103 protein-coding genes, 1 pseudogene and 1 riboswitch are annotated in these 111,482 nt (G+C 72.2%); of the genes and pseudogenes, 35 read left to right on the top strand and 69 right to left on the bottom strand.

From position 1 onward, the window contains the following. Positions 1-10 precede the first annotated feature (10 nt). The 10 genes from thiC to LHA35_RS13020 form a co-directional block, all read right to left on the bottom strand. Positions 11-1,828 carry a phosphomethylpyrimidine synthase ThiC gene (gene thiC, locus LHA35_RS13065; RefSeq protein WP_226608712.1) on the bottom strand — a complete coding sequence of 606 codons (1,818 nt, stop codon included), beginning with the start codon at positions 1,826-1,828 and terminating at the stop codon, positions 11-13. A gap of 72 nt (positions 1,829-1,900) precedes the next feature. Beyond that, positions 1,901-2,009, bottom strand: a riboswitch (TPP riboswitch). Between the two features lie 50 nt (positions 2,010-2,059). Beyond that, positions 2,060-2,530 carry a DUF4167 domain-containing protein gene (locus LHA35_RS13060; protein WP_408902322.1) on the bottom strand — a complete coding sequence of 157 codons (471 nt, stop codon included), beginning with the start codon at positions 2,528-2,530 and terminating at the stop codon, positions 2,060-2,062. Between the two features lie 605 nt (positions 2,531-3,135). Beyond that, positions 3,136-4,005 carry a peptide chain release factor N(5)-glutamine methyltransferase gene (gene prmC, locus LHA35_RS13055; protein WP_226608710.1) on the bottom strand — a complete coding sequence of 290 codons (870 nt, stop codon included), beginning with the start codon at positions 4,003-4,005 and terminating at the stop codon, positions 3,136-3,138. A 52-nt stretch (positions 4,006-4,057) separates the two neighbouring features. Then, on the bottom strand, positions 4,058-5,113 hold the full coding sequence (gene prfA / locus LHA35_RS13050; protein ID WP_226608709.1) for a peptide chain release factor 1: 1,056 nt from the start codon (positions 5,111-5,113) through the stop codon (positions 4,058-4,060). Further along, entirely contained in the window at positions 5,110-6,480 is a 1,371-nt protein-coding gene (hisS, locus tag LHA35_RS13045; RefSeq protein WP_226608708.1) for a histidine--tRNA ligase, read from the bottom strand. The genes prfA and hisS overlap by 4 nt, the downstream gene beginning before the upstream one ends. Before the next feature lie 240 nt (positions 6,481-6,720). Then, positions 6,721-6,888, bottom strand: a complete 168-nt coding sequence (locus tag LHA35_RS13040) for a hypothetical protein (protein WP_226608707.1) — start codon at positions 6,886-6,888, stop codon at positions 6,721-6,723. A 19-nt stretch (positions 6,889-6,907) separates the two neighbouring features. Next, positions 6,908-8,062 carry a flavodoxin-dependent (E)-4-hydroxy-3-methylbut-2-enyl-diphosphate synthase gene (gene ispG / locus LHA35_RS13035; protein WP_226608706.1) on the bottom strand — a complete coding sequence of 385 codons (1,155 nt, stop codon included), beginning with the start codon at positions 8,060-8,062 and terminating at the stop codon, positions 6,908-6,910. Between the two features lie 227 nt (positions 8,063-8,289). After that, positions 8,290-9,282: a helix-turn-helix domain-containing protein gene (locus tag LHA35_RS13030; RefSeq protein ID WP_226608705.1), complete on the bottom strand. Its 993-nt coding sequence runs from the start codon at positions 9,280-9,282 to the stop codon at positions 8,290-8,292. 333 nt (positions 9,283-9,615) lie between these two features. Beyond that, the gene (locus LHA35_RS13025) at positions 9,616-10,689 is read right to left on the bottom strand and encodes an NAD(P)H-dependent flavin oxidoreductase (RefSeq protein WP_226608704.1); all 1,074 of its coding nucleotides are present in this window, start codon (positions 10,687-10,689) and stop codon (positions 9,616-9,618) included. Between the two features lie 4 nt (positions 10,690-10,693). Then, positions 10,694-11,920 carry an aspartate kinase gene (locus LHA35_RS13020; RefSeq protein WP_226608703.1) on the bottom strand — a complete coding sequence of 409 codons (1,227 nt, stop codon included), beginning with the start codon at positions 11,918-11,920 and terminating at the stop codon, positions 10,694-10,696. A 218-nt stretch (positions 11,921-12,138) separates the two neighbouring features. On the opposite strand from LHA35_RS13020, the gene ubiG reads away from it, so the two are divergent. Then, a complete protein-coding gene (ubiG, locus tag LHA35_RS13015) occupies positions 12,139-12,897 on the top strand; it encodes a bifunctional 2-polyprenyl-6-hydroxyphenol methylase/3-demethylubiquinol 3-O-methyltransferase UbiG (RefSeq protein WP_226608702.1) in 759 nt (252 codons plus the stop codon). A gap of 171 nt (positions 12,898-13,068) precedes the next feature. Here the strand turns inward: ubiG and LHA35_RS13010 are convergent, their stop codons facing one another. The 9 genes from LHA35_RS13010 to radC form a co-directional block, all read right to left on the bottom strand. Then, positions 13,069-13,506 carry a type IV secretion protein Rhs gene (locus tag LHA35_RS13010; RefSeq protein WP_226608701.1) on the bottom strand — a complete coding sequence of 146 codons (438 nt, stop codon included), beginning with the start codon at positions 13,504-13,506 and terminating at the stop codon, positions 13,069-13,071. After that, a complete protein-coding gene (locus LHA35_RS13005; RefSeq protein WP_226608700.1) occupies positions 13,503-13,985 on the bottom strand; it encodes a DUF1178 family protein in 483 nt (160 codons plus the stop codon). The genes LHA35_RS13010 and LHA35_RS13005 overlap by 4 nt, the downstream gene beginning before the upstream one ends. Before the next feature lie 111 nt (positions 13,986-14,096). Continuing rightward, a complete protein-coding gene (gene grxC / locus LHA35_RS13000; RefSeq protein ID WP_226608699.1) occupies positions 14,097-14,354 on the bottom strand; it encodes a glutaredoxin 3 in 258 nt (85 codons plus the stop codon). 42 nt (positions 14,355-14,396) lie between these two features. After that, a complete protein-coding gene (locus tag LHA35_RS12995; RefSeq protein ID WP_226608698.1) occupies positions 14,397-14,564 on the bottom strand; it encodes a hypothetical protein in 168 nt (55 codons plus the stop codon). Between the two features lie 139 nt (positions 14,565-14,703). After that, positions 14,704-15,543: a ComF family protein gene (locus LHA35_RS12990; RefSeq protein ID WP_226608697.1), complete on the bottom strand. Its 840-nt coding sequence runs from the start codon at positions 15,541-15,543 to the stop codon at positions 14,704-14,706. Continuing rightward, positions 15,543-17,159: a rhodanese-like domain-containing protein gene (locus LHA35_RS28645; protein WP_264185512.1), complete on the bottom strand. Its 1,617-nt coding sequence runs from the start codon at positions 17,157-17,159 to the stop codon at positions 15,543-15,545. Before LHA35_RS28645 ends, LHA35_RS12990 begins: the two co-directional genes overlap by 1 nt. Positions 17,160-17,168: 9 nt before the next feature. Next, complete coding sequence (locus LHA35_RS12980; RefSeq protein WP_226608696.1) at positions 17,169-17,783, bottom strand: cysteine dioxygenase family protein; 615 nt, start codon at positions 17,781-17,783, stop codon at positions 17,169-17,171. Positions 17,784-17,865: 82 nt separating this feature from the next. Next, positions 17,866-18,726: a S1C family serine protease gene (locus LHA35_RS12975; protein ID WP_226608695.1), complete on the bottom strand. Its 861-nt coding sequence runs from the start codon at positions 18,724-18,726 to the stop codon at positions 17,866-17,868. 46 nt (positions 18,727-18,772) lie between these two features. Then, a complete protein-coding gene (gene radC / locus LHA35_RS12970; RefSeq protein WP_226608694.1) occupies positions 18,773-19,612 on the bottom strand; it encodes a RadC family protein in 840 nt (279 codons plus the stop codon). Between the two features lie 798 nt (positions 19,613-20,410). On the opposite strand from radC, the gene LHA35_RS12965 reads away from it, so the two are divergent. Beyond that, positions 20,411-20,632 (top strand): hypothetical protein, encoded by a 222-nt coding sequence (locus LHA35_RS12965; RefSeq protein WP_226608693.1) that lies wholly within the window; start codon positions 20,411-20,413, stop codon positions 20,630-20,632. 359 nt (positions 20,633-20,991) lie between these two features. On the opposite strand, the gene map is transcribed toward LHA35_RS12965, so the two are convergent. The 5 genes and pseudogenes from map to LHA35_RS12940 all read right to left on the bottom strand — a co-directional run bounded on the left by map (position 20,992) and on the right by LHA35_RS12940 (position 25,249). Beyond that, a complete protein-coding gene (gene map / locus LHA35_RS12960; RefSeq protein WP_226608692.1) occupies positions 20,992-21,798 on the bottom strand; it encodes a type I methionyl aminopeptidase in 807 nt (268 codons plus the stop codon). A 311-nt stretch (positions 21,799-22,109) separates the two neighbouring features. Further along, positions 22,110-23,021, bottom strand: a complete 912-nt coding sequence (locus LHA35_RS12955; protein ID WP_226608691.1) for a methyltransferase domain-containing protein — start codon at positions 23,019-23,021, stop codon at positions 22,110-22,112. A gap of 33 nt (positions 23,022-23,054) precedes the next feature. Continuing rightward, positions 23,055-23,663, bottom strand: coding sequence for a hypothetical protein (locus tag LHA35_RS12950; protein WP_226608690.1), 609 nt, complete (start codon positions 23,661-23,663; stop codon positions 23,055-23,057). A 179-nt stretch (positions 23,664-23,842) separates the two neighbouring features. After that, positions 23,843-24,460: pseudogene (locus LHA35_RS12945) on the bottom strand (TerC family protein); the annotation flags it as partial. Positions 24,461-24,640: 180 nt separating this feature from the next. Then, the gene (locus tag LHA35_RS12940; protein ID WP_226608689.1) at positions 24,641-25,249 is read right to left on the bottom strand and encodes a TerC family protein; all 609 of its coding nucleotides are present in this window, start codon (positions 25,247-25,249) and stop codon (positions 24,641-24,643) included. A 177-nt stretch (positions 25,250-25,426) separates the two neighbouring features. Between LHA35_RS12940 and purB the strand changes: the two genes are divergently transcribed. The 9 genes from purB to purQ all read left to right on the top strand — a co-directional run bounded on the left by purB (position 25,427) and on the right by purQ (position 31,023). Beyond that, on the top strand, positions 25,427-26,764 hold the full coding sequence (purB, locus tag LHA35_RS12935; protein ID WP_226608688.1) for an adenylosuccinate lyase: 1,338 nt from the start codon (positions 25,427-25,429) through the stop codon (positions 26,762-26,764). Positions 26,765-26,851: 87 nt separating this feature from the next. Further along, positions 26,852-27,151 carry a hypothetical protein gene (locus LHA35_RS12930; RefSeq protein WP_226608687.1) on the top strand — a complete coding sequence of 100 codons (300 nt, stop codon included), beginning with the start codon at positions 26,852-26,854 and terminating at the stop codon, positions 27,149-27,151. Positions 27,152-27,293: 142 nt separating this feature from the next. After that, positions 27,294-28,040, top strand: a complete 747-nt coding sequence (locus LHA35_RS12925; RefSeq protein WP_226608686.1) for an NRDE family protein — start codon at positions 27,294-27,296, stop codon at positions 28,038-28,040. Beyond that, the gene (locus tag LHA35_RS12920) at positions 28,037-28,594 is read left to right on the top strand and encodes an anti-virulence regulator CigR family protein (protein WP_226608685.1); all 558 of its coding nucleotides are present in this window, start codon (positions 28,037-28,039) and stop codon (positions 28,592-28,594) included. The genes LHA35_RS12925 and LHA35_RS12920 overlap by 4 nt, the downstream gene beginning before the upstream one ends. 207 nt (positions 28,595-28,801) lie before the next feature. Beyond that, positions 28,802-29,566: a phosphoribosylaminoimidazolesuccinocarboxamide synthase gene (gene purC, locus LHA35_RS12915; RefSeq protein ID WP_226608684.1), complete on the top strand. Its 765-nt coding sequence runs from the start codon at positions 28,802-28,804 to the stop codon at positions 29,564-29,566. Positions 29,567-29,607: 41 nt separating this feature from the next. Then, on the top strand, positions 29,608-29,793 hold the full coding sequence (locus LHA35_RS12910; RefSeq protein WP_226608683.1) for a hypothetical protein: 186 nt from the start codon (positions 29,608-29,610) through the stop codon (positions 29,791-29,793). Beyond that, positions 29,790-30,029, top strand: a complete 240-nt coding sequence (gene purS, locus LHA35_RS12905; protein WP_226608682.1) for a phosphoribosylformylglycinamidine synthase subunit PurS — start codon at positions 29,790-29,792, stop codon at positions 30,027-30,029. Before LHA35_RS12910 ends, purS begins: the two co-directional genes overlap by 4 nt. Before the next feature lie 51 nt (positions 30,030-30,080). Next, on the top strand, positions 30,081-30,314 hold the full coding sequence (locus LHA35_RS12900; protein ID WP_226608681.1) for a hypothetical protein: 234 nt from the start codon (positions 30,081-30,083) through the stop codon (positions 30,312-30,314). A gap of 7 nt (positions 30,315-30,321) precedes the next feature. Further along, positions 30,322-31,023, top strand: coding sequence for a phosphoribosylformylglycinamidine synthase subunit PurQ (gene purQ / locus LHA35_RS12895; RefSeq protein ID WP_226608680.1), 702 nt, complete (start codon positions 30,322-30,324; stop codon positions 31,021-31,023). Positions 31,024-31,039: 16 nt separating this feature from the next. On the opposite strand, the gene LHA35_RS12890 is transcribed toward purQ, so the two are convergent. Then, positions 31,040-32,812, bottom strand: coding sequence for an LCCL domain-containing protein (locus tag LHA35_RS12890; RefSeq protein WP_226608679.1), 1,773 nt, complete (start codon positions 32,810-32,812; stop codon positions 31,040-31,042). 103 nt (positions 32,813-32,915) lie between these two features. On the opposite strand from LHA35_RS12890, the gene purL reads away from it, so the two are divergent. The 5 genes from purL (at position 32,916) to LHA35_RS28960 (ending at position 38,863) form a co-directional block, all read left to right on the top strand. Continuing rightward, positions 32,916-35,135, top strand: coding sequence for a phosphoribosylformylglycinamidine synthase subunit PurL (gene purL, locus LHA35_RS12885; protein WP_226608721.1), 2,220 nt, complete (start codon positions 32,916-32,918; stop codon positions 35,133-35,135). Positions 35,136-35,158: 23 nt separating this feature from the next. After that, complete coding sequence (locus LHA35_RS12880; protein ID WP_226608678.1) at positions 35,159-35,392, top strand: BolA family protein; 234 nt, start codon at positions 35,159-35,161, stop codon at positions 35,390-35,392. Between the two features lie 72 nt (positions 35,393-35,464). Then, positions 35,465-35,803: a Grx4 family monothiol glutaredoxin gene (gene grxD / locus LHA35_RS12875; RefSeq protein WP_226608677.1), complete on the top strand. Its 339-nt coding sequence runs from the start codon at positions 35,465-35,467 to the stop codon at positions 35,801-35,803. 357 nt (positions 35,804-36,160) lie between these two features. Continuing rightward, complete coding sequence (locus LHA35_RS12870) at positions 36,161-37,135, top strand: glycosyltransferase family 2 protein (protein WP_226608676.1); 975 nt, start codon at positions 36,161-36,163, stop codon at positions 37,133-37,135. Positions 37,136-37,435: 300 nt separating this feature from the next. Further along, a complete protein-coding gene (locus LHA35_RS28960; RefSeq protein ID WP_226608675.1) occupies positions 37,436-38,863 on the top strand; it encodes a DUF6538 domain-containing protein in 1,428 nt (475 codons plus the stop codon). A 706-nt stretch (positions 38,864-39,569) separates the two neighbouring features. On the opposite strand, the gene LHA35_RS12860 is transcribed toward LHA35_RS28960, so the two are convergent. The 4 genes from LHA35_RS12860 to rpsD form a co-directional block, all read right to left on the bottom strand. After that, complete coding sequence (locus LHA35_RS12860; RefSeq protein WP_226608674.1) at positions 39,570-39,947, bottom strand: hypothetical protein; 378 nt, start codon at positions 39,945-39,947, stop codon at positions 39,570-39,572. 443 nt (positions 39,948-40,390) lie between these two features. After that, positions 40,391-41,122, bottom strand: a complete 732-nt coding sequence (locus tag LHA35_RS12855) for a ParB N-terminal domain-containing protein (protein WP_226608673.1) — start codon at positions 41,120-41,122, stop codon at positions 40,391-40,393. Positions 41,123-41,517: 395 nt separating this feature from the next. Continuing rightward, complete coding sequence (locus LHA35_RS12850; protein WP_226608672.1) at positions 41,518-42,084, bottom strand: recombinase family protein; 567 nt, start codon at positions 42,082-42,084, stop codon at positions 41,518-41,520. Between the two features lie 745 nt (positions 42,085-42,829). After that, positions 42,830-43,447 (bottom strand): 30S ribosomal protein S4, encoded by a 618-nt coding sequence (gene rpsD, locus LHA35_RS12845; RefSeq protein ID WP_226608671.1) that lies wholly within the window; start codon positions 43,445-43,447, stop codon positions 42,830-42,832. Positions 43,448-43,708: 261 nt separating this feature from the next. On the opposite strand from rpsD, the gene LHA35_RS12840 reads away from it, so the two are divergent. After that, positions 43,709-43,927, top strand: coding sequence for a hypothetical protein (locus LHA35_RS12840; protein WP_226608670.1), 219 nt, complete (start codon positions 43,709-43,711; stop codon positions 43,925-43,927). 67 nt (positions 43,928-43,994) lie between these two features. Here LHA35_RS12840 and LHA35_RS12835 read toward each other — a convergent pair whose 3' ends face one another. Together LHA35_RS12835 and cysS are read right to left on the bottom strand one after the other, a co-directional pair. Further along, positions 43,995-44,807: an RNA methyltransferase gene (locus LHA35_RS12835; RefSeq protein ID WP_226608720.1), complete on the bottom strand. Its 813-nt coding sequence runs from the start codon at positions 44,805-44,807 to the stop codon at positions 43,995-43,997. A 376-nt stretch (positions 44,808-45,183) separates the two neighbouring features. Then, on the bottom strand, positions 45,184-46,614 hold the full coding sequence (gene cysS, locus LHA35_RS12830) for a cysteine--tRNA ligase (RefSeq protein ID WP_226608669.1): 1,431 nt from the start codon (positions 46,612-46,614) through the stop codon (positions 45,184-45,186). 500 nt (positions 46,615-47,114) lie between these two features. On the opposite strand from cysS, the gene LHA35_RS12825 reads away from it, so the two are divergent. Further along, on the top strand, positions 47,115-47,414 hold the full coding sequence (locus tag LHA35_RS12825) for a hypothetical protein (RefSeq protein WP_226608668.1): 300 nt from the start codon (positions 47,115-47,117) through the stop codon (positions 47,412-47,414). Positions 47,415-47,694: 280 nt separating this feature from the next. Here LHA35_RS12825 and gltX read toward each other — a convergent pair whose 3' ends face one another. The 15 genes from gltX to LHA35_RS12750 form a co-directional block, all read right to left on the bottom strand. Beyond that, on the bottom strand, positions 47,695-49,029 hold the full coding sequence (gltX, locus tag LHA35_RS12820) for a glutamate--tRNA ligase (RefSeq protein WP_226608667.1): 1,335 nt from the start codon (positions 49,027-49,029) through the stop codon (positions 47,695-47,697). After that, positions 49,026-49,334, bottom strand: coding sequence for a hypothetical protein (locus tag LHA35_RS12815; RefSeq protein ID WP_226608666.1), 309 nt, complete (start codon positions 49,332-49,334; stop codon positions 49,026-49,028). The genes gltX and LHA35_RS12815 overlap by 4 nt, the downstream gene beginning before the upstream one ends. Further along, complete coding sequence (locus tag LHA35_RS12810) at positions 49,331-49,714, bottom strand: hypothetical protein (protein WP_226608665.1); 384 nt, start codon at positions 49,712-49,714, stop codon at positions 49,331-49,333. Before LHA35_RS12810 ends, LHA35_RS12815 begins: the two co-directional genes overlap by 4 nt. Positions 49,715-50,010: 296 nt before the next feature. Next, the gene (locus LHA35_RS12805) at positions 50,011-51,168 is read right to left on the bottom strand and encodes a nicotinate phosphoribosyltransferase (protein WP_226608664.1); all 1,158 of its coding nucleotides are present in this window, start codon (positions 51,166-51,168) and stop codon (positions 50,011-50,013) included. A 16-nt stretch (positions 51,169-51,184) separates the two neighbouring features. Continuing rightward, a complete protein-coding gene (locus LHA35_RS12800; protein WP_226608663.1) occupies positions 51,185-52,564 on the bottom strand; it encodes a class II 3-deoxy-7-phosphoheptulonate synthase in 1,380 nt (459 codons plus the stop codon). Positions 52,565-52,666: 102 nt separating this feature from the next. Beyond that, on the bottom strand, positions 52,667-54,043 hold the full coding sequence (gene gorA / locus LHA35_RS12795) for a glutathione-disulfide reductase (RefSeq protein WP_226608662.1): 1,377 nt from the start codon (positions 54,041-54,043) through the stop codon (positions 52,667-52,669). Between the two features lie 275 nt (positions 54,044-54,318). Continuing rightward, entirely contained in the window at positions 54,319-55,551 is a 1,233-nt protein-coding gene (locus tag LHA35_RS12790) for a YeeE/YedE family protein (protein WP_226608661.1), read from the bottom strand. A 161-nt stretch (positions 55,552-55,712) separates the two neighbouring features. Next, positions 55,713-57,191, bottom strand: coding sequence for an NAD-dependent succinate-semialdehyde dehydrogenase (locus LHA35_RS12785; protein ID WP_226608660.1), 1,479 nt, complete (start codon positions 57,189-57,191; stop codon positions 55,713-55,715). A gap of 285 nt (positions 57,192-57,476) precedes the next feature. Then, on the bottom strand, positions 57,477-58,529 hold the full coding sequence (locus LHA35_RS12780; RefSeq protein WP_226608659.1) for a zinc-binding metallopeptidase family protein: 1,053 nt from the start codon (positions 58,527-58,529) through the stop codon (positions 57,477-57,479). Positions 58,530-58,713: 184 nt separating this feature from the next. Beyond that, positions 58,714-59,976, bottom strand: coding sequence for an OmpA family protein (locus LHA35_RS12775; RefSeq protein ID WP_226608658.1), 1,263 nt, complete (start codon positions 59,974-59,976; stop codon positions 58,714-58,716). Between the two features lie 19 nt (positions 59,977-59,995). After that, a complete protein-coding gene (locus LHA35_RS12770; protein WP_226608657.1) occupies positions 59,996-61,156 on the bottom strand; it encodes a hypothetical protein in 1,161 nt (386 codons plus the stop codon). A 203-nt stretch (positions 61,157-61,359) separates the two neighbouring features. Further along, a complete protein-coding gene (locus tag LHA35_RS12765) occupies positions 61,360-62,256 on the bottom strand; it encodes a transglutaminase family protein (RefSeq protein WP_226608656.1) in 897 nt (298 codons plus the stop codon). After that, the gene (locus LHA35_RS12760) at positions 62,253-64,775 is read right to left on the bottom strand and encodes a circularly permuted type 2 ATP-grasp protein (protein WP_226608655.1); all 2,523 of its coding nucleotides are present in this window, start codon (positions 64,773-64,775) and stop codon (positions 62,253-62,255) included. The genes LHA35_RS12765 and LHA35_RS12760 overlap by 4 nt, the downstream gene beginning before the upstream one ends. 273 nt (positions 64,776-65,048) lie before the next feature. Continuing rightward, entirely contained in the window at positions 65,049-66,101 is a 1,053-nt protein-coding gene (locus tag LHA35_RS12755; protein WP_226608654.1) for an Ldh family oxidoreductase, read from the bottom strand. 143 nt (positions 66,102-66,244) lie between these two features. Next, the gene (locus LHA35_RS12750; protein ID WP_226608653.1) at positions 66,245-66,955 is read right to left on the bottom strand and encodes a pirin family protein; all 711 of its coding nucleotides are present in this window, start codon (positions 66,953-66,955) and stop codon (positions 66,245-66,247) included. A gap of 221 nt (positions 66,956-67,176) precedes the next feature. On the opposite strand from LHA35_RS12750, the gene LHA35_RS12745 reads away from it, so the two are divergent. Then, the gene (locus LHA35_RS12745; RefSeq protein ID WP_226608652.1) at positions 67,177-67,974 is read left to right on the top strand and encodes a class I SAM-dependent methyltransferase; all 798 of its coding nucleotides are present in this window, start codon (positions 67,177-67,179) and stop codon (positions 67,972-67,974) included. Positions 67,975-68,026: 52 nt separating this feature from the next. Here the strand turns inward: LHA35_RS12745 and LHA35_RS12740 are convergent, their stop codons facing one another. The 3 genes from LHA35_RS12740 to pdxH all read right to left on the bottom strand — a co-directional run bounded on the left by LHA35_RS12740 (position 68,027) and on the right by pdxH (position 71,109). Further along, positions 68,027-68,905, bottom strand: a complete 879-nt coding sequence (locus tag LHA35_RS12740) for a universal stress protein (RefSeq protein ID WP_226608651.1) — start codon at positions 68,903-68,905, stop codon at positions 68,027-68,029. 34 nt (positions 68,906-68,939) lie between these two features. Beyond that, on the bottom strand, positions 68,940-70,418 hold the full coding sequence (locus LHA35_RS12735; protein WP_226608650.1) for a bifunctional aminoglycoside phosphotransferase/ATP-binding protein: 1,479 nt from the start codon (positions 70,416-70,418) through the stop codon (positions 68,940-68,942). A gap of 79 nt (positions 70,419-70,497) precedes the next feature. Then, on the bottom strand, positions 70,498-71,109 hold the full coding sequence (gene pdxH / locus LHA35_RS12730; RefSeq protein WP_226608649.1) for a pyridoxamine 5'-phosphate oxidase: 612 nt from the start codon (positions 71,107-71,109) through the stop codon (positions 70,498-70,500). A gap of 105 nt (positions 71,110-71,214) precedes the next feature. Between pdxH and fabI the strand changes: the two genes are divergently transcribed. The 3 genes from fabI (at position 71,215) to LHA35_RS12715 (ending at position 73,916) form a co-directional block, all read left to right on the top strand. Next, complete coding sequence (fabI, locus tag LHA35_RS12725; protein ID WP_226608648.1) at positions 71,215-72,048, top strand: enoyl-ACP reductase FabI; 834 nt, start codon at positions 71,215-71,217, stop codon at positions 72,046-72,048. A gap of 26 nt (positions 72,049-72,074) precedes the next feature. After that, positions 72,075-73,178, top strand: a complete 1,104-nt coding sequence (aroC, locus tag LHA35_RS12720; protein WP_226608647.1) for a chorismate synthase — start codon at positions 72,075-72,077, stop codon at positions 73,176-73,178. Between the two features lie 300 nt (positions 73,179-73,478). Further along, positions 73,479-73,916 (top strand): VOC family protein, encoded by a 438-nt coding sequence (locus LHA35_RS12715; RefSeq protein WP_226608646.1) that lies wholly within the window; start codon positions 73,479-73,481, stop codon positions 73,914-73,916. 387 nt (positions 73,917-74,303) lie between these two features. Here the strand turns inward: LHA35_RS12715 and LHA35_RS12710 are convergent, their stop codons facing one another. Continuing rightward, complete coding sequence (locus tag LHA35_RS12710; RefSeq protein ID WP_226608645.1) at positions 74,304-75,581, bottom strand: M10 family metallopeptidase; 1,278 nt, start codon at positions 75,579-75,581, stop codon at positions 74,304-74,306. Positions 75,582-75,761: 180 nt separating this feature from the next. Between LHA35_RS12710 and LHA35_RS12705 the strand changes: the two genes are divergently transcribed. Continuing rightward, positions 75,762-76,967 carry a hypothetical protein gene (locus tag LHA35_RS12705; protein WP_226608644.1) on the top strand — a complete coding sequence of 402 codons (1,206 nt, stop codon included), beginning with the start codon at positions 75,762-75,764 and terminating at the stop codon, positions 76,965-76,967. A 393-nt stretch (positions 76,968-77,360) separates the two neighbouring features. Then, positions 77,361-77,507, top strand: coding sequence for a peptide chain release factor 1 (locus LHA35_RS12700; RefSeq protein ID WP_226608643.1), 147 nt, complete (start codon positions 77,361-77,363; stop codon positions 77,505-77,507). A gap of 112 nt (positions 77,508-77,619) precedes the next feature. On the opposite strand, the gene LHA35_RS12695 is transcribed toward LHA35_RS12700, so the two are convergent. The 6 genes from LHA35_RS12695 to LHA35_RS12670 form a co-directional block, all read right to left on the bottom strand. Further along, entirely contained in the window at positions 77,620-78,822 is a 1,203-nt protein-coding gene (locus LHA35_RS12695; RefSeq protein ID WP_226608642.1) for an acetyl-CoA C-acyltransferase, read from the bottom strand. A 33-nt stretch (positions 78,823-78,855) separates the two neighbouring features. Further along, entirely contained in the window at positions 78,856-79,323 is a 468-nt protein-coding gene (locus LHA35_RS12690) for a PaaI family thioesterase (RefSeq protein WP_226608641.1), read from the bottom strand. A gap of 32 nt (positions 79,324-79,355) precedes the next feature. Next, entirely contained in the window at positions 79,356-80,093 is a 738-nt protein-coding gene (locus LHA35_RS12685; RefSeq protein WP_226608640.1) for a TlyA family RNA methyltransferase, read from the bottom strand. Between the two features lie 137 nt (positions 80,094-80,230). Then, positions 80,231-82,153: a 1-deoxy-D-xylulose-5-phosphate synthase gene (gene dxs / locus LHA35_RS12680; RefSeq protein ID WP_226608639.1), complete on the bottom strand. Its 1,923-nt coding sequence runs from the start codon at positions 82,151-82,153 to the stop codon at positions 80,231-80,233. Continuing rightward, complete coding sequence (locus LHA35_RS12675; RefSeq protein ID WP_226608638.1) at positions 82,153-83,070, bottom strand: polyprenyl synthetase family protein; 918 nt, start codon at positions 83,068-83,070, stop codon at positions 82,153-82,155. The genes dxs and LHA35_RS12675 overlap by 1 nt, the downstream gene beginning before the upstream one ends. A 13-nt stretch (positions 83,071-83,083) precedes the next feature. Further along, positions 83,084-83,317 carry an exodeoxyribonuclease VII small subunit gene (locus LHA35_RS12670; RefSeq protein WP_226608719.1) on the bottom strand — a complete coding sequence of 78 codons (234 nt, stop codon included), beginning with the start codon at positions 83,315-83,317 and terminating at the stop codon, positions 83,084-83,086. Between the two features lie 598 nt (positions 83,318-83,915). Between LHA35_RS12670 and LHA35_RS12665 the strand changes: the two genes are divergently transcribed. The 4 genes from LHA35_RS12665 to LHA35_RS12650 all read left to right on the top strand — a co-directional run bounded on the left by LHA35_RS12665 (position 83,916) and on the right by LHA35_RS12650 (position 87,597). Beyond that, the gene (locus tag LHA35_RS12665; RefSeq protein ID WP_226608637.1) at positions 83,916-85,265 is read left to right on the top strand and encodes an MFS transporter; all 1,350 of its coding nucleotides are present in this window, start codon (positions 83,916-83,918) and stop codon (positions 85,263-85,265) included. Positions 85,266-85,568: 303 nt separating this feature from the next. Further along, on the top strand, positions 85,569-86,432 hold the full coding sequence (locus LHA35_RS12660; RefSeq protein WP_226608636.1) for an alpha/beta fold hydrolase: 864 nt from the start codon (positions 85,569-85,571) through the stop codon (positions 86,430-86,432). Positions 86,433-86,497: 65 nt separating this feature from the next. Further along, positions 86,498-87,100, top strand: a complete 603-nt coding sequence (locus tag LHA35_RS12655; protein WP_226608635.1) for a hypothetical protein — start codon at positions 86,498-86,500, stop codon at positions 87,098-87,100. Between the two features lie 17 nt (positions 87,101-87,117). Further along, on the top strand, positions 87,118-87,597 hold the full coding sequence (locus tag LHA35_RS12650) for a CYTH domain-containing protein (protein WP_226608634.1): 480 nt from the start codon (positions 87,118-87,120) through the stop codon (positions 87,595-87,597). A 168-nt stretch (positions 87,598-87,765) separates the two neighbouring features. Here LHA35_RS12650 and LHA35_RS12645 read toward each other — a convergent pair whose 3' ends face one another. Continuing rightward, positions 87,766-89,559 carry an ABC transporter transmembrane domain-containing protein gene (locus LHA35_RS12645; protein ID WP_226608633.1) on the bottom strand — a complete coding sequence of 598 codons (1,794 nt, stop codon included), beginning with the start codon at positions 89,557-89,559 and terminating at the stop codon, positions 87,766-87,768. A gap of 152 nt (positions 89,560-89,711) precedes the next feature. Here LHA35_RS12645 and LHA35_RS12640 point away from each other — a divergent pair, with 152 nt between their 5' ends. The 4 genes from LHA35_RS12640 (at position 89,712) to LHA35_RS28635 (ending at position 96,172) form a co-directional block, all read left to right on the top strand. Next, positions 89,712-90,710 carry an isopenicillin N synthase family dioxygenase gene (locus LHA35_RS12640; RefSeq protein WP_226608632.1) on the top strand — a complete coding sequence of 333 codons (999 nt, stop codon included), beginning with the start codon at positions 89,712-89,714 and terminating at the stop codon, positions 90,708-90,710. A 134-nt stretch (positions 90,711-90,844) separates the two neighbouring features. Beyond that, complete coding sequence (locus LHA35_RS12635; RefSeq protein WP_226608631.1) at positions 90,845-91,825, top strand: Bug family tripartite tricarboxylate transporter substrate binding protein; 981 nt, start codon at positions 90,845-90,847, stop codon at positions 91,823-91,825. A 324-nt stretch (positions 91,826-92,149) separates the two neighbouring features. Further along, entirely contained in the window at positions 92,150-93,253 is a 1,104-nt protein-coding gene (locus tag LHA35_RS12630) for a TRAP transporter substrate-binding protein (protein WP_226608630.1), read from the top strand. Positions 93,254-93,256: 3 nt separating this feature from the next. Then, positions 93,257-96,172, top strand: a complete 2,916-nt coding sequence (locus LHA35_RS28635; RefSeq protein WP_264185505.1) for a PAS-domain containing protein — start codon at positions 93,257-93,259, stop codon at positions 96,170-96,172. A gap of 253 nt (positions 96,173-96,425) precedes the next feature. On the opposite strand, the gene LHA35_RS12615 is transcribed toward LHA35_RS28635, so the two are convergent. Beyond that, positions 96,426-97,688 (bottom strand): hydantoinase/carbamoylase family amidase, encoded by a 1,263-nt coding sequence (locus tag LHA35_RS12615; protein WP_226608629.1) that lies wholly within the window; start codon positions 97,686-97,688, stop codon positions 96,426-96,428. A gap of 92 nt (positions 97,689-97,780) precedes the next feature. On the opposite strand from LHA35_RS12615, the gene hydA reads away from it, so the two are divergent. After that, a complete protein-coding gene (gene hydA, locus LHA35_RS12610; protein WP_226608628.1) occupies positions 97,781-99,235 on the top strand; it encodes a dihydropyrimidinase in 1,455 nt (484 codons plus the stop codon). 142 nt (positions 99,236-99,377) lie between these two features. On the opposite strand, the gene LHA35_RS12605 is transcribed toward hydA, so the two are convergent. The 5 genes from LHA35_RS12605 to LHA35_RS12585 form a co-directional block, all read right to left on the bottom strand. Next, entirely contained in the window at positions 99,378-100,379 is a 1,002-nt protein-coding gene (locus LHA35_RS12605; RefSeq protein WP_226608627.1) for a cyclase family protein, read from the bottom strand. Between the two features lie 167 nt (positions 100,380-100,546). Then, positions 100,547-101,338: an ABC transporter permease gene (locus LHA35_RS12600; RefSeq protein ID WP_226608626.1), complete on the bottom strand. Its 792-nt coding sequence runs from the start codon at positions 101,336-101,338 to the stop codon at positions 100,547-100,549. After that, on the bottom strand, positions 101,338-102,207 hold the full coding sequence (locus tag LHA35_RS12595) for an ABC transporter permease (protein WP_226608625.1): 870 nt from the start codon (positions 102,205-102,207) through the stop codon (positions 101,338-101,340). The genes LHA35_RS12600 and LHA35_RS12595 overlap by 1 nt, the downstream gene beginning before the upstream one ends. Beyond that, positions 102,204-103,292 (bottom strand): ABC transporter ATP-binding protein, encoded by a 1,089-nt coding sequence (locus LHA35_RS12590; protein ID WP_226608717.1) that lies wholly within the window; start codon positions 103,290-103,292, stop codon positions 102,204-102,206. Before LHA35_RS12590 ends, LHA35_RS12595 begins: the two co-directional genes overlap by 4 nt. Before the next feature lie 5 nt (positions 103,293-103,297). Then, a complete protein-coding gene (locus LHA35_RS12585; protein ID WP_226608624.1) occupies positions 103,298-104,320 on the bottom strand; it encodes an extracellular solute-binding protein in 1,023 nt (340 codons plus the stop codon). A gap of 352 nt (positions 104,321-104,672) precedes the next feature. On the opposite strand from LHA35_RS12585, the gene cysK reads away from it, so the two are divergent. Next, a complete protein-coding gene (cysK, locus tag LHA35_RS12580) occupies positions 104,673-105,692 on the top strand; it encodes a cysteine synthase A (protein WP_226608623.1) in 1,020 nt (339 codons plus the stop codon). A 125-nt stretch (positions 105,693-105,817) separates the two neighbouring features. After that, positions 105,818-106,315 carry a cupin domain-containing protein gene (locus LHA35_RS12575; RefSeq protein WP_226608622.1) on the top strand — a complete coding sequence of 166 codons (498 nt, stop codon included), beginning with the start codon at positions 105,818-105,820 and terminating at the stop codon, positions 106,313-106,315. 445 nt (positions 106,316-106,760) lie between these two features. Here the strand turns inward: LHA35_RS12575 and LHA35_RS12570 are convergent, their stop codons facing one another. From LHA35_RS12570 to LHA35_RS12545, 6 genes are all read right to left on the bottom strand, one after another. Next, positions 106,761-107,729, bottom strand: coding sequence for a tripartite tricarboxylate transporter substrate binding protein (locus LHA35_RS12570; protein WP_226608621.1), 969 nt, complete (start codon positions 107,727-107,729; stop codon positions 106,761-106,763). Beyond that, a complete protein-coding gene (locus LHA35_RS12565; protein ID WP_226608620.1) occupies positions 107,722-107,898 on the bottom strand; it encodes a hypothetical protein in 177 nt (58 codons plus the stop codon). Before LHA35_RS12565 ends, LHA35_RS12570 begins: the two co-directional genes overlap by 8 nt. 11 nt (positions 107,899-107,909) lie before the next feature. Further along, positions 107,910-108,149 (bottom strand): hypothetical protein, encoded by a 240-nt coding sequence (locus LHA35_RS12560; RefSeq protein ID WP_226608619.1) that lies wholly within the window; start codon positions 108,147-108,149, stop codon positions 107,910-107,912. A gap of 269 nt (positions 108,150-108,418) precedes the next feature. After that, positions 108,419-109,243, bottom strand: a complete 825-nt coding sequence (locus tag LHA35_RS12555) for a uroporphyrinogen-III synthase (RefSeq protein WP_226608618.1) — start codon at positions 109,241-109,243, stop codon at positions 108,419-108,421. Then, complete coding sequence (locus tag LHA35_RS12550) at positions 109,240-110,061, bottom strand: class II glutamine amidotransferase (RefSeq protein ID WP_226608617.1); 822 nt, start codon at positions 110,059-110,061, stop codon at positions 109,240-109,242. Before LHA35_RS12550 ends, LHA35_RS12555 begins: the two co-directional genes overlap by 4 nt. A 243-nt stretch (positions 110,062-110,304) precedes the next feature. Next, positions 110,305-110,907 carry a transposase gene (locus tag LHA35_RS12545; protein ID WP_226608616.1) on the bottom strand — a complete coding sequence of 201 codons (603 nt, stop codon included), beginning with the start codon at positions 110,905-110,907 and terminating at the stop codon, positions 110,305-110,307. Between the last annotated feature and the right edge of the window lie 575 nt (positions 110,908-111,482).

Genomic DNA, 111,482 nt, shown 5'->3' with positions numbered 1-111,482 from the left:
CGCTGTGGTCTCACTCCGCCGCCGGCTGGGGCGGGGCGTAGATACGCCCGCCATCGTTGCGGAAGCGCTCGGCCATCTCCTCCATGCCCTTCTCCGCCGCCGCGCGGATATCCTGGCTGATCTTCATGGAGCAGAATTTCGGCCCGCACATGGAGCAGAAATGCGCCAGTTTGGCGCCTTCCGCCGGCAGGGTCTGGTCGTGGAATTTCTCCGCCGTCTCGGGGTCGAGGGAGAGGTTGAACTGGTCCCGCCAGCGGAACTCGAAGCGGGCACGGGACAGAGCATCGTCGCGCAGCTTCGCCGCCGGATGGCCCTTCGCCAGGTCGGCGGCATGGGCGGCGATCTTGTAGGTAATGACACCCACCTTCACGTCGTCCCGGTCCGGCAGGCCGAGATGCTCCTTCGGCGTGACGTAGCAGAGCATCGCCGTGCCGAACCAGCCGATCATGGCCGCGCCGATGCCGGAGGTGATGTGGTCGTAGCCCGGCGCGATGTCGGTGGTGAGCGGGCCCAGCGTGTAGAAGGGCGCCTCCCCGCATTCGCGGAGCTGCTTGTCCATGTTCTCCTTGATCTTGTGCATCGGCACATGGCCGGGGCCCTCGATCATCACCTGCACATCGCGCGCCCAGGCGATCCGCGTCAGCTCGCCCAGCGTCTCGAGCTCTGCGAACTGCGCGGCGTCATTGGCATCGGCGATGGAGCCTGGCCTGAGGCCGTCGCCGAGCGAGAAGCTGACGTCATAGGCCCGCATGATCTCGCAGATCTCGTCGAAGCGCTCGTAGAGGAAATTCTCCCTGTGATGCGCCAGGCACCACTTCGCCATGATCGAGCCGCCGCGAGAGACGATGCCGGTGACGCGCCTTGCCGTCAGCGGGATGTAGGGCAGCCGCACCCCGGCATGGATGGTGAAGTAGTCCACCCCCTGCTCGGCCTGTTCGATCAGCGTGTCGCGAAAGATTTCCCAGCTCAGCTCCTCGGCCTTGCCGCCCACCTTCTCCAGCGCCTGGTAAATCGGGACGGTGCCGATCGGCACCGGGCTGTTGCGGATGATCCACTCGCGCGTCGTGTGGATGTTCCGGCCCGTGCTGAGGTCCATCACCGTGTCCGCGCCCCAGCGGATCGCCCAGACCAGCTTGTCCACCTCCTCGCCCACCGAGGACCAGACCGCGCTGTTGCCGATATTGGCGTTGATCTTCACCAGGAAATTCCGGCCGATCGCCATCGGCTCGGATTCCGGGTGGTTGATGTTGGCGGGGATGATGGCGCGGCCGCGGGCGACCTCGTCGCGAACGAATTCGGGCGTGACGTGATCCGGGATGGCGGCGCCGAAGCTCTCGCCGTCCCGGGCCGCGGCCTCGCGCGCCCGCTCGCGGCCGAGATTCTCCCGGATCGCCACATACTCCATCTCGGGCGTGATGATCCCGGCACGGGCATAGGCGAGCTGGGTCGGGCAGGCGCCCGGCCTCGCCCGCAGCGGCCGGCGGCCGGCGCGGTCGAAGACGGGCACGCGGCGCTGCTCGCCAGCCTTCAGCCCGTCATCCTCCGGCTTCGGCTCCCGGCCCTCATAGGCCTCGACATCACCACGGCCCTCGATCCAGGCGCGGCGCAGCCCGGGCAGGCCGCGACGGATATCGGTGGGCTGCGCGGGGTCGGTATAGGGGCCGGAGGGATCATAGACCCTGAGCGGCGCTTCGCCGCCGCCGACCGCGATCTCGCGCATCGCCACGCGCAGATCCGGGTGCAGCACGCCCGGCACATGCAGCTTGCGGGAGGCCGGCAGCGGGCCGGTCGTCACCTGCAGCAGATCGGGGGGAAGGGTATCGGGCACTTGGACCTCCTCAGGACAAGGGAGATCCGGGGACACTGAATGCGCGGGGCGGACGTGCCCCCGATGGGGGGCGACGCCCGAAGGTTCCTGTCCCTACGCCGGCATGACCCGGATCAGGTTCAAAGGGTCACGGCGCCCTAGCCGTATCTCAGCCCCATGCGGGGCACCCCTTGGAACATCACCGAGCCTGCTGCCGGCCCGTGATCCTGTCAACGCGGCATCGCCGGCCGGTCAGACCGGCTCGCGCGTCTCCGGCTGCGGACCGTCATAGTCCGGCTCGCCTTCCAGGGCGTGGCCATTGACCTGGCCGTTCATCTCGGCCGGCTCGGCGGTGTTGCCGTCGCCGCCGTCCTGTTGCTCGGGATTCGGCTGGTAGCGGCGCTGGTGGCCGTGCTGGCCGCCCTCACGCTGCTGCTGCGCCTGGTTCATGGCGTTGAGGATACGGAAGTAGTGCTCGGCGTGCTGGAAATAGCCCTCGGCCATCACCCGGTCGCCGGAGCTGGTCGCATCGCGGCCGAGCTGGAGGTACTTCTCGAAGAGCTGCTGGGCCGTGCCGCGCAGCCGCATGTCCGGACCGTTCGAGTCGAAGACATGGTTGCGGTTCATCGGCTGGTGGCCGGACTGGCGGAACTGCCCGCCGCCGCCACCGCCACCCCCACCGCCACCACCATGCCGATGGTTGCGGCCGCGCATGCGTTTCATGTTCATCGGTATTGCGTCTGCCGTCTCGCAGGTGGGCCGCCCCGCCCGCCCCCGGGCCTTCCGGATGCGCGCAGCCAAAGCGGTCGATCTCGTCCAAAGGCGTTGCGGCCGGCGTGAGTCCCACAGCCCGTCCGCTGCACGACCCACGCGCCTTGGCGGCGGGACCTGCCCGTCCGCCCACGAGGGCCTGCCGCAAGCTAGCCCCAGCCGGGCGGGCCGCCAATCGCTTTTTTTCGCAAGGGGCCCGCTCGTGCCCCGCGCGTTAAGCCCTGACCTGCCGCCGGCGTCTGCGGCATGACAGGCGTCAGCAGGCCATGAGCCAGGGTTCAGGGCGCCGGCAGGACCGGCAGGCAGGCGTGGCGCCCTGGCCGCTTCAGGGCTGCCGGTTCGCGGCATCCCCTTATGGAAGGGCTCGGTTCCTGACCGGCCGGAAGGCCGGCGCGCCGGCCCTTTTCCCCGCCGGTCCGGCCGCCACGAAGGGGCAGGCGCCCGGCCCGGCGATGAGGCTGCCGGAGGCCGGGAGGCCGCCGCGGCCGAGGCGTTCAGGCAGCGTGCGAGGCACAAGATTGTGACAGCGCATGTAGCAGCCATGGCCTCTGCCTGACTCAGGCCATGGCCAGCACCAGCGCGCGCGGCACCCCGCCCAGATCCATCCGGCAGCCCAGCGCATGGATGCCATGCGCAGCGGCGATGGCCTCCACCGCCGCCTGCTGCCCCTGGCCGAGTTCCAGCACTGCCCGCCCGCCGGGCGCGAGCAGCCCGGGCAGCGCGGCGGCAATGGCCCGGTAGGCGTCCAGCCCATCCGCGCCGCCATCCAGGGCCGAGGCAGGCTCATGCCGCGCCACCTCCGGCATCAGGCCGGGAATGGTGGCGCGTTCGATATAGGGCGGATTGCTCAGCACCAGGTCGAACCGGCCGCCGATGGGCGCGGCCCAGTCGGCCACGGCGAAGCGGGCACGGTCGCCGAGGCCGAGCCGGGCGGCATTGTCGCGCGCCAGCGCCGCCGCCGCCGGCACGCGGTCCAGGCCGAGGCCGGTGGCCCCGGGAAACTCGGTCAGCGCCGCCAGCAGCAGGCAGCCCGTGCCGGTGCCGAGGTCGAGCACGCGGCGCACGGCGCGGCGGTCGGGGAAGGCCCCGATCGCCGCCTCGATCAGCGCCTCGGAATCCGGGCGCGGGATCAGCGTCGCGGGGGAGACGGCGAAGGGGAGCGACCAGAACTCCTGCTCCCCCAGCAGATGCGCGATCGGCGCGCGGTCGAGCCGGCGGCGCAGCAGATCGGCGAAGCGGGCGGCGGCCTCGGGCGCCACCGGGGCGCGCGGGTCGCGCAGCAGGTCCTCCTGCCGGCAAGCCATGGCATGCGCCAGCAGCAGCCGCGCCTCCAGCCGGGGAGTCTCGATGGCGGCGGCGCGCAGGTGCTGGCCGGCCCGGCAGAGGAAGAAACCGACCGTGCCGGCGGGATCGGCGCAGGCGGTCACGCGCCCACCCTCTCCCCGGCAGCCGGGGCGGAGAGGATCGCCCGGCCTGCCCTCACTCGCCCTCGGCGGCCAGCCGCGCCGCCTCGTCCTCGGCCGTCAGGGCGTCGATGATCTCGTCGAACTCGCCCAGCATGACGCGGTCGATCTTGTGCAGGGTCAGGCCGATGCGGTGGTCGGTCACGCGCCCCTGGGGGAAGTTGTAGGTGCGGATGCGCTCGCTGCGGTCGCCGGTGCCCACCTGGCCCTTGCGGTCGGCGGCGCGGGAGGCGGCGGCGCGGGCCCGCTCGGCTTCGAAGATGCGGGCGCGCAGCACCTTCATCGCCTTGGCGCGGTTCTTGTGCTGGGACTTCTCCTCCTGCATCGCCACCACCGTCCCGGTCGGGATATGGGTGATGCGGACGGCGCTGTCGGTCTTGTTCACATGCTGCCCGCCGGCGCCGGAGGCGCGGTAGGTGTCGATCCGCAGGTCGGCCTCGTTGATCTGCACGTCCACCTCCTCCGCCTCCGGCATGATGGCGACGGTGACGGTGGAGGTGTGGATGCGGCCCTGGGTCTCGGTCGCCGGCACCCGCTGCACGCGGTGCACGCCGCTTTCGTATTTCAGCCGGGCGAAGACACCCTTCCCGGCGATCTCGGCGACGGCCCCCTTCACCCCGCCAAGGTCGCTCTCATCATACTCCATCACCTCGAAGCGCCAGCGCCGCGCCTCGGCATAGCGCTGGTAGGCGCGGAACAGCTCGGCGGCAAACAGCGCCGCCTCGTCGCCGCCGGCGGCGGGGCGGATCTCCAGGATGGCGCTGCGCTCATCCGCCGAATCCTTCGGCAGCAGCATGAGGCGCACCTCGCGCTCCAGCCGCGGCACGGCTTCCTTCTGCGCGAGGTACTCGTCCTCGGCCAGCTCGCGCAGCTCGGGGTCGGCCAGCATGGCCTCGGCCTCGTCCCGCGCCCGCTCTGCGGCACGCAGCGCCTCCACCTTCTCGACCAGCGGCTCGAGCTCGGACAGTTCCTTGGAGAGGGCACCGAACTGGCTGCCCTCGGCGGTCGAGAGGAGGTGCTTCAGCTCCTCCGCGCGGGTCAGGACCCGATCGAGTTTCTCCGCGATGCTCACCGGCTCTCCGTCTCGCCGCCGAAATCCTCGTCGAGATCATCCACCTCGCCGCCGAGTTCCTCCTCCAGGATGCCCTGCAGCATGGCATGCATGGCGCTCTCGACCGCGCCGGTCTCGGCCAGCGTCCGCAGCAGATCCTCCATCGCCACCCGCTCCTGCGAGCCCTTGTCGAGGTTCCTCACCACGACCTTGCCCTCGGCGAGTTCCTCCTCGCCCAGGATCACCGCGGCGCCGGCATTGATCCTGTTCGCCCGCTCCATGCGGCGCTTCATGTTGCCCTTGTAGGCAATCTCGGCGACCACGCCGTGCTCGCGCAGCGATTGCAGCACGTTGATCGCCGCGGCCTCCGCCGCCTCGCCCACCGGGATGACCGCGACCGGGCGGGGCGCCGGCGGGGTCAGTTCGGCCGCCTCCACCAGCAGGGTGAGCCGCTCCACGCCCGCCGCCCAGCCGACCGAGGGGGTGGGCGGCCCGCCCATCTCCTCGACCAGGCCGTTGTAGCGGCCGCCGCCCATCACCGTGCCCTGGGCGCCGAGCCGTTCGGTGACGAATTCGAAGGCGGTGTGGCTGTAGTAGTCGAGGCCCCGGACGATCCGCGGGTTCTCCCGGAAGGACACGCCGAAGGCCGTGAGGTGGCGTTTCACCGCGGCGTAGAACTCCGCCGCCTCGGGCGTCAGGTGGTCATGGATGGTGGGCGCCGCGGCGACCAGCGCCTTGTCCCGCGGATCCTTGCTGTCGACGATCCGCAGCGGGTTCTTCTCCAGCCGCGCCCGGCTGTCCTCCGACAGGTCGTTCCTGTGCGCGGTGAAATAGGCGATCAGCGCGGCCCGGTAGGCATCGCGGCTGGCGGCATCGCCGAGCGTGTTGATCTCCAGCACCGTGCCCTCGTCGATGCCGAGTTCCTGCTGGATGTGCCAGCCGCAGGCGATCACCTCGGCATCCGCCAGCGGCTCGGCGGCGCCCAGCACCTCGATGCCGATCTGGTGGAACTGCCGGTAGCGGCCCTTCTGCGGCCGCTCGTAGCGGAACATCGGCCCGGCATAGAAGACCTTGCGGGGCAGGTTCGACTGGGTGAGGCCGTTGGTCACCAGGGCGCGGCAGACGCCGGCGGTATTCTCCGGCCGCAGGGTGATGTTCTCCCCGCCCCGGTCCTCGAAGCTGTACATCTCCTTGGAGACGACATCGGAGGTGTCGCCCAATCCGCGGGAGAAGACCCGCGTGTCCTCGAAGATCGGCGTCGCCCATTCCTCGAAGCCATAGAGGGTCGCGACCCGCCGGGCGGTCTCGATGACGAGGTGGTGGCGGCGGAAATCGGCGCCGATCAGGTCATGGGTGCCGCGGACGGGCTGGAGCGGAGCTTGGGCCATGGGTCGCGGTTTGCCCCGTGATGGGGCGGGGGGCAAGGGTTCAGGGGGCGATGAGGTCGTGGGCGGGGAAACAGGCCCGGTCGCGGCACGGGTCGCGGGCGGTCAGCGGCAGTCCGCCGGAGCGCATCCCGCCGCGTCGGCGGCAGGCGAGGTGCGCCCGGGACGCCGGGAACAGGGCCTCCGGCAGGCTGCCCTGCATTATAATGCCGGCCGGCAGCCAGGCGCCCGGGGCCAGGACCCTCAACGCACCGCCAGCGTCAGCGCCACGAAGAGCACCAGGTTCACCCCCGCCAGCAGCCCGAGCCGCCGCAGCGCCGCGTCCCGCCGGGCCAGGTCCTCATCCAGCCCCGGCACGCGGTGCCGCCCGAGCATCCCAACCAGCAGCGCCGAGAAGCCGAAGCCATGCACGGCACCGCCCTCCCCTCGTCTATTCCGCCGCCTGGGCGGTCGCCTGGGCGGTCGCCTCGGCGGCCTTCCTCGCCGCCTCCTCGGCCTCGATCGCGGCGGCCTTCTTCTCCACCAGCCCGACCAGGTGGTCCACCATCGCCGCCTCGTCGATGGTGTGGTCGGTCCTGCCCGCGGCATAGACCATATGCCGCCCGGCGCCGCCGCCGGTCAGGCCGATATCGGTCATCAGCGCCTCGCCCGGCCCGTTCACCACGCAGCCGATGATGGAGAGGGTGATCGGCGTCTCGATATGCGCCAGCCGCTCCTCCAGCGTCGCGACCGTCCTGATGACGTCGAAGCCCTGCCGGGCGCAGGAGGGGCAGGAGATGATCTTCACCCCGCGGTGCCGGAGGCCGAGGGACTTCAGCATCTCCCAACCCACATGCACCTCCTCCTCCGGCTCGGCCGAGAGGGAGACGCGCAGCGTGTCGCCGATCCCGGACCAGAGCAGGTTGCCGAGGCCGATCGCGCTCTTCACCGTGCCGGTGCGGCGCCCGCCCGCCTCGGTGATGCCGATATGCAGCGGATGGTCGCACGCCTCGGCCAGTTGCTGATAGGCGGCGACGGCGAGGAAGACGTCGGACGCCTTCACGCTGATCTTGAACTCGTGGAAATCCTCGTCCTGCAGATGGGCGGCGTGCCAGAGCGCGCTCTCGACCAGCGCCTCCGGGTTCGGCTCGCCATACTTCTCCAGCAGGTGCTTCTCGAGGCTGCCGGCATTCACGCCGATGCGGATGGAACAGCCATGGTCGCGGGCGGCCTTCACGACCTCCTTCACCCGCTCCTTGCTGCCGATATTGCCCGGATTGATCCGCAGGCAGGCGGCACCGGCCTTCGCCGCCTCGATGGCGCGGCGGTAGTGGAAGTGGATGTCCGCCACGATCGGGACGTTCACCTCGCGCACGATCTCATGCAGCGCGGCGGTGCTCTCCGGCGTCGGGACGGAGACGCGGACGATATCGGCACCGGCCAGTTCGCAGCGGCGGATCTGCTCGATCGTCGCCTTGGCGTCCTCGGTCGGCGTGTTGGTCATGCTCTGCACGCTGATCGGCGCATCGCCGCCGACGAGCACCTTCCCCACCCGGATCTGGCGAGACTTGCGGCGCAGGATCTGCTGGTAGGGGCGATAGCTCATGAGGCGCGGATTCCCGGATCAGCCGAGGTGTGTCGCGGGCGCGGAACCATGCCGGGCAGCCTGACGCCCGCCGGCGATCCGCGCCCGGTCGGGCGGAATATGGCAGCGCCGGCGGCATTCACCTAGGGCGCTTTGGCGCTGCCGGCCATGCGCAAAGGCCGGCCCGGCAAATGTCACCGGAGCGTCACGCCGGCAGCGGCCGGTGCCAGGGCCGCGCCGGACAGGGCCTATTGCGGCTGGGGCGCCTGGGCCGGGCGCGGGGCCGCGGGCGCCGCCGCCGGCTGGATCGGCTGGCCGGATTTCAGCCTCTCGGCGTCGATCGGCAGGTCGCGCCGCACCGATTGCCCGGCGCCAAGGCCGGGCGTCACCTGGCCATCCACCAGGATCTCCAGCCCGCCGGCATTGCCGGTGGAGAGCAGCAGCCCCTCCTTCGGCGGCACCTGCCAGCTCTCGCCGGGGCGCAGCACGCGGTTGACCAGCACCGGGCCGCGCGGCTCGCGCACCTGGATCCAGACCTCGGCCCGGGCGCGCAGCAGCACGCGGCCCTCCCCGGCGGCCGGGACCGGCGCGGCGGCGGGCGGGGCGGCAGGAGAGGTGGTCGGCGGCGTCGCGGGCCGGGCCGGGCCGGGCGGGGGCGCCGCCGCCGCGGCGGTCGGGCCGGGTGGCGGCGCGGCAGGCATGGCCGCGGGCGGGGACAAGGTGGGGGCGGCAACGGGTGGGGTCTCGGGCGGGCTGCCCTCGCGCAACGCCTGCTCGATCGCCGGCGGGGGCGGCGGCACCGCATCCACCGTCCGCGTCCCGCTGCCGGACCACTGGTACCAGCCGATATAGGCGCCGAGCGCCACCACCACGCCGGCCAGCATCACCGCCCCGGCAGGGACACCACGATCGGGCACCGGCTCGGGGAAGACCAGGTCGGTCTTGCGGGCGACATTCGGCCCGCTCGCCTCCCGGAAGCGGCGCACCACCTCATCCTCGTCGAGGCCGAGGGCACGGGCATAGGCGCGGACGAAGCCGACCGCATAGGCCGGCGCCGGCAGGTCGCGGACCCGCCCTTCCTCCAGCGCCGCCAGATAGACCCGCCGGATGCGGAGCGACTGGGCGAGGTCCTCGATGGACAGGCCAAGGGTGAGCCGGGCATCACGCAATTCGGCGCCGAGCCGGGTCGGCTCGGTGCTCGCAGCCTCAAAGGGGGTCAGGCGCTTCATGTCGTCGGGCACGCCTCGCGATGTACCGCGCGGGCCGGACGGCGGCAAATCGATTTCACATTCCCGTGACGACATCTCATGCCACGGCCCCTCGAATTTCAGCCCTCACGATCCGCCTCAGAACCAGCGGCCGTTGATGACAACCCGGCAACGGCCTCTCAATCGCCGGTCGGTCTGCTCCGCAGACCTTGGCGGGAGCAGATCGCGGACGGGCGTGAACCTGCCCTACAATCAATGGTCTACAGTAGACTGGCGTTCAGCCCTGAACGCAATCCGCTGCAGGCCGCACCGGCGGCGGCGCCCGGTCGGGCGCCCGGCATGGAGGGAAGCTCCATGCCCTCGGGATCAGGCAGCGCCGCCCTGCTGCCGCGCCGCGATGGCCGCCTCCGCCTGGGCGATCAGCTCGGCGATGATCTCGGCGGCCGGCTGCTCCCTGGTCACCATCCCGACGCTCTGGCCGGCCATCAGGCTGCCCTGCTCGACATCGCCGTCGATCACCGCGCGGCGCAGCGCGCCGGCCCAGAAATGCTCGATCTCGAGCTGGGCGTCCTCCTTCGAGACCTCGCCGGCCTGGAAGCGCGCCAGCACCTTCGCCTGGTGCTCCATGAAGCGCTTGGTGCCCTCGTTCACCAGGGCGCGGACCGGGATGACCGGGAAGCGCTCGTCGATCTGCACCGTCGGCACCGCGTCGCGCGCCGCACCGCGGATGAAGGCCTGCTTGAACTTCGGATGGGCGATGCATTCCGTCGCGCAGACGAAGCGGGTGCCGAGCTGGGCGCCGGCCGCCCCCATCTCGAGATAGGAGAGGATCGCCTCGCCCCGGCCGATGCCGCCGGCGACGAAGACCGGGACCTCCTTGGCCATGGTCGGCAGGATCTCCTGCGCGAGCACATTGAGGCTGACCGGCCCGATATGCCCGCCCGCCTCGGAGCCCTCGATCACCAGCGCGTCCGCCCCGCTGCGGACCAGCTTCTTCGCCAGCGCCAGCGCGGGCGCGAAGCAGACCACCTTGGCGCCGCCCGCCTTGGCCGCCTTGATGGCGGAGGCCGGCGGGATGCCGCCGGCGAAGACGATGTGGCCGACCTTGGCCGCGAGGCAGACCTCCACCAGCTGCTCCAGCCGCGGATGCATGGTGATGAGGTTCACGCCGAAGGGCCTGTCGGTCAGCGCCTGGGTGCCGGCGATCTCCTCGGCCAGCCGCGGCGGCTCCATGGCGCCGCAGGCGATGACGCCGAAGGCGCCGGCATTGGAGAGAGCGGCGACCAGGTGGCGCTCGCTCACCCAGCTCATCGCCCCGCCCATGATGGCGTAGCGGGAGCCGAAGAAGGCCGCGCCGCGGGCCATCAGGCGGTCGAGCACGGCCGACGCTCCGGTGGCGGGCGGCAGGGCGGCGGATGGGCTGGGGGCGAGCGTGTCCATCGCCTCAGGCCGCCGGACCGTCGAGGTCATAGGCGCTGTGCAGGGCGCGCACCGCGAGCTCCGTGTACTCGGCGCCGATCAGCACGCTCACCTTGATCTCGCTGGTCGAAATGACCTGGATGTTGATGCCCTTCTCGGACAGGGCGCGGAACATGGTGTTGGCGACGCCGGCATGGCTGCGCATGCCGACCCCGACCACGCTGATCTTGGCGACATCCGGGTCGGCCAGGATCGAGTCGAAGCCGAGCTCGCCGCGCGCCTTCTCCAGCACGTCCTTCGCCCGCGCCAGGTCCGCCTTGCCGACCGTGAAGGTCATGTCCGTGGTGCCGTCGGCGCCGATATTCTGGACGATCATGTCCACGTTGCAATTGGCCGTGGCGAGCGCACCGAAGACGCCGGCGGCGATGCCCGGCCGGTCCGGCACCCGCCGCAGCGTCACCTTCGCATCGTCCCGTGAATAGGCGATGCCGCTCACGATGGGCTGTTCCACGATCTCGTCCTCATCAACCACCAGGGAGCCTGGCTTGTCCTCGAAGCTGGAGAGCACCTGCACCCGCACCCGCTGCTTCATGGCGAGTTCGACCGAGCGGGTCTGCAGGACCTTGGCACCCACCGAGGCCAGTTCCAGCATTTCCTCGTAGGAAATGCGCTCCAGCTTGCGGGCGCGCGGCACGATCCGGGGGTCGGTGGTGTAGATCCCGTCCACATCCGTATAGATGTCGCAGCGATCGGCCTTCACCGCCGCGGCGATGGCGACGGCCGAGAGGTCCGAGCCGCCGCGGCCGAGGGTAGTGACGCGGTTGCGCGCCGGCTCGATCCCCTGGAAGCCGGCGATGACCGGCACCTGGCCTTCCCGCATGCGCTCGATCAGCAGGCCGCCCTCGATCCGCTCGACCCGGGCCTTGCCATGCGCGCCGTCGGTGATGATCGGCACCTGCCAGCCCTGCCAGGAGCGGGCATCGACCCCTATGGTCTGCAGCGCGATGGCCAGCAGGCCGATCGTCACCTGCTCGCCGGTCGCGACCACCGTGTCGTATTCCCGGGCATCGTGCAGGGGCGAGAGTTCCTGGCACCATTTCACCAGCTGGTTCGTCACGCCGGACATGGCGGAGACGACGACGGCAACCTCGTTCCCCGCCTCCACCTCCCGCTTCACGCGTTGGGCGACATTGCGGATGCGGTCGAGATCGGCGACGGAGGTGCCGCCGAACTTCATCACGATGCGGGCCATCAGGGGGCGCTTCCCGGGGAGTGTGGGGTCGTTTCACGGCGGGTCCGCGCGGTTGCGCCCGCGCGAAGGCCGGCACAGATACCCATCCGGCCCCCGCGCTGCAACATTCGCGAGCGAAGGGTAACCATCGGACCGGATCGCGGGCCGGCCGGAGGCACGAGCGCCCCGCCAGCCCGCGCGAATCCGGTCCGCATCAGGTGCAGGAAGGACCAGGGCGGATGGCGGACTTCCCGGGCGGCGCAGGGGCCGGCACGGCGATCGGGGCGGAGATCGCCAAATTCGACCGGCTGGCGGCGGAATGGTGGGACCCCAGGGGCCCGATGCGGCCGCTGCATGCCATGAACCCGGCCCGGATGGGCTGGATCATCGCCCGGATCGCCCGGCGGCACGGCCGGGATCCGGCGGCCGCGCGGCCGCTGGAGGGATTGCGGGTGCTGGATGTGGGCTGCGGCGCCGGCCTGGCCTCCGAGGCGCTGGCGCGGGCCGGGGCGCGGGTGACGGGGCTGGATGCCGCCGGCGCCGCCCTCTCGGCCGCCCGGGCGCATGCCACGGCCGGGGGGCTCGCCATCGACTACCGGGAGGGCCGGCCGGAGGACCTGCTGGCCGCCGGCGAGGGCGGGTTCGACGCCGTGCTGGCGCTGGAGGTGATCGAGCATGTGGCGGACCGGGAGGGATTCTGCCGCCACCTGGCCGGGCTGGTGAAGGCGGGCGGTCCGGTCTTCCTCTCCACCCTCAACCGCACGCCGCGCTCCTTCCTGATGGCGAAGCTCGGGGCGGAATACCTGCTGCGCCTGCTGCCGGTCGGCACGCATGACTGGCGGATGTTCGTCCGCCCGGCGGAGCTTGGCGCCGATCTGCGCCGGGCCGGGCTGCGCGTGGCGGATATCGCCGGGCTGATCATGGACCCGCTGACCGGACGCTGGCGGGTCGGGCGGGATGTCGGGGTGAACTACATGGTCATGGCGGTCGCGGGCTGATCCAGGGCCGTCGATGGCGGCCCATCGACGGCTCTCCTCCCTCGCCGGGCGGCCTGCCCCGTAGCCCGTGGCGGCGGCGGCCGTTCGGGCGCCCGGCATGAAGGGAACATTCATGCCGCGGGTATGAGGCCGGCGCGGCGGAGCGGGTCCGCAAGGCGCGGCCGCCCCGCGCTACTGCCGCCGTGCCTCCCCGATACGACGGCCGGCCCGGTCATAGCGGCGGATGGTGTCGCCATCGACCTCCGCCCGGCCGGTCAGGCGGCCCGCATTGTCATAGAGCCGGATGCTGTCGCCCCGGCGTTCCGCCCGGCCGGTCGCCCGGCCCGCATTGTCGTAGAACCGCGTGGTGCCGTCCCGCGTCTCGGCCCGGCCGACGGCGCGCCCGGCATTGTCGTAGAAGCGGGTCGAATCGCCCCGTGTCTCGGCCCGCCCGGTCGCCCGGCCGGCATTGTCGTAGAACCGCGTCGTGCCGTCCCGCTGCTCCTGCCGGCCGAGGCTCCGCCCCGCGGCGTCGTACTCCCGCAGCCGGCCGCTCTCCCAGCCCTGCGCCGCCGCCGGCAGGGCCGGCGCCAGCAGGCCGAGCACCAGCAGCAGGGCCCGGCGGATCATCCGTCGGCGCGCGGCACCCAGGGAAGCCGGGCGACCTCGATCCCTTCCTCCTGCAGCGCCGCCGCATCGGAATCGGAGGCCTCGCCATAGATGCCGCGCCGGTCGCTCTCGCCGCGGTGCATCTTGCGCGCCTCCTCGGCGAACTCCTTGCCGACATAGTCGCAGTTCTTCTCGACCTCGGCCCGCATGCGCTGCAGCAGCGCCAGGACCTGGGCCGGCACCGGCCCGGCGGCGGCCTGCGTGGCCCCCGGCGCGGGCACCGGCGGGGCGGCAGGGGCGGGCGCCGGCGGCGCCTCCTTCACCCGGGTCCGGCCCTTCTTCGGGATGGCGGGCGCCATCAGGCGCTTCGAGACCTCCGTGCCGCCGCAGACCGGGCATTCCACGAAGCCGGCCTTCGCCTGCTTGTCGAAGGCGGCGCTGTCCTTGAACCAGCCGTCGAATTCGTGCCCGGCACTGCAGCGCAGATCGTAATGGATCATCCCATGCTTTCCCTGGCCCGCGGCAAGGCCGGGGCCCGATCACCGATTATAAGGTGGCACTCCGCCAATGCGAGTGCCAAGCCCTTGCCGGGACGAAAAGAGGGGAGCGGCTCAGGTGGCCAGCAGGGCATCCAGCTTGCCGGCACGCTCCAGCGCGACCAGGTCGTCCGACCCGCCGATCGCCTGCCCATTGATGAAGATCTGCGGCACCGTGGTGCGGCCGCCGGAGCGCTCGATGGCGTCCCTGCGGGCCTGCGAGCCATGCGGCGCCTCCATCTCCTCGAAGGCGACGCCCTTCCTGCTGAGCAGCGCCTTGGCGCGCTCGCAATAGGGGCAGAAGAGTGTGGTGTAGATCTCGACCTTGGCCATGACCTGCAGTTTGGTTCGGCACGCGGCCGGGTCAAGCGGCCGTCACGGCCAGGCGACCATCAGGGTGACCATGGGGCTGGCCAGCAGGAAGGCGATCAGTGTCATCGCCAGCAACCGGCCGGCGGGAAGCCGTTCCGGGCCGGGCCGGCGCAGGACAGGACCGGCCCCTGCCGTCCTGGTGGACCCGATGCCATGGGCGCTGTGGGACATGCGGCCTCCTGCTGCCTGTCGGACGCGGACAAGGTGGCGCGGCGTGGTGAAGCGGCGGTGAACACCATCCTAGCCTGAACGCAGGACGCACGCTGGGGTTGAGAGATGAACACTCCATGACTGCGCGGCGCCATGCCGCTCAGCGCGGCGCCTCCAGCCGCGGGTCCGGCACCCGCGCCGCCGCCAGCACATCCACCGCGGCGGCCCCCGCCGCCAGCAGCGCCCGGGCGCAGGACTCGGCCGTGGCGCCGGAGGTCATGACGTCATCCACCAGCAGCACGCGCCGCCCGGCGATCCGCGCGGCGCCGCGGCGGCTGACCGCGAAGGCCCCGTCCAGCAACGCCGCCCGCTCCGCCGCCCCCCGCTCGCCGAGCGGCGGGGTCGGCCGGCTCCGGCGCAGCAGGTCCGGCAGGTGCGGCAGCCCGGCCTGGCGCGCCAGGCCTCCGCTCAGCAGCGCCGCCTGGTTGTAGCGGCGCGACAGCAGCCGCCGCCAGTGCAGGGGCACCGGCGCCACCACCTCCGCCCGGGCCAGCAGCACCGCGCCGGCGCGGGCCATGTGCCGGGCGAGCGGGCCGGCGATCTCCGTCCGGTCGGCATGCTTGAAGGGCAGGATCAGCCGCCGCGCCCCGGCATCGTAGCGCAGCGCGGCGCGGGCGGCCTCGAAGGCGGGCGGCCGCGCCTCGCAGGCCGGGCAGAGCGGGCCGGTGCCGGCATGCGGAAAGGGCACGCCGCAACGGGCGCAGTGCGGGGCGGTGACGAAGGAGAGGGTGGCGAAGCAGGCGCCGCACAGGCTTCCCTGCACGTCCACGGGGGAGTCGCAGGTCAGGCAGTGCGGGGGGAGAAGCGCGTCCAGGACCAGCCCGGCCCAGCGGAACAGAACGGGGGCGCCGCCCCCGCGCCGGGTCCCCGTCGAAGGCGGGACACCTTCGACGGGAGCCCGCCCCCGCCGGGGCCAGAGCCTGGCCCCGGACCCCGACATTAGTGCGCGACCTCGCCGAAGCGGGCGTCGCCGTCGCGGGCGACCTCATGCACCAGGTCGATCTCCCAGGAGAGATATTCCCGCATCGCCGCCTCGACCCCGTCATTGCGGTCATAGGGGCGGAGATAGACATCGATGCAGTCGGCATCCTCCGGGTTGCGGCGATCCGCCCGCAGCGGCAGCCCGGCCGCCTTCCAGGCGGCGATGCCGCCCGCCAGCACCGAAACGGGGCCAAGGCCGAAACCCTCCAGCTCCGGCACCGCCAGCCGCGCCACCGCCTCCTCCGGCGCCGCCACCACGATCCGCCGGCCGGCCTGCAGCCGCGGCCGCAGCGCCGCCAGCCGCGTCCGCACGCCCCAGAGCGCGCCGGGCAGATACCCCTCCCGGAAGTCGAGGGAGCGGGAGAGCTGCACCACCTGCGCCGTCCCGGCCTCCAGCGCCGCGGCCAGCCCGGCCGGCGCCACCAGGGCGGGGGCGAGCGCCGCCGCCTCCGGGCAGTCCGGCACCCAGGGCCCGGCCTCCAGCGGGCCGGAGGGGCCGCCCTCCAGCACAAAGACCTCCCAGCCGCCGAGCTGCCGCAGCCAGCCGCCGGTCATGCGGGCGCGGACGCCGTCGCGCGAAGGCACGCCGAAGGCGTTCCCGTCCACCAGCACGATCCGCGCCCCGCGCACCGCGACCCAATTGTCGGTCCCCTGCACGAGCTGCCCGCCCGGCGCCATGCGGCTGCCCGGCAGGTGGCCGGCCAGGTACTCCTCCGGGTCCCGCACATCGAGGACATAGGTCGTCCGCGACGCATCCGCCTGCAGCGCGGCGAGCCCGGCGCGGTCGACGACCTTCACGCCCCAGCGTTCGGCGAAGGCCGTGGCGCGCGCCAGCGCCGCCTCCAGCCCCGCCGGCGTGCCGCGCGGGAAGCTCGCCGTCCTGCCGCGGTCGCATTCGAGGCCGGCCAGCTCCCAGCCCATGGTGCCGTTGCGCAGCGCGACCACCTTGTTGGGCACGCCGGCGCTGCGCAGGCTCTCCGCCCCCATGATGCTGCGCGTGCGCCCGGCGCAGTTCACCACGATGGTGGTCTCCGGCCGCGGCGCGATCTCGCCGATGCGGTAGACCAGCTCCCCGCCCGGCACGTCGATCGCGCCGGGGATGGACATGCGGCGGAACTCGTCCAGGGGGCGGCTGTCCAGCACCACCATGTCCTGGCCGGCCTCCATCATCGCGCGCAGCTCCGCCGGATCGACCGAGGGCGTGTGGTAGCGGTGCTCCACCCATTCGCCGAAGGCCTTGGACGGCACGTTCACGCCGGAGAAGAGCACGTAGCCCGCGGCGTCCCAGGCCCGGGTCCCGCCCACCAGCACGGAGACATCGGTGCAGCCGATCCCTTCGAGATAGGCCGCCAGCCTCTCCGCCAGCCCCCCCTCCCCGCCATCCACGCAGCAGATGCGCACGCCGCGGCGCGGCAGGATGGCGCGCGCGCGCAACTCGATGCGCGAGAACGCGCAGGGATTCGCCCAGAACAGGTGGGACCGGCCGAACTCCCCATCCTCCCGCGCATCGAGGATGGCGAGTTCCCGCCCATCCCCGATCCAGGCCTTCAGCGTCGCCGCGTCGATGCTGCGCATGGTCCCCCCTCAGCCCGCCGCGGTCGCGGTCGGCTTCATGAAGTTGCGGTTGTAGGGGATCACCTGCCCGCTCTCCATGTCGTAGGCCTTGCGGTCGTCCAGCCGCTCCAGCGCCAGGCCGTACATGTGCAGGTGGCGCGTCGGCCTCTCGCCGGTGGTGTGGATGGAGTGGATGTCATCGGGCATCAGGCAGATGCCGCGCCCCGGCTCCACCATCACCTCCTCCCTGAGCCGGATCTCGCAGCGTGCCGGGTCGCGGCCGTCATCCAGCCGCTCATAGACCCGGTTCAGCTCCTGCCCGTCCACCGCCACCACCACCGCCCAGGTGGTGTGGTCATGCGGCTTCGTCTCGTTCCCCGGGTTCAGCGCGTTCAGGTAGAGCGCGAAGCGGCCGCCCGGATCGCTGTGCAGCAGGTAGCGGTTGCTGCCCTTCTCGCCGTTCGGCGGGGCCGGGAATTCGGCGGAGGGGAAGAGGTGCCCGTGCCGCGCCAGCGCCAGCAGTTCTTCCCGGATCATCGCCAGGGTCTCGCGCGTGACGCCGTATTTCGCCTCGAGCACCCGGATGCGGTCGACGGTGGCGCCGATGGCGGCGGCGCGCGTCGCCTTCACGTCGGTGGCGTGCATGGCCGTTTTCCTCCTCCTGCCCCGCCCCCGCGGCGCACCGCAGGGGCGGGCGGCCCAGGCTGGCACGCCTCGGCCCGCCCGGCTACCGCAGGCAGCGGAGCAGCACCGTGGAGGGCTCCGCCACCTCCCCCACATCCGCCGGCGTCAGGCCGGGCCGGGCCGCCGCGCCGGTCGCGGGCTCCACGCCATGGCGGCGGAGGAAGTCCAGCGCCTCCCGCCCCTTCACCGCGAAATTGACGTTCTGCGGCAGGTCGCCCGTCACCTGCGCGATGCGCTGGGCGTTCAGCTTGGAGACGACGACCCCGATCACCCGCCCGCTCATGTCGAGGAGCGGCCCGCCGGAATTGCCCGCCTGCACCGGCGCGCTGATCTGGAAATGCCGCTGGTTGTCGCGCAGCCCGGACAGCGCCGAGACATCGCCGGTGGTCAGCGTCGCCCCCGCGCTCAGCATGCCGGCGAAGGGGAAGCCGTAGGTCACCACCCCTTCCCCGCGCCGCACCTCCGGCCCCTGGCGGAAGGTGAGCGGCGGCCCGACCTCCCCGCGCGTGGTCAGCAGCGCCAGGTCGCGCTCGGTATCCCGCGCCGTGAGGGTGGCCGGCACCTCCACGCCGCGGGCGGTGCGGGCGCGCAGCTCGGTGCAGCCCTCGGCGACATGCCAGTTGGTCAGCAGCCGCCCCGGCGCGACGACGAAGCCGGTGCCGGAGGAGACGGGGCGCCGCCCGCCACCGCCCGGGCCGCCGAAGGGGTTCGCGCCCGGCGGCAGGGGCGGTGGCTTGGTGGTGGGCAGCGCGGTCGGCTGCTGCCCGGCGCCGGGCAGCGGCTTGCCGCCGGGGCCGCCCGGCGCCGGGGCGGCATCGAGCGGCGGCGGCTTGGGCTGGGCCCAGGCCGCCATGGGAAGGCCGGCACAGGCGGCCGCGATGAGCATGGACGGGAGGACACGCATGGCCAGAGCCTGCCGGGGCTGCCCGCGCCGGGTCAATCGCGCCGGGTCACAACAGACCCTCCCGCCGCAGGGAGACATGCCGGCCATTGCCGATGATCAGGTGGTCATGCAGCACGATGCCGAAGACCTGGGCCGCCGCCTTGATCTCCCCCGTCATCTCGATATCGGCGCGGGAGGGGGTGGGATCGCCGCTCGGATGGTTGTGCACCAGGATCATGGCGGTCGCCTGCAATTCCAGGGCGCGCTTCACCACTTCCCGTGGATAGACCGGGGTGTGGTTGACCGTGCCCTTGCCCTGCGCCTCATCGGCGATCAGGCGGTTGCGGGTGTCGAGGTAGAGGACGCGCACATGCTCGACGCGCTCCCGCGCCAAGTGGATGGTCAGGTAGTCGATCAGCCGGTCCCAGCTCGTCAGCTCGATGACCTGCTTCGCCTCTTCCTGCGCCAGCCGGAGCGCGGCGGCCTGCACGATCTTGAGCGCGGCGGCGCCGGCCTCGCCAAGGCCCCTCACCCCGCGCAGCTCGATCAGCGGGGCGGCGATGGCATTGCCGAAGCTGCCGAAGCGGGTGAGCAGGGCATGCGCGATCGGCTTGGTGTCGCGCCGGGGCAGCGCGAGGAACAGCACCATCTCCAGCAGTTCGTGATCGAGGACCGAGTCCGGCCCCGCCTTCAGGAGGCGCTGGCGCATCCGGGCGCGGTGGCCGTGATGGCCAGGCGCCTCGGCCTCCTCCGCCGGATCGGGCAGCAGGCCGGGCAGCCGGGCCGTGGCCGGGGCGCGGCGGCGGTGTCCCGTCGGCGTGCGGGGTGACAGGATCGGGTCCAGCGGCGGCAGCGGCCGCGACAGCCCCGCATCCGACAGGCCCTGATCGGCATCAGCCTTGCGCATGACATGCCCTCAACCCCCTGGGGCATATCGTGGGTGATCGCGCCGGGTCAATAATACCGTCTACGAAAAGACAGCGCCGCCCGGCGGATGGCCCGGCAAAGCGGGCGATGCCAACGGTCCCGCATATCGACCCCTGCGGCGCGGGCGCCAGCCCGCGCCGGGGCGCTTCTGCGGCCGGCCGCCAGTGCGGCGCGCCTGCCCCGAAGCGGTCACGCATCCGGTCCATCGGCATCCGAGGCACGGCGATGCCCGGTGCGCCGAGGGAAAGCTTTGGCCTGGACCGGCGCTGGAGGCGGGTCCGCCCGCGCCGGACCGGCAACATCGACAGCGGCCGCAACACCGGGATGAGGAGCGGAACTCCTCGGACCGGCCAGGGTGTCCGCCACCGCCGGCCTCCGCCCGATCCTGGTCCGGCCGAGGCGCGGGCAGGCCGATGCACCTGCCGCCCCGGCGGCAGGCGGGGCGCTGCGGGGCGAAACGACAGGCGCCGCAGGGCGTGTCGATGCCGGTGCGCGGTCCTTCCGTACTTCCGCATCAGACCGAGCCTGCAAACCGCCTCCCTGGTGGCCCGTCGTGATTGCCACACCTTGCAGTGAGCGAACGGCGCGGAAGCGCCTCATTGCGTTGGGTCAAGGTCCCGGCGACGTATACTGTCGATTGTAGGCTTGCCTACCAAACCGGAGGGACCGCATGTCTGTTCGCCACGGCTTCATTCTGCTTTGCAGCGGCCTTGCCCTGGCCGCCTGTACCCAGCAGCCCCGCCCCCAGGCCCAGGCGCCCCGCCAGGCCCCGGCCGCCATGAGCGGCACCGCCGCCGGCAGCGGCGAGACGCCGCTCGAGGCCGCGGCGCGGGCGCGGGCCGGAGAGGGTTGCGTGGATGCGAGCCCGGGCATGCCGCGGATCACCGGTGCGGATCAGGGTGTCCCGCAGGTCCAGTACCAGGGCCGCCCGGCCGGCGCCGGCGCGGGCGATCCATCCCGCCGCCTTGGCCAGTACGGCATGCAGCAGAGCTGCCCCTGACCCAGGCATCGCCGCCAGCCTCGCGGCTGGCGGCACGCCCTGGGGGACCCGGAGCCGACCGCAGAGGGGCGTCAAGGTCGCGGGAGCCTGCATCCTCCCCGGGCGCGATGACCTGCGGCGGCCGGGCGTTCGGGCATGAATGCTATCCGCGGCACCCCGGCAGCCTCACCGGCACGGGCCGGAACGGCGGGGCTTCCGCAGGCCCGGACGGGTCACGCGCCGGCCGCTGCAGGCAATCCGGATGACGTCCCGGGCCGCCTGGCGGCGGATCATGCCGGCCGGCCCTGATCTGCCGCCGGCAGGACCGGCCCGCCCGGGATGACGGAGGCCGCCTTCAGCCCGGCGGCGCCCTTCTCCGTTCAGACCGCGTAGGGCGGCCGGTGCAGCCCGCCGGGCGAGAGGGTGAAGACCTCGCACCCCGTCTCGGTCACGCCCACCATGTGCTCGAACTGGGCGGAGAGGCTGCGGTCCCGCGTCACCGCAGTCCAGCCGTCATCGAGGATCTTCACCTCCGGCCGGCCGGCATTCACCATCGGCTCGATGGTGAAGAACATGCCCGGCTTCAGCACCGGCCCCTCTCCCGGGCGGCCGAAATGCAGCACGTTCGGCGGTTCGTGGAAGCGGCGGCCGATGCCATGGCCGCAGAAGTCGCGCACCACGGAGAAGCGGTGGCGCTCCACGAAGCGCTGGATGGCATGGCCGATATCGCCGAGCGTCGCGCCCGGCTTCACCGCCGCGACGCCCAGCATCATCGACTCATAGGTCACGTCCAACAGCAGCCGCGCCTTGGTCGAGGGCTGGCCCGCCACGTACATCCGGCTGGAATCGCCATGCCAGCCATCGAGGATGACGGTGACGTCGATATTGACGATGTCGCCCTCGGCCAGCACCCGCTCGCCCGGGATGCCGTGGCAGACCACATGGTTGATCGAGGTGCAGATCGACTTCGGATAGCCGCGATAGCCGAGCGGCGCCGGCGTCGCGCCATGCGCCAGGATGTGATCGTGGCAAAGGCGGTCCAGCTCGCCGGTGGTGACGCCGGGGCGGACATGCGGGGTGATCATGTCGAGCGTCGCTGCCGCCAACTGGCCTGCCCGGCGCATGCCCGCGAAATCCTCGGGGGCGTGGAGGGTGATGCGGCGGGAATCGCCGCCCTGCTGATCCATGGGTCTCGGCTGTCTCTGGCGCAAAGCGAATACCCCCAACATGCGCGCCGGGAAGGCGGGAAGCAAGCGGGCGCCCGGTCGCAGGGTTGCGATGATGCCCTGCGCCAGGCGCAGGTCTTGGCGATCCTGGCCGCCCGGCCGGTGGCGGGAGGCCCGGGCCACGGGTCCGGCGGCGCGATCCCGCAGGGCGGGGGGCATCACGAAACCCGGCTGCCCCAACCGGAGGAGGCAGGCGGGCGGATGACGTTCAGCGGCGCCTGCGGGCCGGGACGCGGCCCCGCCCGTCGCGGCCGCCCGGCGCGCATCCCGGCTCAGTGCGGCCGGCCGCGCCCCGCCGCCTCGCCAGCGCCCCGCTCCTCGGTGCCCAGCGCATCCGCCAGCCGCACCGTCGCGCTGCCGGGCCGGGCGGGCTTCGACTGGCTCTCATGCGGCGACCAGCCGGTCATGACCAGCAGCCGGAAGCTCGCCGGGATGCCCTCCGCCGCCTCGGGCAGGCGGCTCGCCGCCAGCGGCAGCAGGGCGCGCGGCGGCGTGCGGCCATCGCGCGCCAGCACGGCATTCGTCTCGCCCGCCGCTCGCAGGTCGCGGAACAGCGCCATCGGGCTGCGGTAGCGGACCGGCAGCGCCTCGGCATCCGCGACCGGCAGGGCGAAGCCCGCGCGTTGCAGCAGCGCCGCCAGGTCGCGCAGTTCGGGAAAGGGCGAGACCCGCGGCGAGAGGCCGCCGCGCAGCTCGCTCTCCGCCCCGGCCAGCGCCTCCCGCAGCTCCTGCAGCGTGCCGAGGCCGGGGAGCGAGGCGAGGAACAGCCCGTCCGGCTTCAGGGCGCGGCGGATCTGCAGCAGGGCGCCGGGCAGGTCGTTCACCCAGTGCAGGGAGAGGCTGGCCACCACCAGGTCGAAGCTCTCCGGCGCGAAGGGCAGCCATTCCTCGTCGCCCGCGACCACGAGCCCCCCGGCCCTCGACGCCATGCGGGCGGAGAGGTCCATGGAGACCACGAAGGGGATGCCGCGCGCCCGGAGCAGCGGCGCCACCACGCCGCGGCCGCCGATCTCCAGCGCGCGGGTGAAGCGCCGCGTGGTGTCGTCCAGCCGGTCGAGCAGGCGGTCGGCCACCGCCTCCAGCACCGGTGCCACCTGCGCCACGGTCGCGGCCGCCCGGTCGCGGCGGAGGCGCACCAGGCGGCGGTCGAAGACCCGCATCGGGTCACTGGGGGAAAGGGTCATGCGGCCAGGAGGTAGGGTGCCGCCGGGCCGCTGTCAGGCCCCGCGCAGCACAACGAGGATCGCGGTGGCGAAGGCGCGCGGATCGGCCGGCGCCGGCTCGCGCTGCGGCATGGTCACCCGCAGCCGGAGGATGCCGCCGCCGACGCCGCCGGCGCAGAGCAATCCCTGCACCCGCTCCCGCCCATAGAGGCCGGTGGTCTCGGCGCAGGCGAGGCCGGGCGCGTCGCCCGCCGGCAGGGTCAGCCGCGCGGTCTCGCGCTGCTGGCGATGGCCGGGGGCGCGCAGCGCCTCCTCCAGCAGTCCGGCGAGCGCCGCCGCGGCGGCGGGCGAGGCGGCACCGGCCGGGACCGGCCCCTCGGGCAGGCGGTAGAGCTCGATCAGGGCGCCGGCCGCGAGGCGGCCGCGCGTCGCATAGGCGACCTCCCGCCCCTCCAGCCGCTGCGGCAGCGGCAGCAGGGTGCCGCGCCGGAAGCCGGCCGCCTCGGCCGGCAGGCGGGCGGCGAGATCGGCCGGGGGGACCGGCGGCGGCGCCTCCTCCGGCGCCGGCCCGGCCACGCAGGCGGCCAGGGCCAGCGCGGCGGCGAGGCAGGCGCCGCGCCGCCAGGTGCCGGCCCTGGCGGCGCGGCCGGTCGGTCCGCCCATGGCCGGACCGGTCAGTGGTCGCTGCTCGAGCGCATGCGGCTCATGGCGCTCGTGGTCAGCTTGGCGAGGGCGGCGATCACGATCACCTGCACCGCCGTCGCCGCCGCCCAGATCCAGGCCGGGAAGAGGGGCCTCTCCACCGCGAGATAGCCGAGCGGCAGCATCAGATAGGCATAGGCGCCGGGCACCTGCGCCGCGACCTGGTTGGTGCCGGACCAGATCATCTCGAGTGCCACGTAGAGGATCACGAACAGGCCGACCCAGGCGATCCAGCGATGCTTGTTGAGCAGCTTGGCGATCAGCGTCGCCGCCACGCCCATCAGCACGACCGAAATGGCGAGGCCGACCACCAGCACCCATGTATGATCCTTGGCGGCGCCGGCGACGGCCAGGACGTTGTCGAGGCTCATCGACACGTCGGCGACCAGGATCTGGGTGATGGCCTGCGGCAAGGTCTTGCGCGGCGCCTTCGATTCGGCCTCGGCCGACGTGCCTTCGGCGTTGTCGGCATGCTCGGCATGGCCGCCCGCGGTCAGCTCGCGGTACATCTTCCAGCAGACCCAGAGCAGCAGGACGCCGCCCGCGAGGGTGATGCCGACGATGGCGAGGAGCTGGGCGGTGATGGCCGCGAAGGCGATGCGCATCACGGTCGCCGCCGCGATGCCCCAGAAGATGGCGGTGCGGCGCTGCGCGGCCGGGAGGCCGGCCGCGGCCATCCCGACGACGATGGCGTTGTCACCGGCCAGCACCAGGTCGATGAACAGAACTTGGGCAAGCGGTACGAGCCATTCGGGCATTGGGGGGTTTCCTACGCCGGCTGTCCCGGCGGTTGCTCAGGCCGGCGCCAATAAATTGCCCGCCCCCCCTTGGCAACACTGCACCGCAATACCGCGGCCACGGCGGCATGCCCCTGCCGCCGCCCGCGAGGCAGTGTCAGGCGCCGGCCTCGCTCACGCGGAGGCCGGCGCCGGTCGCACTCAACCGATGAGCTTCTGGATATCGGGCCAGCCCTGCCGCATCATGTCGAAGGCGACGTAGAGGATGACGGCCAGGCCGAACCAGCCGATCCAGCGATAGCGTTCGAGCAGCCGGGCGATCCAGGTGGCGGCGACGCCCATCAGCGCGACCGAGACGATCAGGCCGACCACCAGCACCCACATCACGCCCTTCGAAGCGCCGGCGACGGCCAGCACGTTGTCGAGGCTCATGGTGATGTCGGCGACCAGGATCTGGATGATGGCCGACTTCATCGTCTTCCGCTCGACCGGCGCATCCGTCGCCACCGTGACGTGGACCTTGCCCTCATGGCCCGAGCGCAGGTCCTGGAACATCTTCCAGCAGACCCAGAGCAACAGCAGGCCACCGAAGACCAGCAGGCCGGGGATCGCCAGGAGCTGGACCGTGACGGCGGAGAAGGCGATGCGCATCACCGTCGCCGCGACGATGCCCCAGAAGATGGCCTTGCGCTTCTGGTCGGCGGGCAGCCCGGCGGCGGCCATGCCCACCACGATGGCGTTGTCGCCCGCCAGGACAAGGTCGATGAACAGCACCTGGGCGAGCGGCACCAGCCAATCGGGCATGAACATGAAGGATGGGCTCCTGGACGCGACACAGAACTGTGATGGCCGGCCGCCACATAAAGAGATGGCAATGTGGAAGCAACCCATTCGACACGAAATTCCCGGCCCCTTGCCATGTCGCCTCACGCCGGGGCACATCCGCGCGGCATTTCCGCCCCACCCCTGCTGAACCGAGGCCCCCGGATGGTCCCCCGCTACACCCGCCCGCAGATGGCCGCGATCTGGTCCCCCGAGGAGCGCTTCCGGATCTGGTTCGAGATCGAGGCGCTGGCGGCCGAGGCCATGGCGCAGATCGGCACCATCCCGGCCGAGGCGGCGCGGGTGATCCGGGAGAAGGGCGCGCCGCGCGCCGCCTCCATCGGGTCGGCCGAGGTGGAGGCGATCGACGCCATCGAGCGCGTCACGCGCCACGATGTCATCGCCTTCCTCACCTGGATGGGCGAGGGCATCGGCCCCGAGGCGCGCTTCATGCACCAGGGCATGACCAGTTCCGATGTCCTCGACACCGCGCTCGCGGTGCAGATGACGCGCGCGGCCGACCTGCTGATCGCGGATGTGGATGCGCTGCTGGCGGCGCTGCGCGCGCGCGCTGAGGAACACAAATACACGCCCACCATCGGCCGCAGCCACGGCATCCATGCCGAACCCACCACCTTCGGCCTGAAGCTCGCGGGACATTACGCCGAATTCACGCGCAACCGCGCCCGGCTGGTCGCGGCAAGGGCGGAGGTCGCCACCTGCGCCATCAGCGGCCCGGTCGGTACCTTCGCCAGCGTGGACCCGCGCGTCGAGACCTATGTGGCCGAGAAACTCGGCCTCGCGGTCGAGCCGGTCTCCACCCAGGTGATCCCGCGCGACCGGCATGCCGCCTTCTTCGCCGCGCTCGCGGTCGTCGCCTCCTCCATCGAGCGGCTGGCGACCGAGGTGCGGCACCTGCAGCGGAGCGAGGTGCGCGAGGCGGAGGAGTTCTTCCACGCGGGACAGAAGGGTTCCTCCGCCATGCCGCACAAGCGGAACCCGGTGCTGAGCGAGAACCTGACCGGCCTCGCCCGGCTGGTGCGCAGCCATGTGGTCCCGGCGCTCGAGAACGTCGCGCTCTGGCATGAGCGGGACATCAGCCATTCCTCGGTGGAGCGGGTGATCGGGCCGGATGCCTGCATCGGCCTCGACTTCGCCCTCGCCCGCGCCACGGGCATGATGGAGAAGCTGACCGTCTATCCCGAGCGGATGCAGGAGAACCTGGAGAGCCTGGGCGGTGTCGTGCACTCCCAGAAGGTGCTGCTGGCGCTGACCCAGGCCGGGCTGTCGCGAGAGGACTCCTATGCCGCGGTGCAGTCGGCGGCGATGGCGACCTGGACGCGGCTCGGCAAGCCGGACGCGAAGAGCTTCGCCGGGAACCTGCTGGAGAACCCCGCCGTCGCCGGGCGGCTGGATGCGGCGGCGCTGGCCGCGGCAATGGACCCGCAGCGGGACTTCCGGCATGTGGACACGATCTTCGCCCGGGTCTTCGCCGCGGCGTGATGGCGCTGCCCCGGCCGGGCCGCCCTGCCGCCGCCTTTCCGCCTCACCGCCTGCCTATATCGGGCAGCGATGAGGAGGTTGGGTGCGATGCGCCGCCTGAGACTGCTGCTTCTCGCCGCCGCCAGCCTGGCCGGCCTGTTCCTGGCGCCGGCCGGTGCCGAGGCGCATGGCGGCTGGTACGGCAAGGGCCGGGGCTACTACGCCCCGCCCCCGCCGCCGCATTACTACCGGCCGCCGCCGCCACACTACTACCGGCCGCCGCCGCCGCATTTCTACCGGCCGCCGCCGGCCTATTACGGCCCGCCGCCGGCCTATTTCCCGCCGCCGCCGCGCTACTGGGCGCCCCCGCCACCGCCGCCGCCGGGCTTCGGGATCTATATCCGCTAGCCGGCGCGCGTCCCGGGCGGCCGGGACGGGGCCGGCGCCCTGCCGGCCGCCCCCGGCGCGCCCTGCCCCCGGCCGGCGGCGGGTGCCGTCCCGGGGCGGCCTTGCAGGCAGCGTCCTTCCCTGACGTCCCGGGGCTCCCTCCATGTGCACCGTGATCCTGCTGCACCGGCCGGGCCATGCCTGGCCGGTGCTGATGGCCGCCAACCGGGACGAGATGCTCGACCGCCCCTGGGACCCGCCCGGCGCCTGGTGGCCGGACCGGCCGGGCATCACCGGCGGGCGGGACCGGCTGAGCAGCGGTACCTGGATGGCGGCGAACCGCGCCGGCGTGGTGGCGGCGGTGCTGAACCGCCCGGGCAGCCTCGGCCCCGCGCCGGGCAAGCGCAGCCGCGGCGAGCTGCCGCTGCTGGCCCTCGCGGCCGCGACGGCGGCGGAGGCCGCGGCGCTCGTCGCCGCCCTGCCGGCGGCCGATTGGCGCCCCTTCAACATGGTCGTCGCCGACCGCACCGGCGGCATCTTCCTGCGCGGCCTGGGTGCCGGGCGGCCGGAGCCGGTGCCGCTGCCGCCGGGGCTGGCCATGGTCACGGCGCATGACCCGAACGACCTGACCAGCCCCCGCACCGCCCGCCACCTCCCGCGCTTCCAGGCCGCCGCCGCGCCCGATCCCGGCCGGGAGGACTGGGCGGGGTGGGAGGCGCTGCTGGCGGATGACAGCCAGGCAGCCGGCCGGGCCGATGCGCTGCGCGTGCCGCCGCAGAACGGCTTCGGGACGGTCTGCGCCAGCCTGCTGGGCCTTGCGGCGGACGGCAACTTGCGGTGGAATTTCGCGCAGGGACCGGCCGGCGCGGCGCCGTTCCGGCCCGTGGCCCTGGGGAAGATGCACGCATGACGGATCGCCGGCAGGTCCTGGCAGGCCTGGCATGGCTGCTTGCGCCGGGTGTCGCCCTGGCGCAGGGACAGGGGAAGGGCGGCAAGGATCGCGGCCCCGGTGGCGGCCAGGGCGGCGGCCCAGGGGGCGCTCCAGGCGGCAAGGCGGCCAGGCAGGGCGGACCGGGTGCCGGCCAGGGCGCCGGCCGCGGTCCCGGGCACCAGCGCGGTCGCGAGGCGTCCCTGCGCGGCCCTGCCGGCGCGCCGGACCGCGACCGGCCCGGCCGCGGCGACGGGCCCAGCCTCCGCCCGGTCGATCGGGAGCAGGTGCGGGGCTGGCTGGTGGCCAATCCGGACTGGCGCGCGCCCGGCCTGCCGCCGGGCCAGCAGAGGCGGCTGGCGCAGGGCAAGCCGCTGCCGCCCGGCATCGCCCGGCAGGCCCTGCCGCCCGGCCTGGCGGCGACCCTCCCCTATTTCCCGGGCTACCACTATGTCGCGGTCGGCCCCGACCTGGTGCTGGTGGCGGCCGCGACCGGGATCGTGGCGAGCCTGCTGATCGGGGCCCTGGCGCGGTAGGGCGGCGCCGGCCCGGCGCCCCCCCCCCCCGGCAGGGGGCAGGGCTCCCCGCGCAAGCCTGCGTCCGGCGCAGGGCTGCCTACCCCTCCCCCGCCCGTGGCGGTGGGGCGCCCCCCTTGCTATACCCACCGCGCCGGCGCGCCCGGCCCGCCGGGGCGCCATGCGCCGGGCACGGGGCGCGCGGCCAGAGGAAGGACCAGTCAGACCATGGCGCGACGCCGTCAGCTCTATGAGGGCAAGGCCAAGATCCTGTTCGAGGGACCGGAGCCCGGGACCCTGGTGCAGTACTTCAAGGACGACGCCACGGCGTTCAATTCCCAGAAGAAGGGCACGATCACCGGCAAGGGCGTGCTCAACAACCGCATCAGCGAATACCTGATGATGCGGCTGATGGATATCGGCGTGCCGACGCATTTCATCCGCCGGCTGAACATGCGCGAGCAACTGATCCGCGAGGTGGAGATCATCCCGCTGGAGGTGGTGGTGCGCAACGTCGCCGCCGGCAGCCTCTCCACGCGGCTCGGCATCCAGGAAGGCACGCGCCTGCCGCGCTCGATCATCGAGTACTATTACAAGAATTCCTCGCTGAACAACCCGATGGTGTGCGAAGAGCACATCACCGCCTTCGGCTGGGCCTCGACGCAGGATCTCGACGACATCGTCGCGCTGACGCTGCGCATCAACGACTTCCTCTCGGGCCTGCTGCTCGGCGTCGGCATCACGCTGGTGGACTTCAAGGTGGAGTTCGGGCGGCTCTACGAGAACGAGGAGATGCGGATCGTCCTCGCCGATGAGGTCAGCCCCGACAATTGCCGGCTGTGGGACAGCAAGACCGGCGAGAAGATGGACAAGGACCGCTTCCGCCGCGACCTCGGCAAGGTCGAGGAAGGCTATCAGGAAGTGGCCCGCCGCCTTGGCATCCTGCCGGAGGCGGGGGTGCGGGACCTCAAGGGTCCCGAGATCATGCAGTAGCGCGGCCAGGGGCGGGCCAGGGGCGGGACAGGGGCGACGGCATGCTGGGACGGATCATCGAGGCGGCGGTGGTGCTCTGCGCCGTCATCGGCTTCTACGCCATCCTGGCGGTGCTCGGGGTGTTTCCCGATACCTCGCTGGCACTGCTCTTCGCGGTTCTCGGCAGCTTCGGCTGCTACCTCTATGGCCGGTACGGGCGCCGGCTGCTCGGTGGTGACGTGACATGAAGGTTCTGGTGACGGTGATGCCGAAGGCGGGCGTGCTGGACCCGCAGGGCAAGGCGATCGGCCATGCCCTGGCGGGCCTCGGCTTCGAGGGCATCGGCGAGGTGCGCGCGGGCAAGGTGATCGAGCTGGACATCGCCGAGACCGATGCCGCCCGCGCGAAGCAGGCGGCCGAGGAGATGGCGCGCAAGCTGCTGGCCAATACGGTGATCGAGAGCTTCCGGGTCGAGGTCGCCTGACTTGACCGCCGCGCAGACAGCGCGCCGCCGCAGCCTGCGGGCAGCCCGCCGGTGATCAAGGTCTCCCTCGTCATCATGGCGGTGCTGACGGTGCTGATCAGCATCGGGCTCCGCTGGCGGGAGGACCGGGTGGCGGCGCTGCGCGCCGCGCCGGCGCCGCGCGGCGGCTGGGTCGCGGCGCAGAAGAAGAAACTGAACCGCTGGCTGACCGCGGCGACGCTCGCCGCGCTGACGACAATTCTGGTGCTCGGCGGCCTGCACTGGCTGCGGGTATGGCAGGGGTGATGGTGTGATGCGTGCAGGACTCGTCCTCTTCCCGGGCACGAACCGCGAGCGCGACATGGCTTTGGCGCTGCAGCGGGTGACGGGCCGCAAGCCCGCCATGCTCTGGCACCGCGACACGGAACTGCCCGCGGGCACCGACCTGGTGGTGCTGCCGGGCGGCTTCTCCTATGGCGACTATCTCCGCTGCGGCGCCATGGCGGCGCAGAGCCCGATCATGCGGGCGGTCCGGGAATTCGCCGCGAAGGGCGGGCATGTGCTCGGCGTCTGCAACGGCTTCCAGATGCTGACCGAGGCAGGGCTGCTGCCCGGCGCGCTGCTGCGCAACGCGACCCTGCGCTTCCTGTCCATGGACTGCCACATGCGGGTGGAGCGGGCGGACACGCCCTTCACCCACCGCTTCCGGCAGGGCCAGGTCTTCCGCTCCACCATGGCGCATGGCGACGGCAACTACTTCGCCGAGGCGGCGGTCCTCGACCGGCTGGAGGGCGAGGGGCTGGTGGCGCTGCGCTACAGCACGCCGGCGGGCGAGGTGACGGAAGCCGCGAACCGCAATGGCAGCGCGCGCAGCATCGCCGGCATCCTCTCGCCCAACCTGCGCATCCTGGGGCTGATGCCGCACCCCGAGAACCAGGTCGATCCGCAGATCGACGGGACGGATGGGCTGCCGCTGTTCGAGAGCCTGGCGGCGAGTTTCGCCGAGGCGGCGTAGCCTTCGCCGCGCGGCCCTACGGCGCCCGCGCCGCCTGCACCCGGCGGTTCAGCGACCGCCCGGCCTCCGTCGCATTGTCCGCGATCGGCTCGTCCGGCCCCCTCCCCTCCGCCGAGAGCCGGCCGGCGGCGATGCCGCTGGCCACCAGCCATTGCCGCACCGATTCCGCCCGCCGCTGCGACAGCGGCGCGTTGACCGCGCGCGTGCCCGTGCTGTCGGTATGCCCGACCAGCCGCAGCCGCAGGGAGGGGTCGGCCATCAGCGCATCCCGCAGTTCCGTCAGCACCGGCGCCGCGGCGATGTCGAGATCGGCCGAGTTGACCCGGAAGGTGATGTAGAGCTGCACCTGCCCGGTGCGCCGCAGGCTCTCCTCCACCGGCGCCTGCACCGGGGCGCTGGCGCGCTGCCCGCCCTCGAAGCGGAAGCTCGCCCGGTAGGCATTGTAGTTCGAGGAGGCGAGGCCGTTGCGGGTGGTCCCGACATAGCGCGGCTGCCCCGGCAGCATCTGCAGGGAGACGGTGCCGCCCGTCAGCCCGATGACGCCGGCATGCACCGCGGCCCGGCAGGTGCCGGAATCGGCGGTGTAGATATCGGTGCCCCAGACGCTGCCGCGCAGCGTCGCCTCCCCGGGGCAGAGGCAGGACAGCGCCTCGTCGCTGTCGGCATAGGCCAGCATGGTGTCCGGGCAGAGCGCGGGGCCTGCGGGCCCCGCCGCCTGGCGCCGCCGCGGCTCCCCCTGGAAGCGGAAGCTGGCCTGGTAGGCGCCGTAATTGGCGGAGGTGACGCCGTTCCGGGTGGTGCCGACATAGCGCGGCTGGCCTTCCAGCATCTCCACCGTCACCGGCCCGCCCTGCCGGCCGATCATGCCGGCATGCAGGGCGGCGCGGCAGGTGCCGCTATCGGCCGTGTAGATGTCGGTCCCCCAGACCGAGCCCCGGCCGAGCAGGGAGGCCGGGCAGGTGCAGGCCAGCACCTCGTCGCTGCCGGCATAGGCCAGCATGTCGTCCGGGCACTGGGCGGGGGCCGCTGCGGGCTGCGGCTGCGCCGGCCGCGCCACCGGCTCCCCCTGGAAGCGGAAGCTGGCCTTGTAGGACCCGTAATTGGCGGAGGTGACGCCGTTCCGGGTGGTGCCAACATAGCGCGGCTGGCCGTCGAGCATCTCCATCGTCACCGGCCCGCCCTGCCGACCGACCATCCCGGCATGCAGGGCGGCGCGGCAGGTGCCGCTATCGGCCGTGTAGATGTCGGTCCCCCAGACCGAACCCTGGCCGAGCAGGGAGGCGGGGCAGGTGCAGGTCACCACCTCCCCGGCATCGGTGAAGGCAGCCATGTTGTCCGGGCATTGGCCGAGCACCGTCGGCCCGACCGGGGCAGGCGCGGCCGCCTGCTGCGGCACCCCCTGGAAGCGGAAGCTGGCCTGGCTCGGGCCGGCATTGCCCGAGGTGACGCCGTTCCGCGTGGTGCCGGGATGCCGCGGCTGGCCCGGCAGCATCTCCACCGTCACCTCGCCCCCGCCGCGGGCGATCATCCCGGCATGCACCGCCGCCAGGCAGGTGGCGCTGTCCGCCGTGTAGGTGCCGGTCCCCCGGACCGTCCCCCGCCCGGTCAGCTCCGCCGGGCAGGCGCAGGTGAGCACCGCATCGGTATCGGCATAGGCCCGCATGTCGTCCGGACACTGAGCGGCGGGGGCCGGCGCCTTGGGCGGCCCCTCGCCAACCCTGTTCCCCTGGGCCAGGGCCGGCAGGGCGGGCGCGAGCAGGAGCAGGAGGGACAGGACGGCTCGGCGCATGGCAGGCGTTCCCCCGAAGCGGCGCCGTGGCGCGCGCCATTTCCGCCGCGGGTGCTATAAGGCCCCGACAGTTCGGCCCCATGGGAATCCCGTCCGCGTGAGCATCGACCTCCTCGCCCCCGACCGCGCCCGCCAGCTTGCCGGCGAATTCGGCCTGAAGCCGGACGAGTATGAGCGCGTCCTGGCCATTCTCGGCCGCCTGCCCTCGCTGACCGAGCTCGGCATCTTCTCCGTCATGTGGTCGGAGCACTGCTCCTACAAATCCAGCCGCGTCTGGCTGCACGAACTGCCGACCAAGGCCCCCTGGGTGATCCAGGGCCCCGGCGAGAATGCCGGCGTGATCGATATCGGGGATGGGCTCGCCGCCGTCTTCAAGATGGAGAGCCACAACCACCCGTCCTATATCGAGCCCTACAACGGCGCGGCGACGGGCGTGGGCGGCATCCTGCGGGATGTCTTCACCATGGGCGCGCGGCCCATCGCCAATCTCAACGCGCTGCGTTTCGGCAGCCCGGATGCGCCGCGGATGAAGCGGATCATCGACGGCGTGGTGCGCGGCATCGGCGGCTACGGCAATTGCGTCGGCGTCCCGACCGTGGGCGGGGAGGTGAACTTCCACCCGCGCTACAACGGCAACCCGCTGGTCAATGCGATGACCGTCGGCATCGCCCGCGTCGGGCGCATCTTCACCGCGGCCGCGACCGGCATCGGCAACCCCGTGGTCTATGTCGGCTCCAAGACCGGCCGCGACGGCATCCATGGCGCCACCATGGCGAGCACGGAGTTCAGCGCGGATTCCGAGGAAAAGCGCCCGACCGTGCAGATCGGCGACCCCTTCGCCGAGAAGCTGCTGATCGAGGCCTGCCTGGAGCTGATGGCGACCGATGCCATCGTCGCCATCCAGGACATGGGCGCGGCCGGCCTCACCTCCTCCTCGGTCGAGATGGCGGGCAAGGGCGGCATGGGCATCGAACTCACGCTGGACAACGTCCCCCAGCGCGAGGAGGGCATGACCGCCTATGAGATGATGCTCTCCGAGAGCCAGGAGCGCATGCTGATGATCCTGAAGCCGGGTCGGGAGGCCGAGGCCGAGGCGATCTTCACCAAGTGGGAGCTGGACTTCGCGGTCATCGGCCACCTGACCGATACCGGCCGGATCGTCCTCAAGCACAAGGGCCAGGTCGAGGCGGACATCCCCCTCGCCCCGCTTGAATCCGAGGCGCCGCTCTATCGCCGCCCAACCGCCGAGACGCCGAAGCAGAAGGTGATCGAGCCCGGCTCGGTCGCCGATCCCGTGGGGCTCGATGCGGCGCTGCTGACGCTGGTCGGCAGCCTCGACCTCTGCTCCCGCCGCTGGATCTGGGACCAGTATGACAGCATGGTCGGCGGCCAGACCGCGAAGCGCCCCGGCGCCGCGGATGCCGCCATCGTCCGTGTCGAGGAGAGCGTGGAGCAGGGCGGCGCCCGGGCGCTGGCCATGACCACCGACGTCACCCCGCGCTACTGCCTCGCCGACCCCGAGGAAGGCGGCAAGCAGGCGGTGGCGGAGGCCTGGCGGAACATCACGGCGACCGGCGGCCTGCCGCTGGCGATCACGGACAACATGAATTTCGGCAATCCCGAGAAGCCGGAGATCATGGGGCAGTTCGCCAGCGCCGTCCGCGGCATGGCGGCGGCCTGCACCGCGCTCGACTTCCCGGTCGTCTCCGGCAATGTCTCGCTCTACAACGAGACGGAGGGGCGCGGCATCCTGCCGACGCCGGCCATCGGCGGCGTCGGCGTGCTCGACGACGTGGCGCAGGCGGTCGGCCTGACGCTGCGGCCCGGCCTCGACCTGATCCTGATCGGCGAGACGAAGGGCTGGCTCGGCCAGTCGCTCTGGCTGCGGGAGATCGCGGGCCGGGAGGAAGGGGCGCCGCCACCCGTGGACCTCGCCGCCGAGCGCCGCAACGGCGATGCGGTGCGCGGCTGGATCCGGCAGGGGCTGGTTGCTGCCTGCCATGACTGCTCGGATGGCGGGCTGCTGGTGGCGGTCGCCGAGATGGCCATGGCCGGCGGGGTGGGGGCCACGCTGCAGGCCGGGCCGGACGCGTTCCCCCCGCATGCCTGGTGGTTCGGCGAGGACCAGGGGCGCTATGTGCTCGCCGTGGCGGATGGCGCCGGGCTGCTGGCCGCCGCGCAGGCGGCCGGGGTGCCGGCGGCGCGGATCGGCCGCAGTGGCGGGGAGGCCTTGGTTCTCCCCGGCGGGCTGGCCATATCCGTGGCAAAGCTGGCGGAGGCGCATGAGCGCACCCTGCCGGCCCTGATGGCGCAGAATGCGTAACCGAGCTGGGGGAGCGTGAAGGGATGGCGATGCAGCCGGCGGAGATCGAGGCGCTGATCAAGGCAGCCCTGCCTGACGCCCAGGTCACCATCGAGGACCTGGCCGGCGACGGCGACCACTATGCCGCGACCGTCGTCTCGGAGGCCTTCCGCGGCAAGAGCCGCGTGCAGCAGCACCAGATCGTCTATGCCGCGCTGCAGGGGCGCATGGGCGGGCAGTTGCACGCCCTTGCGCTGCAGACCTCGGCGCCGGGCTGAGGCCCGGGCCGCGACGGAGTTGGGGTTGACGGCGCCCGCGCGGCGCCGCGGATCGCAGAAGGAACGAACAGAATGACCAACCCGGTGTTCGAGCGCATCGAGACCGACATCAAGGCGAATCCCGTGGTGCTCTACATGAAGGGCACGCCGGTGTTCCCGCAATGCGGCTTCTCCGCCCGCGTGGTGCAGATCCTTTCGCATCTGGGCGTGCCCTTCAAGGGCGTGAATGTCCTGGAGGACATGGAGATCCGCGAGGGGATCAAGGCCTACACCAACTGGCCGACCATCCCGCAGCTCTATGTGAAGGGCGAGTTCGTCGGTGGCTGCGACATCATCATGGAGATGTTCCAGGCCGGCGAGCTGCAGGGCATGCTGAAGGAGAAGGGCGTGCCGGTCTCGGCCGAGGGCTGAGACGGGCAGGACACCCGCGGGCCGTCTTTCCCGGGCGGGGGACTCCTCCGGGGGCCCGGTCCGGAGACGGCGCGCCGAAGGAGCCTGGCCAGCCCGGCTGCCGGCCGTGACGCGGGCCTCGGGGCCTGCTCACCACAGGCGCCCCTTTGTCGGCCCGTGCCCTTCGGCAGGGGCCATGGCGGCCGTACGGGCATGGAGGGGGGTCGGCCTTCCATCGCCCCGCAGGCGGCCGGGATCGGCCGGACGGGTTGCGGGGCGCGGCGGGTGCCCGGCAGGGCACTGGACTCCTTCATCTTTTGACCGGTCTTCGCTGCCCTGTGAACCCTTTGCCAGGGCGCCCCGTGCCACGCATGTTCCATGTCGCGCGAGCTTGCCACCCCTGCCCCCGCCGTCTCCATCCTGACCCCGGCCTATGACGTCGCCCGCTTCATCGGCGCGGCGGTGGACAGCGTGCTGGCGCAGGATTTCCCGGACTGGGAGATGATCGTCGTCGATGACGGCTCCTCCGACGGGACCGCCGCCGTCGTTGCGGCCCGCAAGGACCCGCGCATCCGCCTGTTGCGGCAGGAGAATGCCGGCGTCTCCGCCGCCCGCAGCCGGGCGATGGCGGAAGCGCGCGGCGACGCGATCCTCTTCCTCGATGCCGATGACTGGCTGGCGCCCGACGCCCTCTCCCGCCTGGTCGCGGCGCTGGCGGCGGCGCCCGAGGCGGTGGGCGCGCATGGCGCCTGCGCCTTCATGGCGGAATCGGCCGGGCCGGGCGACCCGCCGCTCCGCCGCAAGGGCGGCGCGGTCCCGGCCGGGGACCTGCTGGAGCGGCTGCTGGTCGAGAACCTCTTCGCCAATGGCGGCCAGTTGCTGCTGCGGCGCGCGGCGGTGCAGCAGGCCGGGCCCTTCCTGCCGCGGCTCCGCTACGGGGAGGATTGGGAATACTGGATCCGCCTTTCCCTGCAGGGCCCTTGGGCGGCGGTCGAGGACCGCTCCCCGCTGCTCTTCGTGCGGGAGCGCGCCGGCAGCGCCTATAACCGCATGGCGCGGGACCCCGCGGCCTTCGCGCCGGCCATGCTGGCGATCTGGGGCAACCCGGCGCTGGAGGCCAGGCTGGGGGCGGCGCGCTTCATCGCGATCCGCCGGCGGGCGGAGGCGGAGAATGCCTGGATCGTCGGGCGGGAGCTGATCCGGCACGGCCAGCGGGCGGCCGGGCTGGAACAGCTGCGCGCCTCGGTCGCGCAGGCGCCGACGCCGAAGCGGGCGCTGCTGCTGGCGGCGGCGCATGCCCTGCCGATGCTGCCGCGGGCGCTGCACGGGCCCTTCGTGGCCTATCCGGGGTGATGCCGGGGGACGCCGTCCCCTCGCGCCCCCTGCCGGGGGTCAGGCGGCCCCTGCAGCCGATTGTCCGTAGGGCGGATTCACGCTGCGGGGCGTTCACGCCCCTCCGCGATCCGCCCCAGACCCGGCCCGGGAAAAGCAAAACGCCAGGCCCCTGCGGGCCTGGCGTTCCATATGCTCCGTCGGGAACCGAGGGTCAGCGCGAGTAGAACTCGACGCACGGCAGCCCCCGCCCCAGGAAATCCTTGATATTCAAGCACTCCGTAGCCATCGTGAGGTGGAGAACGTGAGGTGGGGTGTGAGGTGGCGAGGGTTCCCGGCTACATCGTCCAGCGGCGGCAAGGCTTCTACGCTGCCGTTGATGTGCCCTCCGATCTGCGAGAGGCGGTGGGACGTGTCCGCTTGGTCAAGACGCTGGGGACGCGGGACAAGCACGTTGCCCAGGCCCGACTACCGAAGGTGCTCCTGGAGCTTCACGCCCGCATTGACGCGGCCCGGCGGAAGCGCCCCGCAACGGACCCTGTGACGGCCGAGGCGCTGGCGTTGCAGGAACAAACCGAGGCGCTTCAGGCGGGCCGCATGGAAGGGTGGCATGTGGGCGTCCACACCATCCCGGGGGCGGATGGCGAACCGGAGGTGCAGTCCCCGCTTGAGGCGGCGCGGTCGCGCCTGGACGACATCATCGGGGACCGGGCGGAGGAGATCGCCCGAGCCGAGGGAACGCAGCGTGCCCGCGCCTTCGCTGACATCGCGCGGGGCCGTGCGGTCCTGTTGGAGCAGCACATGGAGCGGTGGCTTGCCGAGCCGGGCCGGAGGGGTCGAGTGCGGAAGGCGCGGACGCAGATGGAGTTCCGAGGCATCGTCCAGGCGTTCGGGGAATGGCTGACGAAAGAGGGTATCGCCCCCATCATCCACGGCATCACCCGCGCCATCGCCGGCCGCTACGTCTCCCACCTCCACGCCGAGGACAAGAGCGGCAAGCGCATCCGGGACATCGCTTCCGCCCTCTCCTCCTATTGGCAGTGGATGGCGGCGCGGGGTGTCGTCCCGGACGGGGCAAACCCGTGGCCAAGGCAGGCCCCGAACAAGCCGCGCGATGCGGCACCGGGCGAGGACGAGACGGCGCGGCCCTTCACGGATGACGAAATCCGGGCGCTGCTGGCGGGCACCCAGGATCAAGCGATGCTGGACCTCATGCGGCTCTCGGCCTTGTCAGGGATGCGGATTGAGGAAGCCTGCCTCCTCACCGTCTCCCGCTGCGCTGGTGGCATCTTCGATGTGCCGGGGACCAAGACGGCGGCGGCGGTTCGGAAGGTGCCGATCCACCCCGACCTTGCCGAGTTGGTGGAGCGCCGCTGCAAGGGGAAGGACGGCTCGGCTTGGCTGCTGCATGAGCTTGGCGAGCCTGACCGCTACGGGCGCCGTTCCCCGACAATCAATGCCCGCTTCAACCGCTACCGCGTTACCGTGGGCGTGCATGAGCGGGCCGAGGGGCAGCGCCGATCCAGCGTCACCTTCCACAGTTGGCGGCGGTGGTTCATCACCGAAGCCATTCGCGCCGGCCAGCCCGAGCGTGTCGTCAGGCAGATCGTCGGGCACAAGCAGGACAAGCGGGACGTGACGCTCGGGGTCTACTTCGCGGGCGACACGCTGGAGACGCTTCGGGCGTGCGTCGAGGCGGTGCGCCTTCCGAAGCTGCTGCCCGCACAGGCTTCCGCCGAGGCCGCGTGATGGCCGGGAAGGCGGCAGTTGGCACATACCTCATGTGGCCTCTACGGATGGCGCTGGAGGAGGCGAGCGCACAGGGCAAGGGGGGGCAAAGGGGGAAGCACGATAACGGCCTCCAGGGCGCTCCACGGGCCGCCACGGGGCATCCTTGGGGGTGCCGGGCCTTTACGCCACCTCTCGCGCTGTGGGCCTGTTGTTCAGCAACTCCGGGATGAGGCGGTTCCCCTTCACAGCGTTCTCCCGCGCCGTGACGATCCGCAGGTTCGCGGCGACATGGGGGCCGCAAACGACATCGCTGACGAGCGGGACGATGTGGTCAACCTCATGCCGAGTGCCCGTCTCCCTCGTGAGCCGGCGGGCCTCCGCTTAGACCCGCGCGATGGCTACCTCATCGGCCCACGCGGGGCAGGCTCGGGGGTCCGCAGCGCGGCGCCTGGAACTGCTGCGGTGCCCCCTTTCGCGGTCCGCCTCTCGGTCTGCCTCAAGGTTTGCCTCGCGCCATCGTCGCCATCTCTCGCGCTCCGCCGCCCTTCCTTCCGGCGTCGCACGGCGCTGCGCTTGCTCCTCTCGATGGCATTCCATGCACGTCCAGTCTTTCACCCTGCGCTCGGCGACGTGTCCGCGCTTGCAAGGCTGGCCGGTGAAGAAACGGGTGAGGCCGCGTTCCCGAGCCTCCACGCGGCTGACGATAAGGCGCAGCACCGGAGCGTCAGCGGGCATCGGCCCGGCCCTCCTGCGCCTTCTGGAGTGCGGCCTGTGCCCCTGCCCCGCCCTTGCCGCCACGCAGCGCAAGGTTGCGGCGGCGGAGGTTCAGCCGGTTGCCGTCGCGGTGCCTGACGCTCTGCCGCTCACCGGCGCCGAGGATCAGCCGGGAGACGGTGAAAAGGGCCTGTCCTCCCGTCTCTCTCGGATCACGGCTGACCCGGACGTAGCGGTAGCCTGTCGTAACCTCGTTAGTGAACCAGCGGCCCGTGAAGCCGAGGGCGAGGAGGCGGCGGTAGTCGGCCGCATCAACGACTATGGTTCGCCCGTCCTGGTCGCGGAGGGTGGCGATCTCCCCGCCATCGTGGGCTGTGCTGAACTTCACCTCTTGCCTGGAATGCCTCAGGGGGCGCTCGCGGCTGGCGGAGGCGGTGCCGAAGCTACGGTGGTCCTGCGCCCATGTCGTCTCGTTCCCCACGGCGCTGCCGGGGGTTGCATCTGTGTTCATCGTTGTTCCTGTGTGCTGCTGCTGCGGACGCGCGGCATCCCTCGCGGTCCTGGTCAGGACCACGGCGGGGACGCTCTGCGCGGTGAGTTGGAAGGACTATTGATCGGCGGACTGCGGCGCGTTGGTCGCGCTGTCCTGCCTACCGCTGCGTTGAAGTGGAGCGGTTCGGCCGCACCAATGTCGGCGGCCAGGAAAATCTTTTCAAATCAGATAGTTAAGCGGGCTCTTGCTGCCCCGAAACCTCGGTCTTGTCACCTAGGGCTGTCAAGATTGAACAGACCATGGTTCAACCCATTGATCTTTCAGGAGAAATCCCTTGGTCAGAACTCAAGGGGCTCCGGTAGGCGCCACTCCCCGCCCGACCGCATCTCGGCCAGCATCGCCTCAACGGCGCCGATCACCTCGCCCCTGCGTTCGGCATCCTTCACCCCACGGGTTGCCGCCCGGATGCTGTCCACGGCTGCCATAGCGGCTCGCAAGTGGGCCTCCTCCGGGTCATCCGTGGTCAATCTGCCGGCGGCCCCCGAGGCGTCCCATGGGGTATCCTGTGCGCCGTACCGGGCGGCTATCTTCGGGAAATCCTGCCGCATCCAGTTGAACACCGTGCCGTGGCTGACGGTCCCGCCGAGCGCCTGGGCGATCTCGCGGTATGGCATGAGCCTCAGAGCCTCCCGGCCCCCTCTGCCCTTGGGGATGATGTGCTTCCTCGCGCGGATGAAGGCGCGGAATGCCACGCGCACCTCCTTCGGTTTGAGCCTGAGGCCGTGCTTGAGGTTCGCCTCGGCGGCAATCCATAGGACTTCGCTGGGGTTCGCATCGGTGGCGACGACAACGGCTGGCACCTCTCGGATGCCGCACCGCTCATGGGCCGTGATCCGGTGCCATCCGTCCACCAACACCGGCACGCCCCGGACCAATGCGACCGACACGGGCGGCATGTTCAGGCCGTTGGAGAGGACGCGGGCATACCGCTCGACCGTCGCAGGATCGAGGCGTTCCCGGACTTGGAAGGCCGGATCACGGGATATGTCGCGGATGGGGAGCGTCCTCACGGCGCCTTCGCTCAGTTCTGTGGTCCCCGAGGGTCGCGCCGATGGGCTGCCTGGGGGTGGGCATCTGTCGTTCTCTGCGGTTGTGGTCATTGGGCTCGCTTTCGAGGGTGTATTGGGTGTTGCTGCGTGGTCAGCCCCGTGGGTGCGTCTCCCCGTTCGCATCCGGGGGTGCGTTGCCGAGGGCTGCGGTAGCTGTGAAAGGATTGGGCATGGCCTGTGTGCCCGCCCGCTCGCGGGTGCCGTGCTCTACTAACCCGACAGGGAATATGTGGTCGGAGACGTGCGCCCGTATTCTACTAGAGTGGGCGGACACAACCGACGCTGCGGTGGGGATGCCGCCTCTACATGGGGAGGGACAGGCCAATCGGTCGGCTCATAGGTGCAGCCGACTGCACCTACGCCCCCGGCTCTGAGCCGAGGATGCGATAGACGCTGGCCCGGCCGATCCCGAGACGCTTGGCGATCTCCGCTGGCCGCGCCCCATCGGCCTTCATCCGCCGCACTTCCTCCGCCTGTCGCTGTGCGGTGGGCACCCGTCCCCGATACTTCCCATCGGCCTTCGCCTTGGCGATGCCCTCCCGTTGGCGCTCCAGCATCAAGCCCCGCTCGAACTCGGCCACGGCACCGAGCATGGTCAGCATGAGCTTCCCCGTAGGCGTCCGCGTGTCCAACTCCGTGCCGCCCATGGACAGCACCCGGAGCGCCACGCCTCGGCCTTCCAGGCGAGAGACGATGCCGAGGAGGTCGCCCACGCTGCGGGCCAGCCGGTCCAGTTTGGTCACGGCCAACGTGTCGCCCTCACGGACGAACTCCAGGGCGGCCTCAAGCTGCGCCCGCTTCGCCACGGACGACACACGTTCCGCGAATACCTTTTTGCACCCGAGGGCGCGAAGGTCGCGCTCCTGCGCCTCCAGGCCCGCTTCCTGTTCCACGGTGGAGGTCCGCGCATAGCCAACGATCATGCCTATGCTCCCAACGTCCTCTCCCGGCGAGAATGTCCCACACGGGTCTGAGACATTGGGGCACATACCGTCCCAATGCGTCAACCCCATTCGTGTGAGACGCCGAAGGCACGGGTCTGAGACGTCCCAATAGGGCATGCCCGTGTGAGATGGGTCGCAAGCGAGACATCACTCAAGGATACGGGGCATCATTCCACCCCCAGTAGCGGAGGTCGGAAGTGAGTTTGATCGGGCAGCGTGCCGAGAACGCCCTGTGGTGGGCCGCAGCGGCGGGGGACTTCCTGGTGTGGGGCTCGGGGTTGGCCACAGGCATCGCGGTCCTCCGTTGCATCGGAGAGCGGCACCGGGAGGCGAAAGAACGAGAGCGGATCAGGATCGCAGCGGAGGCGATGGGGGCAGGCATGGCGGGCTACGCCCAACAACCCTCATCCCCTGCCCGGACTGTGGTGCGATGACCGGGGGGCACGGGGGGTAAATCGGACGCGGGCATGACGGGGTGGGCGCTCAGAAGTATGCGCCGGAAGTTCAGGCCCCTCCTCCACAGGCGTGCGGCTGGATCGATGAGGAGGAAGGCGGAACGCCAACCGAGCCCAATAGCGCGTCGACCGGATGAGGAAGGGTGCGCCCAAGTGGCTCGGAACGGTGTGAGGTGGACACCGTGAGGTGGAGCGTGAGGTGGAGAGCTTTCGCCCTCCATCCCGCAAACCCTTGATTTAAAAGGATATTCCAGAACGCGACGGTTAATTTAGCGCGAGTAGAACTCGACGACCAGGTTCGGCTCCATCTGCACCGGGTAGGGCACGTCGGAGAGCTTCGGCGCGCGCAGGAAGCGGCCGCGCATGGCGCGGTGGTCCACCTCGATATACTCCGGCACGTCGCGCTCGCCGTTCTGGACGGCATCGAGCACGGAGGTGAGCTGCTTCGACTTCTCCTTCACCTCGATCAGGTCGGTGTCCTTGACCTGATAGGAGGGGATGTTGAGCCGCTTGCCGTTCACCAGCACATGGCCGTGGTTCACGAACTGCCGCGCCGCGAAGGGGGTCAGCGCCAGCTTCATCCGGTAGATGACGGCGTCCAGACGGCGCTCCAGCAGCTCGATCAGGTTCTCGGAGGTGTCGCCCTTGCGGCGCACGGCCTCATCGTAATACTTGCGGAACTGCTTCTCGCCGATGTTGCCGTAGTAGCCCTTCAGCTTCTGCTTCGCCATCAGCTGCACGCCGAAGTCGGTCGGCTTCTGCTTGCGGCGGGCGCCATGCTGGCCGGGGATCGTCTCGCGCTTGTTGATCGGAGACTTGGCGCGGCCCCAGAGGTTGACGCCGAGGCGGCGGTTGATCTTGTACTTGGATTCAGCGCGCTTGGTCATGCGGCCTGTCTGTCCGCCCCCAATCGGGAAGCGGCCCTTCTTCGCTATGTTGTCCCGGTAGGCCCGGGCCCCGCATGGGCCAGGGCGGGCGCGCGCCGAACCAAGTCGCCTTGGGGCGCGTCCACGTTCCCAGGAAGAGGGGCGGCCTATAGGCGGCGGGCCGTGGCCTTGTCAAACCCGCGAAGCAGGCCCCCCGGCATGCCGCCGCATGCGTGCCCCCGGCCGTTGCCGTCCGCCGGCGATCTGATCTAATCCGGCCGCATGAGCGTGACGCGCGAAGAGATCCTGGTCCTCGGCCTGACGGCCGGCGTGGTGGGCAGCCTGGTCGGCGGGCTGATGCTGGGCGTGGGCCTCGGCCTCGCGGTCCAGGGCGCGCATATCGGCTGGCTGCTGGTGCTGCCGGCGGCGCCGGTCGCGGGCATGCTGGGCTATGTGCTGGCGCGGCGGCTGGCGAAGCGGCTGCCGCCGGCCCAGCGCTGACGCGCCCGGCCGGCCCGCGCGGCATCCGGCCCGGTCGGCCAGACGGCAGCAGGCCCGCGGCCGGGCGTCAGGCCTGATCCGGATCCGGCCGCCCCCGCCGCATCCGCCCGCGGGAGAGCTCCGTCACCACCCCGTGCAGCGTCCGCAATTCCTGCTCCGTCACCTCGCCCCGCTCGAACCAGTGGCGGAGGTTGCGGACCATGCCGGGGCGCTTGGGCAGGTTGTCGAGGAAGCCCGCGGCGTCCAGTTCCGCCACCAGCCGGTCGAGGAAGCCCTCGAGCTGCCCCTTGGTGGCGACCGTCGTCTCGTTGGTCTGGAGCTGGCGCGGCGGGGTCGGCTCCGCCACCGTCCACCACTCATAGGCCAGGATCATCACCGCCTGGGCCAGATTGAGCGACATGTGCTCGGGGTTCAGCGGGTAGCGCACCAGCGTGTCGGCGCAGGCGACATCGTCATTCTCCAGCCCCGCGCGTTCCGGCCCGAAGAGCACGGCGGTCCTGAGGCCCCGCCCGTTGATCTCCCGCAGGTCCTCGGCGGCGGCGCGGGCGGTGCAGAGCGGCACCACGATGTGGCGCGGCCGCGGGCAGGTGGCGAAGACGCGGTGGCAGTCCGCGACGGCGCTGGGCGTGTCCGGATAGACGGTCGCCGCCTCCAGGATCGGGTCGGCGCCGGAGGCGGTGCGCCAGGCCCGGTCCTGCGGCCAGCCGTCGCGCGGCGCCACCAGGCGCAGGTGGAACAGGCCGCCATTGGCCATGGCGCGGGCAACGGCGCCGATATTCTCGGCAAGCTGCGGGCGGACCAGGACGATGATCGGGCTCTCGCCCGGCGGCGGCGTCAGGTCGGCGGCGGGCTTGCCGCCGCGGGTCCAGGCCTCCGGCATCACGCGGTGGGCGCCGAGGCCGAAGGCGAGGGCCGGGCGGAGGCGCCAGGTCTGCGGCGAGGTCGGCTCGGCCAGCAGGGCGAGCGGGTCCTCCGGCGGGTCGGTCTCCAGCGCCACCGCGAGTTCGGTGGCGAGGGCCCGATAGGCCTCGATCGGCTGGCCCGCCTTCGCGGCGAGCTCGGCCTCGGTCGCCGTGCAATCCGGCGCCTCGAGATGCGCGCGCAGCCAGGCCCGCTTCGGGTCGGTCAGCGCGATGCGCTTGATGGCGTCCAGCCAGTCCTCGGGTGAGGCGTTCAAACCGGCGGTTCCTGGACTCGGAGAAAAAGGAGAGTGGGGGCGCGGGGGAGAGAGTTCGCTTTCTCCCCCGCATGGATGGTCACGCCCGGCGCCAGGTCGTCCCCTGCGGCCCGTCCTCCAGCACGATCCCCTTGGCCTTGAGGTCGTCGCGGATCCGGTCGGCCTCGGCGAAGTTCCGCGCCTTGCGCGCGGCCAGGCGGTCGGCGATGGCCTGTTCCACCCAGCCGGTATCCTCGCCGCCCTTCAGCCAAGCCTCCGGCGCGCTCGGGCAGATCCCCAGCACCGCGGCCGCCTCCCGGAAGGCGGCGGCGGCGAGGCCGGCGACCACCGGCCAGGGCTTGCCGATCCGGTGCAGCACCGCGGTGGCGGAACCACCCACGCTCGCCACATTCTCGAGCGTCCGCAGGTCCCGCAGGCGCGTGAGGGCGAGCGGGGTGTTGAGGTCATCGAGCAGCGGGGCGAGGGCCCAGTCGGCCATCTCCTTCAGCACCGCCTCATGGCCATCCGCCGGCTCCACCGCGCGGGCCAGCATGGCGTAGTGGTCGTCCAGCTCCGCCTTCGCCTCCGCCAGGCCCTCGAAGGTGAAGTCGAGGTCGGCGCGGTAGTGGGTGCGCAGCAGCAGCAGGCGGAAGGCCTCGCCGGCCCAGGGGCCGCGCTCCAGGATGTCCCGCACGGTGAAGAAATTGCCGAGCGATTTCGACATCTTCTCCCCATTCACCCGCAGCATGCCGTTGTGCAGCCAGTAATTGGCCATGCGCGGCGTGCCGAAGGCGCAGCGGGTCTGCGCCACCTCGTTCTCATGGTGCGGGAAGATCAGGTCGTGGCCGCCGCCATGGATGTCGAAGACCTCGCCAAGCGCCTTCCAGGACATGGCGGAGCATTCGATATGCCAGCCCGGCCGGCCGCGGCCCCAGGGCGAATCCCAGCCCGGCTGCTCCGGCGTGCTCGGCTTCCAGAGCACGAAGTCGCCGGCATCCCGCTTGTAGGGCGCGACCTCCACCCGCGCGCCGGCCAGCAGCTCGTCCTGGCTGCGGCCGGAGAGCTGGCCGTAATCGGGGAAGGAGCCGGTGCTGAACAGCACATGGCCTTCCGCCACATAGGCATGGCCCTTGGCGATCAGCTTCTCGATCAACGCGATCATCGGCGGGATGGAGTCGGTCGCCCGCGGCTCCTGGTCGGGCGGCAGGGCGCCGAGGGCGGCCATGTCCCGGTGGAAATCCGCCGTGGTCCGGGCGGTGATGGAGGCGATGGGCTCGCCCGTCTCCAGGCTGCGCGCCGTGATCTTGTCCTCCACATCCGTGATGTTCCGGACATAGGTCACGCGCGGCCAGAGGCGCCGCAGCAGCCTGGCCAGCACGTCGAAGACCACCACCGGCCGGGCATTGCCGAGATGGGCCAGGTCATAGACCGTCGGGCCGCAGACATAGAGCCGGACATGGCCGGGATCGATCGGCGCGAAGGCTTCCCTGGCGCGCGTCAGGCTGTTGTGCAGATGGAGGTCGGAGGTCATCACGGCGCATCCATAGTCCGGTCCCGGCCAGAACGCATCATCCGGCCGCGCGCAGCGGCCCGGCTTTCGGCGACGGCAAAGGGGAAGGGTGGCCATGGAGGCGGGAGGCCGCCGCCCCTGACCGGAAGGCCGGCGGCCTGATCAGGCCTGCCCCTGCCATCCCCCGCAGCGGTCCGGTGACCCGCGCAGCGCTCCTCCCCGATGCGGCCGCGCATCCCGGCCCTTCCGGTGATATCGGGCGGCGGAGTTCCCTTCCTCCCCCGATATGGCGCACCGGAGGCATGGCGGCCCCGCGCTGTTGCGTTCAGGGCAGGAGGTCGATCCGCCGCAGCCCGGCGTTTTTCGGTCAAAGCCAGGCGACTGGCCGATCACGGCCTCCCGCGATCGGCTCCAGGCAACAGGATCCTGCCGTTTCGCCCCCATGCGGGCCGGCATGGGGCGAAGGGGAACCGGCGGGACGGACGCGACTTCATCCTGCATACGCAAGAAAGGACACATCCATGCCCCGCAGGCTCGCGATCGGCCTGGTCCTCGCCTGCATCGCCGCCCTGCCGGCCCTGGCCCAGCGGGATCGCCGGCCCGATCCGAGCAGCAGCACCGGCCTCATGCTGGACCAGAGCCTCGGCACCAACAGCTTCGGGCCGGATGGCCGCCGGCCCGCGCGGGAGTCCGGGTGGCGGTCCGGGCAGGGCGGCTCGATGCCGGGCGCCCTGCCCGGCACGATGAGCGGCACGACCGCGGGCACCACCGCCGGCACGACCCCTGGCACGCTCAGCGGCACCGCCGGCGGCGTCCGGTAACGGTCGGGACTCCAGGGCCCCTGGTACAGCTCGGCCGGCATCCCGCCCCAGCTCCCGCCGAGACACCCGGCCAAGGATCGCATCCGGACATGCACGGGCTGACGGGATGGCGCTCCCGTCCGAATGGCGAAACGGATTCACGCTTCGGGGCTTCCGCGCCCCTCTGCGATCCGCTCTGGCCGGGCCATGGCCGCGGCGGCCCGAAGGCCCCTCCTCATCCCGGCGGCGCAGCCGCCACGCCCTCCGGCGCAGACCGCCGCCCGGCCGATCCTCCCGGCCGTCAGCCCCCGGCCGCCACCCGCAGCCGCAGCGCCGCCCGCTCTGGCCCGATCAGGGGCAGCAGCGTCCTGAGGTCGGGGCCGTGCTCCTCGCCCGTCAGGGCCAGGCGCAGCGGCAGGAACAGCGCCTTGCCCTTCCGCCCCGTCCGTTCCTTCAGCGCCCCGGTCCAGGCGCCCCAGGTCGCCTCGTCCCAGGGGCCGGGCGGCAGGGCGGCCAGCGCGGTGCGGAGATACTCCTCCTCCCCCGGCTGGGGCGGCGGGACGACGGTGCCGCGCACCACCTCGAACCAGCCCCGCGCTTCCGAGAGCAGGTCGAGATTGCCGCGGATGGCATGCCAGAAGGCTTCGTCCGCCCCCTCCGGCAGGTGCGCACGCACCGCCTCGAAGCCCAGGGCGTGCAGGTGCCTGCGGTTCAGCGCCAGCAGTTGCTGCACATCGAAGCGCGCCGCGGATTTCGAGATGGCGGTGAGCCGGAAGCCCGGCACCAGGTCGCGCGGCATCCCCGCCTGCGGGTCCTGCGCGGTGCCGAGCGCAGCGAGGTAGCCGGCCAGCGCCGCCGGCTCCACCCCGTCCCGGCGGAGCTGGCGCAGGGCGAGCGAGCCGAGCCGCTTGGAGAGCGGCCCGCCATCGGAATCCGTCAGCAGCGGCAGATGCGCGAAGGCGAGTGCCTTAGGGTCACCGCCCAGCGCCTGCCAGAGATCGATCTGCACGCCCGTATTGGTGACGTGGTCCTCGCCCCGCACGATATGGGTGATGCCGCTCTCGAGGTCGTCCACCACGCTGGTGAAGGTGTAGAGCGGCGTGCCGTCGGCGCGGATCAGCACCGGGTCCGACAGGCTCGGCAGCTTCACGCTGCGGCGGCCGAGCACACCGTCCTGCCAAGCGACCTCCCGCATCTCGAGCAGGAAGCGCCAATAGGGCGTCTTCCCGTTGGCCAGCGCCCGCTCGTACTGCTCCGGCGTCATCTTGAGCGCACCGCGGTCATAGATGGGCGGGCGCTTCTGGCGGAGTTGCTGCTCCCGCTTGTAGCGGAGCTCCTCCTCGGACTCGAAGCAGGGATAGAGCCGGCCGGCCTTCTTCAGCCGCTCGGCGGCGGCCTGGTAGAGCGGCAGGCGGTCGGACTGGCGGAACTGTTCGTCCCAGTCGAGGCCGAGCCAGCGCAGGTCCTCCTCCAGCGCCTCGGCATATTCGGCCCTGCTGCGCTCGGTGTCGGTGTCGTCGAGGCGCAGCAGCACCTGGCCGCCCTGCTGGCGGGCGAGCAGCCAATTGACCAGCGCGACACGGGCATTGCCGACATGGAGGAAGCCCGTCGGCGACGGGGCGAAGCGGAGTTTCACGAGCGGGGCTCCAGGGCGGCGTAGTCGGTGTCCTGCCGGCGGGCGGCAGGGTTGGCGATGCAATGGGCGACCCAGGCCTCGGCGTCGAAGCCCGGGGTCACGGCGTATTCGCCCCAGCGGCGGTACATGGCGGCCAGTTCCTCGGGCGAGCCGGCCTCGCGCCGCAGATCCTCGATCTGGGCGCGGATGAAGCGGCGGGCATATTCCTGCGCCGCCTCGGCGGAGGCGAAGCCCTCCACCAGCCATTCCTCCTCCGGGTCGCCGGCATCGGCATGGTCGCCGCAGCGGACGCTGTGGCGGCTCATTCCTCCTCCTCCGCCGCATCCTCGTCGCGGCGGGGATCGAGGGCGCGCCAGTTGCGCTCCTCGGCATCCGCGGGCGGGCGGGCGGCGAAATCATTCAGCTCGGCGGCGCTGCGCCAGGCCTGCTCGGCGCCGCCCAGCACCTCGGCATCCTCGCCGAAGGCGAACCAGGCCTGCACCACATCGGCCGGCGTCATGCCGCGCGTCCGGCAGCGCTCCAGGCTGTCCCGCACATAGCGGCGGGCGAAGGCATTGGCGTGCTCCAGCGTCTGGAAGCCGCGGATGGTCTCGACCGGGTCCGAGCCGTTGCCGCCCGAGAGGTCCAGGATGCGGACGGCATAGCCGCCCTGCTGGCCGAACAGGCCGGTGTCGAATGCGCTCATTGCCTCAGGTCCATGGGGCCGGTGATGGCGGGATAACGCCGAACGGGCCGGAAGGCACGCGGATCACCGGCCGCGCTTCTACAGCGGATCGCGTCGGTAGCCGAACGCGGTCCTCGGCAGGGCATCGGGGCGCAGGAGCAGGGTCGCGCCTTCACGCCCCGCTGCGATCCGCGCCGGCAGGCCGGGCCTGCCCCCCGGGAGGTTGGCCGCGGGACGGCCATTGGAACAGATACCCGGCGTCAGCGGCGCATCGCCCGGTTGCCGCCCCGGGCGATGTGGCCGGGGGCCGGCTCCGCTCAGCCGCCGTTCTTCCCGTTCCGCTTGCGCTGCAGCAGGAATTCGCGGCCCACCTTCACCCGCGCCTGCCCGTCATAGGCGATGATGTCGGCCGTGGCGTAGGTCTCGGACCAGGTATCGGGCAGGAAGCTGCCGGTGCCGACCACGTCGATTGGCGCCTTCGCCTCCGCCATCACCCGGCATTTCTGCACGTTGAAGCCGGAGGAGGCGACGATCCGCACCTTCGGGAAGCCGGCCTCCTCCAGCGCCTCGCGCATCTTCCACACCGCGGCGGCGGAGACGCCGGTGCCGACGAGGTGGCGCAGCTCGGTCTCGCTGCGGTAGCGGCGGATGGCACCGGGCGCGTGGCGTTCCAGCACCGCATAGCTCTCGGCCGGGTCCAGCCCTTCCAGGAAGCGGCCGCCATGGGTGTCGAGCCGCACCGCCAGCCGCCCCTCCGCCGCCAGTTCCGGGAAGCGGCGGCAGACCGCGAGGCCGTCCGTCACCTCCCGCCCGAAATAATCGGTCAGGACCGTCAGGTTGTCCTCGGGGAAGGCTTCATGGAACATCTCGGCGGCGCGGAGGGTGGAGCCGGCATAGCCGATCAGCGCATGCGGCATGGTCCCGTAGCCGCGCGGCGCGCCGAACCAGTGGGCGGTCGCATCCGTCGCGTTGCCGATGAAGCCCCGCGCCCCCTCCTTCTGCGCCGCCCGGCCGCCGACGCTCGCGGCATAGGCCATCATGTCCTGCATCTCGAAGCCGGCGCAGTGCCGCGCATCCATGGCGAGGAAGGCGACCTTCGGCAGTTCCAGGCACATCTGGTAGGCATTGTGCGCGGCGACGCAGGGCGAGCCGAGCTTCTGCAGATAGAGCGTCTCGAGATCCGCGAGTTCCACGAAGGAGCCGGTGATGGTGAGGATGGGATCGCCGGCGCCGACCCAGGTCCCTTCCGGGTGCATCACCTCGATCTCGAAGCGCGTGCCGCGCTCCCGCGCCACGCCCTCCAGCCATTCCACCGCCAGCCTCGGCGCGCTGACCACGGGGCGGCGGAGGAAGACGGCGTAGGTGACGCGGGCATCGCCGAAGCGCTGCACGATCGCCCGCGTGCGGTTGAAATAGGCGTCGGTACGGCTGGAAATCGCCGCCTCCGCGGGGCTGATCGGCGGCGATCGGTCCATGATGGGCCTCCCTGCCCTACTCGGCCGCGCGGGCCGGCTGCGCCGGGCCGGAGGCACGGCGGGCCTTCAGCTCCTCCGCGATGAGGAAGGCGAGTTCCAGCGACTGCTCGGCATTCAGCCGCGGGTCGCAGAAGGTCTGGTAGCGCAGCGCCAGGTCGGCCTCGGAGAGGCGATGGGCACCGCCGAGGCATTCCGTCACCTCCTGCCCCGTCATCTCGACATGCACGCCGCCGGGCTGGGTGCCCTCGGCCGCGTGGCAGTCGAAGAAGCGGCGGACCTCGCCCAGCACCGCATCGAAGGGCCGGGTCTTGTAGCCCGCGACGGTGGTGGTGTTGCCGTGCATCGGGTCCGAGAGCCAGACCACCTTGCGGCCGGCCCGCTTCACCGCGCGCAGCAGCGGCGGCAGCTTCGCCTCGATCTTGTCCGCCCCCATGCGCGCGATGAGGGTGAGCCGCCCCATCTCGTTCTCTGGGTTCAGGATCTCGGTGAGCCGGACCAGCTCGTCGGCCTCCATCGAGGGCCCGACCTTCATCCCGATCGGGTTCCTGAGGCCGCGCATGAACTCGACATGCGCGCCCTCCGGCTGCCGGGTGCGGTCGCCGATCCAGAGGAAATGCGCCGAGCAGGCGTAGTGGTCGCCGGTGGTGGAATCGATGCGCGTCAGCGCCTGCTCATAGGGCAGCAGCAGCGCCTCGTGGCTGGTGTAGAAATCGGTCTCCCGCACCTGCGGCAGGTCGGACATGCCGCAGGCCTGCATGAAGGAGAGCGTCTCGTCGATCCGGTGCGCCAGGTCCTGGTAGCGGTCGGCCAGCGGGCTGCGGGCGACGAAGCCGAGATTCCAGCGATGCACCTGGTGCAGGTCGGCATAGCCGCCCGTCGCGAAGGCGCGCAGCAGGTTCAGCGTGCCGGCCGACTGCATATAGGCAAAATCCATCCGGGACGGGTCCGGGATGCGCGCCTCGGCGGTGAAGGCGGGGCCGTTGATGATGTCGCCGCGATAGGAAGGCAGGGTGGTGCCGTCCTTCGTCTCGACATCCGAGCTGCGCGGCTTGGCGAATTGCCCGGCCATGCGGCCGAGCTTCACCACCGGCGTGCCGCCGCCGAAGGTCAGCACGACAGCCATCTGCAGCAGCACCCGGAAGGTGTCGCGGATGATGTTGGCGGTGAAGTCGGAGAAGCTCTCGGCGCAGTCGCCGCCCTGCAGGATGAAGGCCTGGCCCTCCCCCGCCTTGGCCAGCGCCGCCTTCAGCCGGCGGGCCTCCCCGGCGAAGACCAGTGGCGGCCATTTGGCCAGCCGCGCCTCCGCCTCCGCCAGCTTCGCCTGATCAGGGTATTCGGGAACCTGCCGGATCGGCATGTCCCGCCAGCTTCCGGGGTGCCACCCGCGCGCGGTCATTGTGAGCGTTTCCTGCGAAAAGGGGGCGGAGCATAGACCGCAAGGCCCCCGGCTGGAAACACCCGGGGCATGGATGGCAGGGCCGAGGCCGGCGCGGGCCTGCTATTCCGCCGCCGCACGGACCCCGGCTTCCCGCGTGCGGGTCCGGAGCGTCACGAACTCCTCAGCCGCCGTCGGGTGGATGCCGATGGTGCGGTCGAAATCCTCCTTGGTCAGGCCGGCCGCGACGGCGATGCCGATGCCCTGCATGATCTCCCCGGCATCCTCGCCCAGCATATGGGCGCCGAGCACCCGCCGGGTGCGCTGGCAGACCACCAGCTTCATCAGGGTCTTCCGCCCCTCCCGCTTGCTGATGGTATGGCGCATCGGCGTGAAGCGGGTGAGGTAGATGTCCACCGGCCCCTGCGCCGCCGCATCCGCCTCCGTCATCCCGACCGTACCGATGGGGGGCGAGGTGAAGACCGCGGTCGGGACGTTCCGGTAGCTGGCCTTGCGCGGATTGTTGCCGAACAGCGTGTCGGCCAGCGCATGCCCGACCGCGGTCGCCATCGGCGTCAGGTTCAGCCTGTCGGTCACGTCGCCGATCGCCCAGATATTGGGAGCGGTGGTGCGGTGGTCCTCATCCACCTCGATGGCGCCATTCGCCGTGCAGTCGACCCCGGCGGCGTCCAGGTGCAGCCCTTCGGTGTTCGGCGCCCGGCCGGTGGCGAAGAGTACGGCATCGGTCTCGATCGCCTCGCCCCCCAGCAGGCTGAGGCGGAGATGGTCGCCCTGCCGGTCCAGCCGGGCCGGGTTGTGGCCGACATGCTGGCGGATCCCTTGCGCGTCCAGCGCCTCCTTCAGCGCCGCGCGGATGTCCTGGTCGAAGCCGCGCAGCGGCAGGTCGGCGCGGTAGACGAGATCGACCTCGGCGCCGAGGCCGCGGAAGATGCAGGCGAACTCCAGGCCGATATAGCCGCTGCCCACCACGGTCAGCCGCCGCGGCACCTGCTTCAGGGCGAAGACGTCGTCCGAGAGCATGCCGAGTTCGGCACCCGGGATGGGCGGGCGGGTGGCGCGGCCGCCGACGGCGATGACGATCCGCTCGGCCGTCACGCGCCTGCCGCCGACATCGAGGGTATGGGCGTCGATGAAGCTCGCGCGGGCCTCGAAGATGGTGCAGCCGGCGCCGGTCAGCAGCCGGCCGTAGATGCCGTTCAGCCGCGCCACCTCGGCATCCCGCGCGGCGGCGAGGGTGGCAAGGTCGAAGCCCTTCTTCTCGACCTGCCAGCCGAAGCCCGCAGCCTCCTCCGCCCAGGCGCCGTATTCGGCGGCATTGACCATGATCTTCTTCGGCACGCAGCCGACATTGACACAGGTGCCGCCCCAGAAGCGCTCCTCGGCGATGCCGACGCGGGCGCCATGGGTCGCGGCGATGCGGCCGCAACGGACGCCGGCCGAGCCGCCGCCGATGACGAAGAGATCGAAGTCATAGGCCATGGGGTGGTGCCCTTCCCTGCGCCGGCCGGGGCCGGACCTTTCCGCTTATATGCGACGGACGGAGCGGGAAGGTAAGCCGGCTGGTCAGCCAGGGAGCCGCGGCAGGATCGGGCCCGGCCGTTCAGGCGCGCTGCGCGGGTGGCGAGCGGGCCGCGGGGCCATGTCCCCTGCGGCAGAAGGAAACCGGCTGCCCGGGGCCAGGCAGCCGGATGTCGCCAAGACGCGCGGGCTCCACGGCCCGGCCAGCGAGGGGGGTGGCGCGACCCGCCCCTCACTCAGCACCCGGTCAGCCGCGGCGTCCGCTCCACCTCCAGCCCAAACAGCGGGCGGAGACGGGTGCCGAGGACATTGCCGGCGAAGGCCATGGCCATCCAGACCCAGCCATGCAGGCTGGAGGAGGCGATGCCGGAGAAATAGGCCCCGATATTGCAGCCATAGGCCAGCCGCGCGCCGTAGCCGAGCATGAGCCCACCGACCACCGCGGCGAGGGCCGAGCGCAGCGGCACCCGGAGGCTCGGCGAGAAGCGCCGGGCCAGCGCCGCCGCCAGCAGCGCCCCCAGCACGATGCCAAAGTCCATCACCGAGGTGACGTCGCGCAGCACGCTCGCCTCCAGCGCCGCCGCCTGGGCCGGGGTGGACCAGTAGGGCCAGAAGGCCGGGTCGAAGCCGATCCCCTCCGCGAGTTTGGAGCCCCAGAGGGCGAAGGCCGAGGTGATGCCCCAGGGCCGGCCCGCCAGCGCGAGCGTCGCGAAGTTCAGCAGCGCCAGCGCCACCGCGCCGGCCAGCAGCGGCCAGGGGCCGCGCAGGAAGCGCGCGAGCCCGGCCCGCGGCGCGGGGCCGGCGCCCACCAGCCGGCCATGGCGCCGCCGTTCCAGCACCACCGTCAGCCCGGCGATCAGGGCAAACAGGCCGAGGTTCAGCGCCAGCGCCGGCAGCACGCCCCATTCCCGCACCAGGGAGATGGGTGGCAGGCTCCACTGCGCTTGCCACCAATGGAGATGCGCCGCGCCGATGGTCGAGCCGGCGATGAAGGCCGCCAGCGTCAGGACCATCCGCACCGAGCCGCCGCCCACCGTGTAGAGCGTGCCGGAGGCGCAGCCGCCGCCGAGTTGCATGCCGATGCCGAAGAGGAAGGCGCCGAACAGGACGGAGACGCCGACCGGCGCCACCAGCCCCTGCACCGGCTGGCCGAACAGGCTACCGGCCGCGAGCACCGGGTAGAAGAGCAGCACGGCGATGGCGAGCATCGCCATCTGCGCCCGCAGCCCCTCCCCCCGCCTGTCGGCGATGAAGACCCGCCAGGCCGCGGTGAAGCCGAAGGCCGCGTGGTAGAGGACGAGGCCGAGCGCCGCGCCGAGCAGGTAGAGCGCCGCCTGGCGCGGGCTGACGATCTCGCCGATGGCGAGCGCGCCCGCCAGCAGCAGGGCGCCGGCGCCGAGCGCGGCGGGAAGGTGGATGCCGGAGAGCCGCGCCGGGCTGGGCGCGGCGGCGAGGGTGGTGGCGGACATGCCGAGGAGGCCCTCCCGAAGGGATCGGGGCGCCGGGCACCCCACTGCCCGCCATATGGCATGAGGGCGCCGCCGGTTTCACCGGCAGCGCCCGCGCGAAGCAGGAAAACCCGCCATTCCGCGCAGGCATGGCTCGAAACCACGCCTGCGCAGCGGGAAAATCAGGTCCCGATGCCGCCGATGGCGAGGTACTTCACCTCCAGATACTCCTCGATGCCGTGATGGCTGCCCTCGCGGCCGAGGCCGCTCTCCTTCACGCCGCCGAAGGGGGCAACCTCGGTGCTGATCAGGCCCTCATTGATCCCGACCATGCCGGTCTCCAGCGCCTCCGCCACCCGGAAGATCCGGCCGACATCGCGGGCGTAGAAATAGGCGGCGAGGCCGAAGGGCGTGTCGTTGGCCAGCGCGATCGCCTCCTCCTCCGTCTTGAACCGGAACAGGGGCGCGACCGGGCCGAAGGTCTCCTCGTTGAAGACCAGGCTCTCGCGCTGCACGTTGGTCAGGATCGTCGGCATGTAGAAATTGCCGGGCCGCTCGGCGCGCTTGCCGCCGGTGAGCACCTTGGCACCCTTGCCCAGCGCGTCGGCGACATGCTCCTCGACCTTCTTCACCGCATCCGCATTGATCAGCGGCCCCTGGGTCACGCCCGGCTCAAAGCCGTCGCCGACCTTGAGTGCCTCGACCGCCGCCTTCAGCTTGGCGGCGAAGGCGTCATAGACGCCGTCCTGCACCAGGATGCGGTTGGCGCAGACGCAGGTCTGGCCGGTGTTGCGGTACTTGGACGCCATGGCGCCCTGCACCGCCGCGTCCAGGTCGGCATCGTCAAAGACAATGAAGGGCGCGTTGCCGCCGAGTTCCATCGAGGTCTTCTTGATGGTCGGCGCGCATTGCGCGAGCAGGATGCGGCCGACATCGGTGCTGCCGGTGAAGGTCAGCTTGCGCACCAGCGGGTTGGAGGTGAGTTCCTTGCCCGTCTCGCCGGAGGGGCCGGTGATGACGTTGCAGACGCCGGGCGGCATGCCGGCGCGCTCGGCCAGCACCGCGATGGCGAGCGCCGAGAAGGGCGTCTGGGAGGCCGGGCGGATCACGCCGGTGCAGCCCGCGGCCCAGCCGGGCCCGGTCTTGCGGGTGATCATCGCGGCCGGGAAATTCCACGGCGTGATGGCGGCGAATACGCCGATCGGCTCCTTCTGGACGATGATCCGCCGGCCCTTGGCGTTCTGCGGGATGGTGTCGCCATAGACCCGCTTGCCTTCCTCGGCGAACCATTCGATGAAGCTGGCGGCATAGGCGATCTCGCCCTTGCTCTCCGCCAGCGGCTTGCCCTGCTCGGCCGTCATAATCGCGGCGAGGTCGTCGGTATTCGCGATCATCAGGTCGAAGAGCTTGCGGAGGATCGCGGCGCGGTCCTTGGCCAGCATGGCGCGCCAGCCCTTCTGCGCCTGGTGCGCCGCCTCGATGGCGCGGCGGGTCTCGGCGGCGCCCATCGCCGGGACGCGGCCGACCAGTTCGCCGGTCGAGGGGTTGCGGACCTCGATGGTCTTGCCGCTATCGGCCTGGACCCACTGGCCGCCGATGCAATTGGCTTCGCGGAACAGGCCAGCGTCCTTCAGCGGCAGGCGTGCGACGGCGTCGAGCATGGGCCGGTCTCCTTCCCTTGGTTGGCGGAAGATAGGCCGGGTGGGCCGGCCTGTCAGGGGCGCCCGGCCGCGGCGCCGTCAGGGGCGCGCGATGCCGCGCCGCCGCGGCCCTGCCCTGTCGCGGCATTCCGCTCCGGGGCGGATGGCCTGCGGCGCGGAACGCCCATCCGCCGCCGGTCATGGGCCGCGCGGCGGCGCCTCGCCCCGGGGCGTCCACGCCCCCTTCGTGAGCGGCGCCGGAGCAGACATCGCCCTGCGGAGGGGGCGGCGCCCCTCGCCTGGCGCCTATGTCCCCCTCACCAACCGATGGATGAAGCCCAGCTTTCCGATCGCCGGTGGCGAGAGCACGAAGGGGTAGAGATCGGGCGCGCCCATGCAGCGGTTCAGGCTGTTCACCGCGAAGGTCACGGGCAGCCAGGCCTCGACCAGGCTCTCGATCCTCTCCACCCGATAGGGGTCGAAATCGATCTCGGCATCCAGGTCGTCCGTCCGCGCCACCTTCGGCGCGACCTTCAGGCCGAAGGAGGCCGCCATTTCCAGCGTATCGACGATATGGAGGTAGTGCGCCCAGGTCTCGGCGAAATCCTCCCAGGGATGGGCGGTGGCATAGGCGCTGACATAGGCGTTCTGCCAGTCCGGCGGGGCGCCATTGGCGTAGTAGGCCTGCAGCGCCGCGCCGTAATCCTGGCTGTCATCGCCGAAGACCGCCCGGCACTCCTCCAGCCGGCCGCCGTCGCGCACCAGCAGGTCCCAGTAGTGGTGCCCCGTCTCGTGCCGCACATGGCCGAGCAGCGTGCGGAAGGGCTCGCCCATGGAGGTGCGGCGGCGCTCCCGCTCGGCATCGTCGGCCTCGGCCAGGGCGAAGGTGATCAGGCCGTTCTCGTGCCCGGTCATCACCTTCGGCCCGCCCTCCGGCGGGTCGGCCAGCACCTCGAAGGTCAGGCCGTGCGCCGGGTCCTCGGCGCGGGTGTGCAGCGGCAGGCCGAGCCGGCGGAAGGTGTAGATCAGCCGGTGGATGGCATCCTGCCAGCGCTGCCAGAGCGCGAGGTTCCCCGGCACCGAGAGATCCGGGATGGTCCGGTTGTGCCGGCAGGCAAGGCAGAGGCTCCCCGCCTCCGCCGCCGGCACCATCCAGTTGCAGGCCTGGTGGGCGGCATTGGCGCAGAAGGCCTGTTGCCGGTCCGGCCGCACCAGCGGCTGCCAGAGGTCCCCTGCTGGCTCCAGCGCCGAGAGCAGCCCGACCTCCGGCAGGAAGCCGAGGGTGTGGCCGGACTTCTCGCAGCGGGTGTTCTCGAAATAGAGGACCTGGTCGCAGGCCTGGCAGCGGAAGAGTCTCATGCGGCCCCCCTTGTGGCGGGCCCTGCGGGGAATCGCGGGCGCCGGAATGACGTGCCATGGCAGGCGGAGTTTCGCAGGTGCGAAAAAAGCGGCAGCGGCAACGGCCGGCCGGGCGGCGGCGCGTCCCCATGGTCTGCGCCTGCAACGGGCGGGCGCGGCGGCGCCCCGCGGCGCCCTCCGCCCCTCAGGATCCGCCCGGCCGGGCGGGCCGGTCCGTTGCCGGCCCGTCGAGCCTGGCCATCACCGCCTCGCACCGCCTTGGGCGGAATTCCACCCGGCGATCGAGCGCGTCCCGCATGTCGTCGGTGCCGAGACCGATGATCGGCTCCCGCGCGCCGCGGCCGAGCGCCTGGCTGCGTTGCCGCAGCGGCGGCTCGGCGGCGACCAGGCGCGCGCGCACCGTCTCCGCCCGCGCCAGGGAGAGCCGGTCATTCACCGCGTCGCTGCCCGTCACGCTGGTATGCCCGACCACCTGGAGGCAGGCGCCGCGCGCCTCCGCGCGCTCGGCGATCCGGCGGAGCCACATCGGATAGGGGCCGCTCACCCCGGGGTCGCGCAGGAATTCGGTGCTGGCGGGGCGGAAGAGCAGCTTCACCGCCAGACGCTGGCGCGTGAGGCCATGATCCACCAGCGCGCCGAAGGCCTCCTCCGCCGCCTCGCGCCGGCCGAGCGCCCAGTTCGCGAGATAGAGGCCGTTCAGCGCCCGCGCCTGCCGGCCGCCCGGCTCCCCCTCCACCTCGCGGTAGAGCGCGAGGGCCCGCTCCGCCTGCCCGCCCTCCAGCGCCGCGACCGCCTCGGCGATGGCGGCCTGGGCGCGCAGCCCGCGCAGATAGGTGGCATCCATCGGGGTGCCCGGATCGCCGGCGCAGGTCCGGAGATAGGCGGCCACCATCTCGTCCTCCACCCAGGCCGGGCTGGCCCGGTGGAAGGCGGTCGGGGTCGCGTCCACCGTCTCGCCCCGCACCCAGGCGGTGGGGTGGGAAAGGATGGTGCCCGTCCGCAGGTCCCCCAGCACGGCCCAGATCCGGTAGACCTCGCTCGGCCGCCGCGCGGCCTCCAGGCTGCCGGCCGCGACCGCCGGGGTGATGGCGCCGAGCAGGATGAGCGGCTGCTCCTCGAGCGAGGCCAGGGTGAAGGGGCGCAGCTCGAGCTCCGGGTGGCGCTCGCGCACCAGCGCCTCGATCCGCGCGACCATGCGCCGCGTGGCCGCCGTCTCGGCGCCGCTGGCGCGGTCGATCAGCGGGTCGATGACCAGCGCCCGGCGCCCGCCCCCGGCGAGTTCCGGCAGGCTGCGGGCACCGGCGAGGGTCGCTTCCGCGAGGGCGAACACCGCCTCGTCCAGCGGCAGCGCCTCGCGCGGGGGAGGCGCCGGGGCTGCGGCCTGCGGCGGCGGGGGCGCCCCGGCGCAGGCGCCAAGGCCGAGCAGCAGCGCGCCGGCCAGGGCCATGGCGCGGCGCCGCAGGCCGTCAGGATGCCGGCGCGCAGGCGGAGCGGAGGAGGGCACGATCGGCATCGCTGGGTCTTTCACCGAGTTGCAGCCGCGCGAGCAGCAGGCCGCAGCGCGGGCTGGCGGGCGGGCGCGCAGGCGCGGCGGCGGAGGGCCGCTGGCGGCCGGCGGTGGCCGGTTCGGGCGGCGCCGCTTCGGGCGCGATGGCGGCGAGGTGCGGCGGGGCCGGGCCGGCGGCCGGCGGACCGGGCGATCGCCCCGGCGCACCGGCGGTGTCCGGCGCCGTGGCCGGCGCCTCATCCGGCATGGCCGCCGCCCCGGATGGCGCGACGGGTCCGGCAGGCGCGGTGGCGCCGGCGTCCGGCAGGGGCCCGGGCTGCGGGACCGGCGCGTCCGGCGGCTGCGGCCAGCGGAGGATGGTGGCGCCGCCGAAGGATGGCACGGCGGCCAGCGCCGTATCCGGCGGCGGGGCGGGCGCAAGGCTCGACGGATGCGGCGCGTGGGGCGACCCGGGCGCGCCGGGATCGGCCGGGGAGGCGGCGTCCGGCGCGGGCGGCACCGCCGCTGCCCCGCTCTCGGCGGGGATGACCACCGGTGGCGCAAGCGCCGTTGCGAAGGGCGCAGGCGCCGGGCCGGCGAGCCCCGGCGCCGGCGGCCGCGGCGCCCAGAGCGCATCGCCGAGCAGCGCGGCGAAGAGCCCCCCCGCCGCCAGGGCGGCGAGCAGCAGGACCCGGCCCCCGGTCCCCGGCGGCGCCGCATCGGCCGTCCCCCGGTCGAGCGCGGCCAGCGCGGCCTCCACCTCCGCCACCCAGCGGCGATCCGGGCGGCCCGCGGCCTCGGCCTGCCGGATGATGGCGGCGCGCAGCAGGTGCGGCAGGCTCCGCAATTCCTCCGGGGTGACGCAGAGATAGACGATCGGGATCTCCGGCCCGGCGCAGGCGCGCAGCCCCTGCCCGGCCAGGCTGCGGCGCAGCGTGGCGACGGCGCGCGGCGTGGAGCGCGGCGCCAGGTCGATCAGCGCGATCCCATGCGCCGGATGCAGCAGCACGGCATTGACGCGCAGGCGCCGCTCCGCCGGGCCGCCGATGGCGGTCGTCTGCAGGCAGCGCCAGCCGACCGGCCGGTGCCGGCCCACCCTCGAGGGCCGTGGCGGCGGGCCGGCCTCGCCGGCGGGGGGCATGGTAATGGTGACATCCTGATCCACGCGCCCGATGTGGCGACGGAAGCGGCTGCGGCTGCCCGGCGCCGGCCAGCCGCACGGCAACGTGACGGAGACCTGCCGGATCGCGGCCCTTATATTGCAAGTTCGCAAATATGCCACAAAAGCAAAGACCCTGGGCGCCGGCGGCAGGGCCGGCCGGGCTTCCCGCCAACCGGCCGGCGTCAGCGCCCGGTTGCCGCCTCCTCCCTGATCGGCTCCAGATCCACCCCGATCCACAGCCCATGGTCGCCGCCGCCCAGCATCACGCCGCGCACCGGGCTGATATCACCGTAATCCCGCCCCCAGCCGAGGAGGACATGCTCATCCCGCACCACCACGCCATTGGTGGGGTCGAGGTCCACCCAGGCCTGCTCCGGCCCCAGCCAGGCGCCGACCCAGGCATGGCTCTGGTCCGCCCCGCGCCGGCGCTCCTGGCCGGGCGGCGGGCGGGTGCGGATGTAGCCGGAGCTGTAGCGGGCCGGCAGGCCGAGGGCGCGCAGCCCGCTGATCATCAGGTGGGTGAAGTCCTGGCAGACGCCCTCCCGCCGCCGCAGCACCTCGGCGATGGGGGTGGAGAGGTCGGTGACGCCGGCGCGGAACTGGAAATCGGCCCGGATACGGGCATTGAGGTCAAGCAGCCCGGCCAGCACCGGGCGGCCGGGCGGGAAGCTCCCCGCCGCATAGGCGCCGGCCTCCGGCAGGGCCGGGCACATCGGGCTGTCGAAGCGGTACTCCGCCGCCTGCCAGGCGCCGGGCCCGCCTGCCCGCGCCAGCGCCGCCACCCTCTCCCAGGGCAGGGTCGCCCCGGCGGCCGGCGGGTCGGGGAAGCGCACCTCCACCTCCGCCTCCGCCGTCACCTCGAAGCCGGCATGCGGCGCCTCGATGAACAGCCAGGTGACCGGGTTGCCGAAATGGTCCAGCCCGTCCCGCCGGTGGGACGCCCCGGGCTGCGTCGTGACGGCGGCCGAGATCACCCGCTGGAAGGGCAGGTCGCGCGGCCGCAGGTGCAGCATATGCGCCGCCAGGTCCACCGTGCCGCCATAGGCGTAGCGGGTGGTATGCCGGACCCGGTAGATCACGCCGCGCCGCGCAGCCGGAGCGCGGGCGCCGGGCCCAGGCTGTGCGGGGCCGGCAGCAGCGCGAACCAGCGGCGGGTGATGCGGTCCGACAGCGTGGCGACCTCCCCTTCCATCGCCGCGAGCCGCGGCAGCAGCCCGAGCGCGGCCCCCGCCTGGGACGGCGCCTCCGCCACCTCCCGCACCATCGCGCGCGCCTCCTCCAGCAGGGCTTCCGCCAGCAGGGCCAGGGGGGATGCCCGATCGCCCTCCAGATCGGCCAGCATGTCCCGCGCCGCGAGCAGCTGGAAGGCGAGGCCGCGCGGATTCCCCTCATCGGCCAGCACCAGGTCCAGCACCGGCGCCGGCTGCAGCACGGTGAGGTAGCGGCTGCGATAGGTGATGACCGAATCGCGCAGCTCCAGCGCCAGGCTCAGCCCCGGCTCCAGCCGCGCCGGCTGGCCGGCGGCGCCTGGCTGGTCGAGCGCGCGGGCCAGTTCGGCCGCGATCGCCTGCGCCCGCTCCACCCGCCGGCCGAGATCGAGGAAGAGCCGCCCGCCGCCGCGCACCATGTTCTCGGCGGCGAGGCCGGCGACGGTCGCGGCGAAGGCCAGCACGCCGGCGCAGGCATGGCCCAGCGCCTCCAGCCCGCGCGCCTCCTCCCGCCCCGCGGGGATGGCGTCGAATTCTTCCGTCAGCTGGCGCAGGCCGCGGTTGAGGGCGAGGTGCATCTCCCCGGTCAGCCGGTCCCGCAGCAGGCCGGCGAGGCGGGAGACCTGGTTGAGCAGCCCCTGCATGCGCCAGCGCTCCCGCACCGCCCGCAGCAGCGCGGCGGTGACGGGGAGCGTGCCGATCTGCCGCGCCGTCTCCGGCTCCAGCAGATCCGCCCGCACCAGGCAGGCGGCAAGGCTCCGCAGCTCGGCCAGCTCGCGCGGATTGGGGCTGGTGGTCGCCAGCCGGGCGGCGGTCGCGCGCAGCAGCCGCGCGCCGCTCTCCAGCCGCTCCAGGTAGCGGCCGAGCCAGAAGAAATTGTCGGCGACGCGGCTCGGGATGTCGCCGGTCGCGCGGCGGATGGGCAGTGCGCGGATGGTCAGCTGCCCCGGCCCCTGGATCGCGGCGGGATCCTCCAGCGGAACCCAGACATCCTTGCTGAAGGGCATGCAGGGGCGCGCGCCGGTGCCGGGATCGGGCATGGCCAGGCCACGCGCCAGGCCGCCCTGCAGCGCCTGCCAGCCCTGGCCGTCCTGCAGCAGGAAAAGCCGGAGCATGATCGGCCGCGGCTCCAGCCCCCCTGTCCCGACGCAGGGCGCGACCGAGGCGGGCAGGCGCTCGGAGACCGCCCACTCCTCCGGCGCGGCCAGGATGCGCTGTGCCAGCTCGGCCCGCGCCGCCTCCGGCAGGGCACCGGCGGTGATGGAACGCACCGTGCCGTCCACCGCCCGCCGCACCATCCAGCGGCCGAGCTCCGCCAGGGCCAGGTCGCGCGCCGCCGGGTCGCCCAGCCAGAGCGTCCGCGCGCCGGCGAGCCGCAGCGGCTCGCCCAGCAGCCGCGGCGCGAGGCCCGGCAGGAAGGCGGCGAGCCCCGGCGCCTCGGCGAAGCCGGCGCCGGGGTCGTTGACGATCCGCAGCCGCCCGCCGCGCACCGCCTCCAGCAGCCCCGCCACGCCGTGCAACGGGCTCTGGTCCGCCTCCAGCGGGTCCATCCGGCGGCCATCCATCCGGCGCAGCAGCACATCCACCGGCTGCAGCCCGCGCAGCGTCTTCAGGAAGAGCGCGCCGTCCCGCACCGTCAGGTCGCCGGCCTCGACCAGCGCGCAGGAGAGGCGGCGGGAGAGGATGACATGCTCCCACCAGCGCGGGCTGGAATGCCCGGGCGTCAGCATGGCGACGCCGGGGTTGCGGCCGGCGGCGGCGGGCGGCGCCAGGCGCTGGAGCGAATCCTGCCAGAGGTCGAAGAAGGGGCCGTGCCGGCGCAGCTCCCGCGCCCGCAGCAGCTCCGGCAGGGTGCGGGTCAGGGCGCGGCGGTTCTCCAGCACATGCGCGAGGCCGGTCGGGCCCGCGGTGCGGTCCGCCAGCACATGCCACTGCCCGTCCGGCGCCCGCAGCAGGTCGGCGGCGTAGAGCTGCAGCAGCGGTCCCTCCCGCCGCCCCTCGGGCGCGCGGCAGGAGCGGAGGAAGGCCGGGTTGGCATAGACCAGGGCGGGCGGCAGCGCGCCCTCGGCCAGCAGGGTCTGCGGGCCGTAGACATCCTGCAGCACCGCTTCCAGCAGGGCCGCGCGCTGGGCGAGGCCGGCGGCCAGCACATCGAATTCGGCGGGCGGGAGGACCAGCGGCACGGGGTCGCAGCGCCAGGCCGGGGCATCGGCGCCGCCGGGCAGCAGGCTGGTCGCGCCTTCCTCGAGGAAGTGGCGGTCGAGCAGCGCGGCGCGATGCGCCAGCTCGCCGCGCCCGAGCGCACCGAGGGCGCCGAGCAGGCCGCCCCAATGCGGGCGGACCCCGCCGGCGCCGTCCACCATTTCGTCGAGCGGGGCGAGATCCGTCATGCCAGGCGCGTGATGCCATGGCTGTCCGCGCTGCGCGAGGGGGGCTTCGCCCCCGCATATCTGGCGCATGACATGCTGGCGCATCTCCGGCCTCCGCGGGCGGCCCTCCGGGCCTTGGCTCCGCGCCGCAGGTCGAGGCTCCATGCGCCAGGCATCACGCCCCTGGACCCGGCCTGGGCCGGCAGGTTCAGCGGGCAGGCTCACACCGGTCCAGGCCAGGGCCTGGCCTGTCGGGTGGGTCCGGGAGGGCGGAGTCTGCCCGGGAACTCCCCTTCAGCCGAGGCCGAGTTCACCCGCGATCCCGCCCTCCTTGGCCAGGGCCGCGAGCTTCGCCCAGGTGGCCTCCTCGATCTCGATGCCCTCGGCGGCGCGCTGCCGCTCCGCCCGGTGCTCAACCTCGCCCGGGTAGAGCACGCCGCTGCTGCCCTTCGCCGGCGGCGTGTCCTTCAGGTAGTGGGCGAAATCCGCGACCTCCCTGCGGAAGGCCAGCAGCGGGCGGAAGGCCTCGACCTTGATGGCGATGAGGAAGCAGCCGTCATTGTGCCGCCCGCTCGGCTCCACCCCGAAGCCGAGGCCGGTGAGGATGCCGCAGAAGACCTCGCCCATGGCGGCGAGCGCGGTGCCCTTGTAGCCCTCCCCCGGGCCGCCGAGCGGCAGCAGCGCGCCGCCCTTCAGCTTGGCGGGGTCGGTGGTCAGCTCGCCCTCGGAATCCACCACCCAGCCGCGCGGGATCTCCTGCCCGCGCGCCTCGGCCAGCTTCACCTTGCCCATGGCCACCGCCGAGGTGGCGAAGTCCATGCAGAAGGGACCGTCGAGGTCGGAGGGCACGGCGATGGCCCAGGGATTGGTGCCGAGCCGCGCCTCCCGCCCGCCGAAGGGGGCGACGCCCTTGGGGGAGCGGCCGGAATCCGCCCAGGCCATGCCGATCATGCCGGCCTCGGCGGCCATCAGCGGGTAGCTGGCCAGCCGCCCGACATGGCCCTGGCGGAAGACCGTGCAGGCCGCGATGTTGTTCTTCTCGGCCTTCTCGATGGTCAGCGCCATCGCGCGCTCGTTGATGACGTAGCCGAAGCCCCAATTGCCGTCCACGACGGTGGTGGTCGGGCTCTCCTGCACGATGGTGAAGGGCGCGCCGGGGAGGATGTGGCCGACCCGCACGCGCTCGATGTAGTTCGGCAGCATGATGACGCCGTGGCTGTCATGTCCCGCCAAGTTGGCGTTGACGACATGGCGGGCGACGGTGGCCGCCTCCGCCTCCGGCACGCCGTTTGCCATCAGCAGCGCGCGGCCGATCTTTCGCAGTTGCTCCGCCTGGACCTTCGGCATCGGTTCCTCCCGCTTCCCGTGGCGGGCAGGGTCGCGCCAAAGCGCTGGGCGTGGAAGGGGGCGCGGCCCGGCACCGCACCCCCCATGGTTTGCGCCGGCGATTCACGCCCGGGGCGCAGGCGCCCCGGACGATCGCGGGCGGGCTACTCCTTCGCCACCTCGACCAGCACCAGCTCGGCATCCTCGCTGGCGGTGATCTCGATGGCCGGCTCGTCCACGATGCCGGCGCCGTCGCGGGCGTGGAGCGCGACGCCGTTCACCGTCACCGCGCCCCGGGCGGGCACCAGATAGGCGGCGCGGCCCTCGGCGAGCGGCTGGCGCAGCGTCTGGCCGGCCTTCAGCGTGGCCGCCAGCACCGCGCCGTTGACGTTCAGCGGCAGGGCGCCGGTGCCCTCGTCCTGCGGCCGGCCGCTGGCCAGCACCTCGAACCCCGCCTCGCGGGCGGCCTTGGGGAACTGCTTCGCGCCCCAGTTCGGCGCCACGCCGCGGCGGTCCGGGATGATCCAGATCTGGAAGAGCGTCGTCGTCTCCGGCTCCAGGTTATACTCGCTGTGCACCACGCCGGTGCCGGCGGACATGACCTGCACGTCGCCCGCCTCGGTCCGGCCCTCATTGCCCAGGCTGTCGCGATGGGTGATGGCGCCTTCCCGGACATAGGTGATGATCTCCATGTCGCGGTGCGGGTGCGGGTCGAAGCCGGTGCCGGCGGCGATCTCGTCATCGTTCCAGACGCGCAGCCGGCCCCAGTTCATCCGGGCGGGGTCGTGGTAGCCGGCGAAGGAGAAGTGATGCCTGGCGTTCAGCCAACCGTGGTTGGCGCCGCCGAGGGTCTTGAAGGGACGGACATCGATCATCGGCACACTCCAGGGAGGGATGGGCCGCCGGGGGGGCGGCCCTTCGCCCAGGGAGATAGGCGGCAGCGCCCGGATTGTCCCATCGGTACCCCCAATCCCTGTCATTCGTGCGGATGATCACAGGCCGGACCGCCGGCACGGCCCTGTGATGGCGATGGAACCACGCCTGGAGCACTGTCCCGTCGCGGCCGGCCGGAAGGTCAGGCCGAAGGGAGAGCACCATGGCCATCCAGCCCCATAACGAGAAGGCGGCCGCGACCTGGGGGTCGGGCGGTGCCGACTACGACAGGATCAGCGAATCCATCGCCGATTCCATCGAGCATCTGCTCAACCGGCTCGACATCCGGCCGGGCGAACGCGCGCTCGACCTCGCCACCGGCACCGGCTGGACCGCGCGCCGCCTGGCGCAGAAGGGCGCGAAGGTCACCGGCCTCGATATCGGCGCCGGCGTGATCGAGGCGGCGCGGCGCCTGGCCGAGCAGGCCAATTTGCGGATCGACTTCCGGGTCGGCGATGCCGAGGCGATGGAGCTTCCCGATGCCGGCTTCGACGTCATCACCTCGACCTGCGGCGTGATGTTCGCCAGCCGGCCGGAGGCGGTGGCCAGCGAGTTGGCGCGGCTCTGCCGTCCGGGCGGGCGGATCGGCCTGACCACCTGGCCGCCGGACGGCGCCATCGCCGGCGTGTTCCAGGTGATGCGGCCCTACATGCCGCCGCCGCCCGGCCCGCCGCCGCCCTCCCCCTTCGAATGGGGGCGCGAGGCGCGGCTGCGGGAACTGCTCGGCGACGCCTTCGAGTTGCAGATCGAGACGGGCACCACGGTGCTGCGCATGCCGGATGCGGAGGCGGTCTGGCAGCTCTTCAGCACCGGCTACGGCCCGACCAGGATGCTGCTGCAGAACACCGACCGGAAGGAGGCGCTGAAGCGCGACTTCCTCGCCTTCCACGAGGCGCACCGCACCCCGATGGGCATCACGATGCCCCGCGACTACCTGGTGGTGGTCGGCCGGCGCCGCTGAGCCGCGGAGCCGGCTCCGCGGCCCGGCGCGGCCCCGGATGCCGGTTGCGATCCTAGCGGCACATCAGCACCGGCATGTCGCTGTTCTCCAGCACATGCCGGGTCACGCCGCCGAGGATCAGTTGCCGCAGCCGCGAATGGCTGTAGGCGCCCATGCAGAGCAGGTCTGCCCGGAAGTCCCGCGCCGCGCCGAGCAGCCCGGCGCCGACATCCTTGGTCAGCGGCTTGAACAGCACCGGCTCGGCCTCGATCTCGTGCCAGCGGAGGTAGCTGCGGATGCCCTCCACGCCCGGACCGCGCCGCTGGTACTCATCGGCATAGAGCAGCCGCACGGCATTCGCGCGGTGCAGCCAGGGCAGGCTGGCCGCGATCGCCGCCGCGCTCTCGGCCGAGCCGTTCCAGGCGCAGCAGACACGGGTGCCGATGGTGGCCGGCGCCTCGCGCGGCGCGATCAGCACGGGACGGCCGGAATCAAAGAGCACGGCATGCAGCGCGTCGGAGGAGGAGACATCCTCATCCGCCTCCGGGTGCGGCACCACCGCCAGGTCGTAGAGGCGGGACTGCTGCGCGACCACATCCTCCTCCCGCCCCGCGATGCTCTCGAAGGAGAGGGTAGGCCCATCCGTCTTCAGCGCGGTCTCGGCGCTGTTGGCCATCGTCACGCCGCCGGCATGGCCGGTGAAGCGCTCGAACAGGGCGCGCACGCGGTTGGCGCGCTCCCCGCTCTCACGCTCGGTCGCGGCCATCATTTCCTCGATCATGGCGCCCGAGAGGCCCTCCCCGGCCAGCGGGGCCACGTCCCGCGCATCCACCCGCACATGCAGGCAGTGGACATGCGCATTCCAGATGCGCGCCACCATCAGCGCGGTGGCGAGCGCGGCCTCCCCGGCGGCGGTGCCGGTCAGCGGCAGAAGCAGGCGTCGATAGGCCATGGCGCGTCTCCCCAGGGGCGCATGGCAGGAATGTCTAGCAGGGATCGTCCGGGTTCAAGCCCAGAGCGTTACGGACGGCAGGCAGAGGGTCCGTGGCCGCATCCACTCGCTGCCAGGTGATGGGGCCGGGATCGCGCGCGGCCGCCGCCGCCAGCACCGCCACATCGGCATCCGAGGCATCGCCGCGCCGCGCCGCGACCCGGGCGCGCAGCACCTCCGGCGGCGCCTCCAGCCAGAAGCCGGTGAAGGGCGCACCGCCGCGCGCCGCCTCGATCGCCGCGCGCTCCTCGGGCCGGAGGAAGGCGGCATCGGCGATCACGGCATGGCCGCCGTGCAGCGCCTCGGCCGCCAGGTCGGTCAGTTCGCGGAAGACCGCCATGCTCGCTTCCGGCGTATAGGCGGCGGCGGGCAGCCGCTGCTCCGGCGCGCAGCCGGCCTGGCGCTTGCGGATCTCGTCGCTGCGGAGCACCAGCGCGCCGGGCGCGGCGCCGATCCCGGGCGCGAGGCCGCGGGCCAGGCGCGACTTGCCCGTGCCCTGCAACCCGCCGACCGCCACCAGCCGGGGCGGCGGCGGCGCCAGCATCGCCTCGGCCCGCGCGAGGTAGGGCAGGCCCGACCCGGGCCCCTTCGCCCTGGAGAGGACATGCGCGCGGATCAGGGCGCGCATGGACAGCCAGACGGGCAGCGCCGCCGTCAGCCCGGCATCGCCGCTGCGGGCGACATAGCGGTTCAGCACCCGGTTCGCCGCGGCGCGGCCGACCCGGTGGTCGAGATCCATGAGCAGGAAGGCGAGGTCGTAGCCGGTGTCGATGGTCGCCAGCGCCTCGTCGAATTCCAGCGCGTCGAAGGGCGTCACGCGCCCTTCCAGCAGGCAGAGATTGCCGAGATGCAGGTCGCCATGGCAGCGGCGCACCCGCCCGGCGGCGGCGCGCGCCGCCAGCAGGGGCGCCAGGCGCGCCAGCGTGGCCTCCGCCGCCGCGGCCAGCGCCGCGACGCGCGCCGGCGGCAGGCCGGCGGCCAGCGCCGCCTGCCGGTTGCCCGCCAGGACCCGGCCAAGCTCGGCCGGCGCATCGAGGCCCGGCACCGGCGGCAGCGCGGCATGCAGGGCGAAGGCGGCATCGGCGATGGCATCGAGCACCGACCCGTCCAGCCCGCCCCGCGCCGCGACGGCATCCAGGAAATCCTCCGGCGGGACGGGCGCCATGCGCAGCACCCAGTCCACCACCTCCCGCTCCCCGCCGAGCGCAAGCCTGCCGTCCGGCGCGCGCGTCACCGGCACCACATCCCGGTAGAGCGCCGGCGCGGCCGGCTGGTTGATCTCCAGCTCCCGCCGCAGGAAGCGCTCCCGCGCCGCCAGCGTCGAGAAGTCGAGGAAGCCGAGCGCGACCGCCTTCTTCAGCTTGAAGGCGGTGTCCGGCCCGACGAAGACGGCGGAGACATGCGTCTCGATCGGCTCGGCGCCGGCGAGGTGCCGGAGCAGCGCCGCGGCCCCGGCCTGCTCCGCCGGCATCATGCGCCGGCGCGCCTGCGGCCAGGCGAAGCGCTCGCGCGCCTCCGGCGCTGCAGGTCTCCCGCGCGCCTCCGGCGCGACCTCACGGGTAGAGCGCCTCGATGCGCCAGCCCGCGGGGGCATCGCCGGCGCCGCTTGCGGCGACCCGGTGGAAGACCTGCCGGTCATGCAGGCGGAAGGGCATGTCGCGCCAGAACTCGATCCGCTGCGGCAGAAGGCGGAAGCCGGACCAGTGCGGCGGGCGCGGGATCTCGCCGATGCCGAATTTCAGCGTGTATTCCGCGACCGCCTTCTCCAGCGCCCAGCGCCCCTCCAGCGGCCGCGACTGCCGGCTGGCCCAGGCGCCGATGCGGGAGCCGCGGGCGCGGGAGGCGTAATAGGCATCCGCCTCCGCCTCCGGGACCTGCTCGACCGGTCCCTCCACGCGGATGCTGCGCTGCAGGCTCTTCCAGTGGAAGCAGAGCGCCGCCTGCGGGTTGGCCAGCAGCTCCTGGCCCTTCCGGCTTTCGAGATTGGTGTAGAAGACGAAGCCACGCGGATCGACGCCCTTCAGCAGCACCATGCGGGCGGAGGGGCGGCCATCCGGCGTCGCGGTCGCCAGGCAGACGGCATTCGGATCGTTCGGCTCGGTTTTCGCCGCTTCCGCCATCCAGGACTCGAAGCGGGCGATCGGATCCTCGGCGGTGCTGTCCATGGCGGAAATCCCGGGTCACAAGGCGTGCGGCCGGAACCCCTTGCCCGGCGGTCGGGGGTGTGCCACCACGCCAGCCCCTTCGCAACAAGCCGGTCCCTGCCCAGAATGTCAGACGCGCCCCTCGCAGACGCCCCCACCGGCACGCTGATGGCCGGCAAGCGCGGGCTCATCATGGGCGTGGCGAATGACCGCTCCATCGCCTGGGGCATCGCCCGCGCCGTTGCCGCCCAGGGCGCGCAACTCGCCTTCACCTATCAGGGGGAGGCGCTGGAGAAGCGCGTGCGGCCGCTGGCCGAGAGCGTCGGCTCCTCCCTCGTCCTGCCCTGCGACGTGACGGACGATGCCAGCGTGGACGCCGCCTTCGCCGCGATCCAGCAGACATGGGGCCGGATGGACTTCCTGGTCCATGCCATCGGCTTCGCCAACAAGGAGTATCTCCGCGGCCGCTACCTGGACACGCCGCGCGACGTCTTCCTGCAGGCGCTCGACATCTCGGCCTATTCCTTCGTCTCGGTCAGCCAGCGGGCGGTGCCGCTGATGACCAATGGCGGATCGCTGCTGACCATGAGCTATCTGGGCGCCGAGCGCGTCACGCCGCACTACAACGTGATGGGCGTGGCCAAGGCGGCGCTGGAGGCGAGCGTGCGCTACATGGCGGTGGATCTCGGCGGCCAGGGCATCCGGGTGAACGCGATCTCGGCCGGGCCGATCCGGACGCTGGCGGCCAGCGGCATCGGCGATTTCCGCTACATCCTGAAGTGGAACCAGTACAACAGCCCGCTGAAGCGCAACGTGACCATCGAGGAGGTGGGCGGCGCGGGCCTCTACCTGCTGAGCGACCTCTCCTCCGGCGTCACCGGAGAGGTGCACCATGTGGACAGCGGCTTCCATGTGGTCGGCATGAAGGCGGTGGACGCGCCGGATATCAGCACGGTCTGAGCAGGCCGGCAGGCTGAGGCCCATCCATGTCCCACAACAGCTTCGGCCACCTCTTCCGCATCACCACCTGGGGCGAGAGCCACGGCCCGGCCATCGGCTGCGTGGTCGATGGCTGCCCGCCCCGCCTGGCGCTGACCGAGGCCGATATCCAGCCCTTCCTCGACCGCCGCCGTCCCGGCCAGAGCAAATTCGTGACGCAGCGGCAGGAGCCGGACCGGGTCCGCATCCTCTCCGGCGTCTTCGAGGGCCAGACGACCGGCACCCCCATTGCGCTGCTGATCGAGAACACCGACCAGCGCAGCAAGGATTACGGGGAGATCAAGGACCGCTACCGCCCCGGCCATGCGGACCTGACCTACGACCTGAAATACGGCATCCGGGACTATCGCGGGGGCGGCCGCTCCAGCGCGCGGGAGACCGCGATGCGCGTCGCCGCCGGCGCGGTGGCCCGCAAGGTGCTGGAGGGTGTCACCATCCGCGGCGCCCTGGTGCAGATGGGGCCGGACCGGATCGACCGCGCCGCCTGGGACTGGGCGGCGGTGGAGGAGAACGCCTTCTGGTGCCCGGACCGCGCCGCCGCCGCGCGCTGGGAGGCGATGCTGACCGAGGCGCGGAAATCCGGCTCCTCTCTCGGCGCCGTCATCGAGGTGGTGGCGGAGGGCGTGCCCCCCGGCCTCGGCGCGCCGATCTACGGCAAGCTCGATGCCGATATCGCGGCAGGGCTGATGGGCATCAATGCGGTGAAGGGCGTCGAGATCGGCGAGGGCTTCGCCGCCGCCGCACTCTCGGGCGAGAGCAATGCCGACGAGATGCGCATGGGCCCGGATGGCCGCGTGCTCTTCGGCGACAACCATGCCGGCGGCATCCTCGGCGGCATCTCCACCGGCCAGCCCATCATCGCCCGCTTCGCGGTGAAGCCCACCTCCTCCATCCTGACGCCGCGAAAGTCGGTGGACCGCTTCGGGCAGGAGGTGGAGGTGCTGACCAAGGGACGGCACGATCCCTGCGTCGGCATCCGCGCCGTCCCGGTGGGGGAAGCGATGCTGGCCCTGGTGCTGGCCGACCACCTGCTGCGGCACCGCGCGCAGAACCCGGATGCGCCGGGCGAGGCCCGGCTGCCGCGGAACTGACACCTGGCTCGTGACCTCCCGACCTGCGGCCCGCGGAGCGGGCCGGGCGAAGGCGCGCCGCGACCCATGCCGCGCAGCCAAGGCCCGGAGGGCCGCCGGCGGAGGCAGGACATGCGTCAGCATCTCACGAGCCAGGCATGAGGGCGTCCTCCCCGCCGCCGGTTTGATTCGCGCCGTCTCGCGGATGGCCTTCGATCCCCTGCCCGATCCGCCCTAAGCTTGTCCGACGACCGCCATCGGATCATGGCGCGCGTCCGCAAACCGCAGCCATGTCCGGCCGGCGGGGGGAGGAACACCAGCATGAAGATCAAGCTGCACCACGTGAATTTCTGCTCGACCGACGTGCCGGCAATGGCGGAATTCTACCGCACCGTGCTCGACCTGGATCCGGAGCCCTCGCTCGCGGAGGCACGGGTGACCGCCACGGGCTATGCCGGCAAGGTCGCCTTCGTCACCGACGGCACCACGCAGTTGCACCTGGCGGAGCGGGATCTCGGCGTCGGCTTCCGCACCGGGAAGGCGATCAACCCGCTGGAGCGGGGCCATATCGCCTTCCGGACCGACGACCTCGCCGCCTTCAAGCGGCGCCTGACGGAGAAGGGCATTCCCTTCGCGGATTACGGCGCCTGGGCCATGAATGGCTGGGAGCAGATCTTCTTCCACGACCCCGAGGGCAATGTCGTGGAGGTCCACCAGGACCATTCCGCGAAGCCCGGCGCCGATCCGCAGCAGGGCTGACCGCCGCGGGGGACGTGGCGGGCGCCACGCCCTTTTCCTGGCGCCGGTCCGCCGTGCCAGGGCCGGATTGCCGGCCGGCCCGGAAAGGCCGGCCTTTGGCCGCCCCCGGACCTCTGCACGCCCCGGCAGGTTGCGCCGAGGTCCGGCCGCGATCCGTCGGGGCAGGGAGAGGCCCTGATGCTTGACCGATCCGGGCAGGAGCGCCGCGCCTGCGGCGGGCCGCGGAAGCGGTCCAGCGCGGGCTGGCACCCCCGCCACAGGGATCAATGATCGGGGCCGTTGGTGCCCCCAGCCGCCTCAGGACTCCGCGGGTGCTGGCGTCGCAAGCTCAGGCGCGATGCCAGCCTGGCGCGCAACGAACGGGTGGCCCTGCCGCGTAGAGCGTCCTCAGACCGCCCAGTCGGTGGAGGTCAGGCACACGGCGCCGTCCTCGAACCGTACTACCTCGATCTCCTCCAACAGGTCATGGCCGCCCGGCCCCATCGCTTCCCACTTGCCGTCCAGCCGCGGCACCAGCACCGTGTCGTGCCGCTTGCCGGGCAGCACGGCGGTATCCCGGCCATCGCCGCCCCGCAGCGTGTCGTCGCCCGCGCCGCCTTCCAGGCGGTTGGCGGATGCATTGCCGATCAGCAGGTCGTTGTCCGAACCGCCCACCGCATTCTCGATGGTGACGCCATGGGCGATCCAGAGATTGTCCCGCCCGTCATAGGTGGGTGACGGTGCGGCCTTGGCCCAGTCCGGCAGTTCCGCCCGGCGCTCCGCCTCGGTCAGACGCAGGCCGATGCTGCTGGCCTTGCCTTCCCGCAGGTCGATGACATTGGGCAGCACCTGGTTGCCGGCATCGATCACATCCCGGCCGCCGCCATCCCAGATGGTCGTCAGGAAGCGCTCACCCGGCTCCCAGGCATAGGTCGTATCGCCGGCATTGGTCGCCTTGTTGGCGCCATAGAGGTACTGGACCGCCGCGATGTCCTTCGGCGTCGGCACCGCGGGGTAGAGGTTGGTGACCGTCCATTTGTAGGACTCCGGCGTCCCCTCGACCGCCACCACCCGGTAGTTCGGCGGGGCGGTGTAGGCCATGATGGTCTCGGCATAGGTCGTCTCGCCCTCCGGCAGGGAGGCCTCGCCCTCGAAGGGGTGCTTCAGACCGATCGCATGGCCGATCTCGTGCACCAGCGTGAAGGGGCCGTAGCGGCCCGCCGCCTGGTCGTCGAGATTCGGGGCGGTGGAGAGCCAGACATCGCCGGCACGTTTCGTTGGCTTGACCGTGGCGATCCGCCCGTCATCACCCAGGGTGATGTCGAAATCCGGGAACCAGCTCAGCCCGCCGGACTCCATTTCGCTCCGGCCGAAGCGGATCGCGCCGCCTTCCCCCGTATCGGACACTTCCTTGAATTTAATGTTGGCGACCGCTTCCCAATTCGCCAGCGCCTGCCGCGCCGCCTCCTGCAGGGCGGCATCGAAGGCGCGGAAGCCCGGATGGTCGGCCGCGGATTCATAATCCGGCCGCGCCGCCATGAAGCTGTAGGTCACCGTCGCGGAATTGCCGATGCCGCCCGGCTCGTCCGGCGGCGATCCCTTGGCATCCTTGAAATTCCAGCGCGCCCTTTCCCCGGCCAGCTCATTGATCTGCAGCAGCGGCGCCACATCCTTCAGCTCAGTCATGCGGCGTCGGTCCGATTGGCGGCATCGGTCATGCGTCCCCCTGTGTCCTCAGGCGGCGGCGCGGCAGCGCCGTCCGCGAATTGTATACCATAGTACTGCACCGGCCGGACGGTTGCACCCTTGACGGGGCCGGGCGTGGCGCGGGAAACACACTGGTAAGAAGGAGCGCGAGACGAGACCATGCCGTTCGCCGATCCGCAGCCGGAACCGCCTGCCCTCGATGCCTTCGTCGCCCTGTGCGGTGAAGGGCCCTGGCATTCCCGCGTCGCGGATCTCGGGCAACGGGCGCATCCCGGCTCGCTCAGCGGCCGCGCGGCGCAGCAGCGCTATGCGCTGGAACTCGCCCTGGCCCGGCTGTGCGACCGCAAGGCGGCGGCCAAGGCCGGCCCGGCCGAGCGCCGCCTCTGCGCCCTGGCCCGCGACGCCGTCGCCCTGGCCGAGAGCCTGCCGGCCGCCGCCCGCGCCCGGTTGCAGGACCGGCTGCTGGGCGGCCTCAGCGGGGAGGAGACGCTGATCCCGCTCTTCCACCTGCTGCGGACGGCGAGCCTGCTGCGTGGCCGCGGCTTCGCGGTGCATTTCGACGGCCTGGCCGAGGAGGCGCCCTACGACCTGCGGATCGAGCGCGGCGGTGCCGTGGCCGAGGTGGCGTGCGAGACCGTCTCGGCCGAGGAAGGCCGCCCCGTGCCGCGCGGCGACTGGTGGGCGCTGGTCGATGCCATCAATCCGGAATTGCAGACCTGGCTGGCCGCCCATCCCGGCCGCTACCTGCTGAAGATGACCCTGCCGGAAGGGCTGTCCGGCCCCGACCAACTGGCCGGGCTGCAGCGCCGGATCACCGCCCTGCTGGCCGAGGAGAAGCGCCAGGATGCCGGCGCCCAGGCGGTGCTGAAGCTCGACCCGCTGATGCTAGCCGGCGCCCAGGCGCAGGACATGCCGGGCGGCCTGCCGGCGCGGCTGCGGGCGCAATTCGGGCCGGAGGCGCATCTGGCCGTGACCACCGGGAAGGGCAGCGGCAGCGTCTTTGCCATGGCGGCCCGGGCGGGGCGGGAGAACGCGATCGCCGCCGCGGTCTGCCGGCGCGCGACGCTGGCGGCGGAGGGCCGCCTCACCGGCCGGCATCCCGGTATCCTCGCCGTCTTCCTCGAGGATCTCGACCGGCTGGACTGGCAGGTGCTGCGCGGCGAGCAGCTGGAGCTGGAGGGGGCGGTGCGCCGCTTCCTGACGACGCCGCCGGCGCGGCGGGTGGTGGCGGTCTCCTGCGCCTCCCGCTTCGAGATGTTCGGCGCGCCGGATGCGGCGCCCGAGGGCGAGCTGCGCTTCCGCAACCCCGGCCATGCCGCGGCCAAGCATCCGGGCCTCGCGCCGGCCATCCTGTCCTCGGTCTGATAAACCTCCACGCGGCGGGGCCCCGTATTCGTTGTGCGGTAGACTGGCGCCGCGCGTGAGCGTGCGACGAAAGCGCCCGCAGAGTCCTGATACCGTCGCGCATCAATGCTGACACATTTGCGCGGCCTCAGGCGTCGGCGCCGCCTGCTGCGTTTCGGCTGCACGGCCTCAGCCGCTGATGGCGGCTGCAAGTCGGATTTACGCCGGCTGGTGTGAGACGGTTAGGGTTACCTGGCACATGGCATGCTGGCGCAGGTCATGCGCCAGGGCCGATGCCGGCCGGGCTGACACCAATGCGGTCACCCCGAGGCAACCGGCGTGTTGCAAGCACGTTTCCCCGCAGCTTCGTAGATCGCCGCAGGCTGGTGCGGCTGAACCGGGAGACGGCGTTGCATGACCGAGCGTGAGTTCCAGGCCAAGCTTGCCGAACTGGACCGGCTGCTGAACGACCCGGAGATCCGCATGGATCCGGACCGGGTCTGGGCGCTGCTGGCCGAGATCAGCACGCAGGAGCCGGGCAGCGCTGCCACGCGGCCCTGATCCTGCCCCCTCCCCCCGCTGAGGAGGGAGGGCCAGGCTGGGGGGCGCGGCACCGGCCTTGCCTCAGCCCCCCTTCGGCCCTCCCCCGCCAGGCGGGGGAGGGCGCCCGGGATCAGGCGACCTCGAACAGCCCCGCGGCGCCCTGGCCGCCGCCGATGCACATCGTGATCACCACGTATTTCACGCCGCGCCGCTTGCCCTCGATCAGCGCATGGCCGGTCATCCGCGCGCCGCTCATCCCATAGGGATGGCCGATCGAGATGGCGCCGCCATCCACGTTCAGCCGCTCATTCGGTATGCCGAGCTTGTCGCGGCAATAGAGCACCTGGCAGGCGAAGGCCTCGTTCAGCTCCCAGAGGCCAATGTCGTCGATCTTGAGGCCATGCTGCTTCAGCAGCTTCGGAATCGCGAAGACCGGGCCGATGCCCATCTCGTCCGGATCGGTGCCGGCCACCGCCATGCCGCGATAGATCCCCAAGGGCTGCAGGCCGCGGCGGGACGCCTCCTGCTCCTCCATCACCACGCAGGCCGAGGCGCCGTCCGAGAGCTGGGACGCGTTGCCGGCGGTGATGAACCGCCCCTCCTTCACCCGCTGGCCGTCCTTGAAGACCGGCTTGAGGGAGGCGAGGCCCTCCAGCGTCGTGTCGGCGCGGTTGCCCTCGTCCTTGGTCAGCGTCACCTCCTTGCGGGTGATCTCGCCGGTGGTCTTGTCCTGCACCGCCATGACGGAGGGCAGCGGCACGATCTCCTGCTCGAACCGGCCGGCGGCCTGGGCGGCGGCGGTGCGCTGCTGCGATTGCAGGGCGTATTCGTCCTGCGCCTCCCGGCTGATGCCATAGCGGTCGGCGACGATCTCCGCCGTCTCCAGCATGGTCATGTAGAGCTGCGGCACATGCTGCTCGAGCCAGGGGTCGCGCGTGCGGTGGCGGTTCACCTTCTCGTTCTGCACGAGCGAGATGGATTCGAGGCCGCCGCCCACCGCGACCTGCTGCCCGTCCACGATCACCTGCTTGGCGGCGGTGGCGATGGCCATGAGGCCGGAGGAGCATTGCCGGTCCAGCGACATGCCGGGGACGGTATGCGGCAGGCCGGCCCGCAGGGCGCATTGCCGGGCGAAATTGCTGCCCTGGCTGCCCTGCTGCAGGGCGGCGCCCATGACCACGTCCTCGACCTCGGCGGGGTCGAGCTTCGCGCGCTGCACCGCGGCGGCGATGACATGGCCGCCCAGCGCCTGGGCCTGGGTGTCGTTGAAGGCGCCGCGATAGGCGCGCCCGATCGGCGTGCGTGCGGTCGAGACGATGACGGCACTTCGCATGGTCGTTTCCTCCTCCTGGACTCGGTCACGGCATCAGTTGCTGCCGAGGATCTTCCACACCCCGTCGCCATGCACCAGCGTGCGGCCGCCCGCGCTCAGCGTGCCGCGGATGAAGACGACGCTGCGGGTCGCCCGCAGCACCTCGCCGCGCCCCACCACCAGCTCGCCCAGCCGGCCGGGGGCGATGAAGTGGTGGTTGAGCTGCACGGTGGTGACGGGCTTGCGGCCGGCCGCCTCCCACACCGTCATGCCCAGCACGTCGTCCATGAAGCTCATCAGCATGCCGCCATGGACGACGCCGCCGATATTGAGGTGCCGCTGCTCCGGCAGGAAGGCGTATTCCCATCCCTCGCCGGCGCGGCGGGCGAGGAAGGGGCCGATCATGGCCGGGTAGTCCTTGGCCGGCACCGGCTTCCAGCCGGCGGCCTTCAGCTCCGGCGCGATCACGTCACTCACCTTCAGGTCGGGGAGGCGGGCTTCGGGGGGCGCGATATCGTTCATGGCTGCGGGTATAGCCGCCCCGGCCCGGGGCGTCAGGCGGGCTTCTCGGCCGCGATCAGGAACTCCCGGTTGCCCTCCGGCCCGAGGATCGGGCTGGGCTCGACGCCGATCACCCGCCAGCCCGGCAGCCCGGCCCACCACTCCGCGATGCGGTGGCAGACCGCGCGATGCACATGCGCGTCCCGTACCACCCCGCCCTTGGCGATGGCCGGCCCCACCTCGAATTGCGGCTTGATCAGCGCGACCGCCCAGGCGCCGGGCGCGCAGAGCCCGAGCGGCAGCGGCAGCACCGTCTGCAGGCCGATGAAGCTGGCATCGCAGACCAGGACGCCCGGCGCCTCCGGCACCTGGGTGGCATCGAGGTAGCGGGCGTTCACCCGTTCCATCACCACCACCCGCGGATCGTTGCGGAGCCTCCAGGCAAGCTGGCCATGGCCGACATCCACGGCATAGACCTTCGCCGCGCCATGGTGCAGCAGCACATCGGTGAAGCCGCCGGTCGAGGCACCGACATCGAGGCAGACGCGGCCCTTGGGCGAGAGGCCGAAATGCGCGATGGCATGGGCCAGCTTGACGCCGCCGCGGGAGACCCAGGGATGGTCCTGGCCGCGCACCTCCAGCGGCAGGCTCTCGGCGATCTGCTGCCCGGCCTTCTCGATCCGCTGCTCGCCGGAATAGATCTTGCCGGCGAGGATCAGCGCCTGCGCGCGGGTGCGGCTCTCGACCAGGCCGCGATCCACCAGGGCCTGGTCCGCCCGGATCTTCGTCACGCGCCCGTCCTGTGCTGCCATCGGACGACCCTCGGTGGGTGGTCTCCTCTCCGCCTGTGTCGCCGGCGAAGAACGGGTCGGGGTCAATCGGCGGCGCCGGGTGGCCCTGCCCCGCAAGCGGCGGAGGGCGCCCTGCCCTAGGCCCGCGCCGGCCGCGCCGCCGCGCCGGCGCCAAGCGCCGAGACCGCCATGGCGACGATCTGCGCCGCGTTCAGCCCGGCCTCGTCATACTGCTTCTTTGGGCTTTCATGGTCGATGAAGCGGTCCGGCAGGCACATCGGCCGCACCTTCAGCCCGGCATCCAGCATCCCGCGCAGCGCCAGGTGCTGCAGCACGAAGCTGCCGAATCCGCCCACCGAGCCTTCCTCGATGGTGATCAGCACCTCGTGCTCGCGCGCCAGGCGCTCCACCAGCGCGGTATCCAGCGGCTTGGCGAAGCGGGCATCGGCGACGGTGGTGGACAGGCCGCGCGCCGCCAGTTCATCCGCCGCCTTCAGGCATTCGCGCAGCCGCGCGCCGTAGGAGAGGATGGCGACCGACGTGCCTTCGCGCACGATCCGGCCCTTGCCGATCTCGAGCGGCGTGCCACGCTTCGGCAGCTCGACCCCGAAGCCCTCCCCGCGCGGGTAGCGGAAGCCGCTGGGACGGTCGTCGAGCGCCGCGGCGGTCGCCACCATATGCATCAGCTCCGCCTCGTCCGAGGCGGCCATCAGCACGATATCCGGCAGGCAGCCGAGATAGGCGATATCGAAGCTGCCGGCATGGGTCGCGCCATCGGCTCCGACCAGCCCGGCACGGTCCATGGCGAAGCGCACGGGCAGCTTCTGCAGCACCACGTCATGCACCACCTGATCGTAGCCGCGCTGCAGGAAGGTGGAATAGATCGCGCAGAAGGGCTTCATCCCCTCCGTCGCCATGCCGGCGGCGAAGGTGACGGCATGCTGCTCGGCGATGCCGACATCGAAGCTGCGCTTCGGGAACCGCTTGGCGAAGGCGTCGAGCCCGGTGCCGGAGGGCATGGCGGCATTGATCGCCACGATGCGGTCATCCGCCTCCGCCTCGGCGATCAGCGCGTTGGCGAAGACCTTGGTGTAGCTCGGCGGGCCGGGCGGGGCCTTCTGCTGCTCGCCGGTGATAACGTTGAACTTGACCACGCCATGGTACTTGTCGGCGCTGGCTTCGGCCGGGGCATAGCCCTTGCCCTTCTGGGTCACCACATGCAGCAGCACCGGCCCCTGCAGGTCGGTGTCGCGCAGGTTGCGCAGCACCGGCAGCAGATGCTCCAGGTCATGCCCGTCGATCGGGCCGACATAGTAGAAGCCCAGCTCCTCGAACAGCGTGCCGCCGGTCAGCAGCCCGCGGGCATATTCGTCGGCGCGCTTGGCCGCGCGCTCGAGCGGCGCCGGGAAGTGCCGCGCCAGCTTCGCCATCATCTCCCGGATCGAGAGGAAGGGGCGGGAGGAGACCACGCGCGAGAGATAGGCGCTCATCGCCCCGACCGGCGGCGCGATCGACATGTCGTTGTCGTTCAGCACCACGATCAGGCGCGACTTCTCGGCGCCGGCATTGTTCATGGCCTCATAGGCCATGCCCGCGCTCATCGCGCCGTCGCCGATGACGGCGACGACATTGCGCTTGTCGCCCTTCAGGTCGCGCGCGACCGCCATGCCGAGGCCGGCGGAGATCGAGGTGCTGGAATGCGCCGCGCCGAAGGGGTCGTATTCGGATTCGGACCGCCGGGTGAAGCCGGAAAGGCCGCCGCCCTGGCGGAGCGTGCGGATGCGGTCGCGCCGCCCGGTCAGGATCTTGTGCGGATAGGCCTGGTGGCCGACATCCCAGATCAGCCGGTCGCGCGGCGTCTCGAACACCGCATGGACGGCAACGGTCAGCTCGACCACGCCGAGCGAGGCGCCGAGATGTCCGCCGGTCTGGCTGACGGCATGGATCGTCTCGGCGCGCAGCTCATCGGCCAGCTGCTTCAGCTGGTCGGTCGAGAAATTGCGCATATCGGCCGGAATGCGCACCCGGTCGAGGAGCGGAGTGGAGGGTGTGGGGGACATCAGCTCCTCCGCTCGATCGTGAAATCTGCGAGCATCCGCAAGAGGTCGCCCCTCTCCCCGAAGCCGTCAAGGTGGCCTTTGGCCTGGGCCACCAGCCGCTCGGCCTGCAGCCGCGCGCGCTCCGCCCCCAGCAGGCCGACCAGGGTGGCCTTGCCGGCCGCGGCGTCCTTGCCGGTCGCCTTGCCGGTTTCCTCGGCGCTGGCGGTCGCATCCAGCAGGTCGTCGGCGATCTGGAAGGCGGCGCCGAGGTCGCGGCCATAGGCCAGCAGGGCATGCCGCTGCGCGAGCGGCGCCTTGCCGAGGACGGCGCCGGCCTCGGCCGAAAATTCGATCAGCTTGCCGGTCTTCAGCGTCTGCAGCCGGCCGATCGCCACCTCGTCCAGCCGGCCGCCCTCGCGCTCGGCCAGCATGTCCAGCATCTGCCCGCCGCACATGCCGCGCGGGCCGGCGGCGCGGGAGAGGCAGCGGACCAGCTCGGCCCGCACCGCCGGGTCGGCATGCGTGTCCTCCTCGGCCAGCACGGTGAAGGCGTGGCATTGCAGGGCATCGCCGGCGAGGATCGCGGTCGCCTCGTCCCAGGCCTTGTGCACCGTCGGCTTGCCGCGGCGGAGGTCGTCATCGTCCATCGCCGGCAGGTCGTCATGCACCAGCGAATAGGCATGGATCATCTCGATCGCCGCGGCGACGCGCAGCGCCGCCTGGCGGGAAACGCTGAACTGCCGCGCCCCCTCCAGCACCAGGAAGCCGCGCAGCCGCTTGCCGCCGCCGATCGCGGCATAGCGCATGGCGGCATAGAGCGGCGCCTCGGCGCCTTCCTCGGGCGGCAGCAGGACCGAGAGCGCCTGGTCGATCTCGGCGGCGGCCTCCGCCATGGCGCGCGACAGGGAGAGCGGGCGCGCTTCGGTGGTCGTACTCATCGGTGTGGAGACCTCATTCGACATCGCGCAGCGTCGGGCCGCCGGGCCCCTCGACGATGGCCTGCACCTTCGCCTCGGCCTCGGCCAGCTTGCGCTCGCAATGCTGCCGCAGCGCGGAACCGCGCTCATAATCCGCGATCGCCTGGGCGAGGCTGCCTTTCCCGCCCTCCAGCGACCGCACAATCTCTTCCAGCTCGGCCAGCGCGTCCTCGAAGGACAGGGAGGCAAGCTCCCGCCGTGCCGGCATCTCCGCCGGCCTGTCCCCCATCGGCGCGCCGGGCTGGCCCCGCCCCTCTCCCATCCGGGTCTCCTGGCTCGAAACGCCATCATACATCCGGCAGGCCAAGGGCAAAACCTCGCCAGGCCCGCCCGGTTCGATCCGGCACGCAACGAGCCCCGGCGTGGCGCCGGCGCGACACCGGGAAGCCCCGCAAAATCAGGGGGCCGCCGGCGCCGGCGGGCACGGGCGGCGATCCCTGCCGTCCTGCGGCGAACCGGCATCCCACCGCCCTCCCTGCCGAGTCGGGCCGGGGTCGGCGGCGCCCGGCGCCTTGCGGGGCCAGCGCCCCGCCCTGCGCGCCCCCTTCTTCGCGCATCCGGCGCGAGGGTGGATTGATCGCACGGCAAGGTTGCGGCCGCTGACGCTCCCGTCGCACCATTCCCCCAGGGCGGGGGTACACCGCCCGGCAGGAACGGATCGGCCAGCGCGGACCACCGCGCGGCCCGGCGTGAACACGCGCCAGCCGGGTCCATGAGGGAGAGGGTCCATGAGCTCGACCGCCATAGGCACACCTGCGGACAATCAATTAGCTGGCGAACAGATAGGGAGCGATGCAAACCAACCCTTGGTTGCCGGCGGCCCGCTGGAGGCACGGCACCTCCGCTCCGCCGCCTACCGCAATGCGGCGCAGCAGCAGAAGCTGACCAGGACCCACTGGCATATCGCCTGGGCGAACGGCCTGGGCTGGGGGTTCGATGGCATGGACGGCGCGATCTTCGCGCTGGTCGCGCCGATGGTGATGGCGGAATTCGCCGTCAGCCTGCCGGAATACCGCAGCGGCGTGCAGATCGCGATGCTGGTCGGCATCATCGGCCTCTATCTCTGGCCCTGGCTGGCGGACCGCTTCGGCCGGCGCAACCTGCTGGCGATCAACATCGCCATGTTCTCCCTGATGATGCCGCTGGTGGCGCTGTCGCCCAGCTGGGGTTTCTTCGTCGCGGCCTATGCCATCGTGCGCTTCGCGCTGAACGGTGAATGGGCGATCGGCTCCATGCTGGTGGCGGAGACCTGGCCGGCCCGGCTGCGCGGCCGCATCGTCTCCGCCAACCGGGCGGCCTGGGGCGTCGGGGCGGCGCTGGCCGGCACCATCACCGCCGTGATGGTGGACAGCTGGGGCTGGCGTTCCGCCTTCATCCTGCCGGCGCTCGTGGCGCTGCTGGCGATCTATGTCCGCTTCATGTGCCCGGAATCGCCCTATTGGGTGCGCACCACGGACCGCAAGCGCCGCATCCGCGCCGCCATCGCCTCCGGCGAGTCCCTCACCGAGGAGGACCGGACCTGGTTCGGCAAGGCGGACAAGGTCGGGCTGCGGCAGCTCTTCCTGCCGGACATGCGGCGGAACACGATGCTGGCCACCTTCGTCGCCGTCACCAACCTGATCGCCTTCTCGACCGTCGGGCTCTGGATGCCGCTCTTCCTGCGGGAGGCGCATGGCTGGTCGGCCGCGGAATACGGCAGCTTCTACGTCGCCTGGGGGCTGATCGGCGTGGTCGGCATCGCCGGCGCGGGCTGGATCTCCGACCTGTTCGGGCGGCGGCTCGGCTTCGTGCTGATGCTGGTGCAGGGCGCGCTGTTCCTGACGCTCTGGATCTATGCCGAAAGCCGGACCGCCCTCTGGGTCTATGGCCTGCTCTGGAGCATCGGCTTCCTCGGCGTCTGGGGGCCGGCCACGATCTATACGGCGGAGATGTACCCCACGCGCATCCGCGGCGTCGGCAACGGCTTCTCCTGGGCGCTGGCCTTCTTCATCGGCTACGTCCTCTGGCCCTTCGTCTCGGTCTGGATCCGCGAGGCGACCGGCGGCTTCCACCTCGCCTTCCTGCTCATCCCGGTCTTCATGCTGCTGCAGGCGGCGGTGGTCTGGATCTGGAGCCCGGAGCATGCGGGCAAGGACCTCGACGGCATCCATATTTGATACCAGACCGCATGATGGCTGACCTGCAGCCGCCGCAGGCGGCTGAGCGCCCGGATGGCCGGGCCCCCATGGAAGATGCGGCCGGCATCTTCCATGGGCACCGGGGGCGCCGCGCCCTGTGGCGCGCAGCCAAGCCGCAGGAGGCGGCGCTGCCGCCTGAGGCCGCATGAATGTGTCAGCATTTATGCGGGACAGCATGACGCGATGCGGGCGGGGCGCCGGCCGCCCCGCCCGCCCGGCCCGTCTTGCCCGGCCGCGGCCGGGCATGGACCATGCGCGCGACGGAACGGAGAGACAGGGCCGATGCGCGCGCGGATCCGCGACACGGAGATCTATTTCGACATCGAGGGCGCCGGCCTGGTACCCGACGGGCCGCGCATGCGGGAACGCCCGGTGGCCTTCGCCATCCATGGCGGCCCGGGCGGCGACCATACCGGCTTCAAACCCGGCTACGCCGCGCTGACCGAGGCCCTGCAGGTGGTCTATTTCGACCATCGCGGCCAGGGGCGCTCCGGCCGCGGCGACCCCGGGCGCTGGACGCTCGACGAGGCGGCGGAGGACATGGAAGCGCTGCGGCAGCATCTCGGCTGCGGCCCGATCGTCTCCATCGGCACCAGCTATGGCGGCATGGTGGCGATGGCGCATGCGGCGCGCTACCCCGGCAGCGTCTCCCACCTCGTGCTGGTCGTCACCGCCGCGCATGGCGGCTTCATCCCGCGCGCCCAGCAGATCCTGGCCGAGCGCGGGACGCCGGAGCAGCAGGCGCTCTGCGCCAAGGTCTGGGAGGGCGGCTTCGAGGATGAGGCGGAGCTGAAGCGCTACTACCGCGTCATGGGCCCGCTCTATGCCGCCAGGCACGACCCGGCCAAGGCCGAGGACGGCCTCGCCCGCGCCATCCACAGCCCGGAGGCGCTGAACCGCGCCTTCCGCCCGGGCGGGTTCCTGAGACGCTTCGACCTGCGGCCGGACCTCGCGCGGATCACCGCCCCCACGCTCATCCTCGGCGGCCGGCTGGACTGGATCTGCCCGCCGGAATTCTCCGAGGAGATCCATGCGCTGATCCCCGGCTCGCGCCTCGTCATCGTCGAGGAGTCCAGCCATTCCATGCGGGTCGATGCGCCGGAGCGGCTGTTCGGCGAGATCCTCCGCTTCGTCGCCGGGGCCTGAGCAGGCCGGGCTGGCCGGGCGGCCCGCCGCATGGCTGAATGCCGCCGCGGCAGGAGGAACAGCCCATGGCGGAGACGATCCTTTTTCCCGGACAGGTGGAATGGTCGGGCGAGAATCCCGGCATTTCCCTGAAGACCGACCCGGAGGGGCCCTTCACGGCGTTGGCCAGCTTCTTCCGCGTGGTCCTCTCGCCGCATGGCCGGGGCCATGCGCTGGTGCTGCTGGAAGCGCCGCAGCAATCCGGCGCGCCGGGCAATCTGTGCCTGACCGACAACGAGCCCCTGGCCCGCTGGCTGGTGGCCGAATACGTCTCGCATTTCGGCGCCTGGCGCGACCTGCCGGGCCTCGCCGGGCTGCGCTACCAGGCGCTCGACAGCGTCGCCACCGAAGGCGACCCGGCCAGCACCTATGCCGAGGTGGTGCGGGCCGGCGGCATGACGGTGCGGCTGACCTGGCGCGGCCTCAGCAAGCCCTTCTGCTTCGCCTTCCCGCCGGAGCGCTCGGCCACCGGCCGGCACCATATGCCGAGCCTCTTCATCGGCTGCGAGGGCGCCAGCATCGAGATCGACGGCCGCGCCCTGCCCGGCCAGCCGGTGCCGCGGGAGGTGGCGGGGCAGCGGATCAGCACGGCGATGCTCGCCTTCTCCGAGACCTGGATCCGCGCCTGAGCGGGAGGGAAGGCGCCATGCCGAGCGAGATCGAGCGCAAATTCCTGGTCACCGGCGATGGCTGGCGGCGGGCGGCGCTCGGCCCCGGCCTGCGGCTGCGGCAGGGCTACCTGCCGAATGGCGGCGCGCCGGGGGCGCCGGTGGTGCGCCTGCGCCTCGCCGGGGAGCAGGGCTTCCTGACCATCAAGGGCCCCGGCCTGCTGACGCGGGCGGAATTCGAGTATCCGATCCCGCCAGGGGATGCCGAGGCAATGCTCGCGGGCCTCTGCACATCGCCCATCCTGGAGAAGACCCGCACCCGGGTCGGCCATGGCGGGCTGGTCTGGGAGGTGGACGAGTTCGCCGGCCCCCTCGCCGGGCTGGTGCTGGCGGAGGTGGAGCTGGCCTCCGCCGACCAGGCCTTCGAGCGGCCGGCCTGGGTGGGCCGGGAGGTGACGGGCGATCCCCGCTATCAGAACAACAATCTCGTCCGCGCCGGCGCGCCGCCGGGCGCGTGACACAGCGCGCAGGCATGCTGGCGCATGTCCTGCCTCGAACGCCGGCGGCCCTCCGGGCCTTGGCTTCGCGGCATGGGCCGCGGCGCGCATGCGCGTGCTCGGCCCGCTCCGCGGGCCGCAGCTCGGGACGTCTTGCGCCAGGTCCCATGCCGCCCGGTACAGGCGCCATCACGCCACCGCGCCGAATTGCAGCGCCGCCAGCCGGCCATAGAGCCCACCCTGCCGCACCAGCGCCTCATGCGTGCCGGTGGCGACGATGCGCCCCGCCTCCATCACCACGATGCGGTCGGCGCGCCGCACCGTCGCCAGCCGGTGCGCCACCACCAGCGTGGTGCGGCCGCGCGCGGCCATGGTCAGCGCCTGCTGCACCGCCTGCTCGGATTCCGCATCCAGCGCGCTGGTCGCCTCGTCCAGCAGCAGCACCGCGGGGTCGCGCAGGATGGCCCGCGCGATCGCCAGCCTCTGCCGCTGCCCGCCCGAGAGCATGACGCCCTTGGTGCCGAGGAAGGTGGAGAAGCCCTGCGGCAGCGCATCCAGGAAGCCATCCGCCGCGGCCGCCTCCGCCGCCGCGCGCACCGCCGCATCGCTCGCCGCCGGCCGGCCGAAGCGGATATTCTCCCAGGCATCGGCGCTGAAGACGACCGGGTCCTGCGGCACCAGGCCGAGCCGGGCCCGCAGCGCCGCCGGATCGACGCCGCGGATGTCGATGCCGTCCAGCGTGACCCGTCCCGCCTGCGGGTCGTAGAAGCGCAGCAGCAATTGCAGCACGGTGGTCTTGCCGGCGCCGGAGGGGCCGACCAGCGCCACCGTCTCGCCCGGCTCCACCAGCAGGGAGAAGCCGTCGAGCGCCGGCTGGCCCGGCCGCGTCGGGTATTCGAAGCGGATATCCTCGAAGGCGATGCGGCCGCGCGGCGGTGAAGGCAATACGGCCGGCGATGGCGGCGCGGCGATGCCGGGCGGCACGGCCAGCAGGTCGAAGATGCGCTCCGCGGCGCCGGCGGCCCGCTGGATCTCGCCCCAGACCTCGCTCAGCGAGGCGCCGGAACTCGCCAGCATGACGGCGTAGAGCACGAAGGCCGCCAGCTCGCCGCCGGTCATCCGCCCCGCCACCACGTCGCGCCCGCCGACCCAGAGGCTGAAGGTGATGGCGCCGAAGCCGAGCAGGATGACCAGCAGGATGAGCAGCGAGCGGCTGTTGATCCGCCGCACCGCCGCGGCGACGGCGGCATCGACCCGCCCGGCGAAGCGCGCGCGCGCCGCCGGTTCCTGCGTGAAGGCCTGCACGGTCCGCAGCCCGGCCAGCACCTCCTCCGCCATGTCGCCGAGATCGGCGATCCGCTCCTGCGCCGCGCGGGACAGGCGCTTCTCCCGCCGGCCGAACAGCACCATCGGCGCGACCACCAGCGGCACCACCAGGGCGACGATGCCGGCGAGTTTCGGGCTGGTCACCAGCAGCATCCCGAAGGCGCCCGCGCCGGTCAGGACATTGCGGATCCCCTGGGAGATGGCGGAGCCGATCAGCGACTGCAGCAGCGTGACATCGGCCGTGAGGCGGGAGAGGATGTCGCCGGTCCGCGCCGTCTCGAACCAGGCGGGGGAGAGGCGGAGCACATGCTCGAAGACCTCCCGCCGCAGGTCGCCCGCCACCCGTTCGCCGAGCCAGGAGACCAGCCAGAAGCGGGCGCAGGTGGCGGCGGCCAGCGCCGCGACGACGCCGAAGAGCAGCAGCGCGGTGCGGTCGAGCGCCGCGGCGCTGCCGGCGGCGAAGCCCTCATCCACCAGGTGCCGCACGCCCTGGCCGAGGCCGAGCACGAGACCGGCCGCCAGCAGCAGGGCGATGGCCGCCAGCGCCACGCGGCCGCGATAGGGCCGGAGATAGGGCAGCAGGCGGCGCAGCGCGGCCAGCCGCGCGACGGCCGGGGCGGATGCGCCCGGGCCTGTGGTCTGGTCGGGCGGGCTCATGCCGGGCCGGGCTGCCTCCTCGGTTGTTCGGGGGCCGGATGCTGGACCCCGGGCCGCCTGCCGGCAACCGCGGGACGGGCGGCAGATCGGCGGTTGGCGTGCCCGGAATCCGCGCCTAGGCTGCCATGCTGCGACGCAAGGGAAGCCCGCCCATGGCCGATGAGATCCCCGTCCTCGACCTCGCCCCGCTGCTGCGCGGCGATCCCGGTGCCCTCGATGCGCTCGGGCCGCAGCTCCACCGGGCCTTCACCGAGATCGGCTTCTACTTCGTCCGCAACACCGGCGTGCCCGAGGCGCTGGTGGAGGCCGCCTTCGCCGCCGCGGCCCGCTTCCATGCGCAGCCGCTGGAGGCGAAGATGGCGATGCCCTTCAACAACCACAACCAGGGCTATCTCCCCTTCCGCGGCAACACCACGCGCATGAACGCGGTGGATGGCGTCAAGAAGCCGAACGCCAATGAAGCGGTGTTCTTCAAGCGGGAATTGCCGCCGGACCATCCGGACGTACTGGCCGGCAAGCGCTTCCGCGGCGTGAACCAGTGGCCGGCCGACCTGCCGGGCTTCCGGGAGGTCGCGCTGGACTATGCCCGCGCCCTGGAGACGCTCGGCAAGCGGCTGGTGCCGATCTATGCCGCGGCCCTCGGCCTGCCGCATGACTGGTTCGAGGACAAGTTCCGCGAGCCGATGTTCACCCTGCGGATGACCCACTACCCGCAGCAGGAGCCGACGGCGCCGGCCGATGAATGGGGCCTGGCGCCGCATGCCGATACCTCCTTCATGACCATCCTGGCGCAGAACAAGGTGCCGGGCCTGTCCATCCGCCTGCCGGACGGGCGCTGGATCGACGCCCCGGCGCTGGAGGGGCACTTCCTGGTCAATGGCGGCATGATGCTGCGGCGCTGGACCAACCACGTCTTCCTGGCGACACCGCACCGCGTCACCAACCGCTCGGGCCAGGAGCGCTATGCCATCCCCTTCTTCATGGACTGCTCCTACGACGCGGTCATGGCGCCGATCCCCACCTGCGTGACGCCGGACAACCCGCCGCGCTACCCCCCCTTCACCTATCTGGAGTTCATGACGGAGTATTCCGGGGCGAATTACGACCAGCGCGGCCGCTCGGCAGCCGGGGTGGAGTTGCAGGGGGCATAGCGGGGCGGCAGGCGGATCGCGCCACGCCCGCCCCGGCCTGACGATGTTGCGTCCGCCCCCTGGCCGGGCGGGCTTCCCGGCCGGGCGCGGCCGGTGCTTTCCTGGCGGCAACAAGACCGCCAGGGAGGAACCAGATGCGCCGCCGGACCCTCTTGCCCCTGCTCGCCGCCCTGCCGCTCGCGGCGCGGGCCCAGAATTTCGCCGAACGCCCGGTCATCCTCGTCACCGGCTACGCGCCCGGCGGCTCCACCGATATCGCCGCCCGGTTGCTGGCCGACCGCTTCGCCGCGCATCTCGGCGCCGGCACCCGGGTGGTGGTGGAGAACCGCCCCGGCGCGGCCGGCGCGGTCGCCAGCGAATGGCTGCGCCGCCAGCCGGCGGACGGCTTCACCATCATGGTGGCCGAGACCGGCTCCCACGCCATCGCCCCCAATGCCATCACCAACTGGAACCGCTACGACCCGGTGGCGGACTTCACCCATCTCGGCGTCATCGGCGCGCCGCCGCTGGTGCTGGTGGTGACCAACCGCTTCCCCGGAAGCAATGCGGCCGAGACGGTGGAGGCGCTGCGGCGCGCCCCGCCCGAGAGCATCACCTACGCCACCTCGGGGGTCGCCGGCGTGCTGCACCTGGCGGCCGAGATGCTGGGCCAGCATCTCGGCACCCGCTTCGTGCACGTGCCCTATCGCAGCGGCGCGCAGATGCTGCAGAGCATCCATACGGGGGAGGCGCAGTTCGGCATCGCCGCCCTCGCCTCGGCCAACGCCATGATGCGGGAAGGGCTGGTGCGCCCGGTCGCGGTCACCGGCCAGCGCCGCTTCCCGACCTGGCCGGACCTGCCGACCCTGGCCGAGAGCGGCGTGCCCGGCTTCGACTTCGACACCTGGTTCATCCTGGTCGGCCCGCCTGCCATGCCGCAGGCCACGGCGCAGGCGATCAACCGCGCCCTCGTCGCCTCCCTGCAGGAGGACCCGCTGCGCGACCGGCTCTTCGCCGCCGGCCATGACGCCTGGCGTGCCCCGAACGGCCTGCCGGAGGCGGAAGCCTTCATCCGGCGGGAGGTGGCGAAGTATCGCGAGGTCGTGGCCCGGACCGGCGTCCGGCTGGAGCCCTGACGAAACGGCGGCATGCCGCCGTCAAGAAACCGGCATGTTGTCAGGTGTAACGGGTCGGGCTGCGGATCGGCCTCGCCGGCCGCGGGTTTCGGGATGCTGCCGCCAGCGCCGCGTGGCGGCCGGGCCCGGTGGGCGCAAGGCGCCGCGCCGGGCCGGGGCCATGCGTCGGCGGCGGGAATTCCCGGATCACGCGCATCCAGCGGGGCTGTAAAGGGGCACAAACAACCGGTAGGTTCATGCCAGGGTGAAGGACCCCAGCAGGACCGCGCTGCCGCCGCACCGCATGACCCACCGGCCGCCCATGGCCGCCACAGGATGACCGGGATGCTTCCTGACCACCTGCCCCTGCGCCGTTCCCCCGCCGCGGCGCTCGGCCGCCGGGCGGCGTCGCTGCTGGGCCTGCTCTGCCTGCTGCTGGCCGGAGGCCCGCCGGCCGCCGCCGAGACCGCCCCGCCGATCGAGCTGAAGGTCGTCGGCGGCTTGGCCACCATCCGGCAATATGTGAGCTACGAGGCGCCCTTCTGGACCGACCGGGTGCCGGGCCTGACCAATGGCCGCGTCCGCGCCCAGATCGCCCCCTTCGACCGCAGCGGCATCCGTGGCCAGGAGATGCTCCAGCTCATGCGGCTGGGCGTGGTCTCCTTCGGCACCGTGCTGCTGGCCCTCGCCGCCGCCGACGAGCCGGAGCTGAACGCGGTCGACCTGCCCTTGCTGAACCCCGACCTGGCCACCCTGCGCGAGACGGAACGGCTCTGGCGCCCCCGGCTGGAGGAGCTGCTGCGCGAGCGCTACGGGGTGAAGCTGCTGGCGGTCTATACCTATCCGGCGCAGGTCATGTTCTGCCGCCAGGGCTTCGCCGGGCTGAACGACCTGGCCGGGCGTCGCATCCGCGTCTCCTCGGTCGGGCAGTCGGAGCTCATCACCGCGCTGGGCGCGACGCCGGTGGTCACCCCCTTCGCCGAGATCGTCCCCTCCATCCGGAACGGCGTCTTCGAATGCGCCATCACCGGCACGCTCTCCGGCAATGCCATCGGGCTGCATGAGGTCACCACCCATGTCGCCCGCACCGCCCTCACCTGGGGCGTCGCCATCTTCGGCGCGAACCAGCGGGCCTGGGACGCGCTGCCGGAGGAGGTGAGCACCGCCTTGCAGGGCGGGCTCGCCACCCTGCAGGAGGAGATCTGGCGCGGCGCGGCGGAGGAGACCGAGGACGGGCTGGCCTGCAATGCCGGCCGGCCGGACTGCGTGGCCGGCGGCCGCGGGCGGATGACGATCGTCGAGGACCGGCCGCAGGACATGGCGCGCCGCCAGCAATTGCTGACGGATGTCGTGCTGCCGGCCTGGGTGCAGCGCTGCGGCCCGGACTGCGCCGATACCTGGAACCGGATCCTGGGCAAGGCACGCGGCATCCCGGCGAGGGCGGAATAGCACATGCAGGTACGCCGCCTTCGCCTCGCCGTCGCGCTGTCCGGCGCGCTGGTCCTGCTGGCCATCCTGCTCGGCACCGCGCTGCTGCTGGACCGGCTGCGGGAGACGGCCGAAACCAACGCGACGCAGACGATCCAGCGCGTCGCCCGCATGGCCGAAAGCACGGTCAACCGGCATTTCCTGGCGATCGACGGCACGCTGGCCGGGCTTCCGGCCGTGCTCGGCCAGCTCGCCCGGGATGGCGGGGTGGAGCGGGCCGCGGCCACCCGGATGCTGCGGGACATCAATTTCCAGAACCTCAATTTCCGCGACCTGGTCATCCTGCAGCCGGATGGCCGGCCCTGGGCGAGTGCCCTCCCGGCCTCCCGCACGCGCCCCCCACCGGTCGAACCGGCCCGGCTGGACGAGGCGAAGCGGAGCGGCAGCGCCGTGGTCGGCGGCCCGGCCCGCAACCCCCTCACCGGCGAATGGACGCTCTTCGTCCTCCGCGCCATGGACCTGCCGGGCGCGCCCGACCTGGTCGCGGTGGCGGAGGTTCCGGTTCCCCTGGTCACCACCATGCTGGCGCCGGTGGGGGAGGCACCCGGGCTGCGCCTCTCGATCGAGCGGTCCGATGCCCAGTTGCTGGCCAGCCTGCCGCATGACGAAACCTGGATCGGCCAGCGGCTCAGCCGCAGCGCCACCAGCCTGCCTTTGGACGGCAGCGCCGTCGAGATCCCCGGGCGCCTTGCGCCGGTGACCGTCTTCGCCGCGGCGCGGCCCACGCTCTACCGCGACCTCTTCGTCGTCGCGAGCCTGGAGACGCAGGCCGCCCTCGCAGCCTTCCAGCAGGATCGCCGGCGCCTGATGTTCGTGGCGATCGGCAGCGCCCTCCTCATCGGGGCGCTCGGCCTCGCGCTCAATGCCGCGCTCCGCCAGCGCGAAAGGATCGAGGCGGAACGCACCGCCGCGCGCGAACTGCTGGAGAGCGCGATCGAGACCATGCCGGACGGCTTCGTCATGTTCGACGCCGAGGACCGGCTGGTCATCTGCAACCAGCGCTACCGCGACCTCTACGCGGTCAGTGCTCCCTTCATCGTCGCCGGCGCGCGCTTCGAGGACATCATCCGGGAAGGCGCGAAGCGCGGCCAGTACCCGCAGGCCGGGGAGGATATCGAGGCCTTCGTGGCGGCGATCACCGCCTGGCACCGGAACGACCAGCCCAGCATGGAACGGCTGCTGCCGGATGGCCGCTGGATCCTGGTGGCCGAGCGGCGGACGCCGACCGGCGGCACGGTGGGCATCCGCACCGACATCACGGCGCTGAAGCATGCCATGGCGGATCTCGCCCAGGCCCGCGACGCCGCCGCGGCGGCGACCGAGGCGAAATCGCGCTTCCTCGCCCGCATGAGCCATGAGCTGCGCACGCCGCTGAACGGGGTGCTCGGCCTCGCCCAGGCACTGGCGCGCGACCCGGCGCTGTCGGGCGAGCAGCGGAAGCGGGCGGAGACCCTGGAAGCCGCCGGGCGGCACCTGGTCGCCGTGGCGAATGACGTGCTCGACCTCGCCAAGGTCGAGGCCGGCCGGCTGGAGCTGCGCGCCACCGCCGCCGATTTTGCCGGGCTGCTGCGGGACTGCGCGATGCTGGTGCGCCCGGCCGCCGAGGAGAAGCGGGTGACGGTTGTCCTCGACCTGGCGGAGAACCTGCCCGCCGCGGCCGAGCTCGACCAGACCCGCCTCAGGCAGATGGTCCTCAACCTGCTGTCCAATGCGGTGAAGTTCACCCCGGTCGGCGGCCAGGTGGAGCTGGCGGCCTGGACGCTCGGGCCCATCGACGTCGAGGCGGTGCTGCCGGTCCGGATCGAGGTGCGCGATACCGGCCCGGGCGTGCCGGAGAACCAGCGGCGCGCCATCTTCGGCGATTTCGTGCAGCTCGACCGCGGGAAGGCGGGCGGCGCCGGCCTTGGCCTCGCCATCGCCGCCGGCATCGCGGAGCAGATGGGCGGCCGGATCGGGTGTGACGCCAATGACCGTTCGCCCGCCGGACAGGGCGCGGTCTTCTGGCTGGAACTGCCCTTGCGCCCGGTCGCCCCCGCGGCGGAGCCGGAGAAGGCCGCCCCGGGCATGCCGGCGCGGAAGGCGCTGCATGTGCTGGTCGCGGATGACGTTCCGGCCAACCTGGTCGTGGCCCGCGCGCTGCTGGAATCCGCCGGCCACAGCGCCCATTGCGTCGCGGACGGCGCGCTGGCGCTGGACGCCTTGGCCGAGCCGCCGGGGGGACGGCCCTTCGACGTGGTGCTGATGGATGTGATGATGCCCGGCATGGATGGGCTGGAGGCGACGCGCCGGATCCGCGCCCTGCCCGGCCCTGCCGCCCGCGTGCCGGTCCTGGCCGTGACCGCCAGCGCCTTCGCCGAGGACGTTGCCACCTGCCGGGAGGCGGGGATGGATGCCCATCTGGCCAAGCCGATCGAGCGCGAGGCCCTGATCGCGGCGCTGGCGCGGCTGACCGGCGATGCCCGGCCCGCGCCGGAGGCGCCGGAGGCGGCAGGCTTCGCGGACCTCCCGCTGCTGAGCCGCCCGCCCGGCGCGGCCCTGGTCGTGCCCGGCCTCGATCCCGAGGCCGCGCGCAGCCTGGCGGGCGAGTTCATCCGCGAGATGCGCGAGGCCGCCGACCAGCTCCGGGCCACCGCGCCGATGCCGGCGGATCACATGATCCCCTCCGCCCACCGGCTGGCCGGCGCGGCGGCCACGCTCGGGGCCACGCGGCTTGCCACGGCGGCGCGGCAGTTGCAGGGCGAGGCGCGACAGATGACACCGGAGGCGGCGCAGGCCCTCCGGGCCGCCGTGCTGGCCGTCGCCGCAGAGACGGTCGCGGCGCTGACGCCGGAGGGGAGCGCCGGGCCGGAGGGCGATACGGTGCGCGTCGCCGCCGCCTAAGCAGAAAACGGCGCCGCCAGGTTGAAGGCCGCGCCCTGGCCGGAGCCGCCGGCGCGGGGGAGGATGACGCGAGGATGCGCGGTGCCGTCAGCGGCGTGGTGCCGCCGGCCTTCCGCGCCACCTGCAACCGCCGCCGGGCGGCGTGCGGCGCCATCCGGAACCGCAGCCCCGGTGCCGCGCGCGGCCACACCATCCCGCAGCCCCCTTCCCCGCGCCCGCCGCCCCGGCCCGGGAGCGTGCCGGGGCGCGCGGGTCAGGCGGCGATCTCGCCGATCGCCGCCGCCAGCACCTCGAGCGCGGCGGCGAAATCCGCCATCGCCATGGCCTCCTCGGGGTTGTGGCTGCCATGCTCGTTGCGGATGAACAGCATGGCGCCGGGCACGCCGAGCCCGGCGAAGGTCAGGCAGTCATGCCCGGCGCCGGAGGCCATCGCCATGACCGGGACGCCCGCCGCCTCCGCCCCGCGCGCCAGCGCCGCACGCAGCCGCGCATCCATCGGCGCCGGCGGCACGGGCAGGGGCGGGCCGTAGTCGATCGTCACGCCGCGCTCGGCCTCGATCCGCGCCGCCTGGTCGCGCAGCAGCGCCTCGGCGGCCTGCAGCACCGCCGGGTCCTCGCTGCGGATATCGAGGCTGAAGGTGACCTGGCCGGGGATCCGGGTCGGGCCATGCATCGCCGGGTCGGTCCAGAACTCGCCCATGGTCAGCACCAGGTCGCGGCCGCCGGATTCCGCCACGCGCCAGAATTCCTCCAGCGCATGCGCGAGCGAGGCGACCGCCAGCACCGCATCCCGCCGCCCCTGCCGCGGCACCGCGCCGGCATGCGCCCAGGCTCCCGTGGCCTTGCAGGCGCGGTAGCGCAGGCTGCCGCGGATGCCGGTGACGATGGCGGCGGGCAGCCCGGCCTCGACCAGCGCCGGCCCCTGCTCGATATGCGGCTCGATGAAGGCGTGGACGAAGCGCGGGTCGAGCGAGGCGCGGCCCTGGCGGATGAAGTCCGGGTCGAACCCCTCCTCCGCCATGTGCTCGGCCAGCGTGCGGCCGCTATCCGTCCGGCGCAGCGTGTCCGGCGCATCCGGCGGCAGCAGGCCGAAGGCGGCGCGGCTGCCGAGATAGGGCATGGGGAACCAGCACATCTCCTCCGCCCGGATGCCGAGGATGACGAGGTCCCGCGGCAGCACCGGCCCTGCCCTGCGCAGGCGCGCCGCGAGGGCAAGGCCCATCACCACGCCCGCCGCGCCGTCGTAATTGCCGCCATGCGGCACCGCATCGAGATGCGAGCCGATGACGACCGGCGGCAGTTCGCGATTCATGCCAGGCAGCGTCATGGAGAGCGTGCCGATCGGATCGGTCTCGACCTCCAGCCCGATCTCCTCCGCCGCGGCGCGGGCGATGGCATGCGCGGCACGCTCGCCCGGGCCGTAGCTGGCGCGGCTGACGCCGGGCGGGTCGAGCGAGGCCTCGCGCAGCGCCGCGAACATCAGCTCCGCCATCCGCACCGCCGAATCCGCCTGCATCCCGGCCCCCTCGCGCTGTCGGCCGCCCTTGTGGCGCGCGGGGCGATCGGCTGCAATGCGGCGCGGGATCACGACGCGCCGGAGACATCGCCATGCCAGAATTCGACCTCGTCATCCGCAACGGCACCGTTGCGACCGCGAGCGACGTGTTCGGGAGCGATGTGGGGATCACGGGCGGCCAGGTGGTGGCGCTGGGCCGCGGCCTGGGCGCCGGGGCGAAGGAGATCGACGCGACGGGCCGGCTGGTGCTGCCCGGCGGCATCGACAGCCACACCCATATCGAGGAGCCGCGCGGCGGCCCCACGGTGAATGCGGACAGTTTCGCCTCCGGCAGCGCCTCGGCCGCCGTCGGCGGCACCACCACGGTGATAGGCTTCGCGCGGCAAGAGCGCGGCGGATCGATCGCCCAGGGTGTCGCCGAGCATCTGGAGCGCGCGCGGCACAGCCGCATCGACTACGGCTTCCACCTGATCCTGACCGATCCGCGGCCGGAGATCCTGGAGGAGGAACTGCCGCGGCTGGTGGAGCAGGGTCACCGCAGCTTCAAGATCTTCCTGACCTATGCCGGCGCGCGGATCACCGACGACCAGGCGCTGGAGGTGCTGGCGGCGGCGCGGCGCCTCGGCGCCCTCACCTGCATCCATGCCGAGCACCATGAGCTGATCGAGTTCCACACCAGGGCGCTGCTGAAGGCCGGGCTGACGGCGCCGAAGCACCATGCCTGGGCCAAGCCGATGGTGGTGGAGCGCGAATGCGTCCACCGCGTCTGCGCCATGGCCGAGGCGCTGGACGTGCCGATCCAGGTCTTCCATGTCAGCGGCGGCGAGAGCGCGGAGGAGATCGAGCGGGCGCAGCGCCGCGGCCTGAAGGTCTGGGCCGAGACCTGCACGCAATACCTGGTGCTGACCGCGGAGGACCTCGACCGCCCGGGCTTCGAGGGCGCGAAATATGTCTGCAGCCCGGCGCCGCGCAGCAGGGCGGACCAGGCCGCGCTGTGGGAGATGATCCGGCGCGGCGTCATCGGCAACATCACCTCCGACCACGCGCCGACGCGTTATGCCGGGCCGGACGGCAAATCCGCCTTCGGCGAGGACGCGCCCTTCACCCGCATCCCGAACGGCGTGCCGGGCCTGGCCGTGCGCATGCCGGTCCTGTTCTCGGAAGGCGTGGTGAAGGGGCGGATCGACCTGCCGACCTTCGTCTCCATCACCGCGACGCATGCGGCGAAGCTGTTCGGGCTGCATCCGCGGAAGGGCACCATCGCGGTCGGCAGCGACGCCGATATCGCCATCTGGGACCCGGCGAAGCGCGTGACGATCACCCAGGCGGTGGTGCAGGACGCCAATGACCACACGCCCTATGAGGGTTTCGAGGTCACGGGCTGGCCGGAGACCACGCTGGTGCGCGGCGTGCCGGTGGTGGAAGGCGGGCGCGTGGTCGGCGCGCCCGGCCATGGGCGGTTCCTGCCGCGCGGGCCCTACGAGATGATCAAGCCGCGCGGCATCTTCCCCGGCCCCTTCAACCCGGTGGACGGCGTGCCGGCCTGAATGCCGGCCGCCGCCCGGCGCCTTGGCTGTCGAGCGGGCCGATTCAGACCTCCGGGCCTGGAGGCCCTCCGGTCATCGGACCGCCCTGTATCCTGGCGGCCGGTTCACGGCTTGGGGCGGCGCCCCGCGCCGACCGGGCGCCTCAGCGGATGGCGATGGGGTTGATGATCGCCTGCACGGCGCCCTTGTAGCGCGGCTGGCCGAGCACGAACATGAACTCGGCCACGCCGTCGCGGACGAGCGGCGCGGTGTCCAGCGTCTCGAGGATATGGATCCCGTGCTGCGCCAGCAGCACCTGGTGGCCCTGCCAGAGCAGGTTCGGGTCCTTGAAGGGCACCGCCTCCACGCCCCAGGTATCGGCGCCGACCGCGCAGGGCTGGAGGGAGGCGAGGAACTCCGCGCCCGCGCCGTCGATCCCCGGCTCCTCATCGCCGAAGCGCTTCGGATTCTCCCCGAGCATGGACAGCCAGCCGGTGTGCAGCACCACGACATCGCCCGGCGTCACGCGGACATTCTGCTGCTGCATCGCCTGGCGCAGCTCGTCCGCCGTCACCAGCTCCCCGCCATCCAGCCGCGGCTTGTTCCTGAACTTCGCCAGGTCCACCAGCACGCCACGCGTCACCATGGGCGGCACGCCCTCCACCCCTAGCTTGGTGACGCCGGTGGTGCGGACGAAGTCGGCCGCCTTGTTGCCGTTATAGAAGGTGTAGTCGATGCCGAGATGGGCGAAGGTGTCGATTTGCGTGCCGACACCGAGCCAGCCGCTGATCATGTCGTCCACATAGGACATCTTGTTGCTGCCGAAGGTCTGCCCGCCCTCCTGCCCCGGCATGAGGACGGTGACGCCGACGCTGCGCGGCGGGAAGGCCGGCGTGCTGCGATCGACGACGATGCCGAGCGGGTAGGCGCGGCCCTGCGTCACCAGGCGGGAGGCCTCCTGCACCTTCTGCGGCGTCACCAGATTCATGTTGCCGATCGTGTCGTTCGGCCCGAAGCGGGACGGCCGGACGGGGCCCGCCGCGGCGGCCGCGGCGGGGGCGGCGCCCTGGGCCTGCACCGGCGTGGCGCGGAAGCCGGAGCCGAGCGCGGCGCAGCCGCCGCACAGGCCCCATAATGCACTGCGGCGCGACATGAGTCGGTTCATTGGCGTGTTCCTCCCGGATGCGCGGCAAGGCCAGGCGCAGGCGGAATGGTCGCTGAAACGACTCACTTGTCAACATTGTATACAGTCACGCCGCAGGACGGCGCCGGCCCGCCATGGGCCGGGCCGCAACGGACTTCGCCGGCGGCCCGGCCGGAGCGCCCCGGCCGCTAGATGGACGCCATCCGCCGCAGCCCGACCAGCCGGTCGCAGAGGATCAGCACCAGCACGGTCAGCCCGATCAGTCCGGTGCTGACCGCGGCCAGCGTCGGGTCCGGGCTGATCTCCAGGTAGTTCAGCAGCTGGATGGGCAGCGTCTTGGTCCGCACATCCACCAGGAACATCGAGACGGGGTAGTTGTCGAAGCTGGCGATGAAGGCAAACAGCGCGCCGGAGACGAAGCCCGGCAGGATGTTCGGCACCAGCACCCGCCAGAGCGCGACGGGATAGCTGCACCCGAGCGTCCGCGCCGCATCCACCATGGCGAAGTCGAACATGGCGAGGCTGCCCAGCACCGTGCGCATGACGAAGGGCATGGTGATGACGACATGCGCCAGCAGCAGGGACCACCAGGCATCGCGCAGGCCCACCTCCCGCATCGCCTGCAGGAAGGCGATGCCGAGCACCAGGCCCGGCAGCATGAGCGGCGAGACCATGAAGGTGGTGATCGCGGCCGCCCCCGGCACCGCGCCGCGCACCAAGGCGATGGCGCAGAGCGTGCCGAGCAGCAGGGAAAGGCCGGTCGCCAGCGCCGCGATCTGCGCCGAGAGCCAGAGGGCGCCGAGCAGCCCGTCCACATTGCGGATCTTCTGGTACCACTGGAGGGAGAAACCCTCCGGCGGGAAGCGGAAGACCGTCGCCTCGGTGAAGGAGACGGGGATCACCACCAGGATCGGCAGCAGCAGGAAGAGGATGACGATGATCAGCGCCGTCCAGGCGATGCCGAGGCCCAGGCGCTCCATCACCGCCCTCCCCCCAGCCGCCGCTGCAGCAGCGAGGCGCCGACCACCACGAAGGCCGCGACCGCCAGCAGCACGGCCGCCATGGCGGCGCCGAGCTGCCAGTCCCGCAGGTTCAGGAAGGCCTTCGCCATCACCATGGACATGGTCATGTAGCGGTCGCCCATGAGCAGCGAGGGCGTGACATAGGCCGCGACCGCGAGGGAGAAGACCAGCGAGACACCGGCGACCACGCCGGGCAGCGAGAGCGGCAAGGTCACGCGGGTGAAGCGGAACCAGGGCGAGGCGCCGAGGGTCGCCGCCGCATCCGGCAGGCGCGGGTCCATCATCCGCACCACCGAGTAGATCGGCAGCACCATGAAGGGCAGGAAGACATTGATCATGCCGGCATAGAGCGCGCCCTCGGTGAAGATCATGCGGACGGGACGCTCGATCAGGCCGAGGTTGAGCATCAGCCAGTTCAGGATGCCGTCGCGCCGCAGCACGATGCCCCAGCCGAAGGACTTGACGATGATGGAGACGGTGAGCGGCAGGAAGACCAGCGCGAAGAGCAGCACCTGCCAGCCGCCCCGCGCCCGCGCCAGGGCGAAGGCCGCGGGATAGCCGAGCAGCAGCGCGCCCGATGTGGTGACCAGGCCGAGTTGGAGCGAGGCGAGGATGACGCCGCGGTAGTACTCATCCCCCAGCACCCGCCAGTAGCCGGCAAGGGTGAAGCCCTCCCCGCCGCGGATGGAGGACCAGAGGAGCAGGGCCAGCGGCAGCAGGAAGACAACGAAGAGAAAGGCGATGCCCGGCAGGGCCAGCAGCCCCAGCGGGTCCATCCGCCGGCGCGGCGCGGGCAGGGCCGGCGCCTCGATCGCGGTCGCGCTCATGCGGCCGGGAACAGCATGGTGTCCTCCTCCCGGAAACTCAGGGTCACGGGGCTGCCGGGGCCGATGCCCTCCGGCAGGCGCGCCAGCTCCACCACGCCGCGGTCCTCCCCCTCCTCCGGCAGGTCGAGATGGAGCTGGGTGCGGGAGCCGAGGAAGGAGACCTCCCGCACCCGCGCCTCGATCCGGTTCAACCCCTCGGCGGGCGAGGCGGCGCCGGGCGTCACCGCCTCCGGCCGCACCGCCACCACCACCCGGCTGCCCGGCGCGAAAGCCCCAGGCGCCCGCACCGGGCCGAGCGCCGTCTCCACCGAAACGAGGCCGCCGCCGCCCGCGCTCACCCGCCCGGCCAGCCGCGTGGACTGGCCGACGAAATCGAGCACGTAGAGGGAGGCCGGGCGGCCATAGAGCGTCGCCGGATCGGCCAACTGCTCGATCCGCCCGGCATTCATCACCGCGATGCGGTCGGAGACGACCAGCGCCTCCTCCTGGTCATGCGTCACGAAAATCGCGGTGATCCCGACTTCCCGCAGCAGGTGCTTCAGCTCCACCTGCATCGTCTCCCGCAGCTTGCGATCGAGCGCCGAGAAGGGCTCGTCCAGCAGGAGGAGCGAGGGGCGGACCACCAGGGCCCGCGCCACCGCCACGCGCTGCTGCTGCCCGCCCGACAGCGCCGTGACGGGCTTGCCCGCATGCTCGCTCATCCGCACCAGCGCCAGGGCTTCCGCGATGCGCGGCGCCGCCTCGGCCGGGCGGATGCCCTGGGCGCGCAGGCCGAAGCCGATATTCTCGGCGACCGTCAGATGGGGGAAGAGCGCGTAGTTCTGGAACACCACGCCCACATTCCGCTTGTGCGCCGGCAGCGTGGTGATGTCCCGGCCCGCCACCGTGATGCGGCCGCTATCCGGCCGCAGCAGCCCGGCGATGCAGCGCAGCAGCGTCGTCTTGCCGCAGCCCGAGGGGCCGAGGAGCGAGACGAACTCGCCCTTCGCCACCGCGATCGAGAGATCGTCCAGCACGGTCGCGGCGCCGAAGCGCTTGGCAGCGCCGGCGACCGTCAGGTGCCCTGCCTGCCGCAGGGCGGCCATCCCTGTCACCGCGCGCTGATCTCCCGCTCGAAGCGCTCGATCCAACGACTGCGGTTGTCGGCGAAGTATTCCCAGTCCAGCACCACCAGCTCCGGCAGGTTCAGCCCGGCCGGCGCCACCGCCTTGGTGTTGGTGGGCTTGGAGAAGAAGGTGCCGGCGACCAGCGCCTGGGTCTCGGGGTCCAGCAGCTCGTTGATGAATTTCATGCCCAGTTCGGGGTTCGGCCCGCCCTTCACCAGGGCGACGCCGGCCGGCATGGCGACCGTGCCCTCCTTCGGGAAGGCGAGGTCCACGGGCGCGCGCTGGCTCTTGCGGAATAGCGTCGTGCGGCTGTCCGGCGAGAGATAGAGGTCCACCTCGCCGCTTTCGTGCAGCTGCTGCGCCTGGGGCGGATTTGTCGTGATCTGGAGAATATTGGGCTTCAGCTCGCGCAACTTCGAGAAACCCTCATCGGCCAGCTTCAGGCATTCCGCCAGCGGCTTGCCGGTGGCGAGCTGCGTCGCCGCCAGCAGCGGCACCACCGCCTGGGTGATGCGCATGGAGATCAGGATGACCTTGTCGCGGTACTTGCGGTCCCAGACCTCGGCATAGCTCTGCGGCGCCGCCTTCACGTTCTGGGTCTGGTAGCTGATGGAAGCGGCCGGGAAGCACCAGTTCGCCCACATCAAATCCCGTGGCTTCGCCTCCGCCCGGATATCCGCCAGGTTCGGGATGGCCTTGCCCCGCAGCGGCTCCAGCAGCCCCTCCCGCTCGCCGAGGATGAGGACGGGGTCGTCCATCATCGTCACCGTCATGGTGGGGCGGGCGCGGTTGCTGCGGATCTTCTCGAGGTTGATCAGGCTGTTCGTGCCCTCGAACAGGATCTTGAAGCCGTGCTTCTTCTCGATGCGCGGGAAGAGGATGTCGGTGAGCCCCGGGGAGGCCGGGCCGCCCACGAAGATCTCCGGCGTCTGGGCGCGCAGGATGGCGGGCGTGGCGAGCAGGGCGGCGCCGCCCAGCAGGGCGCGCCGCGTCGGGCGGATCAGCATCGGCTCGTCTCCGTGTGACAGGTCGGTCGGGACCCGCCCAGCAAGGACCGTGCCTCGGCACCCGCGGCGCGGGCACGGCCTCCCGGCCGGCGCCCCGCCCGGAATGCGGTCGCATCGCCCAGATCTTGTGCAAGGAGACTGGCGCCCCCTGCCCGCGCCTCCGGCGCGGGCCTTGGCCGCTCCCCCGCCCGGCAGCAGCGCCGCCGGCCCGGCGAGGATCGCCGCATTCACCGGCACGGACGGGAACGGCAGATGGTTGGAACGATGGCCCGCCGGGATTTTCCGCCTCCCAGTCCCGAATTTTCTCATTTGGCCCCTGATCTACGGCGCCGAAGGGTGATATCGCAGTCCCATGTCGGACGCCGCCCGCAGCCTTCCCCGCCGTGCCCCCCGCCCGGAGCCGGATCTCCACGGGACCGAGCCCCTGCCGGCCCATGGCCGGATCTATGACAGCGTGCTGGACATCGTCGGCTCCACGCCGCTGGTGCGGCTGAACCGGCTGAAGGCGGCGGATGGGCTGGCGGCCGACCTCGCCATCAAGCTCGAATTCTTCAACCCGCTTGGCTCGGTGAAGGATCGCATCGGCCTGGCCATGGTGGAGGCCGCGGAGCGGGAGGGGCTGATCGCCCCCGGCCGCTCGACACTGGTGGAGCCGACCTCCGGCAATACCGGCATCGCCCTCGCCTTCGTCGCCGCCGCCAAGGGCTACCGGCTGATCGTCGTCATGCCGGACGGCGCCAGCATCGAACGGCGCAAGATGATCCGCCTGATGGGCGGCGAGGTGGAACTCACCCCCGCCCGCCGCGGCATGGCCGGCGCCATCGCGCGGGCCGAGGCGATCGTGGCGGCAACCCCCGGCGCCTGGATGCCGAAGCAGTTCGACAACCCGGCCAACCCCGAGATCCATGCCGGCACCACGGCGGAGGAGATCTGGGCCGATACCGCCGGCGAGGTGGATGTGGTGATCGGCGGCGTCGGCACGGGCGGGACGCTCACCGGCATCGCCCGCGCCCTGAAGCCGCGCAAGCCGGGCCTCCGCGTCATCGGGGTGGAGCCGGCCGAGAGCGCCGTGCTCTCCGGCGACGAGCCGGGGCCGCACGGCATCCAGGGCATCGGCGCCGGCTTCAAGCCGGCGGTGCTGGACCTCGACCGGCTCGACGCGGTGCTGCGGGTCAGCGAGCGGGACGCCATCGCCGCCGCCCGGCGCTGCGCCCAGATGGAAGGGCTGCCGGTCGGCATCTCCTCCGGCGCCATGCTGCACGCGGCGCTGCAGGTGGCGCGGGAGCCGGGGCTGCAAGGGGGGCTGGTGGTCGGGATCGCGCCCTCCTTCGCGGAACGGTACCTGTCCACGGAGCTCTTCGCGGGGCTCTGAAAAAATGAGTGCCGGGGGAGGTATCCCCGTTGAACCCCTCCGGCGTTCAGCCCCCATCTGTTTCCCCGAGCCCGGTGCCGGGACAACGGCACCACCTCGGCCTGCCATCACCAGGAGGACGCGCCATGCCGCATGACGGCCACCACAGCCACGACGCCCCGCCCGACGGGTGGAAGCATACCGGCGTGCGGGTGATCCCGGGCGACCAGCTCGACACCAACACCGCCCAGACCCCGGGCATGAACCGCGCCGCCGCCATCAACGCAGCGCGGGTCGGCGCCCAGAAGATCTGGGCCGGCACGGTCCATATCCACCCGAATGCCAAGACCGGCGCCCACCACCATGGGGAGCTGGAAAGCGTCATCTACATCGTGTCGGGCCGCGCCCGCATGCGCTGGGGCGAGAAGCTGGAATTCGTCGCCGAGGCCGGCCCGGGCGACTTCATCTTCGTCCCGCCCTTCGTCCCGCACCAGGAGATCAATGCGTCCACGGACGAGACGCTGCGCTGCGTCCTCGTCCGCTCGGACAACGAGGCGGTGGTGGTCAATCTCGACATCGAGCCGGTGGAGAAGCCCGAAGAGGTGCTGTGGATTGACCCGATCCACAGGAATGGCGGGGTTTGACACCAACCCGCGTAAATGCTGACGCATTTATGCGTCCTCAGTCGCCGGCGCCGCTCTGCGGCTTGGCTACGCGCCACTTGGCGCGGCGCCCATCCGGGCGCTCAGCCGCCTGCGGCGGCTGCAGGTCAGGATTTATGCGGGCGGGTATGACACCGAGCGGCATGGTTTCTGGCTTGCAGCCGCCATCGGCGGCTGAGGCCCCGCAGTGGCCCGCACCGGGCGGCGCGCAGGCAAGCCATCGAAGGCAGTGCCGGCGCCCGCGGCCGGGGACGGGCCTCGGCATGTCTGCGGGACAGCACGGCGCCGGCCATCCGGGGCAGGCAAAGAATGGCCGGGATCCGTGGACCCCGGCCAAGGTGGGGAGGATACGTCCAACAGGCTGCCGCCTGCCCGGTCCGCTGCCCCATGAGGTGGCAGGGTGCCCGCGCGCGGCGCCAGCATGCCTTCAATCCACGCGGGCACCCGCGAGTTTCACGATCCCTGGCCAGCGCGGCACATCCTCGGCCAGGCGTGTCGCCAGAGCCTCAGGCGGGCCGGACACCGGCTCGAAGCCCTGCCCCGCCAGTTGCGAGACGACCTCCGGCAGCGCCAGAATCCGCGCGGTTTCGGCATTCAGCCGCCGCAGGATCGTGGCCTCCGTCCCGGCCGGCGCCAGCAGCCCCTGCCAGGACGTCACCTCGAAGCCCGCAAGGCCGCTCTCGGCCACCGTCGGCACCGCCGGCAGCGCCGGCGCCCGCGCCGTGGCGCTGACCGCGATGGCCCGGATGCGGCCGGCGCGCACATGCTCTGTCGCGGCCGGCAGGGTCAGGAAGACCGCGTCGATATGGCCGGCCATCAGGTCCGCCAGCGCGGGGCCGCCGCCCTTGTAGGGCACATGCGTCCACTCCGCGCCGGCATGCGCCTTCAGCAGCTCCGCCGCGAGATGCCCGATGCTGCCATTGCCGGGCGATCCCAGCGTGATCGGCTGCCGCCGCGTCAGGTCCAGGAACTCCGCCAGGCCGGCCGCGGGCAGGCCAGGGCGCACCACCAGCAACTGCGCCGTCCGCACCGTCTGGATGACAGGCGCGAAGTCGCGCAGCGGGTCGTAGCCGACCTTCGGGAAGAGCGCCGGGTTGATCGCCAGGCTGTCCCAGCCGACCAGCAGCGTATGCCCATCCGGCCTGGCGCGCGCCACCATCTCGAAGGCGATATTGCCGCCGGCGCCGGGATGGTTCTCCACCACCACCGGCTGGCCCAGCGCCTCCTGCAGGTGCCGCGCGATCAGCCGCGCCAGCGGGTCGATGCTGCCGCCCGGAGAGACTGGGACGATCAGCCGGACCGGCCGGTCCGGCCAGATCTGGGCCCGGGCCGCGGGGGCGAGCGCGAGGGCCGCGCCGGCGCCGAGCAGCGCCCGGCGGCGCAGGGCCTCAGACATGGCCATGCAGGGCGAAGATGGCGGCCGAGCTGGCCTCCGCGGGGGGCGGCGCCTCCGCCGGGCCCAGCGCGGCCATCAGCGCCGCGGCAGCGGCCAGGGTCAGCACCAGCGCGGATTCCACCGGCAGCGCCGGTACCGGCAGAGCCGCGAGCAGCAGGGACGGCGTCATGGGATGTCCTTTCAGCCCTGGCGCAGCAGGGCGAGCAGCGCGCGGCCGGCGACCGGCCCGCCATTCGGCAGGGGCGCCCGCGCCGTCAGCACGGTCTCCGCCATGCGCCGGGCGGCAGCGGCGCTGTCGAAGAAGGCGCCGTCGAGATTGGCGAGGCGCGGGTCGGCGGCGGTGAAGCGCAGGCGGCCGGCCTGGGGAACGGCGGTCCCGACCAGGGTGTCGGACAGGGCAACGGGCAGGGAGGCGGACACGGGGCGTCCTCCGCCGGCGCGGGGCCGGCATGGCGTGAAGGTCGATGTCAGGGGTTCGCGGCGCCGGGCCGCGCGGGCGCTCAGCGCGGACAGGTGGTCCGACACCCGCCCGGCAGGGAGCGGGAACGGAGCGGGTCGGCGACCAGACGCCAGGACATCGCAACAGCCTCCGTCAGCGGGACGGCACGGCCAAGGGGGCCGCCGCCTCGCCAACGGTAAATCACACTTCGAAAGCGTATGTCAATCTATTCGACGAAAATACACCGGGCTTAAGCGTGATTCTCCGCGCCGGGCGCGCCCATCGCGGCCAGGATGGCGTTCACCATCGGCTTCATGTGGAAGCTCTCCTCCGGCATCACCGCCACCCGGGCGCCCGTCGCCTCCAGCGCCTGGCCAACCACCGGGCCGACCGCGGCAATGCGGGTGCGCCCCAGCGCCTGACGCAGCCGCTCCGGCGCGGCAAGCGCGCTCAGCCGCCGCACCTGCGGCGTCGCGGTGAAGATGGCGAGGTCCACGCGCCCCGCCGCCATCTCCTCCAGCATCGCCAGCACCCGCGCGTCGTCCTCCTTCGTGGCATAGGCATAGGGGAGCACCGGATCCGGCTCCGCCCCCGCGCCGCGCAGGAAATCCAGCAGCGCGTGGTTCGGGTTGTCCGGATAGAGCTGCACGCCGACCCGCCTTCCACGCAAATCCTGCGTGGATAGCGTGGCGATGACGCCGGCGGTGGTCGGCTCGGCGGCCGAGAGGTCGGCCGAGAGCCCCACCGTGCGCAGCCGGGCCTGCGGCTTCGGGCCGCGGACGATGCGGCGGGTGCCGCGCAGAGCGGCGAGGAAGTCCGGCTCGATCCCGGCGCGCTGGGCCACGCCCAGCAGGCGGGAGAGCCCCTCCCCCGTCAGCAGGATCAGGTCATCGGGCGGCGCGGCGATGAAGCGGCGCAGCCAGGCCTCGGCCGGGGCGGGGTCGGGCAGGTCGATGATGGCGACCAGCGGGCAGCGCAGCGCCTCGGCGCCGTGGCGCTCCAGCATCCGCGCCAGCACCTCCAGCTCCCGCGTCTCGGGCACCATCACCCGCCGGCCGGCCAGGGATCCGCTCATGCCGCCTTGTCCCTCGTCACCTGTGTCGCGCGCCGCGGCGCCCGCCGCCGCGGCAGCGGCACCGGCTCGCCCTGCCGGAACACCACCGTGCTGCCGGGTTCCATCACCGTCCAGGCCTCGTCCCGCGTCAGCGGCCGGGTCGCCACCACGGTGACGACGTCCTGCGGCGTGGTCTCCTGCTCGAAATTCACCGTCAGGTCCTCATCCACCAGCGTCGCCGGGCCGAAGGGCGCGCGCCGGGTCAGCCAGGCAAGCTTCGTGCTGCAATGGCAGAACAGGCTGCGCCCGTCGGACAGCAGCATGTTGAAGACGCCGAGCGCCGAGAGCCGCCGCGCCAGTTCCGCCACCGCCGCCGCCAGTTCCCGGTCCGAGGGCGGCTTGGCGAAACGGGTGCGCAGCGCATCCATCAGCCAGCAGAAGGCGTGCTCGCTATCCGTGCTGCCGATGGGACAGTAGGCGCCGAGGCGCCAGCGCTTCACGCCCTTGAGCTGGCCGTTATGCGCGAAGGACCAGGGGCGGCCCCAGAGCTCCCGCTGGAAGGGGTGGGTGTTCTCCAGCGCGATCCGGCCGCGATTGGCGCGGCGGATATGGCAGATGACGATGCGGCTCTTGATGGGGTGGCGGCGGACGAAATGCGCCACCTCGGACTGGGCGGAGGGGCGGGGGTCGTGGAAGGCGCGGCAGCCCTTGTCCTCATAGAAGGTGATGCCCCAGCCATCGGCATGCGGCCCGGTCTGCCCGCCCCGCCGCATCAGCCCGGCGAAGCTGAAGCAGATATCCGTGGGCACATTCGCGCTCATGCCGAGGAGTTCGCACATGCCGGCCACCCTAGAGCAGATCGCGGGAGGGCGTGAACGACCGGCGGCCGCCCTCCGCGCGAAACGCGGCGGGCGCCGGCGGCGTGGCGCGCCGCCCTGGACGCGATCCGCCCCGCCCCCGGCCCGGGCACCCCGGAGGCGGGCCGGGCCCGCGGCTTCGGGGGCGGCGCCGGGCGGTTTCGGACAAAGCCCCCCGGGGGGATTGTGGCGGGATGGCGGCGGCCGGGGCGGGCCGGGCGTGGCTCATGGCTCGGCCCAGCGGCGGTGCCAGGGCTTGCCGGCATAGAAGCGGAGGAGGCGGAGCCAGCCGCGCATCTCCCGCAAGGGCAGCGCCAGCGGCGCATCGCGATGGGCGCGGAGAAGGCGGGCCATCTCACCCTCCACCTGGGCGAACCAGTAGGGGCGGGTGAGGTAGATGGGCAGCACCGGCATGGCGCTGAGCAGCCCGAGTTTCTCCGCCATCACGGCCGCATCCATGCCGAGGACGCGCATGGCGCGGCGGGCGGCGCGGACGATGAAATGCTCGATCCGCCGCAGCGGCGCGGGGGCGGCGGGGTCCGCGCAGGCGCCGACCAGGCGCATCCAGAGGCCCATGCGGGCGAGGCGGCGGAAATGGCGGCTGACCGTGTCCGGCTTGCCGTAATCCGCCGGCAGCGCGTGCCAGGGCTGGCCGGTGGCGGCGATGCGGAACATGGCATCGATGCGCTGTCGGGCATCGGCCAGGGGGCGGCCCTGGCCCATGACGACGGTGCGGAGATGGGGGAGGATGGCGGCCCATTCCGCATCGGTCAGCGGGGCCCAGGGGCGCTTCGGGGTGTAGCGGCGGTGGGAGGGCGGGGCGGGCATGGGGGGCGCTCCGGGGTGGCGGGCGGAGCGGGGAGGATATAGGAATATTTTCCAGAAATCTAGCAAAATGCGCATCTTGGTAGCGGTCAACGCCCTGCATATAGATCTCCGGGCGTGCCGGTTGTCGAAGCATTCTAGGTTTGCTGCGTCCGTTAGGGCGGATCCAATGGGCACGTCCGTTGGACGTGCACTACTAGCCCGTCTTATTCACGACAGAGCCAGCATTGCCCTGAAAGACGTGCAACTTCAGTAAGTTATAGCACATCGGCGAATTGTGGCGGTTGTCCCGCGCTTCTGGCCGCCAAAGCCCTGAGCAAGCTGCGTCTGCGAGGGTTCGCCAGGGGGCTTGGTGAATAAGACGGGCTAGCTGCCCCAAAAGCTCCTCTGCGAATGGTGAGCGCAAAGCGCGCAGTTGCATCTTGTCCGATCCTGAGCACGTGAAGGTTCGGTCAGGAGCTAGTGGAGCGAGTCTAACGCTTGGTGCCCACGCCTCGCGGCGGCGATGACGTGGTCCGGGTGCTTGGTCCATCGGAAGGGGCGCGGGTCGGCGTTGGCCTCCGCGACGAAGCGGTTGA

It is taken from the genome of Roseicella aerolata, from assembly GCF_020523605.1.
In the GTDB taxonomy this organism is placed as follows: domain Bacteria; phylum Pseudomonadota; class Alphaproteobacteria; order Acetobacterales; family Acetobacteraceae; genus Paracraurococcus; species Paracraurococcus aerolatus.
This window is presented reverse-complemented; position numbering and strand designations above follow the sequence as displayed.

What these genes read in the sequence shown, in the direction of transcription:
- LHA35_RS13060 (WP_408902322.1), bottom strand. Translation starts at nt 2,530, where the DNA reads ATGAAACGCATGCGCGGCCGCAACCATCGGCATGGTGGTGGCGGTGGG.
- hisS (WP_226608708.1), bottom strand. Translation starts at nt 6,480, where the DNA reads ATGGCCCAAGCTCCGCTCCAGCCCGTCCGCGGCACCCATGACCTGATC.
- ispG (WP_226608706.1), bottom strand. Translation starts at nt 8,062, where the DNA reads ATGAGCTATCGCCCCTACCAGCAGATCCTGCGCCGCAAGTCTCGCCAG.
- LHA35_RS13025 (WP_226608704.1), bottom strand. Translation starts at nt 10,689, where the DNA reads ATGGACACGCTCGCCCCCAGCCCATCCGCCGCCCTGCCGCCCGCCACC.
- LHA35_RS13020 (WP_226608703.1), bottom strand. Translation starts at nt 11,920, where the DNA reads ATGGCCCGCATCGTGATGAAGTTCGGCGGCACCTCCGTCGCCGATCTC.
- ubiG (WP_226608702.1), top strand. Translation starts at nt 12,139, where the DNA reads ATGGCGGACTTCCCGGGCGGCGCAGGGGCCGGCACGGCGATCGGGGCG.
- LHA35_RS13010 (WP_226608701.1), bottom strand. Translation starts at nt 13,506, where the DNA reads ATGATCCGCCGGGCCCTGCTGCTGGTGCTCGGCCTGCTGGCGCCGGCC.
- LHA35_RS13005 (WP_226608700.1), bottom strand. Translation starts at nt 13,985, where the DNA reads ATGATCCATTACGATCTGCGCTGCAGTGCCGGGCACGAATTCGACGGC.
- grxC (WP_226608699.1), bottom strand. Translation starts at nt 14,354, where the DNA reads ATGGCCAAGGTCGAGATCTACACCACACTCTTCTGCCCCTATTGCGAG.
- LHA35_RS12995 (WP_226608698.1), bottom strand. Translation starts at nt 14,564, where the DNA reads ATGTCCCACAGCGCCCATGGCATCGGGTCCACCAGGACGGCAGGGGCC.
- LHA35_RS12990 (WP_226608697.1), bottom strand. Translation starts at nt 15,543, where the DNA reads ATGTCGGGGTCCGGGGCCAGGCTCTGGCCCCGGCGGGGGCGGGCTCCC.
- LHA35_RS28645 (WP_264185512.1), bottom strand. Translation starts at nt 17,159, where the DNA reads ATGCGCAGCATCGACGCGGCGACGCTGAAGGCCTGGATCGGGGATGGG.
- LHA35_RS12980 (WP_226608696.1), bottom strand. Translation starts at nt 17,783, where the DNA reads ATGCACGCCACCGACGTGAAGGCGACGCGCGCCGCCGCCATCGGCGCC.
- LHA35_RS12975 (WP_226608695.1), bottom strand. Translation starts at nt 18,726, where the DNA reads ATGCGTGTCCTCCCGTCCATGCTCATCGCGGCCGCCTGTGCCGGCCTT.
- radC (WP_226608694.1), bottom strand. Translation starts at nt 19,612, where the DNA reads ATGCGCAAGGCTGATGCCGATCAGGGCCTGTCGGATGCGGGGCTGTCG.
- LHA35_RS12965 (WP_226608693.1), top strand. Translation starts at nt 20,411, where the DNA reads ATGAGCGGCACCGCCGCCGGCAGCGGCGAGACGCCGCTCGAGGCCGCG.
- map (WP_226608692.1), bottom strand. Translation starts at nt 21,798, where the DNA reads ATGGATCAGCAGGGCGGCGATTCCCGCCGCATCACCCTCCACGCCCCC.
- LHA35_RS12955 (WP_226608691.1), bottom strand. Translation starts at nt 23,021, where the DNA reads ATGACCCTTTCCCCCAGTGACCCGATGCGGGTCTTCGACCGCCGCCTG.
- LHA35_RS12950 (WP_226608690.1), bottom strand. Translation starts at nt 23,663, where the DNA reads ATGGGCGGACCGACCGGCCGCGCCGCCAGGGCCGGCACCTGGCGGCGC.
- LHA35_RS12940 (WP_226608689.1), bottom strand. Translation starts at nt 25,249, where the DNA reads ATGTTCATGCCCGATTGGCTGGTGCCGCTCGCCCAGGTGCTGTTCATC.
- purB (WP_226608688.1), top strand. Translation starts at nt 25,427, where the DNA reads ATGGTCCCCCGCTACACCCGCCCGCAGATGGCCGCGATCTGGTCCCCC.
- LHA35_RS12930 (WP_226608687.1), top strand. Translation starts at nt 26,852, where the DNA reads ATGCGCCGCCTGAGACTGCTGCTTCTCGCCGCCGCCAGCCTGGCCGGC.
- LHA35_RS12925 (WP_226608686.1), top strand. Translation starts at nt 27,294, where the DNA reads ATGTGCACCGTGATCCTGCTGCACCGGCCGGGCCATGCCTGGCCGGTG.
- LHA35_RS12920 (WP_226608685.1), top strand. Translation starts at nt 28,037, where the DNA reads ATGACGGATCGCCGGCAGGTCCTGGCAGGCCTGGCATGGCTGCTTGCG.
- purC (WP_226608684.1), top strand. Translation starts at nt 28,802, where the DNA reads ATGGCGCGACGCCGTCAGCTCTATGAGGGCAAGGCCAAGATCCTGTTC.
- LHA35_RS12910 (WP_226608683.1), top strand. Translation starts at nt 29,608, where the DNA reads ATGCTGGGACGGATCATCGAGGCGGCGGTGGTGCTCTGCGCCGTCATC.
- purS (WP_226608682.1), top strand. Translation starts at nt 29,790, where the DNA reads ATGAAGGTTCTGGTGACGGTGATGCCGAAGGCGGGCGTGCTGGACCCG.
- purQ (WP_226608680.1), top strand. Translation starts at nt 30,322, where the DNA reads ATGCGTGCAGGACTCGTCCTCTTCCCGGGCACGAACCGCGAGCGCGAC.
- LHA35_RS12890 (WP_226608679.1), bottom strand. Translation starts at nt 32,812, where the DNA reads ATGCGCCGAGCCGTCCTGTCCCTCCTGCTCCTGCTCGCGCCCGCCCTG.
- LHA35_RS12880 (WP_226608678.1), top strand. Translation starts at nt 35,159, where the DNA reads ATGGCGATGCAGCCGGCGGAGATCGAGGCGCTGATCAAGGCAGCCCTG.
- grxD (WP_226608677.1), top strand. Translation starts at nt 35,465, where the DNA reads ATGACCAACCCGGTGTTCGAGCGCATCGAGACCGACATCAAGGCGAAT.
- LHA35_RS12870 (WP_226608676.1), top strand. Translation starts at nt 36,161, where the DNA reads ATGTCGCGCGAGCTTGCCACCCCTGCCCCCGCCGTCTCCATCCTGACC.
- LHA35_RS12850 (WP_226608672.1), bottom strand. Translation starts at nt 42,084, where the DNA reads ATGATCGTTGGCTATGCGCGGACCTCCACCGTGGAACAGGAAGCGGGC.
- rpsD (WP_226608671.1), bottom strand. Translation starts at nt 43,447, where the DNA reads ATGACCAAGCGCGCTGAATCCAAGTACAAGATCAACCGCCGCCTCGGC.
- LHA35_RS12840 (WP_226608670.1), top strand. Translation starts at nt 43,709, where the DNA reads ATGAGCGTGACGCGCGAAGAGATCCTGGTCCTCGGCCTGACGGCCGGC.
- LHA35_RS12835 (WP_226608720.1), bottom strand. Translation starts at nt 44,807, where the DNA reads ATGCCGGAGGCCTGGACCCGCGGCGGCAAGCCCGCCGCCGACCTGACG.
- cysS (WP_226608669.1), bottom strand. Translation starts at nt 46,614, where the DNA reads ATGACCTCCGACCTCCATCTGCACAACAGCCTGACGCGCGCCAGGGAA.
- LHA35_RS12825 (WP_226608668.1), top strand. Translation starts at nt 47,115, where the DNA reads ATGCCCCGCAGGCTCGCGATCGGCCTGGTCCTCGCCTGCATCGCCGCC.
- LHA35_RS12815 (WP_226608666.1), bottom strand. Translation starts at nt 49,334, where the DNA reads ATGAGCCGCCACAGCGTCCGCTGCGGCGACCATGCCGATGCCGGCGAC.
- LHA35_RS12810 (WP_226608665.1), bottom strand. Translation starts at nt 49,714, where the DNA reads ATGAGCGCATTCGACACCGGCCTGTTCGGCCAGCAGGGCGGCTATGCC.
- LHA35_RS12805 (WP_226608664.1), bottom strand. Translation starts at nt 51,168, where the DNA reads ATGGACCGATCGCCGCCGATCAGCCCCGCGGAGGCGGCGATTTCCAGC.
- LHA35_RS12800 (WP_226608663.1), bottom strand. Translation starts at nt 52,564, where the DNA reads ATGACCGCGCGCGGGTGGCACCCCGGAAGCTGGCGGGACATGCCGATC.
- gorA (WP_226608662.1), bottom strand. Translation starts at nt 54,043, where the DNA reads ATGGCCTATGACTTCGATCTCTTCGTCATCGGCGGCGGCTCGGCCGGC.
- LHA35_RS12790 (WP_226608661.1), bottom strand. Translation starts at nt 55,551, where the DNA reads ATGTCCGCCACCACCCTCGCCGCCGCGCCCAGCCCGGCGCGGCTCTCC.
- LHA35_RS12785 (WP_226608660.1), bottom strand. Translation starts at nt 57,191, where the DNA reads ATGCTCGACGCCGTCGCACGCCTGCCGCTGAAGGACGCTGGCCTGTTC.
- LHA35_RS12780 (WP_226608659.1), bottom strand. Translation starts at nt 58,529, where the DNA reads ATGAGACTCTTCCGCTGCCAGGCCTGCGACCAGGTCCTCTATTTCGAG.
- LHA35_RS12775 (WP_226608658.1), bottom strand. Translation starts at nt 59,976, where the DNA reads ATGGCCCTGGCCGGCGCGCTGCTGCTCGGCCTTGGCGCCTGCGCCGGG.
- LHA35_RS12770 (WP_226608657.1), bottom strand. Translation starts at nt 61,156, where the DNA reads ATGCCCCCCGCCGGCGAGGCCGGCCCGCCGCCACGGCCCTCGAGGGTG.
- LHA35_RS12760 (WP_226608655.1), bottom strand. Translation starts at nt 64,775, where the DNA reads ATGACGGATCTCGCCCCGCTCGACGAAATGGTGGACGGCGCCGGCGGG.
- LHA35_RS12755 (WP_226608654.1), bottom strand. Translation starts at nt 66,101, where the DNA reads ATGCCGAAGGTCCAGGCGGAGCAACTGCGAAAGATCGGCCGCGCGCTG.
- LHA35_RS12750 (WP_226608653.1), bottom strand. Translation starts at nt 66,955, where the DNA reads ATGATCGATGTCCGTCCCTTCAAGACCCTCGGCGGCGCCAACCACGGT.
- LHA35_RS12745 (WP_226608652.1), top strand. Translation starts at nt 67,177, where the DNA reads ATGGCCATCCAGCCCCATAACGAGAAGGCGGCCGCGACCTGGGGGTCG.
- LHA35_RS12740 (WP_226608651.1), bottom strand. Translation starts at nt 68,905, where the DNA reads ATGGCCTATCGACGCCTGCTTCTGCCGCTGACCGGCACCGCCGCCGGG.
- LHA35_RS12735 (WP_226608650.1), bottom strand. Translation starts at nt 70,418, where the DNA reads ATGATGCCGGCGGAGCAGGCCGGGGCCGCGGCGCTGCTCCGGCACCTC.
- pdxH (WP_226608649.1), bottom strand. Translation starts at nt 71,109, where the DNA reads ATGGACAGCACCGCCGAGGATCCGATCGCCCGCTTCGAGTCCTGGATG.
- fabI (WP_226608648.1), top strand. Translation starts at nt 71,215, where the DNA reads ATGTCAGACGCGCCCCTCGCAGACGCCCCCACCGGCACGCTGATGGCC.
- aroC (WP_226608647.1), top strand. Translation starts at nt 72,075, where the DNA reads ATGTCCCACAACAGCTTCGGCCACCTCTTCCGCATCACCACCTGGGGC.
- LHA35_RS12715 (WP_226608646.1), top strand. Translation starts at nt 73,479, where the DNA reads ATGAAGATCAAGCTGCACCACGTGAATTTCTGCTCGACCGACGTGCCG.
- LHA35_RS12710 (WP_226608645.1), bottom strand. Translation starts at nt 75,581, where the DNA reads ATGACTGAGCTGAAGGATGTGGCGCCGCTGCTGCAGATCAATGAGCTG.
- LHA35_RS12705 (WP_226608644.1), top strand. Translation starts at nt 75,762, where the DNA reads ATGCCGTTCGCCGATCCGCAGCCGGAACCGCCTGCCCTCGATGCCTTC.
- LHA35_RS12700 (WP_226608643.1), top strand. Translation starts at nt 77,361, where the DNA reads ATGACCGAGCGTGAGTTCCAGGCCAAGCTTGCCGAACTGGACCGGCTG.
- LHA35_RS12695 (WP_226608642.1), bottom strand. Translation starts at nt 78,822, where the DNA reads ATGCGAAGTGCCGTCATCGTCTCGACCGCACGCACGCCGATCGGGCGC.
- LHA35_RS12690 (WP_226608641.1), bottom strand. Translation starts at nt 79,323, where the DNA reads ATGAACGATATCGCGCCCCCCGAAGCCCGCCTCCCCGACCTGAAGGTG.
- dxs (WP_226608639.1), bottom strand. Translation starts at nt 82,153, where the DNA reads ATGTCCCCCACACCCTCCACTCCGCTCCTCGACCGGGTGCGCATTCCG.
- LHA35_RS12675 (WP_226608638.1), bottom strand. Translation starts at nt 83,070, where the DNA reads ATGAGTACGACCACCGAAGCGCGCCCGCTCTCCCTGTCGCGCGCCATG.
- LHA35_RS12670 (WP_226608719.1), bottom strand. Translation starts at nt 83,317, where the DNA reads ATGCCGGCACGGCGGGAGCTTGCCTCCCTGTCCTTCGAGGACGCGCTG.
- LHA35_RS12660 (WP_226608636.1), top strand. Translation starts at nt 85,569, where the DNA reads ATGCGCGCGCGGATCCGCGACACGGAGATCTATTTCGACATCGAGGGC.
- LHA35_RS12655 (WP_226608635.1), top strand. Translation starts at nt 86,498, where the DNA reads ATGGCGGAGACGATCCTTTTTCCCGGACAGGTGGAATGGTCGGGCGAG.
- LHA35_RS12650 (WP_226608634.1), top strand. Translation starts at nt 87,118, where the DNA reads ATGCCGAGCGAGATCGAGCGCAAATTCCTGGTCACCGGCGATGGCTGG.
- LHA35_RS12645 (WP_226608633.1), bottom strand. Translation starts at nt 89,559, where the DNA reads ATGAGCCCGCCCGACCAGACCACAGGCCCGGGCGCATCCGCCCCGGCC.
- LHA35_RS12640 (WP_226608632.1), top strand. Translation starts at nt 89,712, where the DNA reads ATGGCCGATGAGATCCCCGTCCTCGACCTCGCCCCGCTGCTGCGCGGC.
- LHA35_RS12635 (WP_226608631.1), top strand. Translation starts at nt 90,845, where the DNA reads ATGCGCCGCCGGACCCTCTTGCCCCTGCTCGCCGCCCTGCCGCTCGCG.
- LHA35_RS12630 (WP_226608630.1), top strand. Translation starts at nt 92,150, where the DNA reads ATGCTTCCTGACCACCTGCCCCTGCGCCGTTCCCCCGCCGCGGCGCTC.
- LHA35_RS28635 (WP_264185505.1), top strand. Translation starts at nt 93,257, where the DNA reads ATGCAGGTACGCCGCCTTCGCCTCGCCGTCGCGCTGTCCGGCGCGCTG.
- LHA35_RS12615 (WP_226608629.1), bottom strand. Translation starts at nt 97,688, where the DNA reads ATGCAGGCGGATTCGGCGGTGCGGATGGCGGAGCTGATGTTCGCGGCG.
- hydA (WP_226608628.1), top strand. Translation starts at nt 97,781, where the DNA reads ATGCCAGAATTCGACCTCGTCATCCGCAACGGCACCGTTGCGACCGCG.
- LHA35_RS12605 (WP_226608627.1), bottom strand. Translation starts at nt 100,379, where the DNA reads ATGAACCGACTCATGTCGCGCCGCAGTGCATTATGGGGCCTGTGCGGC.
- LHA35_RS12600 (WP_226608626.1), bottom strand. Translation starts at nt 101,338, where the DNA reads ATGGAGCGCCTGGGCCTCGGCATCGCCTGGACGGCGCTGATCATCGTC.
- LHA35_RS12595 (WP_226608625.1), bottom strand. Translation starts at nt 102,207, where the DNA reads ATGAGCGCGACCGCGATCGAGGCGCCGGCCCTGCCCGCGCCGCGCCGG.
- LHA35_RS12590 (WP_226608717.1), bottom strand. Translation starts at nt 103,292, where the DNA reads ATGGCCGCCCTGCGGCAGGCAGGGCACCTGACGGTCGCCGGCGCTGCC.
- LHA35_RS12585 (WP_226608624.1), bottom strand. Translation starts at nt 104,320, where the DNA reads ATGCTGATCCGCCCGACGCGGCGCGCCCTGCTGGGCGGCGCCGCCCTG.
- cysK (WP_226608623.1), top strand. Translation starts at nt 104,673, where the DNA reads ATGTCGGACGCCGCCCGCAGCCTTCCCCGCCGTGCCCCCCGCCCGGAG.
- LHA35_RS12575 (WP_226608622.1), top strand. Translation starts at nt 105,818, where the DNA reads ATGCCGCATGACGGCCACCACAGCCACGACGCCCCGCCCGACGGGTGG.
- LHA35_RS12570 (WP_226608621.1), bottom strand. Translation starts at nt 107,729, where the DNA reads ATGTCTGAGGCCCTGCGCCGCCGGGCGCTGCTCGGCGCCGGCGCGGCC.
- LHA35_RS12565 (WP_226608620.1), bottom strand. Translation starts at nt 107,898, where the DNA reads ATGACGCCGTCCCTGCTGCTCGCGGCTCTGCCGGTACCGGCGCTGCCG.
- LHA35_RS12555 (WP_226608618.1), bottom strand. Translation starts at nt 109,243, where the DNA reads ATGAGCGGATCCCTGGCCGGCCGGCGGGTGATGGTGCCCGAGACGCGG.
- LHA35_RS12550 (WP_226608617.1), bottom strand. Translation starts at nt 110,061, where the DNA reads ATGTGCGAACTCCTCGGCATGAGCGCGAATGTGCCCACGGATATCTGC.
- LHA35_RS12545 (WP_226608616.1), bottom strand. Translation starts at nt 110,907, where the DNA reads ATGCCCGCCCCGCCCTCCCACCGCCGCTACACCCCGAAGCGCCCCTGG.